This window comes from Neobacillus cucumis, assembly GCF_023715505.1.
In genome coordinates this window covers 1-115,343 of record NZ_JAMBOH010000001.1, presented here as the reverse complement: position 1 = coordinate 115,343, position 115,343 = coordinate 1, and the positions used below count along the sequence as shown (strand labels likewise).

The following is a 115,343-nucleotide window of genomic DNA, read 5'->3' as shown; positions in this document are numbered from 1 at the left end:
ATGCCTCACATGAACTCAGAACACCTGTGTCGATCTTGGAGGGACATCTTTCCTTATTGAACAGATGGGGTAAGAAGGATTCTGCCATCCTAGATGAATCTCTTGAAGCTTCACTTCAAGAAGTAACAAGATTAAAAAAATTAATCAATGACTTGCTACATATTACAAGAGCTGAGCATCCAAGATTAATAAATGAGGAAAAAACAGATATTTCAGAAACGCTTCATAAATTGGTGAAAAATTTGGAAATTGTCCATCCGGAATACAATCTTTTTTTAGAAGTGGAACAAGGATTACCAAAAATTCCGATTTCAAGACAGCATATGGAGCAAATTATGATTATCTTATTAGATAATGCCATTCAGTACTCAAGCAATAATAAGGAAGTTTGGATTTCGGCAAAGCTAGAAGGTGATGAATTGATCATTTCTGTAGTTGACAGTGGAATTGGCATACGGAGCGAAGATTTAGCAAAAGTATTTAATCGCTTTTATCGGGTGGATCAAGCTCGAAGCCGAGAAAATGGAGGAACGGGACTTGGACTGTCAATTGCCCAGCGTTTAATCAAAAAGTATAATGGTACTATCTTAATTGAGAGTCAGGTCGGAGTGGGAACAACAGTAAAAATGGCATTGCCATGCTCAATATAAATTAAAAACCGCTGAAATATTCAGCGGTTTTAATATCTTTAGTTTCTCCGGCTTAATTTTTTAGGGCCCTTAGTCCCCTGCGCTTTATTTCATCTTTTAAAAGTTTAATCCATTCCTTTTCACCAGACTTTAATGCATCCCGATACGAAACAACCAACTGCTCGTTACTCATAATTTTCAATTTTAGAATGCCCTCCTCCTGAAAATGGATTGTATATTCAGTTTTTACTATTGTAATAGTTTAGCTGAAGTTTGAGAACTATTATTTACTAATTGTAAAAAAAGGTTCACAAATTATGGCTAAGTTTTTTAAATAATGAAGAGGCAGCTGGCAAAGGGCGAAAGTAAGTAGTCATTCATTAAATTGGTTATCCTATGCAAATAATGATATGGTTGCACAGAACCGCTGCGATTGATTATACTAGAACTTGGACAAAGACTGAAAGGACGGTGGCAGCATTGATTCATTTATCATGGAAAAATCGTGAAACCAATAAAAAAGTAAAATGCGTGCATACAGATGCTAAGAAATTTCTCGTTCATAATGCATTAACAACAGGGAAAATTTATGATGTAAAAAACGAAACCGAAGAGTTTTATTACATTATTGATAATACGGGAAAAGTAGGCGGGTTTTACAAGGAATATTTTCAAGATGCATAACATGAAGACCGTGAGGTAAAGCCTCCGGTCTTTTTGAATTCAAAATAAAATAGCTGCCTGAACCGAAACTAGGCAGCTATATCTTTTTATGATTAACGGGCATCTGGGAAAACTCTGCGAATGGTGTCGGAAAAATCATCGATGAAATCGGAAGAGGTTTGCCCATTTCTAATACCTCTTGTATATCTCGCCATTCGTTTATAGAACTGTGGATTTTTTGATATATAAACATTGTCTATATTATCATCAACCATTTTTACTTCCTTGGTAATTTTACCTCTAAGAGATGCTGTCAATTGATTGCCAATAGAAGTGCCTAATTGGACAGCTACATAAGCATTATTATCGGTAACAATAATATATGCATGGTCAATCTCAGATAAATCGGCAACCTTATCTGCTGCTCGATTTGCAACAATGATTTTTGATGTGTTGTAATGATATTGAGGGTTCGTCGGGCGTCTGGTGTTTTGATTTTGTTGCCGGTCTATTTCCGGGTCACTGGTATCAACGCTCGTGATAGCTGGACCACCATGATTTGGTATATTATAATTTTCTGTTTTATTCAGGTCAAGCTTCTGATTTGAAACATCATCGTCTACACTATTCTTTGAGCAGCCTGAAAAATACAAACAAATGATGAGAGATACTAAAACAAACAATCGATTTTTCATGGTATGTATGCACTCCTTCTACGAGTTACCCTACAGATAGTCTTCCTATTTTAGAACAAATTATCCTTTTCGATTATAATAAAGGCTTCTAGAAGGAGATCCCTTTTATGTAAATAAAAAGAAGCATTGGGTTCAATGCTTCTTTTTTCCGTTCATTTACTTTTGGTGAGCCGGAGTTTCAATTGGCTTTTTGGCTTGGTAGAGCTTTCGGCTTACCAAGGTTTGAAGTGTTAAGAATAACCCGCCGACAACCCAATAAAGAGGGAGAGCTGCTGGTGCGTTAAAAGAAAACATCACAATCATTAGCGGTGACATCAAGCCCATCATTTTCATTTGTTGCTGCTGGGCGGTTGGCATATTAGATTGGGAGACCTTGAATTGGAAATAATAAACAAGGCCAGCGATAATCGTAATAATAATATCTGAATGCCCTAGATTAAACCATAAAAATTGATGAGTGGCAATTTCATGTGAACCGCGAATAGCATAATAGAAGGCTGTTAAGATCGGCATCTGGATTAGGATTGGCAAACAGCCCATATTGAGTGGATTAACACCATGCTTTGAATACAGTCCCATCATTTCGGCTTGAAGTTCCTGTTTCTTTTTCGGATCTTTTTCGGTCTTCATTTTCTTTTGAATAGAATCCATCTCAGGTTTTAAAGCATCCATTTTTTCTTTCATGGCCATCTGATTTTTGTATTGCCTAAGCATTAATGGCATTAATACAAGTCTGATAACCAGTGTAACAACGATAATCGCTAAACCATAGTTACCACCAAGAAATTCAGCAGTTGAATGGATAATAGTCGAGAAAGGATGGACAAAATAGGTTTGAAAAAAGCCTGTTTTATTAGTTGTTGTTGTTTGTGCTTGTGTTGAGCAAGCAGATAAAAGTAAGGTTGACAAAATAAAAATAGCCGCAAGTATAAGTGAAGATCGATTCTTTTTCATATTTCCTCCTAAAATGTCTCATTGTATTATGTGTTTAAATAATAAGGGAGGAAATTGGTTCTTCGGAATCATCCTGTGAACATTCTTTTCTACGAATATATTTAACAATTCTTTTCAGAATAAAACTTCCGTTTATACTATTTTGATTCCTGTAGAAAACATGCGGGTAATTAATTTTTGTGTTTGCAGATTCAGAAAGAGAACCTAAAAAGGTATATTCTACACCCCAAGCCCACAAAAATTTTATTGTGATTCCAAGAAAAATACTCACATAAAGGGCGTTTAGAGCATTTATATCTGAAAGGTCAATCAGCAATTGAAACAAAAATTATCACCTCACTTAAATACCAATGATATGAGTATATAGGAGAAAACGAAAAGAATCAATTTTATCACTGACTATATCCCATAATATGAAGACATTGCTAATAGTTTAAAAGTAAGGTTTCTAAAATCCCAGTATTGCTAAGAAAAAACACTGATCCCTACGAATCAGTGTTGTAATGATGTTTTCCAATGTGCTGTCAGCATTTGATAGGCAAATTCAACTTTCTCTTCAGCTGGCGGCTCTACATGTTTTAAAGGATATTCGTGTCCAAGGGCTTCCCATTTGTAAACTCCGAGTTTGTGGTAAGGAAGAATTTCAATCTTATGAACATTTTCAAGGGTTCCTATAAACTCTCCAAGTTTCTTCAAGTCTTCCAGATCATCTGTGACGGTTGGGACAAGAACATGGCGCACCCAAATTGGCACTTTCCGTTCGGATAAGAACCTAGCAAACTCTAGGATGTGGTCATTAGCCATACCTGTCAGTTGAATATGTTTTTTTCGATTGATATGTTTTAAATCAAGTAACACTAGATCTGTATATTGTAACAGTTCTTCTAATTGTTCGATAAAGACCTTCGCGTGAGAAAAACAGCCTCCTGAAGAATCAATAGTAGTATGAATGCCTTTCTTTTTACACTCTTTAAATAATTCCGTTAGAAAGGGTATTTGTAATAAGGGTTCCCCGCCGCTAACTGTGATGCCTCCGCCTGATGCTTCAATGAAAGGGAGATAACTGGTCAGATCATCCATGATTTCGGAAACAGACATTTGTTTTCCAGAACCGATTTCCCAAGTATCTGCATTATGGCAAAACTGGCAGCGCAATAAGCATCCTTGTGTAAAAATTACATAACGAATTCCTGGTCCATCTACTGTTCCTAATGTTTCTATCGAATGAATATTTCCAATCATGATGATAATCCCCCTTATTTTTAGCAGGAGCCCCCTAGATTAGGGAACTCCAATTTATTCTAACTACAATGATTCATGGAAGGTACGGTTAATAACATCGAGCTGTTGTTCTTTGGTTAATTTAATAAAGTTTACAGCATATCCAGATACACGAATTGTTAATTGTGGATATAACTCTGGATGCTCCATCGCATCAATTAATGTTTCTCTATTAAAGACGTTAACGTTTAGATGATGGCCCTGTTTAATGGAATAGCCATCTAAGATAGATACAAGGTTGGTAATCCGACTTTCTTCTTCTTTACCCAATGCTTTTGGAACGATGGAGAAGGTATTGGAAATTCCGTCCATTGAATATGCATATGGAATCTTAGCAACTGATGATAATGATGCTAATGTTCCTTTTGTATCTCGTCCGTGCATTGGGTTTGCACCAGGTGCAAATGGTTCACCTGCACGTCGGCCATCAGGCGTGTTACCAGTTTTCTTTCCGTATACTACGTTTGAAGTAATGGTTAAAACTGATAGTGTATGAAGTGAATCACGGTACGTTAGGTGCTTACGTAATTTTTTCATAAAGGTTTCAACAACCTCAACAGCTATGCTGTCAACACGATCATCATTGTTACCATATTTAGGGAAGTCACCAGTTGTTTTAAAGTCAACAGCTATGCCGTTTTCATCACGAATAACTTTTACTTCACCGTATTTAATGGCACTTAACGAGTCAGCAACAACACTTAGTCCAGCAATACCAGTTGCCATAGTTCTTAGTATTTTTGTATCATGTAAGGCCATTTCAATTCTTTCGTAGCTATATTTATCGTGCATATAGTGAATAACATTTAATGTATTAATGTATAGACCAGCAAGCCATTCCATCATTTGGTCGAAGCGCTGCATCACTTCTTTGTAATCTAGAACATCAGATGTAATTGGCAGATATTGTGGTCCTACCTGAATTTTTAACTTTTCATCAACCCCGCCGTTAATTGAGTAGAGAAGAGCTTTTGCAAGGTTAGCACGAGCCCCAAAGAACTGCATTTGCTTACCAATCTCCATAGCTGATACACAGCAGGCAATTCCGTAGTCATCGCCGTATTCAGGGCGCATAATGTCATCATTTTCATATTGGATTGAGCTAGTTTTAATAGACATATTAGCACAATATCTCTTGAAGTTTTCAGGCAGCTGAACTGACCATAAAACCGTTAAGTTTGGTTCAGGGGCAGGTCCTAAATTATCTAGTGAATGTAGAAAACGGAAAGAGTTTTTCGTTACTAGTGAGCGTCCATCTTGAGCTATACCGCCGATAGATTCTGTTACCCATGTTGGGTCACCACTAAATAATTCGTTATAATCAGGTGTACGGGCAAATTTTACTAAACGTAGCTTCATGATGAAGTGATCCACAATTTCTTGAGCATCTGATTCAGTTAATGTGCCATTTTCTAAATCTCTTTCAATATAAATATCTAAGAATGTTGATGTACGGCCAAGGCTCATGGCAGCGCCATTTTGTTCCTTAATAGCAGCTAAATAGCCAAGGTATAACCATTGGAATGCTTCTTGTGCATTTATTGCAGGACGGGATAAGTCAAATCCATAACTCGTGCCAAGTTCTTTTAATTCATTTAAGGCACGAATTTGCTCTGCAAGCTCTTCACGAAGACGCATATTTTCTTCTGACATGACGCTGCTGATATTTTTTTTGTCTAAGTGCTTTTGCTGAATAAGGAATTCAACACCGTATAATGCTACACGGCGATAATCACCAATAATACGACCGCGTCCGTAAGCATCTGGCAGACCAGTAATAATAGCAGCTTTACGAGCAAGCACCATTTCATCTGTGTAAGCATCAAAAACACCTTGGTTATGAGTTTTTCGGTAATCAGTAAAAATCTTTTCAATTTCTGGATTTAATTCATAGCCGTACGAAGCACACGCTTGCTTTGCCATCCGAATGCCGCCAAATGGCTGTAGTGAACGATTGAAGGGCTTATCTGTTTGAACGCCAACAACTTTTTCTAGATCTTCATCTAAGTATCCAGGACCATGGGAAGTAATCGTAGATACTGTTTCTGTATCCATATCAAGGACGCCGTCATTTTCACGCTCTTGTTTTGTTAAAAGCATTACTTGTTCCCAAAGCTTGTTTGTTGCATCAGTTGCACAAGCTAAAAAGGAATCATCGCCCTCATATGGTTTGTAGTTTCTTAATATAAAATCACGTACGTTTACTTCTTTTGTCCATGTTCCTTTATTAAAACCTTGCCATTGCTCCATTACTTTTCACCTCTTAAATTAGTAGAAGAATATAACAGAAAGTTATTTATTTCATGGCCCTAGTATAACAGGTGAAAAGCTGTAAAAAATGTACTAATTGTTAAGGAATTGTGAATCCTTTAAATTTAAGGGTTTTTAAAGGCCGTTTATGAATAATTTATGAACGATGTTAGAAATAATCAAAACTGTATTATATAAAAATGATAAAAAATTAAAACTGTTATATAGAAAGGAACTAATAATATCAACATGTTAATAGTGAAAACTTATGAAACAGCTCCATTGCCAAATGAAAAAGCAGGAAAGTCATTTCCTGCTACTAATTGATCACAATATAGGCAATCATTGGACCGTTGTGGGCTCGGTCAGGATGAACTTCACAAATTAATCGATAGGTGCCTTCTTTTTGAAATTGGAGGGGAATAAGGGTATCATGGCCCTTTTTTACCGTTCCTTTAATGGTGGTACCCTCAATGTAAAAAGGATGTTCATTCCCATTAATACCACTAATAATCAGGTTTACTTTTTCTCCCTTTTTTAAGACGATGGTGCCAGGGTCCCAGCGATAAGCTTCTATCTCTTTACCATCTTTCAAAGTAGTTTTGAATTCACCTGTTACCATGTGGATTTGACGAATTTTTCCGTCTGAATGTTGATTAAATACGGTTGTATCGCCGGCTTTTAACATGAACCAAGCAGAAATACTTGCCAATACGATGCCAACAGCTAGAAAAAATAATAGGGTTTCTTTTTTAAAAACTAAAAATTTCACCAGCAGACCTCCTCATATTTTGTCTTATTAAATGTTTATGCTATGGAGGGTGGAAAACTTGTCTCAATTTAGAAATTTTTTGTACCCATTGATAAATTTAAATTATTGCTTCCTAACTCGGGAGGTTGAACCATCAATTGTCTGTCTAAAATAAGTTTAAGTGTCCTTGGAATTTAAGATATTACTTTGTTTTTCGTTGTAGAGCGTTTATAGTAAAAACAGGAATGAAAAAATGGGTGGTAATCTGGTTGGGGATTAAAAAAGAAAAAGTGCTAAAAGTTGTGAAATTTATTTTTCCAGTGCTCTTATTAATTTTCGCAATCATTGAGATGAAGAAATTTACTGGAAATATTAATGGAGAGTTACTTAAAAGTGAGATTAATCATCTCAATATTTGGCTGTTATTAGTAATCTTTGGCGTAGCCTTTGCGGCGGTTTTGCCGATGGTTTTATATGATGTAATATTAGTGAAGATTTTGAAGATAAAAGTCTCGAAAAGAGAGTTGGTAGAGCAATCATTTATTGCCAATTCGTTTTCGAATTTAATAGGCCTTGGCGGACTTATCGGAGCCATGCTGAGAACCTATTTCTTTCATAAGCTGGAGCAGGATAAACGGAAACTACTTGGAGTTATCGCCTCGGTTTCACTTTTTTATTTAACAGGAATCTCCTTCCTTTCTTGGATCGTAACAATTGACTATCGGAATTTCCCTGTGTTAGTGGATACAAGATGGCTTTACTTCGCGGTCTTAGGTGTAGGACTGTACCTACCGATATTTTTAGGTATCCATGTATTTAAGACCAATAAAGACAATCAACGTGTACTGACACTCAAGACTAGTATTGAGTTGGTCATCGTTTCAGTAATTGAATGGTTTGCTGTGTTTGTGGCTATTTTCATTTTAACTAAAATATTAGGAATTCACATCTCGTTCCTTGATTTGTTCCCTGTTTACATAATTGCTGCCTGTGCCGGTATTATTAGTATGATTCCCGGAGGCTTAGGTTCATTTGATTTAGTATTTCTTTGGGGTATGCAGGATTTACATATTCCAGAAGAAAAAGTGCTTGTCCTTCTTTTGTTTTACCGAATCGGCTACTATTTGATCCCATTTTTAATCAGCGTAATCTTTTTTGTAAGGCTTTATTGGCAAAGATGGAATCAATTATGGAATAATCTCCCCAAAGCGATCGTTCAGGGACTAAGTCATGTTGCTTTGACCATGCTTGTTTTTTTATCAGGAGTAATTCTCCTGTTATCTGCCAGTGTACCAGGAATCATGTCGAGACTTAGAATTGCCCAGGAACTGCTGTCATTTCCAATTATCAATGTCTCACACCAGTTATCCGTTGCAGCAGGCTTTTTGTTACTGGGACTATCGCGTGGAATTGAATACAGTGTAAAAAGAACCTATGATATCACCATGCTCGCTCTGATTCTTGCTGCAATATTTTCCATTTTTAAGGGGATTGATTACGAGGAGGCTTCTTTTTTAATTATTGTCGCTCTCTTGCTTAGGATGTCAAAAGGCCAATTTTATCGTGAAAGTTATGTACTAACATGGGGAAAAACAATTTTTGATGTGGCAATCGTTGTAATTGTTACTTCTATGTATATATTAATTGGGTACTTCAACCTTCCAAATGCGAAAATCACCATCCCTAAGAAGTTTATCCCGTATGTTATTGTGGATTACCGGGATTTGTTTTCCAGTGCGATTATTGGCTTAATAATTGCTTTAAGTATTCTTTTTATAGGTTATTTGATTAGTCTGCCTAAAAAGTGGAAACTTGAAAGGTCAATTGACCATGAACAGGAAATCATCAATCATTTATCTGTATATTCAGGTAAGGTATTATCCCATTTAATTTTCCTGCATGATAAATATATTTTTTGGAATAGCAAGCGGGATGTTCTAATTTCTTACCAAAAATATGCGGACAAGTTAATTATCCTTGGAGACCCAGTTGGTGAGAAACAGGACTTTTCGAGTGCGATTGAGGAATTCCAAGAAGCTGCTGATTTATATGGTTATACACCTGTTTTCTACCAAGTTAGCGATGACATGCTCCCGTATTTACATGGCCACGGCTTTGCGTTTTTTAAATTAGGGGAAGAGGCCTTTGTTGATCTGAAAACCTTTTCGCTCAAAGGAAACAAAATGCAAGGTTTAAGAGTACTGAAAAATAAATTTAATGGTGAACAGTATTATTTTGAAATGCTTAAACCTCCTTATTCAAAAGTCATTATGGAGGAATTGAGAAAAATCTCCGATGAATGGCTTCTTGGTCGAAAAGAAAAAGGGTTTTCATTAGGATACTTTAATGAAGAATATTTGAATAGAGCCCCGATAGCCATTGTAAAAAATAAAGAAGATCATATATTAGGTTTTATGAGCATTATGTATGTATACGATAATTATAAAACTGTCTCGGTTGACTTAATCAGAGTTCAACCGTCAGCACCGGAAGGTATAATTGACTTTTTTTTCTTATCGGTAATTGATTGGGCCATCCAAGAAGGTTATCAGCGGTTTAATATGGGAATGGCTCCATTATCAAACGTAGGTTTGTCGAAATTTTCCTTTTTGAGCGAAAAAATAGCAGCCCAAATTTTTCTGCATGGCCATTTTATCTATCAATTTAAAGGTCTTAGGAAGTTCAAAGAAAAATATACTGATATTTGGGAACCTAAATATTTGGCATATAGAAGAAAATCGTCATTGCCGTTTATTATGGCCCAAATTGCTTTGTTAATTTCCAAAAAAAGACCATAAACAAAACGGCTGGCAGCTGCCAGCCGTTTTGTTTATGGTTAAAATTTACTATATTAGGAGGATTAATTCACAAAGTGTACTTTATTTCTGCTGATAATCTGGTAAAATCAAGGAGGAATCTATGACAAAAGTAAGGGTGTTTCCTATTGAAGAGGTTTTTGCCAGCCATTATTGTTTTTCTTATTCTTCTTACAGCCCAATTACATGTTGCAGCGGCAGAGTTAGTGCAGCTGCCACTGAAGAGTGAAGCTGCAGCTTTAATCGATTCTGATACTGGGGCTGTTCTTTACGTTAAAAATCCTAATCAAAAAATGTATCCAGCAAGTTTAACAAAAATAGCTACAGCTATTTATGCAATCGAAAAGGGCAATTTAGATAGTATGGTAACCGTTAGCAGTAATGCTGTGAGGCAAGACGGTACCCGAGTTTATTTGAATGAAGGGGAGCAATTACCTTTAAAACAGCTGATTCAGGGTATGCTTATTAATTCAGGAAATGATGCGGCCGTTGCAATTGCGGAGTATACGGATGGTACGGTTCAGCAGTTTGCAGAAAACCTCAATACATATTTAAAAACAAGAATCGGTGTAACCCATACTCATTTTACGAATCCGAATGGTTTATTTGATGCCAACCATTATACAACTGCAATGGACATGGCCTTAATAACTAATTACGCAATAAAGAATCCTGTGTTTGCAGAAATTTTTGGCACGAAGATACTTCCGTGGAAAGGACAATCTTGGCAGACGAATCTTGTAACCCACCATAAAATGCTAAAAGGAGAGATTGCCTTTCCGGGAATTACTGGTGGAAAGACAGGCTATACCAGTGAAACAAAACAAACCTTGGCAACGACGGCAGACAACGGAAAGATCAGACTAACGGCAGTGGTATTAAAATCAAATTTAAAGAATGATAAATATAATGATACTGGGGTATTACTTGATTATGGTTTTAAAAACTTCCAACACTCAACCATTAAGCAGGGAGAAATTTTTACAGCAGACCATAAGGATTTTTCCCCAGAGAAAGATACATTGATTACGGAACGTATTGAGGGTTGTAAAAAAAATGTTGCAAGCAATGGGCTTCTTTCAATCCAGGACGCTAAGGGCCAATTAGTTCAGACTGTACAATTAACCTATAAGGAGCCGCCAAAACCAAAAGCAGCAACTAAGAAAAAAGGTGAAAAGCATCACGAAAATCGTTCTCAATTGCTGCTCCAAATAAATGTCGTTTTAGGTATGATGGTTATACTGATTGCTTTAACAATAGCTGTTCGGAAGAAACGTTCAACAGAATATAAACATACTAGTTAAACCATGGGAGGTAAGCACCCATGGTTTATTTTTTTATACATCATCATTTGATAACGGACAAGAGTTGAAAGAGGCAGGAGAGTCTATTTGATCTTTATCATCTACAAAACTCCTTGTAGCAACAAAATCGCTTTGATCACCAAAATTTTGCCCATAGCCTTGATTTTTCTTATCTGAATTATGCCATTCAGCTAGCAGGTTTTGGCCAATATTTACTGCTGAGGCATTTTCAAAGGAATTAATCTTAATCATGAATATATTTATATTAATAAACGGAACAGGTACTGTCATTCAATCTCCTCCTTCCCAACTAATTATCATTATATGCACCTTAATATGGTTTATGAAACAAGCGTAATAGTTGGATTAATTAGTGAATAAGTTTCGTATGATGAAAGTAGGATTAATTAATAAGGGAATAGGCGGCTGAATTATTCGGACAAAGGGGGGTGTCGAGTGGTGGATATAGATAAATTAAAACAGTGGATGGATATTGCAAAAAATATGCACGGCGGTGACTTTTGGAACAATATTTTTGATCAGGAATTTGCCAAACAATTTATGAATGAACAGCCTGCAAAGTCATCCACAGCGGACAGTGAATCGGGAAGGGCAGAAAATTCAAAGACTTTCCCGATAATTGATATCCTTGCAGGTGAGCATGAAGTGGTTGTCGTGATTGAACTTCCAGGGGTAGCGAAGGAAAATTTGGAATTAGGCCTCAATGGTAATAACCTAACGATTAAAGGAAAAGTGAACCCCCTCCATCCGCACTTAACGCTGACTTATTCCGAAAGGTTTTATGGTGAATTTCAGAGACAGATCACTCTGCCAGATACAGTGAGCCCTCAACAATTGAGTGCAAAATTTTGGAATGGTTTATTGATTGTTAGTTATCAGCGTACGATAGAGAAAGGTGAAATTATTCCAATTGACTAGAAAGCTTGCGTAATTAATGGGAGGCCGATTTTTATGGTTCCCCAGATTTTCTTGGACATGTTCAATGATTTTTTCCATATAGATAAAGAAAGGGTAAACAAAAGGGAGTTTGTGATAATGTCATTAAAAGATTTATTCCTTATATTCAAGAAAAATGATTATGAAAAGGAATTAAAGAATAAATTGATCTCATTAGAAATGAATATTGAGGAGCTGAAAAATTCACTACAAACCTCCCAAGAGAAATGTTTACCAGAAGGGGAGGCTAAAACCAAGGACCCGCCGATTATTATAGAGAAAATTAATATTGAAAAAATTATCTTAGATAAATATGAGTTAAATAATAACTTTGGACAGCTCGGGATTAAAGAGTTGAAAGGGAAATTAAATATTGGAGCAACATATGGAAGTGAATTTACACCTACCTTTGATGAAGGGGCGAAAAAGCCCATGAAAAATGAGGCAGGGAGACAAAAACAACCGGAGAAAAATATGAAGGTTAATATTAAGACAAAAAAAGACTAAAGTGAAAGGTACTTTAGTCTTTTTGAAGTGAAAAAAGGTAAAATTGTCCAGCTCCAGCGCCCAGCGGCCAGACGACTTCGCTCATCTCCCTACGATAAGTCAACACGAAAAAGCTAACGCTCTTCGTGTTTCCTTTATCTCAGTCGAAAGGCTTCAATCCTGTCATGTGCTAAACGGGGCGCTTCCGCTTTCTTATTGAAGTCTGCTTTCTACTTGACGGCATACCTCATCAGCAGACATTCCATTTGCATCAATTACAGAGCCTTTTGTGCTGGTATCAGACATACCCATCACATTTGAATCTAGACCTGTAACAACACAACAATCACAGTTTTGTGCATCTGACTCCTGCTTTAATTCTACCACATCATACCCTTTTTCCCTTAATACTTGTTGAATATTTGTAAGAGATTGTTCTACTCCAACTTTTGCCATACAAAACACCTCCTCCTGTACATTATTTTGCCTTAAGATTTGGGAAATATTCCGTATAAGCTGCGATATTTGTCCAAAGGATATTAGGAGGGGAGGTGTATGAAATGTCGAGAGGCAGAAAACGTAAAGCCGATCCGTCCACCATCGGCCTTAATTCTTCACAAGTAGAAGGTCAAGGTACTACAACAACAGAGACTGGTTCAACTGAAGTACCTTCGTCTAGAAAGAAGCAAAAAAGATATTAGTGTAAGAATAGCGCAAGGCGCTTAGACTTCGCAGCACAAGACGAGCCGGCCGAAAGGAAGTTCTTTAACTTTTGGAAGGATTGATCTAAATGTGGAAGCGACTGTTCTGGGACGAATGCATAAGACGCACCCTCTAAGAAGGCGTTTTTGGCCTTCTTCAGGGGGTGGCTTAGACTTGCGTCCCAAAGGAGCCGCAACTGGATAAGCCGATAGCGCCTGGAGCTGGACAATTCTCGAGGTCAAAAACTTTTATACTTTTTTATCTCATCAAAAAGAGGATGTCTATTTTAGACACCCTCTTCATCTTATTGATACATTTCCGCCAATTGCTTTTGAACTTCTTCATTTTCTAAATATTCATCATAGCTCATTTGCTTATCTACAAGACCTTTTGGTGTGAATTCAAAAATTCGATTGGCAATTGTTTGAATAAACTGATGATCGTGTGATGAAAACAGCATTGAACCTTTGAAATTAATTAATCCATTATTTAAAGCCGTAATGGACTCCAAGTCTAAATGGTTTGTAGGTTCATCTAAAAGAAGCACGTTTGCTCCATTCAGCATCATTTTAGAGAGCATGCAGCGAACCTTTTCACCACCTGAAAGGACACTGGCCTTTTTCAACACTTCTTCGCCGGAAAATAGCATTCTTCCTAAGAAACCTCTTAAGAAGCTTTCACTATCATCTTTTGGTGAGAACTGGCGCAGCCAATCCACAAGATTCAAATCGCTATTTTCAAAGTACTCAGAGTTATCCTTTGGAAAATAAGCCTGAGAAGTGGTAATCCCCCACTTAAATGTCCCGCTGTCAGCTTCCATTTCCCCCATTAAGATTTTAAAGAGAGTCGTTTTTGCCAATTCATTCGTACCGACAAGTGCAATTTTATCTCCTTTATTCATAAAGAAGCTTATGTTATCTAGGACCTTTATTCCATCAATTGTCTTTGTTAATCCTTCAACACGTAATAAATCATTGCCGATTTCACGATCTGGTGTAAATCCTACAAACGGATAACGGCGAGAAGATGGCTTGATGTCATCAAGAGTAATCTTATCTAATAACTTCTTACGGGATGTAGCCTGTTTTGATTTAGAGGCATTGGCACTGAACCTGGCGATAAAGCTTTGAAGTTCTTTAATTTTTTCTTCTTTCTTTTTGTTCGCATCTGAAGCCATTCTGGATGCTAACTGACTGGATTCATACCAGAAATCATAGTTTCCAACATAAATTTGAATTTTACTGAAATCCAGGTCGGCAATGTGGGTACAAACCTTATTTAAGAAATGACGGTCGTGGGATACAACAATGACCGTATTTTCAAAGTTAATTAGGAAGTCCTCAAGCCATTGAATTGCTTTGATATCCAAGTGGTTTGTCGGCTCGTCCAAAAGTAAAACATCTGGTCTGCCGAACAATGCTTGTGCGAGCAATACCTTTACTTTTTCGGAACCAGTTAATTCAGCCATTTTCTTATAATGAAGATCCTCACCAATTCCAAGGCCTTTTAACAAAATTGCTGCTTCAGGCTCTGCTTCCCAGCCGTTAAGTTCGGCAAATTCACCTTCAAGTTCAGCTGCTTTCATTCCATCCTCATCGGTGAAGTTTTCTTTCATATAAATAGCGTCTTTTTCCTGCATAACCTCATAAAGTCTTGCATGACCCATGATAACGGTTTTGAGAACCTCAAAATCCTCATATTCAAAATGGTTCTGCTTTAATACAGCCATACGCTCATTTGGCCCTAATTGTACTGTACCTGTTTGCGCTTCAATTTCACCGGACAATATTTTTAGGAATGTTGATTTTCCGGCTCCATTCGCGCCAATTAGTCCGTAGCAATTTCCTGGTGTAAATTTAATATTTACATCTTCAAATAATTTACGGTCACCATATCTTAAACTTACGTTACTAACAGTAATCATAGTAATAATCCTCCAGAACAAAAATATCTACTAATTATACCATTAATCTAGAGGAAGAGCGAATTCTTTACAGCTTATTAATATGATAAGAAAAATTTTCTAAAAAAATTTTTCCAATTTCACACTTTATTCATAATTTTGTTGTAGAATTGGGTTAAGAAGTTTTAAAGAGGGTGAGAAGTATGGCAAAAAAACAGCTTACTGAACTCGTTAACAAATTAAAAAAAGCTGGTATTAAGGCGAGTCTGACCAAACCAAAGTCAACTTATCTATTAACATTGCAGCAAATTAAATAAAATCCGATCCTTTGAATGATATTACTACAGCAAAAAGCGATTAATCCTAGTGGACTAACCGCTTTTTTTATTACTCTATTTTATCAAGTATTTTGTCGTAAACATCCTGCTTATTAAACTCTTTTCCCATTGGGAACTTGGTAATGAATTTATTATCTTCATCAACCAGGTACGTAAAGGTAGAATGAATAAATTGGCCGTTTCCAGGATCTTTGTATTGGAATTGCAAGGCGTTCGTAATCTTACGAAGTTGTTTTTGGTCATCTTTTATTTGTTGTTTTTCCCCGGTTAAAAACAACCAGTTGTTATCCTTTTCTATTCCAAACCCCTTTTTATATTCTTGCAAAATCTCGGATGTATCTCGGTAAGGGTCAATGGTTATCGTGACAAATTCTACGCCCTTTCCATAGATCCCTTTTTTCAATAAATCTTCCTTTAAATCAACCATTTTTTGTGTAGTTGTGGGACATACATCAGGGCAATGAGTATAAATAAATTCAATTAGTTTTAACTTTGTTTTATCTTTCCCAAAATTAAATGTATCTCCACTTTGTGTAATGAAAGTAGTGCTAGCTGGAATGGCTGCATTTGCATCACGGATAAGAAAAAACGAGATTCCTCCAGCAATCCCCAGAAAAACAGCCAGGCTGCAAATAATATAAATCCTTTTCAAAAAGATCCCCTCCTACCATAAAGATAAATAAGTTTTCCAAAAAAAGATATGGATATTTTGTGAAAAAAAGTGGATGCACCCTAAACTCTATTGCTTTATACTTATTATAAAATGAGCGTTCATTTCTGATTTCTTCAAAATTAGAGAGTTGGTGATTAGATGAAAAAGGCATTCAAATTCTTGATTCAGCTGATTATTCTTATTGTCATCTACCAAGTTGGGAATTTAACAGTTAAGTACTTGCACCTACAAATTCCCGGGAATGTACTTGGGATTGTTGTTTTATTGGTATTGCTCTTGTCAGGTTTGATTAAGGTAGATCAAATTGAATGGGCGGCAGGTTGGCTCCTTAAACATCTTGGCTTCTTTTTTATTCCAATATCAGTCGGTCTAATGACATTAGGAGATATTTTCAAGACAAAAGGTTGGATTTTACTTGTTATTCTTTTTATCAGTGCCATCATGGGGATCATTGCAGCGGGAAAGACAACTCAAGCTGTCATTACGAAAAATCAAAAGGAAAATGTAAATTATCATGATCACGCTTTATAGCATCCTACTAACTATTGGTGTCTATTTGTTTGCTCGTTTTTTAACACAAAAATATCCTTCGCCCTTAACGAGCCCTGTTTTTTTAAGTACAGTTATCATTATCATCATTTTGCTTGTTTCCAATATATCATATCAGGAATATAAACCGGCTAAAGCGATAATGACCTACCTGCTCGGACCGGCAACTGTTTCCCTGGCAGTCCCGATTTATAAAAATCGTGAATTATTTATAAAATACATAGGGGCAGCTGTATCAGGTTTATTTATTGGCAGTATTTCCACGATTGCAGCAGCTCTTTTACTTGCTAAAGGACTTCATCTTTCAAACTTTTATCTCCTAGGTTTGACGGTAAAGTCTGTTACTGTCCCGGTTGCTACAGAAATTGGGGGAATTATTCATGGGAATGTCTCTCTTATTGCAGCATACGTCATCATTACAGGGATGATCGGGGCCATGTTTGGGGCCAAACTTTTGAACTTGTTTAAGATAGACCATCCTTTTGCCCGAGGTCTGGCCATTGGTACGATTGCACATGGTATTGGTACAGCTGAGGCGGTTAAGGAAGGGGAAATACAAGGTGCTGTTTCGGGTGCAGCAATGGGAATTGCCGCCGTCTTCACTTCGTTTATTGTTCCGTATATAATAAATTTCATCATTTAATGGGCTAATGTTTATTGATAAATTTTGTTAATTATTGTATATTTTAGAAGAATTTAATTGCTTAAATAAGGGAGTATGTTTTATGTTAGGTGTCGTTCTTAACTAATCCAATCAATTGGATATGTTCATTCCATTATTCTCGTTCATTTTTTTCGAAAAATGGAGGGTTTCTTTAGTTGTGGAATGAGGTTAAGAACAATGAGCAAGCATAAGCATACATCTTATTCCAATGTAGCTGTGTACACTCGTGTAGACAGTTTTTATTTTGGATTAATTTAAGTATGAAAAAATGGATGGTTTACCATTCGTTTCTTAGAGCCGCAATGACATTGTTCATTGCGGCTATTTTTATTCTTAGGAGGTTATAAGGTGAATCAACACACGTTTAATATGTTGGAATTCCAGCAAATTAAGGATGAAATTGCTAACTTTGCATTAACCAAAGAAGGTAAAGAGAAAATACTGAATCTTGTCCCATCAACAAAAGTTAAGCAAGTAGAGGCATGGCTTGAAGAAGTTACGGAGGCAGTCGAGATTTTGAAAATTAGTGCCAGTGTTCCTGTGCATGGCCTGGATGGAATGACTGCCATCCTTCAGAACATGAATAAAGGAGCTGCACTTAGAGTAGAGCAACTTACAAAGCTATATGATTTTTTGGATAGCTGTGGAAAAATGAGGAGATACATGAAGGATAAAGCTCTTTATGCACCAAGAGTATCTGCCTATGTCGAGGTTATTGATGAATTACCTGAACTGGCCGCTGAAATTATTCGCTGTGTCCGTAATGGCAGGGTAGATGATTACGCAAGCAAGGAATTATTAAAAATAAGAAAACAACTTGCGATACAAGAGGAACGTTTGAAGGAAAAAACAATGCAACTGATCCGTTCCAATAAATATAAATTGTATTTACAAGAAAATGTGGTAAGTCAACGAAATGGTAGATATGTGATTCCGATAAAAAAAGAATATCGCAATAAAATAAAGGGGACGGTCCTCGATACGTCTGCATCTGGGTCCACACTTTTTATAGAACCAGAAGAAATTGCTGTCTTTCAAGATCAATTAACGTGGCTAATTTCAGATGAAGAAGTAGAGGTTCAAAAGGTGTTAACCTATTTAACAGGTTTAGTGGAACAAAAGGAGCAGCAAATCCGTCTTGCCGTTGAAACAATGATTCAATACGATTTTCTTTTTGCTAAAGCAAAATATTGCCGAATGATTAAAGGCTCTAAGGTGGGTATTAATCAACTTGAGGAATTAACATTAATACAGGCGCGGCACCCTCTTTTAGGTGACAAGGCTGTTCCATTATCTTTTACAATGAGTAGGGAAGAAAAGGGAATTGTTATCACAGGACCAAATACCGGAGGGAAAACTGTAACCATTAAGACAGTGGGCTTGTTAACTTTAATGGTGCAATGTGGTCTGCAAATTCCTGCCGCTGAAGAAAGTAACATTAGAATTTTTGATCGAATATTAGTAGATATTGGTGATGGGCAAAGTATTACCGAAAATTTAAGTACCTTTAGTTCTAGAATTGTCAATATTATTGAAATCTTAAAGGATACGAATGATCGAACATTAGCCTTATTAGATGAACTTGGCTCTGGTACTGATCCGGGAGAAGGTATGGGGCTTGCTACCGCTACCTTAGAAACCCTTTATCAAAAAGGAGCAACCATCCTAGCAACGACTCATTATAGTGAAATAAAAGAGTTTGCAGAAGAACATTTAGGCTTTATAAATGGCTCAATGGAGTTTGATTTAACAACGCTTTCGCCAACATACCGGTTAGTGATCGGCAGGGGAGGAGATAGCCAGGCGTTTGCAATTGCCTTGAGACTCGGGATGCACCCGGCGATTGTTGAAAGAGCTCATTACATCACTTATAAGGAAGAAAAACAATATCTAAGTCAAGAAACAGAACAATGGAAATTAAAAGAATTAGAAAAACAGGTGATGATAAATAAGTACCAGCAGCAACAAGCTGCAGTAAAAACAGAAATACCAATTTATCATCAAGGTGATAATGTTAAAATTTCACCAGCAAATGAGTTTGGAATTGTGTATAAGGGTCCTGACCAGCATGGAAATTACCTTGTTCAAGTAAAAGGTGAAAAAGTATCTATTAACCACAAACGATTGACCATATATATCAGAGCAGATGAGCTATATCCGGAGAATTATGATTTTGATATTATTTTTCAATCAAAGGAAAATCGCAAAAAAAGCAAGCTTCTTTCCAAAGGCTATCAAGAGAATATAACAATCGATTATTCTGAATAATGGGAAACAGGATGTCTCAAGGAAAAGGTTAAACAACCTATTTTAAGAGACATCTTGTTTTTAGAATTATACAGCCTATAGTCCTTAGTTAATTAGAAAAAGGCCTATTTTTTTTGATTTGCATATTGTTGGGCAAGAAGGAGTTTTACTTCATTATAGCTTAAGCCCGATTGACTATTCAGCCGTTTTACTTCTTCAATATCCGTACCGACTTTACTATACCGTTTCTGTCCAGATGACATCCGAATTTCACTCCAATCTCTAAAGAAATTTTTTGTGGAAATGAAAAGTAACATTTTTGTCCATACTAGTAAAAAAAGGAGGCGGTTCCCATTTTTTACGGTAAAAGGGCTAAAGAAGAAGAGATTGAAACCATCCTTGTTGATACTGAGGTTTACTCTTGCTCGGATGATGCTTGTATCGGCTGGATGAGAAAGGATTTTGTCGCAGACGATCTGCTATGTCCTATGTGCGGCAACCAAATGTTACAAGAAATAAGAGAGCTTCCAAAAATTTAAATAAATATCTATTTATAAAAAGACTGTCACAGTAGTGGACAGTCTTTTATTCTTCACCGAAATCAAAAAAATGTTCTTCATATGCTCTCTGGGCAGATTCTGAGGATGTGAATAATGCATCATCATCCTCAATGACATGAAATGTTTCATTAAGAAATAATGCTAATGCATTTGGGTCTTTTGGGTGCTGAACAATCTCTGCTGGTTGAACATTTGCTACAGAAGGAACATGCGGATTACGGTAGATGACATATACTTCATCCCCGGGTTTGGCATTTTCTAAATCAATTATACTCATATTGAATAACCATCCTTTACAAATTTTCGTTTTGCTGTCTGATCTCATCCCCAGTTATAATCATATTAGCTTCTTCAAGTGCCTTGTGCTCGTTGACTGAATCTCCCGGTGTATTTTTTTTATTTGGGAAAACTGAGCCGTTTTCGATGGTCACTAGCGGTTGTTCATCTGCAGGTGTCAAATAATCTTTTTTCTTAGCCATCGTATCATCTCCTTATAGTAAAAGGTTTCACATAGAGAAATTGGTTTATGCCTTCCTAATTTTTTCCTAAGCGGAATATATTGTCTATAAAATAAAAACCCTCCATTTAGCATGGAGGGCCTTTGTGTTACTCTTCTTTTTTTGATAAGCAGTGATCACATTCCATTAAGTAGCTTTCAGCCTGTTCCTCCATATGTTGACCACACTCTGGACATTCCTTTTTTGGTAAGCTGCGGAAAAATTCAACTGGACTCATTAACATATAAAACCCCTCCTTGATTAATACAGTTTATTGTATTCACTTTTGTTGTAGTACAGTATAAATAAAAAAAATAAACTTTTGTTGGCATTTGTAAGATCGAATATTACTGTGAACTACTCTTCTCTTTTAGATAAACAGCGGTCACATTCCATTAGATAACTCTCAGCTTGTTCCTCCATATGTTGACCACACTCTGGGCATTCCTTTTTTGGTAAGCTGCGGAAAAATTCAACTGGACTCATTAACATGTATAACTCCTCCTTTATTAATACAGTTTATTAAACATCCTATTGTTATAGTACAGTATAAACAAAAAACTCCTTTTTGTGTAGGCTTTTTTTAGAAAAATTTATCCTTTCAAAAAAAATAAGACTTTTGTCCCGATTATCTATTTAAGTTTTATTTATAATGAGGGAGATAACCTGAGGATAAAATAAAGGTAGGATTCAAAAATATTACTTCCATACCTATTTAATTTACATTACAATCATAGTAGAAATACCTTGTAGACATTGGAGGGATGCAGGTTAATGGGGGCAATGCTAGGAATTTTTCATCCATTCTTTATTATTATCGCCATCGGTTTAACAATTATGGCATCATATACAGCACTAGATATGTTTATTTTGATAAGATCGTCAAATAAAAACAAAAAACTGTTGTTTCTTGGCGGAACCCTATCCATGGGAATTGGGATATGGGTAATGAACTTTATGGCATTAATTTCAGCGGACACGAATCGTTTTACCAGTTATCATATACCTCTCACGATTCTTTCTATTTTTATCGGGATCGCATTTACCGGAATGGCGTTTCTATGGTTTTTTGGAAAAACGATTAACATATCTCACTTACTAATAGGCAGCTTGTTTTTAACCCTTGCTGTCATTGCCATTCAAGTTATTGGTTTATATGCAATGAATGTAAATATAGACTATAATATCGGCCTAATGATTTTTTCGGGATTGTTAATATTTGGGTCTTTTTTACTTTCACTATGGATTCTTTTTTCTTCGGCCTATTCCCAAGGGAATAAGGTTTGGTTAAAACCGATTAGTGCAATTATCATAACAGTAGCAATAGCGGAAGGACATTTTTTATTAAAAAGAGCTGCTTTTACTACCAGTGGGGCGATAGCTAAAGATCAAGCAGACAGTACGTTTTTTATTTATTTGGTACTGTTTGTTTCAGTCTTGATTATTGGCGGCTTGATCATTTCAAGTATGTTGATAAGCAAGCAATTAGCGACAACTGATACAAACTTAAAGGATATCACTGCAGCCCTAGATGCTTCGACAATTGTTGCTATTACGGACCCTGAAGGTATTATTACTTTTGTGAATGATAAATTTGAAGAAATTTCTAAATATAAAAAGGAGGAAATTATCGGAAAAAATCATCGAATCCTTAATTCAGGTTATCATTCAAAAGAATTCTTCCGAAATTTATGGCAAACCATTCAGGCAGGCACGATATGGCGTGGTGAGATTCGCAACAAAGCGAAGGATGGTTCTTTTTATTGGGTTGACACAACCATCGTTCCTTTTTTGAATAACAAAGGGAAGCCTGTCCAATATGTTGCTATCCGGTTTGATATCTCTAATAGGAAAAAGGCTGAAGAGCATCTAAAAGAAATGATTAAAGAGAATGATGATATCAAATTTGCTTTAGATCAATCCTCGATAGTAGCCTTTACAGATGCCAAAGGGAAAATCACCAGTGTAAATGATAAGTTTTGTGAAATTTCTAAGTACAATCGTGAAGAAATTCTGGGGCAGGATCACCGAATCCTTAATTCTGGCTATCACTCCAGGGAATTTTTCCAGAACTTATGGAAAACAATCGGCTCTGGTCAAGTATGGAAGGGCGAATTAAGAAATAAAGCGAAGGATGGGACTTATTATTGGGTTGACACAACTATCGTTCCATTTTTAAATGAACAGGGCAAACCTTATCAGTATTTAGCTATTCGTAACGACATCACCGAACGAAAGAAAACCGAAGAAGTCCTTCACCGGCAGGATAAGCTTGCTGCAGTAGGACAACTGGCCGCTGGTGTTGCTCATGAAATCCGAAATCCGTTAACGTCCATGAAAGGGTATGCTGAATTTTTGCAGTTAGACGAAAAGGATCCAGAACGGATGGAATTTTTAAATATTATTCTGGATGAAATTGAGCGGGTTAATACCATTGTGGAGGATTTTATGGTACTAGCGAAGCCAAAAGCGGTTGAATTAGAGGAAAAAAATGTTGTTCCTGTGATTCGAAATGTTGTTTCACTGTTGGAATTTGAAGCTAGAAAAAAAAATGTCCGCTTGTCATTTGACTGCAATCAAGAGATTATCCAAATTGAATGTGATGAAAACCGGTTAAAGCAAGTTTTTCTTAACTTTATTAAAAACGGAATTGAGGCCATGCCAAATGGCGGAGATTTGGATGTGAAAATTGTCATTCATGATAATAATGTTCAAATCTCTATCCAGGATTCAGGTGTTGGAATCCCGAAAGAAAAATTAAAGAAACTGGGAGAACCATTTTTCACGACGAAGAAAAATGGAAACGGCCTGGGTTTAATGGTAAGTTTTAAAATCATTGAGAGTCATAATGGCAAAGTGTTTGTCGAAAGTGAACCAAATAAGGGAACAACGTTTAATATCTTATTGCCTGCTAAAATTGCCTAGAACGAGAGTTACTCTCGTTTTTTTAATGAGAAAGTATATAAGTTTTTGACTTTGAGAATTGTCCAGCTCCAGCGCCTAGCCCCTCGAGGTCACAAGACGAGCCGGCCAAAAGGTTAAAAAGCAACCTTTCGGCCGGCTCGTCTTGTGCTTGGCTACAGAAAGCTATTGCTTTCTGTACGCATTAAGGGCGACTAGTCTTTGGCCTTGCTTTCGCTAGCCAGTCGACAAGTCGCCCTATATCGGGACTGACCAGGGCGCTTGCGCTTTTCTTAATTATAAAAGTTCCTAAATTTTTAATAATTTTGAATCTACAAAGTATGAAATCGATTATGATGAATATATAGGTTTGATAATTCTAAGGGAGGGGAACTGAGTGTCAGATACAAAATTGGTACAAAACCATTTGTGGTTACTGTGGAACAGGCTGTGGTCTTGTATTAGAAGTGGCGGATAACAAAATAATGAAAATCCGCGGAGATAAGGAAGCACCGGTTAATAAAGGACAAACGTGCGTAAAAGGAGCATTTGCGTATGAATACGTGCATGCCAAGAGCCGATTAAACTCACCACTTATCCGCAAAGCTGGAAAATTATTAGAAGCGACATGGGAAGAGGCTTATCAATATATTGCGAGCAAATTATCGGAGATAAAAACTACCTGGGGACCTAATGCCATCAGTATGTTTGCATGCGCGCGCAGTACCAATGAGTCTAATTATGTAACGCAAAAATTTATGCGGACGGTTATCAACAGCAACAATATTGATGGCTGTAACCGAACGTGACACGCACCTAGTGTTGCCGGTCTGGCAACTATTTTTGGAAGCGGTTTCCCAACCGATACCCTTGAAGATTTTGATCAGGCAGAAGTGCTGCTGTTAATGGGTTCTAATACAACTGAAGCCCATCCTATTATAGCGAACCGCATGAAGAAGGCTGTAAAATCGGGACTAAAAATCATTGTCATTGATCCCCGGAGAATTGATATGGTTAAAGTTGCTCACCGGCATTTACAGATTAATGTAGGCACAGATATAGCTCTCATAAATGCTTTTATACGGGTTATTTTAAAAGAAGGTCTATACAATGCCAAGTTTATTAAGAAATTTACGATTGATTTTGATCGGTTAGAAAGTCAGGTGGAACCTTATACACCTGAGTATGCCGCTATGATTACCGGTCTTTCCGCTGATGATATAGTAACAACTGCCAGAGAGTATGCGACGTCCAGCGGTTCCATGATAGCCTATACACTAGGTATTACGGAGCACCATTGCGGTGTAAATAATGTTTTTGATATCGCGAATTTAGCTCTTTTAACTGGGAACATCGGTAAACAAGGAACAGGGATTATGCCGCTAAGAGGGCAGAATAATGTCCAAGGAGCTGGTGACATGGGCTGTCTCCCTAATCAACTCGCTGGAGGGATGAGCATAGCGAATGATGAATTTCGTGCCCGCTATGAACACGAGTGGGGGGTTAAACTGAACCCACACCCAGGTGATACGCAAACACGGACTTTTGACCGTTTAGAGATGGGTGAGTTAAAAGCTCTTTATGTAATAGGTGAGAATCCGCTTTTAGCCGATGTTCATATGAACCATACGAAAACATTATTTGAAAAACTTGATTTACTAATTGTCCAGGATATTTTCTTAACAGAAACCGCCCAAATGGCCGATGTTGTTCTTCCAGCTCGTTCTTGGGGTGAGGTGGATGGAACCTATACCAATACAGATCGTAGAATTCAGCGGGTTCGTAAGGCTGTTGAACCACATCCTAATACCAAAGAAGATTGGGAAATCCTTTGTGACCTTGCAACATTGATGGGTTATCCTATGCATTATCATAATAGTGAGGAAATCTGGAATGAGGTAAGAAAGCTTGCCAGGGAGATGTATGGTGGTATAACCTATGATCGTCTAGAAGAAAAATATAGTATTCACTATCCTTGTCCCGATGAAAATCATCCAGGAACTTTCATTATGCATAAACGGTTCCATGAACAGAGTCCTGAAATAATAAAATCACGATTTGTTCCGGTTGATTATACTGAACCATTAGAATTGCCTGATTCGGAATATCCATTTATGTTAACAACAGGCCGTCGTTATGAATCTTATAATACCCATTCGCAGACCCGGTTCTATGCAGCAGGTGTTAAAGTAAAACAAACAGAAGAAACAATTGATATCCATCCCAAAGATGCCCGCTCCCTTGGGATAATAGATGGCGAGGTGGTACAGGTTACTTCCCGCCGAGGGGAGCTTCTAGTAAAGGTTAAAATTACCGAACAAGTTGTTCCTGGACTTGTATTTATGAGCTTCCATTGGAGTGAAACACCAACTAACGTGTTAACATTGAATGAATATGACCCCATCTCTGGCACAGCTGAATACAAAGCTTGTGCTGTTGCTATAACAAAGGTGTCTTAAGAACATTCCCAAAAAAGTGCAGCGAATCCGCTGCACTTTTTTAGTATATTATTATGGGGGTATTTGGTAATTTAGAAATGCTATTGTAATATAATTGCCATTCTTGTAAACCAATTAACATCCCCGTGTTCTTTTTCTCGGAGAAAAACATGTTATGATGAGAACAGTTAGTAGCGAAGAACAGGGGAGGATATAGAAATGATCAAAAAAATAAAAGCATTCCTAGCAGTTGCTGCACTCTCAGGGACTGTAGGCGCTAATGTACATGCCGAAGAAATAACGGTTCAAGAAGGAGATACCCTTTGGGGGATATCACAAGTACATAATACATCTGTAGATAAAATCAAAACCTGGAATCACCTATCTACCGACCTGATTCATCCAGGAGATGTATTAACCATTGCAACGGAAAAACACTATACCGTACAACAGGATGATACATTAGGTCAAATTGCGTTACAATATCAAGTGCAAGTTAACCAAATTAAACAATGGAATAAATTAAATACAGACCTCATTCATCCAGGCTTAACTCTTATTATTTATGATGAAGTAACGGATAGTGTTAAAAATGCTGAGGCAACAGATCTTAAGGAGGAAAATCCTGTTACAAGTAATTTAGAAAAACCTGTTGCAAAATCAGTGGTAACAGCATCCGAACCGACGACCACCACCATTCCGAAACCAGTTCCAGCTGCTGAGCCCGTTAAGCCAGCACCAGTTACTCAGCCGGCTCAAACAGCTGCGAATTCAGTGAAAACAGAAAGCAGCAAAGAAAATAACAGCAAAGAAATTACGGTAAAGGCCACAGCCTATACAGCTTCATGTGAAGGTTGTTCAGGAACTACTGCAACAGGTGTGGATTTGAAGGCCAATCCTGATGCTAAAGTAATTGCAGTTGACCCAAAAGTTATTCCACTTGGAAGTAAAGTATATGTAGAAGGTTACGGAGTGGCTACTGCCGCAGATACAGGCGGTGCGATAAAAGGAAATAGAATTGATGTTTTTATCCCGACAGAGCACGGGGCTCTAGAATGGGGCAATAAACACATTACTGTTAAAATAATAGATTAAAAAAACTGCCTAATTGGGGCTGTTGACAATCTAATAGGAATTTTGAAAACCTGTGTAGAATTTATTCTATACAGGTTTTTTATTGGGGGAATTTCTTATGATGGGTCGTAAAGATGATTATCAAAGTAAAATGGAGTTTATTGATTTAAATACCTTTGTTCCTTCAAATCATATTCTCCGGCAAATTAGTGAAAAAATTGATTTTTCTTTTATATACAACAAAATGGAAATGTATTATTCAAACCTGGGCAGGAAATCTCTTGATCCTGTACTTTTATTTAAGATGTTACTTATTGGTTATCTTTTTAATGTTGATTCCGAACGAGAGCTGGAACAAGAAGTTAATTTAAATATAGCGTATCGATGGTTTTTAGGGCTTGATCTAACTGACCCTGTACCAGACCACTCTACATTTAGTCAGAATCGGCGTAGAAGATTTAAGAATAGCACAGTTTTTCAAGAAATTTTTGACCATATAGTAAAACTTTGTATAGAGAAAGGTTTAGTTACTGGAGAAGTTATAGTAACAGATTCTACTCATATCAAAGCTAGTGCTTCAAAAGTAAAGTTGAAAAGGTAACTGTGGAAAAGACTCCATCTCAATATTTAAATACTCTTGAATTAGAATCGAAGAAAATTGAAGTAGAATTAGAGGAAAAAAGGAAAGAAACTGGAACGAAAAAACGGGGACGAAAGCCAACTGGGCCCCACTACTTAGCTCACACCAGTATTGATACAAAAAACGGAATTATTGTAGATATTCATCCTAGCCCGGGAAACATAAATGATTGCGAGCCCTTCGTTGAAAGACTAAAGGTTATTCAAGACAAGTTTGAATTAGATATTAAAAATGTTGGAGCAGATAGAGGATACGACACAACTCCAATTCATCATGGATTAAAAACACTTGAAATCACAGGCTATAAAAGTCCAATTAAGTACGACAATGCTTTTGATACAACTTCCTACCGTGATTTTATTTAAGAGAAACAGATACATATACTTGCCCGAATCAAAAAGAGCTAACCTTTACTCATCTAATGAGTAAAGGTGAACATTATTATAAAACTTAATCTGCGAAAACCAAAGACTGTAAAGTCTGCCCTTTTAGAGAAAATTGTTTTGGAAAGACTGCAAGTAGGAGAACCTTTTCTCGTCCGATTGCACATGAGTTATTAGAGGAAAATATACAGAGGACAAAAACAAAGGAATACAAACAGGTTCAAAAATTAAGAAGAGTTTGGTGCGAAGGTTCCTTCGGAACCATGAAAATTAAACACAACCTTTATAAAACCTATAAAAGGGGCATTGAAAAAATTCATGAGCAATGTCTCTTTTCGGCGTCGGCAATAAATCTAAAACGAATGATAAAGGTGATGAATTAGCACCAAAGAGTTGAAAATAAAGTGGCTATAAACTAATAATATCGATAAAAGAGACAAAATGGGGAGGGAGCGAAGCTCCTTCCCCATTTTGTCAACAGTCCCAATTGAGGCAGTTTTTTTGTGTTTTTAATTAACTAGCTTGTTTTACTACAGAACCTGTAACAGAAGCTTTTCTTTGATAGAAGAACCAGTTTAGTATAAATGAGATGACATAGAATCCAATAAAGAAGTAGAATGCAGTTACATAAGTTCCTGTTGAATTAATAGACCATCCGAAAAGTTTTGGAATAAAGAATGATCCATATGCGGCAAAGGCTGCTGAGAACCCGATAACAGGTGCTGCTTCTTTTGGAATAAAAATGGTTGGTATCATTTGGAATGTTGAACCAGAGCCAATACCTGATGCTAGGAAAAGAATTAAGAAAGAGAAAAGGAATCCGTTAAATTGTTTTCCATTTAAGAAGTAAATAACACCAACTGCACCAATACCCATTATGACTAAGACATAGGCCGTCACTTTTGCTCCTCCAAGCTTATCGGCCATCCAGCCGCCAACAGGTCTAGCGGCTGCTGCAACTAATGCACCAAGGAAGGCGAGTGAAAGATGCTCGGGAAATTGTGATCTCAAAAGAAGCGGAAATGCCGCAGAGTAACCAATAAATGAACCAAATGTAGCTACATATAAAGCTGTCATAATCCATGTGTGTTTACGTTTAACGATTACAAATTGATCAGCCGCCGTTTGTTTAGCACCTGGTACGTTATCCATTTTAAAAATAGCAAGAATGGTCATGATGATAATTGGAATTACCCAGATAAACGCTGCATTTTGTAACCATACGGTTTGACCAGTTGCTAAAACTTGTTTTCCGCCAACAAAAGCAATGGTTCCTGATGTAATAATTAATGGAGTAACAAATTGGACCACTGATACTCCCATGTTTCCAAGACCGCCGTTAATTCCAAGAGCCGTACCTTTTTCTTTTTTCGGATAGAAGAAGCTAATATTAGCGGATGATGATGAGAAGTTACCTCCGCCAAGGCCACATAGTGCAGCGAGTAATAACATAATTGTATACGGTGTGTCCGGATTTTGAACAGCAAAACCGATTCCTATTGCTGGGATAGCAAGAACGGCAGTAGAGATAACGGTCCAGTTCTTGCCTCCAAAAAATCCCACTGCAAAAGTATAAATGAAACGAAGTGTTGCGCCCACAAGTCCAGGAATAGCGGCAAGTGTTAATAATTGCTCTTCTGAAAAATGAAATCCAACGTCGTTGAGCCTAACGGCAACAACGGACCAAATTTGCCAAACAATAAAAGCCAGCATAAGTGATGGTACAGAGATCCATAAATTTCTATTTGCGTGTTTTTTTCCTTCGGCTTTCCAGAACTTTTCATCTTCTGGATTCCAGTAATTAATTCGGGCCATGTGATTTCCCCCTAAATAGTTAGTGTGTTTATTTATTTTCAGCATTTGCTTGCTTGTGTTTTTACTATAAACTACATGCCAACTTGAAATTTGTGACGAACGTCACAAAAATAGTGAAGGAAATGTGAACACCTGCTATTAGACAAAAAGTTGTAATAATTAAGCTTGGTTAAAGGTAAGGTGAAAATAAAAAAATCCTCAACCATGAGGATTTCCTGTATAAATATGTTTCTCGTTGAATCGCTCTTTCACTTCATAAAACATACCTACATAGTTTTTGGCATCTCCGGAATCATCTTTAATGGCGGTAATTGTAAGCCATTCTTTGTATATTTCATTATTTTTGCGCTTATTCCATATAAAGCCTTCCCAATATCCATTTGTAAGTAAACTTTTCCACATTGCTTGATAAAATTCATTAGTATGTTCACCAGATTGAAGTACACTTGGCGTTTTTCCGATTACTTCCTTTAAACCATAACCAGTTATTCTTGAAAAGGCAGGATTTACATTTTGAATGATTCCGTTTACGTCTGTTATACAAATACCATCAATGGCGTGATTAACTATTTTCTGAGAAAGCTCTAATCTTTCTTGGTAATATAGCCAAATTGCGATCACAAGACTAGCTAAAGAAAATTCAGAAAGAGACATAAATCCAATCGCATAGTGCCCAGTCAAATTAAAGAAAATGGTGGGAATAAGCGGCGGGAAAAAACCCCCTAGACCACCCATGGCTGAAACTATCCCGTTGACAATTCCTGCTTGCTTTGAAAAGTATAAGGGGACCAGCTTAAAAATTGCCCCGTTTCCTAGCCCAGCAAAGAAGGCCACTAACAAGCATCCAAATGAGTAAATTGGCAATGATGGTGTAAATGATAACAAAAGTCCTGCAAAAGTTAAGCTAAAGAAAACAGCCATTAGAATTAAAAAGGGATTAAATTTATCACCAAGCCATCCCCCTACTGGACGGAACAAAGTTGCAAGCACAATAAAACCAGCTGTTCGTGTTCCAGCATCAATATTATCTAATTCAAATTGATTTACTAAGAAAGATGGTAAATAGATTGTAAAAGCAACAAAAGAACCAAATGTGACAAAATAGAATATGCTTAATACCCATAGTTTAGGATTTTTATAAACTCCATTTAATTGCTCTGATAAGGGGTGGCTTATTTTTCGTTCTTGTTTATCACCGAATAAAAAGTTTAAAATGGCAAATAGAAGCATTAAAAAAAGAAAAAGGTTTACTGTAGATCTCCATCCAATAGCATTGGCAAGAACAGGAGCTAAAAAAGCAGTTATTGCTGTTCCTATATTTCCAGCTCCATATATTCCATTAATAAATCCATGTTTGGTTTTTTCGTAATATTTTGGCAAAGAAGTAACGCCAATAGAAAAAACTGCACCGCCGAGCCCCAGCAGTAACCCACCAATGATCAACATTTGAAAGTTGCTCGAATAACTGATGATGATAATGGGAAAAAGAAGGAAGATAAAGCTTATGCTAAATAAAATTCTGGCCCCATATTTGTTTGTCCAATAGCCTATTGGGACCCTTAAAAGGGACCCAAGGATAACGGGTACTGCCGTTGCCCAGGCAATTTCAGTTGTTGTTAGACGGATATCTTCCTTAATAAATGGCATTAGAGAAGAAATTAATACCCAAACCATAAACCCTGCAATTAAACTACTTGTTTGAATACATAATTGTCCTTTACCTTTTTTCATTGTCTTCCTCCTTGTATAGCCGTTTTATCCTCTATTTTCGAACGAGTGTTTTGACCATTTATTAGCTAAATTCCTTTGATTTCCCTAAGTATTATAAACAACAATTAGAGAGAATACAGTGAGGTTCGACACTGCCAGATAAATATTTTTACATATATTAATTGTAGTTGTATATTTTTCCTGTAATATGTGTTTTACTATTACCATAATTTAAGAAGTATAAATTTTTCTACAAAAATAATAAAACGGTTAGGAAGGATATAAATGGAACAAAAAAAGTATTTTCTTGATCCTCCTAAAATCCTTGTTGTTGGATTTGCTTCTATTATTTTAATAGGGGCCATCTTATTAACGCTTCCTGCTGCAACTACAAATGGACATGGACTGTCTTTTTTAAATGCTTTGTTCACTGCTACATCAGCAACTTGCGTCACAGGTCTTGTGGTAGTGGATACGGGTACAACCTTTACAATATTTGGTCAAATTGTTATTTTGTCATTGATTCAAGTTGGAGGCCTTGGCTTTATGACATTCGCAACTTTTTTTGCCTTATTATTAGGAAAAAAAATCTCTTTAAAGGAAAGAATACTGTTGCAGGAATCTTTAAATAATCTTTCGATGGAAGGAATTGTCAGGCTTGCTAGGAGGATTATTATTTTTACGGGTGTCATTGAATTTATTGGAGCCCTTATATTAACGATTCGTTTTTCCTTCGATATGCCGCTTAGAAAAGCTATTTATTTTGGTATTTTTCATTCCATTTCGAACTTTAATAATGCAGGATTTGATTTAATGGGGGAATTCCATAGTTTAACAGGCTATGTGGAGGACCCCACTGTAACCTTAACCATTTGTTTACTAATTATTTTGGGTGGAATTGGGTTCATTGTCATGAATGAACTATTTGAATATCGAGCTATTAAACGCGTTTCACTGCATACAAAAATTGTCCTTGTAACAAGTGCTATTTTAGTCATTGTTGGAACCATCGGCATTTTTTTATTAGAGTATTCCAATCAACTAACATTAAAGCCATTATCCCTGACAGGAAAAATCCTAGGCTCATTGTTTCAATCTGTCACAGCTAGAACGGCAGGTGCCAATACATTAAGTATCGGGGATTTAACTCAATCCAGCTTATTATTAATTATTTTGCTAATGTTTATCGGCGCTTCGCCTGGATCAACGGGAGGCGGGATAAAAACGACTACCTTTACCACATTAATAGGGGCAGTTTGGTCACAAATTCGCGGGAAAGAGGATGTTATTTTTTACCGGCAGCGTATTGAATATGAGACCATATACAAAGCTTTAACAGTAACATTTAGTGGACTGTTTCTCGTAATGTTTATGACGCTTGTATTAACTATTTCTGAAAAGGGTCATGATTTTTTAGCCATTCTTTTTGAGGTGACGTCTGCCTTTGCAACGGTGGGGCTTTCAATGGGATTAACACCAGAATTATCAGATATTGGTAAGATATTGATTATGTTTACCATGTTTGCCGGAAGGGTGGGGCCTTTAACCATTGCATTTGCCGTGACTATGCGGAGAAACCCTGACCCGTTCCGCTATCCTAAAGGTAAAATTATGATTGGATAATGTTATCGTTAGACTCCTGTTAAACCAAACAGGAGTCTTTTTTGCTATGGTTATGATAAAATTTAAACATAAGAGAAACAGACTGGAGTGAATATAATGAACTTTCCACAAATAGAAACCTTTGAAGGTCGACTAGAACTAATGAAATCTCTTGCAAAAAAGTTTTTAACAAGAGCGCATCAAGTGGACATAGAGGGTTCCTTTCCTTTTAACAATATTGAAGATTTGAAAAATACAGGTTATACCACTCTGACAGTTCCCTCCAGATATGGCGGCAAGGAGATTTCCTTATATGAACTAATTCGCCTGCAGGAAATGATTGCTGAAGGTGATGGGGCTACTGCGCTATCTATTGGCTGGCATATGGGGATTATCATGAATCTCCATGAGAAACGATCTTGGAGTGAGTCATTATTTAAGTTTTTGTGTGAAAAAGTAAACAATGGGGCATTGATTAACAGCGCACAAACTGAGCCTAAAACAGGTAGTCCAACACGGGGAGGAAGACCGGAAACCAACGCAGTAAAAACAGACCAGGGCTGGGTGATTACAGGCAGAAAAACCTTTACTACCATGGCTCCTGTATTGGATTATTTTATTGTCAATGCAACAATAAAGGAAACCAATGAAATGGCTAACTTTTTGATCCCAAGAGAAACCAAGGGAGTGAAAATTGAAGAAACCTGGGATAGTATCGCTTTACGGGGAACGGGAAGTCATGATTTAATCCTTGAGAAGGTGATCATTCCTGAAGAATATCTAGTTGAAGTGCCAAATGCAAAAGGAAGAAAGGCAAACGGGTGGCTGCTTCATATTCCTGCCTGTTATCTCGGTATTGCCAAGGCAGCACAAAGGTATGCGATCCAATTTGCCAGCCAATATTCTCCAAACAGTATTAATGGTACTATAATTGATTTACCAAACGTAAGGCAAAAGATTGGTGAAATGGAACTAAAAATAATGCAGGCGGAGTCTTTTTTATACTCCATTGCAAAACAATGGGATTCCGCTGCAGAAAATGAACGGGAAACGATGCTTCCGACACTAGGGGCTGTTAAGTTAACGGTCACAAATACGGCAATTTCAATTGTAGATTTAGCGATGAGAATAGTGGGAGCAAAAAGTTTATCCCTCCAAAACCCACTTCAACGATATTATCGCGATGTCCGGGCAGGCTTGCATAATCCTCCAATGGATGATATGACCATCGAGCTTTTGGCTAAGGAAAGCATTTTTATCCATCAAAAGAATTTATAATTCTACGGCATTCGACAAGGTCTTTAGGGATTACTAATAGATGCTTATTTATTGATATCTATGGGTATCTTAAGATAAAGGAGTGAGGAAAATGCCAAGAGGTAAAGAATTAGAGCAGCTCCCAATGGCGAATATTGCACCAGGAGCTGGCAAAGACGCGGGTAAATACAATCGGGAAGTCCTTGGGAGTATAGTACAAAATGAACAGCCCCAGCCTAGTGAGATTGAAAAAGAAAATGAAGACATGGTTTAAAAGAGCAGGAATTGTCCTGCTCTTTTTTGTTGAGTAAAAATAAAGACCATCTTTTCAGCGAAAAGATGGCAATCGGATTATTCTTCCATTAATTCATGAATCTCAACAATTGATCGTTCTTCAAGCGGTCCCCGTAAATGAACAGTGGCTGTTCTTCCGTCTTCATTTAACTGATCAATCCAAACGGAAGTTCCGTTATACTTAACTTCAATATCAGCAGAAGAGGACAGAATTTGCTTTACTCGATTAACATTCATTTTTTTCACTCCTGAATTCTATGAGGGTAATTTAGGTACAAATATATTGTAACCGTTTTCTTCTATTATATATTAATGTGTGGAATAGATATCAATTTGATTGCCGTTAATCGTCCCATCTTCATGTAAATTCTCTAGGCTGCTAAGGTAATTCTCAAGTTCCACTTGCATTTCTTTTGGTGCACCAGGTTTTAAATGCCAATTTCCAGGCTCATCAACAAAATACGAGCTTTTTGTAAAATCCGGCCTCTTTCTAGGCATGAACTGAACTCACTCCCTTATTCCTTCAATAGTTAATCAAAATGATAATAAAAAGAGTCTCAAGGAAAGTTTGATTTATAACTCCCATCGTGCTTATGCTTACCAATAATTATATAATTATTCGATATCCAATACGTAAAAGATAAGTCTATATTCTTATTGCCTACCTGATTCGTTAGGGTTTATGATAGGTGAAATAAAGTGAGCAGCACTCGAGGAGAAAATGACATATTAGGCACATAAAAATCAATTTTTACGATTGTGAAACCAAAACACCATGGATGTCGTCATATATATTTGAGAATAAAACAGTCATGTCCTACATAAAACGGTCATATGATAAAGGAGAATTTATACAGAAGGACAGGTATGGGTGTTATCGAGAAATGTTGAAAAATAAATAAAAATGACGTGTGCGGTATTAATAAATCATACATAAAATGGCATATTTTATGTTTTAATTTTTAAAAAAAGTGTGGTATAGTAATTGAGGTTCGTTTACCGGAGTTTATTGGTAAGTGAGAGGAGAATTATGTTATGAATAAAATCAAATTACCTAAAACATTAAATAACAGCCATATTTCATTCTTTGTAATTGCCGTTTTATTATTCTGGATCAAAACATATGCGGCCTATCAAATTGAATTTAACTTAGGAATCGATAATAATCTGCAGAAATTTTTGCTGCTGATCAATCCTTTAAGTTCAGCGCTATTCTTTTTCGGTTTAGCCTTGCTTTTTAAGAGACGTACCAAGCTTGTCATGATTATTATCAATTTCTTTTTATCATTCTTGTTGTACGCTAATATTGCGTATTACCGATTTTTTAATGACTTTATTACGGTACCAGTATTAATGCAGACAAAAACAAATGCAGGGCAACTAGGTGATAGTGCATTATCTTTAATTTCACCATTAGATATTTTTTATTTTCTTGATACCATTATTTTAATTGTTTTGGCATTAACTGTTTTCAAAAAAGTGACCGTAACCAACAGGAAGTCTTATAAAATTGTTTTGTTATTTGCAATCACGACATTTCTTTTTAACTTGGGATTAGCTGAAAAGGACCGTCCTCAATTATTAACACGTTCGTTTGACCGCAACTACTTAGTTAAATACCTAGGTGCATACAACTTTACAATTTACGATGTAATTCAAAATATTAAATCTTCGAGTCAGCGGGCATTAGCTGACAGCAGTGATATCACGGATGTAGAGAACTATCGTAAAGCTAACTACGCTGCTCCAAATCCTGTTTACTTTGGTAAGGCAAAAGGAATGAACGTACTTTATATTTCCATGGAGTCATTCCAAAGCTTTATGATTGATTATAAGATGCCGAACGGACAAGAGGTAACACCATTTTTGAATTCATTGGCACATGATGGCAGTACTTTCTATTTTGATAATTTCTACCATCAAACAGGGCAAGGTAAAACATCTGATGCTGAATTCTTAATGGAGAATTCCTTATACCCTATGGCACAAGGGGCCGTTTTTGTAAATAAAGCGCAAAATACTTACCAGGCGATGCCTTCTATTTTAAAAGGACAGGGATATACTTCTGCTGTTTTTCATGGAAACTATAAAACATTCTGGAACAGAAATGTTATCTATAAAGCTTTTGGATACGATCAGTTTTACGATGCTGAATACTATAACATGACAGACGAAAATACCAAAAACTATGGAATGAAAGATAAACCATTCTTTAAAGAATCGATGCCTCTGCTGCAAGGCTTAAAGCAGCCATTCTATACAAAGTTCATTTCGTTATCTAATCACTTCCCATTTGAAATGGATCCAGAGGATACAGATTTTCCAGCTGGTGATTATGGTGATTCGGTTGTTAACCAGTATTTCCAATCTGCACATTATATGGACCAGGCATTTGAACAGTTCTTTAATGACTTAAAAGCTAGTGGATTGTACGATAATACAGTAATTGTTATGTACGGTGACCATTATGGTATCTCTGAAAACCATAATGAAGCGATGGCTAAAGTATTAGGTGTAGATGAAATTACACCAGCCATTAATGCAAAATTACAGCGTGTACCTTTATATATTCACGTCCCTGGTGTGAAGGGTGGAGTTCAGCATCAAATTGGCGGTGAAGTGGATGTCCGTCCAACTGTACTTCATTTATTAGGTATTGATACCAAGGATTATATGGAATTTGGTTCTGACTTACTTTCTAAAGATCATCGTAATTGGGCGTTGTTTAGAAATGGTGACTTTGTATCATCGGACGGCATTCAAATCAATGAAAAATGTTACGGATATGAGACAACTGAAGTATTAACAGATGATACCCCATGTAAGAGCATTGATGAAAAGGTAAAAACAGAATTGCAGATGTCAGATGAAATTGTCTATAAAGACTTATTAAGATTCTATAAGCCTGAAGGATATACCCCAATTAATCCTAATGACTATGAGTATTTAGGACCTAAGGGAAAAACAACAAAAACAACTGAAGATAATTAATAATTGAGAGAGGGACTTTGTCCTTCTCTTTTTTTCGTTTAGTAAATTATAAAATTTCCGTTTGTGGATAACTGTTAATAAAAGGACTGTCTACGTCCAGCTCCAGCGCCTAGCCCCTCGATGGTCTACAGCGAGGCAAAGAACGCCTTCCTTCCCTGAGCGTCTTATGCTTGTCGGGGCTGTTCAAGACGCTTACGCTTTATCTAGATTGGAAGCAAAATAAAGGATTAGCCAATTTGGACAGGTTAGCATATAATAAGTGAAATACATTTACGAACGTTAGGAGTGGATCGCATGAGAGACGTAACTTTATTGGATATATTTGAACACCGCATTGCCCAAAAATATTTAAACCGCTCTGGACTTGCCCATGCGATAGCGGTGGCATACCATGCTTTTCATTTGAGTAAAGAACATCAGCTTGATGTTGATATTGCTGCTAAGGCAGGGCTTCTCCATGATATGGGACACTATACTTGGTATAAGAACGGGAAATGGGATTATGACCTGTATAAACAAAATGATATCCATCCAATAAAAGGCGCTGAACGGGCGCATAAGCTATTGATTCGACTTGGGGAAAACCCAATAAAGGCCAAAACGATTGCGCTTGCGATTTTATTTCATACCGACTCGTTTTTGCCTTCAAATGATATTGTAAGGACACCATTACAGCAAGTGGTAAAATGGGCGGATGAAAAAGATGAAGAAGAAGGTGGAATGCATCATTATCGGACGATTGAATATGTACGTGCAAAAAAAAGTATTATTCGTTTAGACAATTGGATTGATGAAGAATATAGTCATCAATAGAAAAAGGCTGTGCTTCTATTAGCACAGCCTTTTTGCTTATCCTTGTTTAAAGCCTTCTTCTTGCATGAAAGCAATAGCCTCTTCGTATGTATCAAAGCTTTCTTCAAGGTTTAAGCCAAAGTAGATATTCCATACTTCATTTTCAAAAAGCAAAATGAGAACGTTGCCCTCTTCGTCGACCCAGCGCTCTTCCTGTAATTCTCCAATAATGGCTTCCTCATTGGCTGATTTTTCTAGGGGCAATAAGGCCGCAATGGACTCAGTTAAGATATTCCGAAGCTGCTCTGCTGAAAAATCTCGAATATTGACCATTCCCTTTTCATCTGTTTCATAATGATCGAGGTGACCAGCATAAACAAAACCATTTCCATTCGGATGCAGATGATAAACAATATTTTTTTTATCAGAAATACTTTCTGGAAGCTGGAAATTAACACGTTTTAGAGAAACATCTTTCCTCTCTAATTCCGGGTAAGATTCAATAATGGCTAATTTTTCATTAAATGTCAGCATATAAAACTCCTTCTGTTTATAACAAATATTCTCTTATCATACAGATATTTTCCCCAAACGTAAACACGAATATAGTTGAAAAAGAAAAAGGATTGAAATTTATATGAAATGGTGTAAAATTACACTAAAGGAGTAATGTTATAAAAAATCCCATAATTTACATAAAACAACAGTAAGGAATGAAATAAGGGGGAGTTTAAATGGAACCAAATAATATGAAAGAGAGAAGAAGACCTTTAGGTATGAGTTATATAAGTTGAAAGAAGAAGGGTATCTTTCAAATACAATTGTTGAGACAGTGAAAAAGGCACATCACCAATACCATCTCGATTTACTAAAAGAAGAAGATGTGCAGGTGGTGGACCATGAGTCATTACAACCAAAGTCAATACGTGCGGCCATTCCGAAACCTGCCAAAGTCAAAAAGACACTTTCGCCTGAGGAGGTTCGGGAAAGAAACATAACCTGGTCTTTAAATATAGGTGTTATTTTTCTATTAATCGGCGGTTTATTTGTAGCGACCAGTAATTGGGAATCTATGACAAGCTTTATGAAAAGCTGTTCAATTGCTATTGTTTCATTGTTATTTTATTCGATTGCCCTTATTGCGAATAGAATACTTCATATTGATAAAACCGCTTTTGCCTTCACAGTGTTAGGAAGCTTATTCTTACCGATCTTTATTCTCTCCTTAGGCTGGTTTGGGCTTTTAGGTTCGTATTTATCGATTGACGGTGGAGGACGCTATCTGCTTGGAATGCTCGGAAGTCTATTATCACTTGTGGTGTACATACTGTTTGCGAAAAATTTAGGTTCACGATTATTTGTTTGGTTCTCGTTTGTTTGTTTTTCTATAGGAACTGCTTTTTTACTGGCGGCACTTCATTTGAAGATTGATCTTTTCTATTTAGGAATGGCGCTATTTAACGTAGTCCTTCTCCTTGTTTTCAAACGGGTGAAGAAGATTAGCGGACTACAATTATTTACTAAAGAATTTATACCATTTATCCAAGTGAATTTGATTTTATCTACACTATTTATGCTATTTCTTTTTGATAATGAGGTCTTGTACAGCTTTAACATCTTGTTAACTGCTGTGATTTATTTATCGATGATATACGTCACAGGCAGGAAGGAATATCACTTTATTTTTACAGTCATGCTGGTTTATGGGGTATATCAGCTCGTTGAGAATAGTGTCCTTGTTAATGCGGGCGGGTTTGTTTACGCATTAGTAGCATTTGGGATTGTCTTTGTCCCTAAAGCATTAGATAATAAATTCTCACTAGACAAAGCATTTCAGTATACCAGTGCTGTTATCTCAGGTTTTGCTTATATATATATTAGTATTGAAGGGTTTTTGCTCCGTTCGGGACAACCGGCAATTGTACTTCTGATTGCCTATTCTATTATTGCAGCAAATTTTATTTACCTGTCCAACCATAGTTCGCGATTTATTTTTCCTTATTTTAGTTCACTTTTTCTTTCATCAGGCATCTATGAAGCTGTTTCTTTATTAACAAGTTCGATTGAAGAATTTAATTTCGCTCTTAGATTATTTTTTACAGGATTTATTCTCTTTAGTGTCTTTGGAATCGTTCGCTTCTTTAAGTATATACAGCAGATACGAAATGCAGCTGTAGAGATAGGATTTTTTATTATGGCAATTGCCATGATCCTTACGCTTTTTTTTCTTTATTGGTGGGAATTGGGTGTGATGCTCTCCCTTTTAGCTGTGGCCGCCTATTTACTTCATCAATACCAAGACAGAACTCTTTTAAAGAAAGCTGCTTTATGGGTATTGCCTAGTACGCTAGGGCTTTCCACCGCCGCTTTTGGTGAGGAGTTTAATGTAAACTCCCTTACGTACTATTCCGAATATGGGTATGCGGTTAATTTCGCAGCCGGAGCGGTGCTTATTTTAGTTTCAAGAATTGTCTGGGGAAAGCTTTCTAAGCAAGATTTTGCAAGAAGCTCACTGTTTATCGCCAAAGTCCTTTATACATTAGCCATAATCAATGCCATTGTTAGTCCTATCAATCACACTTGGGTCCAGCCTTTAGTTATGCTAGCGGGAATAGGAATGTATTCCTATTTTTATAAAAGGATTGGGACCAATTGGATACCTTATTTTATCAGTATAACGACGCTTCTTTGCTATTTTTCCATTATGAATGCGATTACAGAGAAGTTTGCATTTAATCATTTGACCAATTCATTAGTGTCATCTATCTGTGCAATCGTTCTGCTTGTGATCGCAGGTCTCTATCGAAAAGCAAATCCTGACCTCGAGGTAGCATTTGCTTGGGTCGGACACCTCATCTTTCCTCTTGCCCTTACGATTACTTGGTTTATCTATCAAGAAGATGCCGTCTTTAGCTTTATAATGGCTCTAGTCGGATATGCAGTTAGCACCAAATTGGCTGTTAGGGAGTGGAAAAGAAGGGTTTTCCTTTACGGTAGTTTTACAGCATTATTTTTTGTTATTACAACAGGGATGGAGAGAATATATCTTCAGTCCGATGTAAGATTTGCATTCCCCATCAGCAGTTTACTAATGCTTGCATTTTTCTTTTTTGCCAACGAGGAATTTAAAGAAAGAACAACTTTTTATTTAGTGCCATTTTCCATGATAGGGATCGCTTCCTTGCTAATGGTCTATCCCTATGGTTTCATCCCATACCTAATCACCTGCCTGTATGTAATTGGAATCCTGATTTATTTGCATAAAGCAAGATGGGACATTTTGGGCGTTGTACCTTTAGGTTTCGCTTTCTTGGCCACTGTAGAGTTCACGTATGTAAGTGAACTGACATCGCCTGAAAAAATGCTTGTTTTTGCTGTCATTGGTATGGTATTAATTTTATCTGGTAAAATCCTTTATAAGATGCTAGTTGAGCCAGGAACAAAGGTTTTGGAATTGAAAATAGACGGATATACAGTTACAGGTCTTATGTACTTTGTGTATATGTATTTTTTAGAGAATCAACACCTTTGGTGTCATACATTGCCAGGAATTTTGATTGTACTCACTTTCTGGTTTCAACGGAAAAGAGTGCCTGCTAAATATGCTGCTATTATGACCAGTGCGGCGGGCGGTTATGCGATCCAGCCTTATTATGCAATTATTAGTACGATCCATATTCCGTCACTTTGGCTGCGTGAGGTATACGTTCTTCCCTATATCCTGCTGACCATTTTCATCCGGAAATGTTTAAAGGGGAATTATGAAAAAGTAGTGAAGGCTCTTCAATGGATTGTATTATTGTTTGTAGCGCTGATTTTAATCCAAGATGCATTGTCAAGCCATACCATTTATGATGCAATTATATTAGGTTCACTTTCCTTGTTATCAATGGTGGCAGGAATGTATATTCAAATAAAATCGTACTTTTTGGTAGGTGCAGGCGTATTGCTATTAAATGTCTTTCTGCAAACGAGACCATATTGGGGCAACATGCCTTGGTGGGTATACTTGTTGATAGCGGGGATAATCTTAATCACAATCGCAAGCTTTAATGAATGGCATAAACAAAAGGTTCAAAAGGGAGAGTCCACTTTTATTACCTTCCTGAAAGTTAACATTATTGATAAGGTACGAAAGTGGAACTAATACAATGCTCATTCACATTGTTGTTTTTTACTATAAAATATGTTATAATACAACTAATAAAATAGTACGTTATTGGAGGAGCCTGTCACCAAGGGATAATTATGTCCATTGGTTGACAGGCTTTTTTGATTTTTACTAAAAAAGAGTCTGTGGATTTAAAGCACAGACTCTTTTTATTTTTTCGAAAGGAAAGGTGAATCAGATGGATTTCATTTTCGAGTTAGCGATTATTTTATTAGCTTCTAAAATAGCTGGGGATATTAGTGTTAAGTTAGGACAGCCGTCGGTTTTAGGAAAGCTTCTTGTAGGAATTCTCTTAGGGCCGGCTGTTTTAGGGCTTGTTTCGAATACGAGTACATTGGAAGAACTTAGCCAGATTGGTGTTATCCTGTTAATGTTTATCGCGGGTTTAGAAACGGATATTGATGGATTTAAACGCTCCTGGAAAGCTTCAACTTCCGTAGGGTTAAGTGGAATCGTTGTTCCGTTTTTTATCGGGTTTATAGCTGGAGTTATAATGCATATGTCCACTTTTGAGGCGTCTTTTTTAGGCTTATTGCTTTCAGCAACAAGTGTAAGCATTTCTGTTCAGGCACTTAAAGAATTAAACAAAATGCAGTCAAAAGAGGGGACCGCAATCTTAGGTGCAGCAGTTATCGATGATGTTGTAGTTATTATCGCACTGGCCTTTTTAATGAGCATGGCAGGTGGAGATGTCAATTTAAGTATGATTATAATGAAAAAGGTGCTCTTTTTCGGAGTAGCTATATTAGCAGCTTGGAAGCTAGTACCATGGATTTTAACGAAATTTGCATCATTAAAGGTAACAGAATCTGTTATTACTGGTGCATTGATCATCTGTTTTTTATATGCTTATATAGCAGAATTAATGGGGGTTGCAGCCATTATTGGGGCCTACATTGCCGGTTTAGCTTTAAATCTAACCAAACTTAAACATGTAGTTTTTAAAAAAGCAGAAACCATTAGTTATTCCCTTTTTGTACCGGTATTCTTTACTTCAATTGGACTACAAGTAAGCTTTGAAGGCATTTCACAACATCTTAGTACGATTGTCTGGCTTAGCATTCTCGCAATCCTTACAAAGCTAATTGGCGCTGCAGTAGGTGCAAAACTGGCCAAATTCTCGTGGAGCAGCTCACTTGGAATTGGTGCTGCTATGGTTTCAAGGGGAGAGGTAGCCTTAATTATTGCTGCCATTGGACTAGAGAGTCATTTAATAAGCCAAGAACTTTTTGCCATTTTAGTAATTGTGGTTCTTGTTACCACAATTGCTACACCACCAATGATGAAATACTTTTTTAATAGAAGTCAGAGTGAAAAAAGTATAAAAGTAACAGCTTAATTAAAACTTTTGAAAAACAACCCCCATGTTCTCTTTGGACAGCTCGAATAGTTTAGTAGAGTAATTAACTATTAACAGTTCTATGGAGGTTAGAGATGGGAATCAAATTAATCGATATCGACAAACTGCTAGAAGCCACTTCAGATCTAACATCTGAGAAAAACAATAATAAAGTGAAAAAAGTGGAGATTGACCAACTTCTTGAAAATACTCGTAATTGGTAAGTAAAATAACGACATTTAAATAATAATACACCATGAAATGCCTTCTACTAGATAGAGGGCATTTTTCTTTTTATAGTATAAATAACCCTCCAGAATGAAAGCGATTTTACCTAGTAATATTAATAACTTGAAGTTTCGAGCTTTAAAGCGAAAAAATATTTTTGGTTTTTCTATTGCTTTTATCGAAAAAAGATACTAGAATAATAATAATTTTTAATATATAAAAAATTATTAGAAAATTGCATGGAAATTGGGGGAGCATGTTCATGAAAAGAAAGGTAAAGGCAGTCTCGATCGCATTAGCAGGAATGTTGCTGTTAGCTGGATGTGGAAGCAAGGAGTCTTCAGGAAGTTCGGAAAAATCAGGATCAGAAAAAGAATTCAATGTAGGTATTACTCAATTTGCACCGCATCCGTCATTAGATGCTGCAACACAAGGATTCAAGCAGGCGCTTAAAGACAAAGGGTTAAAAGTAAAGTTTGATGAACAAAATGCTCAGGCTGATATGAATAATACACAAACCATTGCGAATAATTTTGTCGGCGATAAAGTAGATTTGATATTTGCTAATGCTACACCGAGTGCAACGGCCGCTTTAAATGCTACAAAGGATATTCCAATTGTTTTTACATCTGTGACAGATCCTGTCGGAGCGGGTCTAGTTAAATCGTTTGATAAACCAGGTAATAATATTACTGGGACCACTGATAATCATCCTGATGCAACAAAGAAAACGATTAACTTTATTACGGATGAAGTAAAAGCAAAAAATGTTGGCGTGATTTATAATTCAGGTGAGCAAAATTCAGAGGTTCAAGTTAAAGCTGTGAAAAAACTTGTTGAGGAAAAAGGTGCTAAACTTGTTGATGTTTCAGTAGCAAATACTTCAGAAGTAAAGCAGGCTGCTGAGTCTTTAGCGGGTCGTGTTGATGCAATTTATATTCCTACCGATAATACAGTTGTTACAGCTCTTGATGCTGTTATTGCCGTTGCCAATAGTAAGAAAATCCCTCTTTTTGTTGGAGAGCTGGATTCAATGAAGAAAGGTGCAGTAGCCGCTAGTGGATTTAGTTATTACGACCTTGGTTACCAATCCGGAGTAATGGCTGCAGATATTTTATCAGGTAAGAAAAAAACTTCGGAAATCCCAGTTGAGCTTCCAAAAAGCTTAAAACTAGTCATTAATAAGAAAGCGGCTGAAGCCCAAGGGTTAAAAGTGAAGGATGAATGGAGTAAACTTGGCGAATTTTATGATGGAAAGTAATCTATAGGTATTGATCTTTTTCAAGGAGGTAACCTACGCCTCAAGGTTACCTCCTTGACTCGTATATAAGATTAAACAATGGTCTCTAATATATGGACCCAACACTCAAAGAAAGGATGATCTCTATGTTTACAGCCATATTTGGATCTTTTGAAGCAGGTATCATCTATGCGATTATGGCGCTGGGCGTCTACCTTTCCTTTCGTATTTTAGATTTTCCAGATTTAACGGTGGATGGGAGTTTTGTTACAGGTGCCGCGATCTCAGCGGTATTAATAGCAAATGGAGTAAACCCTTTTTTGGCTACAATTACGGCATTAATCGCCGGATTTGCTGCTGGCTGTATGACTGGCCTTCTTCATACGTTTGGAAAAATTAATAATTTACTTTCCGGTATTTTAATGATGATCGCGTTATATTCTATTAATTTACGAATTATGGGGCGAGCAAATATACCTTTATTAAATACTGATACTGCTTTTACAAAAATTGGTGCCCTTTTTGAAAAATGGGGAATTGATTCATTTTTTAATCAAATTCTAACCAAAGTTGGACTTGGCGATAGTCTTCCAGAAACATGGGGAATTTTGATATTTATGATTATTGTAACATTCGTAATCAAATTCCTAACCGATTTATTCTTACAAACTGAAATTGGTCTTGCTATCAGAGCTACCGGCGATAATAAGAGAATGATCCGCAGCCTTTCAGCAAATACCAATATTCTAGTTGTTCTGGGTCTTGGCCTATCCAATGCCTTAGTTGCTTTCTCAGGGGCACTTATTGCTCAACAAGGCGGGTTTGCCGATGTTGGTATGGGAATTGGAATGATCGTTATTGGTTTAGCTTCTGTTATTATTGGTGAGGCACTTTTTGGAACAAAAACAATGGCAAGAACGACACTGGCTGTTATTGGCGGGTCTATTATCTATCGAATTGTTGTAACTCTAGCATTACGAGCGGAGTTTATGAGCCCTGGAGATATGAAATTAATTACTGCCATCATTGTCATTATTGCTTTAACCGCACCAAAAATCATTGATGCTTCAAAAGAGAAAAAGCGTAAGGCTCGAAGGAAAGCGGAAAGAATGAATCTAATTCAGGCTTCTGCACAAGGAAAGGGGGACAATCATGCTGCACTTAAATCAGATTCATAAGATTTTTAATGAGGGAACCCCGGATGAGAAAGTGGCGATTGATCATGTCAACCTTTCCCTTAAAGCAGGAGATTTTGTAACAGTTATTGGAAGTAACGGTGCAGGTAAATCCACGTTAATGAACATCATTTCTGGGGTTTTAATTCCAGATGTGGGTGATGTTCATATAGGAGGAAAGAATGTTACGAGCATGTCAGAGTATAACCGTTCAACGATGATTGGACGTGTGTTTCAGGATCCGATGGCAGGTACAGCTCCTAGTATGACCATTGAAGAGAATCTTGCAATGGCCTATTCACGGAATAAAACGAGAACGCTTCGAAAAGGAGTAACGAAAAAGAGACGGGACTATTTCAGGGAGGTTCTTGAATCCCTTCATCTTGGCTTAGAAGACCGTCTTAGTGCAAAGGTTGGGTTACTTTCTGGCGGGGAACGGCAAGCACTATCCTTGCTAATGGCCACATTCACTGAGCCTTCTATCCTCCTGCTCGATGAACATACAGCCGCACTTGATCCCTCTCGTGCAGAGCTAATTACCAACTTAACAAAGGATATTGTTGCTAAATATAATCTGACAACCTTAATGGTTACCCATAATATGCAGCAAGCAATTGACTTAGGGAATCGGTTAATCATGATGGATAAGGGTCAAATCATATTAGAAGTGAATGAAGAGGATAAGGACAAGCTGACAATTGAGGGATTGTTAAGTGAATTTAAACGAATTCGCGGTACGCAAATGGCAAGTGATCGAGCCATTCTGGCGTAACGTAAAATATTTTTTTACATTTTTAGACAATGTGGCATTTCTGATATTATTTCCAGTTTTTAAACAGTGAAAACATACCGAATAAGGTGTGTTTTTTCTTTTTTCTGGGAAATATGATTTCGTCAAATTATGACTCTTTATCACCTAAAAGCGTTATTGCTTTATCTCCTGCTCTTGAGTGGACGAAAACCTATCACTTAAAATGAAGAATGAATATTCCTGATTTAAGATGAGATGGGGGTCATTTGATGAAAGAAAAGAGAATAAGAGCAGACCAGTTGGCTAATGATTTTTTTCCTGTCCGTGATGTAGATTATATTGAAATCTATACAGGTAATGCTAAGCAAGCTTGTCACTTCTTTTGTACTGCCTATGGTTTTCAGCCAGTTGCCTATTCAGGTCTTGAAACAGGTAATCGTGAAACCGCTTCCTATTGTTTGAAACAACGTAATATTCGGGTCATACTGACGGGTTCCTATACTAAAGATAGTGAAGTTGCCCGATTTGTTAAAAGACATGGAGACGGCGTAAAGGATGTTGCCCTGCTGGTGGATGATGTAGACAAAGCTTATGCGGAAGCAGTAAAAAGAGGTGCGATTGCTCATACTGCCCCATATGAAATGAAGGATGCAAATGGAGTGATAAAAAGGGCCGTTCTCGGTACATATGGAGACACTATCCATACGTTAATTGAGCGGCAACATTATCAAGGAACGTTTTTACCTGGTTATGAACCATTTTTGGCAGAGCTGCCGGTTGAAGATGCAGGGTTAATTGGTATCGATCATGTGGTCGGAAATGTCGAGCGGATGGAGGAATGGGTGGAATATTATTCAAAAGTGATGGGCTTCATCGAAATGAAACATTTCTCTGACAAAGATATTACAACGGAATATTCAGCTCTTATGTCTAAGGTCATGCATAATGGCGGTCGAATAAAATTCCCGATTAATGAACCTGCCGAGGGGAAACGAAAATCACAGATTCAAGAATTCCTGGAGTTCTACAATGGTCCCGGGGTTCAGCATTTGGCCATTTTAACAGAAGATATTGTATCAACAGTCACCACTTTGAAAAAGAACGGGGTGGAGTTTCTCAAAACACCGGACACTTACTATGAGTCATTAGCAGAGCGGATTGGGAAAATAGATGAAGAGATTGATAAGCTTCGTGAACTTAATATTTTAGTAGACAGGGATGATGAGGGATACTTACTACAAATTTTCACTAAGCCAATTGTGGACCGGCCGACATTGTTTATCGAAATCATCCAGCGTAAAGGAGCCCGTGGCTTTGGCGAAGGAAACTTTAAAGCACTTTTTGAATCGATTGAACGTGAACAGGAAAGACGCGGGAACTTATAAAAAATAGATAAATAGGTAAAGGTTTAAATGGGGGTCTAAATCAATCGGTCATGGGAGAGCATCTTCTCCCTTTCAATAAAAAAAACTTAGATAGGTGAATTATGTGAAGTTTATAACCTTTGAAAAAGGCGATGGAAGGATAAGTGCAGGATGGTTGATAGATGATGAACATGTGGTAGATATGTGTGAAGCTTCAGGAAATCGGTTTCCTAATAATCTATTAGATTTTCTCAACAATAGTGAAGAATACTTGAAACAGGCAAAAGGCTGCTTCCTGCTCCCAGGTCAGGAGGGTGTTTATCCATTAAAGGAGCTTCGTTTAAAAGCACCGCTGCCTAACCCAAGAAGTTTTCGTGATTTTTATGCTTTTGAACAGCATGTAAAGACGGCACGTGCAAAACGTGGACTTTCAGTAGTTCCTGAGTGGTACAAGATGCCTGTTTTTTATTTTTCCAATCATCTTGCAATAAGCGGGACAGGAGACAAAATTTCGAGACCTGCAAATTGTTGTTGGCTGGATTATGAACTGGAAATTGCCTGTATCATTGGCAAGGAAGGCAGGGATATTCCAGCCGATCAAGCAGATGAATATGTTTTTGGGTATTGTATTCTAAATGATTGGAGCGCGAGGGACCTGCAGAGAGAAGAAATGAAGGTTGGTTTAGGGCCGGCTAAGGGGAAGGATTTCTCCACCTCGATTGGGCCATGGATTGTTACGAAAGATGAACTAGAACCGTTTAAAGAACATGGTGGTTTCGATCTCACTATGAAGGCTCGTGTAAATGGGATTTTGCTTTCTGAGGGGAACCTGAAGGATATCTACTATACCTTTGGAGAAATGATTTCAAGAGCCTCACAAGGGGTCACCCTTTATCCAGGTGAAATCATTGGTTCAGGAACAGTCGGAACCGGCTGTATCCTCGAGCTTGGTCCTGAAGTACACCGCTGGCTGGAACCGGGTGATTTGGTAGAACTTGAGATTGATGGGCTTGGCGTACTGAAGAATACAATCATCGACTAAAAAAGAGGTGAAATATGTATTACCGTCAAATGGGCCAGATTCCTCATAAGCGTCATACGATGTTTAAAAAAGCGGATGGGAGTTTATTCCGAGAACAGGTAATGGGGACGCGTGGATTCTCTGGAACACAATCGATTTTGTATCATCACCATATGCCAACAGAAATAGTTAAGTCGGAACTAGTTAGCGGTTATTTGCCGGAATATGAGGAGCAGCAGTCTTTAAAACACCGTCACTTTATGACAAGTAAAGCGAATATAGAGGGAGATGCGCTGAAAGCAAGGAATTATTTAATGGGAAATCAAGATCTCCTTATCGGAACGGCCAAGGTGACAGAACGGATGTCATGTTTCTACCGAAATGGGGATGGAGATGAACTGTTATACATCCATTACGGATCTGGAAAGCTCGAGACCATGTTCGGTACCATATCTTATCGAGAAGGAGACTATTTAATTATACCGATTGGAACCATTTATCGAGTTATACCTAACAAACAGGAAGCCACTCAATTATTATTTATTGAATCCTGCAGTCAGATTACAACACCAAGGCGTTATCGAAATGAATACGGCCAGCTCTTAGAGCATAGTCCTTTCTGTGAGCGCGATATTCGCGGACCTGAGGACTTGGTGACATTTGAGCAAAAAGGGAAATTTGAAATTTTTACGAAATCAAGAGGGGTCATCTCCTCGCATATACTTGGTCATCATCCATTTGATGTGGTGGGCTGGGATGGATACTTATATCCCTGGGCCTTTAATATTGAAGATTTTGAGCCCATTACAGGAAGGGTCCATCAGCCGCCGCCGGTTCATCAAACGTTTGAAGGTAATCATTTTGTGGTTTGTTCATTTGTTCCGAGGCTATTTGATTATCATCCAGAAGCCATACCAGCCCCTTATTATCATAGTAATGTCAATAGTGATGAACTCCTTTATTATGTAAAAGGAAACTTTATGAGCCGTAAGGGGGTACAGGAGGGATCAATTACCCTGCATCCTGGGGGGATTCCTCATGGCCCTCACCCTGGAAAAGTAGAAGCTAGTATTGGTAAAAGAGAGACATTGGAACTTGCTGTTATGATTGATACCTTTCATCCATTAAAAATAGTTAAAACAGCACAAGAAATGGAAGATCCAGCTTATATGTATTCCTGGTATAAGTAATGGGAAGACAATCTAGCGAAAAAAAGCTGGGTTGTTTTTTTCTATTAGAAAAAAGTGGTATTGTAGTATTAAGCATTTTTTATAATACATATAAAGTGAGGTGAAATTATGGATTTAGATTCCGTTTTAAGAAAATTAAATGGTCATACCCCAAAAATCTTAGGCAGTGAAAGATTCTCAAAATATGCTGTTTTGCTTCCGTTATTGCAAAAAGAGGATGGAATTCATGTATTATTTGAAGTTCGGTCATTAGAATTGAGGCGTCAGCCGGGAGAAATTTGTTTTCCAGGAGGCAGAATAGATGCACAGGATATAGATGAACAAGGTGCAGCCATCCGTGAAACAGTAGAGGAGTTAGGGATAAATAAACAAGATATTTCCGATGTATTTCCATTGGATTATATGATTTCACCCTTTGGGATGATTCTTTATCCTTATGTAGGTTTTATTAATAGTCCTGAAAAAATTCAGCCAAGCCCGGCTGAGGTTGGTGAAATATTTACGGTTCCATTGACGTTCTTGATCCATAATAAGCCGGAAATTTATCGTGTTTCCCTTAAAGCGGAGCCTGAGGAAAATTTTCCGTTTGAGTTAATACCCGGTGGTGAAAAATATAACTGGCGGGCTAGAGGGATGGATGAATATTTTTATCGCTATGGCGGTAAAACAATTTGGGGACTTACGGCAAGAATTCTAGCCCATTTCATAGAACTGATTAGCTAAATCAGCAGAATAAGTTTAATAAGGCATAAGTTATAAAACGGTGATTTTACTTGTGTAAAAGCTTACATCTCTATTTTCTTTCTTAGTTGTCTTTTACACATGGACAATTGTTCGTTATGAGCGGAAAAAAACACTTGATTATTTTTTAAATTGTAATAAAATTAAAATTATATTTTTATAGAGTAGGGGATGTATCCATGAAGGTCGTAAAGTTTGGCGGATCCTCTTTAGCTTCCGGAAGACAGCTAGAAAAAGTATTTCAAATTGTCACTGCTGACCGTGAACGTAAAGTGGTCGTTGTATCAGCTCCGGGAAAGAGGTATGCAGAAGATATAAAGGTAACAGATTTATTGATTGAATGTGCTGATTACTGTTTACAAAATAAGGATCCGAAGGAAAAGGTAGCTTCTGTCCTTGAGAGATATGCAGCCATTGCAAATGAATTAAATCTTGCAGATGGAGTGATCCAGGAAATTCATGATGACTTATTAACAAGAATTGCTGGTGACAAAAGCAAACCGGATCGGTTTATCGACTTGCTAAAAGCCAGTGGTGAGGATAATAATGCCAAATTAGTAGCTGCTTATTTTCGAGCACAGGGTGTAGAAGCTCATTATGTAGACCCTAAGGAAGCAGGTCTCCTTGTCAGTGATGAGCCGGGAAATGCCCAAGCATTACCTGAATCTTATTTACGACTAAATTCATTAAATGAACAGTCTGGTATCCAAATTTTCCCAGGATTCTTTGGCTATAGCCTTAGTGGAGAGGTGTTTACCTTCTCAAGGAGCGGTTCGGATATTACCGGTTCTATCCTTGCAAATGCGCTAAAGGCAGATTTATATGAAAACTTTACAGATGTAGATGCGGTTTACTCTGTAAATCCTTCCATTGTCCAAAAGCCAAAGGAAATAAAAGAATTAACTTATCGGGAAATGCGAGAATTATCATATGCCGGATTCACAGTATTACATGATGAGGCACTTGTTCCAGCTTTTAGAGCGGGAATCCCTGTTAATATTAAAAATACAAATAATCCATCAGCGCCTGGAACACTTATAGTGAACGAACGTGACAATACAAATGGACCTGTCATTGGCATCGCCAGCGATAAAGGGTTTTGCAGTATTTATGTCAGCAAATACTTAATGAACAGAGAAATCGGCTTTGGGCGGAAGCTGTTAGGTGTATTAGAAGATTATGGTCTTTCATATGAGCATACACCATCAGGTATTGATGACGTGTCTGTCATCTTACGGGAGAATCAGCTTGATGAGAAAATCATGGATGAAGTGATTAATCGAATCAAAAATGAGTTACATGCAGATGAAGTGAAAGTTGCTCATAGTCTGGCCCTCATTATGGTGGTTGGAGAGGGAATGCGCCGAAATGTTGGTACCATGGCTAGAGCTTCAAATGCACTTGCAAAGGCGAGGGTTAATATTGAAATGATTAATCAAGGTTCATCAGAGGTTAGTATGATGTTTGGTGTCAAAGAAGTAGATGAGAAACGGGCGGTTCAGGCTCTTTATGAGGAGTTTTTTGTTCCAGTGACTGTTTGATTTTCTTTTCATTAAAAAAGGTACGTTTAATTACGACGTACCTTTTTCAATTTCAGTTTTGTACGAATCAATGCCCATAAAGCGATAACAAGACCGCCTAAAGTATCGGCGATTAAGTCTGTCATTGTATCTTTATTTCCTCCGCCTTGCAAGGTCATCCCGAATATCTGGTCGCAGCTAAACTCGTAGACCTCCCACAAAACACCACCTAATGCTGCAAACGATGCGGTAAAAAGGAAAACAAACCAAGAGGAAATCTCACTCCCTGCATCCCTGTGAATTAACCTTTCATATAATGCAATTCCCGCGAACGCAAGGATGGCACCGCTGACGAAATGCATAAAGGTATCCCACCAGCCAAGTCCATACCAGCCTAATATAGAACCCAAATATTGTGAACCTACTAAGAAAATGATATAGGAAAAGACAATGGGTAGATTAAATTTCAGCTTTGTAAACAGGGCTAACAAAAGCGGTACTGCTCCACAAACAATTCCGCCTATTGCTACAGTGGATTTAAAAGTTTGGCCAATACTATAGTAATACACTGCCAAGACGGCCATGAATAATACATACAATATACTCACTATTATCACAAGTTTTCTTTTCATTAGAGCACCTCTATTTTATTAGACTTCTTTTCCTAAAAAGGGTATATACCGCGGTGATAAGACCTCCTCCCAAACCGCACAGAAGATCGTACATGGTATCCTTATTGCCACCCCTTTGCATCGTTTGTGTAAAAGTCAAATCTCCTACAAACTCGTAAATCTCCCAGAGGACACTCGACGACACAGCAAGTGAGAGGACAAACAGAACAAGAATCCCAACAGAAACATTCCTTCGTGCATGTTGTGGAATCCAATATTTATAAAGACTTATTCCCACAAACCCTACAAACATACCTTTAAAAAAATGCAGAGTAGAATCCCACCATTTATAATGCAAATAAAAGCTTGAGATGGAACCTAAATACAAGGAACAAAATAAGAAAAGATAGTAACAGATCATTATGGGAATATTAAAGGGATTATTTTTCATCTTTAGTAAGCCTAGCGGCAGCAAGCTGACGAAAATACCTCCAAGTGCTACTTGCCACCTTGTATGGTCATGTTTCAACAAGTAATAAATAAACAATGCAGTCATACCCAGACTAAATAATATACTTAATGCAATAACAACCTTCCTTTTCACCTGCTCACCTCAAATCAAAAATCACTCCTTACAATTATGTCCAAAAGTGAGTAATTATAAAGGTATAGGTACAGCTCGCAAAGTGAGAGTAGAAACGGTATAGTTACAATATATGAAAAAATTTTTAAAGATGAAACTTGGTGGTGGTTCAATGCAAAAGGCACAAATTCCAACATATGAACGGATTGCAATTGATTTAGCAAATAGAATCTACGATGGAAAGTTTAAAGTAGGTGAAAAGATTCATGGCAGGTCCACCCTTGCAAGTGAATATAAAGTCTCACCTGAAACGGTCCGAAGAGCAATCAAAATATTAGAAGACGTAGAGATTGTCCATTCCACTAAAGGAAGTGGCATTGTCATCTCATCGCGAGAGAATGCATATAAATATATCCACCGTTTTTCCAATTTAGCGAGTATCAAGGATCTAGAAAAGCAAATGAGCAGCCTCATTTCAGAAAGGAATAGGCTGGATGAGGAACTTTTTGATACGTTAAGAAAAATCATGGATTATTCAGGGAAGCTCAGGCATACCAATCCCTTAGCACCTATTGAAGTGGAAATTTTCCCAGGGTGCATTCATATCGGAAAAACAATTTCGGAAACTAAATTTTGGCAAAATACTGGTGGAACGGTTATAGGAATGAAGCGCAAGGGAGAGTTAATCATCTCACCCGGACCCTATGCACTAATCCTTGAAGGGGATGTTTTACTAGTAATTGGTGATGATGAGACATATGATAGGGTCGTTCATTTTTTAGAAGACTAATCGAATCAAATAATTACCAAAGCTGTATAAGAACAAAAGCGCAAGCGCCTTGAACAGCCCCGACAAGCATAAGACGCTCAGGGAAAGAAAGGCGTTCTTTGCCTTCATATCCTGAGTGGCTGTAGACCATCGAGGGGCTAGGTGCTGGAGTTGGACGTCGATAGTCCATTTATTAAGAGTTATCCACAAGCCAAAATTTTATCATTTCACTAACGATAAAAAAGAAGCCGGTCAAGATGACCGGCTTTAAGTATTAATTTAATAATCCCTCTTTTTCTAAAAACTCTTTGGCAACCTTAGCCGGAGACTGTTTAAGACTGTCAACCTTGTAGTTCAGTTCCCGCATTTTTTCATCCGTTAGTTTTCCGGATAAGCTATTGAGTACTTTTTTCAATTCAGGATGCTCTTTTAAAGTTTCCTCTTTTATAATCGGCACCGCATAATACGGTGGAAAAAACTGCTGGTCATCTTTTAATACCTTTAAGTCAAACGCTTGAAGTAAACCATCGGTGGAAAAGGCATCAATAACATCACTTTTATGATTTTTTAAGGCAGTGTAGCGCAAGCCGCCATCGATTGCTTTAACATCCTTGAATGCCATATTATAGGTTTTTGAAAGTCCAATTAACCCATCTTCACGGTTTGGAAATTCAATGGTAGGACCCATAATTAAGTTTCCGCTTACCTTAGCTAAGTCTGAGATAGTATTTAGACCATACTCTTTTGCCGTATCTTGTCGAACGGCTAACGCATATGTGTTATTAAATCCAAGCGGCTTTAATAGTTCCATTCCATATTTTTGCTTAAATTCTTTCTGCACATAATTATAGACTTTATCTGGATCACTTTCCGGAGGCTGATTTAAAATATTGACCAAACCTGTGCCCGTATACTCTACATACATGTCAATATCTCCAGAATTTAATGCACCAAAAGCGACCTGTGTACCCCCTAGATTTAATTTACGTTCTACCTGTATATCCGTCTTAGCTTCTATTACATCAGCCAGCATATTACCTAATATTAATTGCTCACTAAAGTTCTTTGAACCAATAACAATTTTATCCTCAGCTTGTGCAGTAGAATATGCTTTAAATCCTACAGCTGCAACCAATAAAATAGCGGCAAAGGCAATTAATGACCTTTTTGCTGTTTTTCCCTTTTTCGATATTGATTTTTGCTTGCTAGTATAAGAAAGAGATGATTCTAGTTTACCAACTGCGAAATCAATGAGCAGAGCGAGAATACAAGCTGGAATTGCTCCGGCCAAAATCATGTGATTATCAACAGTTTGAACCCCTGAGAATACCAGGTATCCAAGTCCACCTGCTCCAACGAAAGCCGCAATAGTCATTAAACCGACTGCTGTTACCGCTGAAATTCTGATACCCGCCATAATCATTGGGAAGGCCAGTGGCAACTGTACCTTTTTCATCGTTTGACTCTTGGTCAGACCAATACCTTTGGCGGCTTCCAGAATGTCTCCATCAATATTTGTTAAACCTGTATAAGTGTTTTTAACGATTGGAAGTAAGGAATAAAGTACAACCATTACAATGGCAGGCGTACTGCCGATTCCGATAAACGGGATGAGAAAACCAAGTAAGGCTAAACTTGGAATAGCCTGAATTACGTTTGTGGTCCCAATTATCGGTTTTGAGAGTTTAGGTTCATTTGAAATTAATATTCCTAATGGAATCCCAATAATTATGGCAATTAAAACGGACACAATACTTAAATATAAATGCTCTCCAAGTAAGCTAAGGATTTGACTATAGTTGTCTGTAAGATAATTCCAAAATCCGCTCATTAAAATGCCACCTCCAAATCAATTAATTGACTGCTTAACGCAGATAAGATACTGCTTCTTGTTATTAAACCTGTTAATTGGCTGGTACTGTTTACAACAGGCAGATATCCGATTTTATGTTCGTTCATAGTGGCTAACACTGAGATTAAATTGGCATCCTCTGAAACAGACAGGACATTTTGTTCCATAACCATTTCAATAGATAAATTACGATTGAGTAATTGGATACTTTTTAATGTCACAAGGCCTCTTAGGATATTATGTTTGTCTGTCACCATTAAACTATCAACCTTATGATCCTTCATAACCTCAATGGCCTGCAAAACAGTACGCATCGCGGTTATTTTAACAGGATTTTGGATCATGATATCCTCGGCCATTAATAATTCTGGATTATTCCAAACCCTTCTTTTTCCAATAAAGTCTTCGACAAATTGATTAGCTGGATTTTTAAGAATATTTTCCGGAGTGTCATATTGAAGAATATCTCCATCTTTTAAAATACAAATTTTATCAGCTATTTTTATCGCTTCATCCATATCATGGGTAACGAAAATAATCGTTTTGTTTAATTCCTTCTGCATTTGGAACAATTCATCTTGAAGGGAGCTTCTGGTTACAGGGTCTAGTGCACTGAAAGGCTCATCCATCAGAATAATATCAGAGTTAGTGGAAAAGGCTCTCGCAACACCAATTCTTTGCTGCTGCCCGCCACTTAATTCCTTCGGGTATCGATGTAAATATTCTTTTGGCTCGAGGCCTACCAATTCCAGTAAGTCATTTGTCTTTTTCTCAATCGAAGCAGGGTCTTCGCCCTTTAACTTCGGTATTAATTCCAAATTCTCCTTGATCGACATATGTGGAAATAGACCGGTGTTTTGAATAACGTAGCCAATGTTACGGCGGAGTTCAATAGGATTCATTGAGGTGATATCAGTTCCATTTACAAAAATCTGCCCGGAAGATGGTTGGATTAACTTATTAATCATTTTTAATAGTGTGGTTTTTCCGCAGCCACTTGGACCAATAAAGACAACTAACTGTCCCGCATCAATTTTTAATGAAAATGGATTGATAATAGTTTTAGTACGGTATTTCTTAACAATGTTTTTGAATTCAATCAATTTCATTCCCCCTTAAATTTATTAGATTGATATAGTGACAACTTGATTGTAACATATAAGTTGTTGGTTGTCGACCTCAGATGAAACTAATGAGGATATACCCAGTGAAACTAAAAATGAAACCATGTTTTTTATGAGAGAATATTTGCAATATTTTTATTGTAAAATGTAAAATAAAGATATGAAAAAAGTTACGATAAAAGAGGAGAATTAACTTGAGCTTTGTCCGGGACAAATTCAGTGCGAAGTTTTTCCTTTTCTTCGCGATTGCCTTTATTTTGATTCATGTACCGATAATAGGAAACTATGTAAAAATAATTAATACACTTATCCATGAAACGGGTCATGCAATCATTGCTCTATTTGGGGGAAAGGTGGAAACCATTTCTTTATTTATGAACTCTGAAGGAGCAACGATTAGCGATCAATCAACATGGTTGGGCAGTTTTTTTACAAGTCTTGCGGGCTATACGTTCGCATCCTTCATGGCCTTTTTGTCTTTTTTGCTATTAAGGAGAAAAAAGGTGATATTGCTGATTGACATTTTACTAGCGTTTATTTTTTTAAATTTGATATTTTGGGTGCGTAATCCCTATGGTATATTTTGGCTCTTTTCTTTTGCATGTGCCTTCCTGTTTTTACTCATTAAAGGGAGTAAGGGTGTCAGAGACCACCTTTTATTGTTAATTGCAGCAATTCTATTAGTGGATTCTCTACAAAGCACATATGAAATTTTATTCCTTAGCGTTTTACAGCCACAAGCTTCCGGGGATGCAGCTAATCTTGCCCAGTTAACAGGGTTTCTTCCTGCGGCCTTTTGGGGGCTGTTTTTCTTCCTGCAAGCACTTTGGTTTTGTTTTTATGGATTTAAACGAGGTTATTACAAGGTAGGGGTATAAACGAAGGCGGACCTAGCTCTCAATTGAGTAAGTCCACCTTATTCAAGCGTTACTTTCGTAAATCTTTTTTAGTGATTTCGCTGCGTATGCTAGTTTCTTTGGAGAATTCAGTATCCTGTTTTTTGTTGTTAGGATATTTATTCATACGTTCCCGATTATCATTGCGGTTGGTCATTAAAAATTCCTCCTTTCTATATTTATGGTGCTTATTTTGCACCTGGAGTGTTTTTTTTATCTAGGTTTTATTTCTCGAACTAAGCTAAAAGATCAGAGCATATATTATCCAAAACGATAAAAGTCCGAAATGGAGTGATGGGTCAGGATGATAGAAGTGATTAGAACACGTAGAAATATTAAAAAGTTTAAACCGGATGAAGTGAAAGAGGAAGACCTTATGACTTGGCTGCAGGCTGCGTCAATGGCACCTAATCATCGCATGACAGAACCGTGGGAAATCCTTTTTCTCGGGAAGGAAACAAGAGAAAAATTAAACCATAAAACAAACTTTGGCAATGCCCCTGTGGTTATGGCTGTTTTATCAAAGAATGGTAGGACACATATAGAATTGACAGAAAATGCATTAGCGACAGCATGCTTTATTCAAAATTTTAACTTAGCTGCTTGGGCAGACGGTGTGGGGACATTTTGGTCATCAATCGGGGCATCAGAGAGAAACAGGGAAATACTTGGAGTTCCAGATGGATATGAAGTTATCGGTGTATTAGGGGTTGGCTATCCAGAAATAATTCCAGAGCCAAAACCGCGAAAACCGATTTCTGAAAAGATTAAAAGGTTACCTTAAAGTAAAATCCAGCCAATGTTCTCGGATGGCTGGATTTTATTTTTAAGAATCAAATTAGTGTTGGAGAACCGGAGCTATTTTTAAAAAAATCTCGATACTCGGTTGTGAGATTATCCATAATAGTTTGCACAGGTAGTATATCTTTAATTTCGGCCACTCGTGCCCCCGCAAAAACAAGACCATTCTCGACATCACCATCCATGGATGTAAGAAGTGAATCAAGTGTGCAAAACCGATAGGAACAATTCTTCAAACAATCTTGACATTTAGTGATTTTTACTTTATTTTCGCCGGAAATAAGGTTGGAAAAGTTATTCTTAATGGCCCTTCCTTGTAAACCAACGGTTGTTTTAACCAATACTAAATCCTCATTATTTGCATTAACATATTTTTGCTTAAAAGCAAATGGTGCATCACATTCCTCACTTGCTACAAACCGGGTTCCCATCTGTACTCCAGCGGCACCCAAGGCTATTGCCTTTGCAATATCTTCTCCGTTCATAATTCCTCCGGCAGCAATTACTGGTATGGATACTGATTCTACTACCTCTGGCAGGATATCAAACATTGGGCGATCTGTACCAAGATGGCCTCCTGCTTCAAAGCCTTCAACGACAACAGCAGAGGCACCTAATCGTTCTGAAATCCTCGCTAACTTTGCAGAGGAAACTATTGAGATTACAGGAATTCCTGCTTGTTTACCCCAGCTGTACATATCTCTTGAAATGCCTGCACCGGAGATTATAAAATCGACCTTTTCTTCAAGGGCAGCCTTCATTTTTTCCGCAAAGTCATTCATGGCAAATAGAACATTCACGCCAATAAAACCTTTATTTGTAATTAGGTCCTTTGCTTTTCTTATATGTGTTCGCATCTCCTCGACGGAAATACCAGTTCCGGAAATAATTCCAATACCTCCTGCATTAGCAACAGCAGAAGCTAACTTGCTAAGCGAAATACCAACCCCCATTCCTCCTTGGAGAATCGGAACCTTTGGCATCATATGCCCTATTTTTAACTGTGGAAAATTCAAATGATTACCCCTTTTCATAAAAATAAGAAACTTCCCATGAATCTTACCATGGAAAGAGGAGGATGTAAGTGATAATTGTTACCTGGTCATAAATGTAAGTTATAGACACTTGTATTATTAATTTTAAAAAAATATTCGATTTTATCTGCTATTTGCGATATATTAAGCAAATAGAAAGAAAAGAGTAAATCAGGATGTACTGAAAATTGAATAAGAAGCGTTTAACAAAAACAAACTAAGCGTTATGGAAAAAGAATTGGATGGTGTCTTGTATGGTAAGACTTTTTACGGATATTGACTTAGACGGTCTCGGATGCGGGCTGATAGCCAAAATCGCCTTTGGTGACAAGGCAAATGTTTATTACTGTTCTTATCGAAATTTAAATAAACGAGTGGAATCAGTTATAACACATCCTGGTAATAATCAGGAAGAAATTTTTATAACCGATTTAGCGGTGAATGAGTCGGTCGAGAAAATGCTTGAAGATCGATATCGGCAGGGGAGACCTGTTCAGATGATTGATCATCATGTGACTGCCTTACATTTTAATCAATATAAATGGGGAAAGGTGATTCCAGAATATGATAATGGTAAAAAGACATGTGCAACCTCATTATTTTATGATTATTTAATCGAACATAAAAAAATGGAAAGAAGTCAGGCTTTAGAGGAGTTTATTGATTTAGTCCGTCAGTATGATACCTGGGAGTGGGATGAAAATAACAATGTCACAGCAAAGCGGTTAAATGACTTATTTTACATACTGAACAGAGAACAGTTTGAAGAAGAAATGCTAAAGCGCCTGACTGAAAATAAAGAATCCTTTTCGTTAACAGACACGGAAAATATGATTCTTGATCTTGAGGAACAAAAGATTAATCGATATATCCACTCAAAGAGCAGACAGACAATACAGTCTGTTGTGAATAATTATTGTATTGGAATCGTCCATGCAGAACAATATTTGTCTGAGCTTGGCAACGCGTTAAATAATATTTATCCTCATTTAGATATGATTGTCCTTTTAAATGTCTCGGGTAAGAAAATGGGCTTCCGGACCATCCATGATGAAGTGAATGTGGCAGAGTTTGCACAAAAATTTGGTGGTGGGGGACATCCCAAGGCATCTGGAGCGGATTTGTCTAAAGAAGCCTTCGAGACTTTTGTTGTAGAGGTATTTGGCTTAAACCCACTGAAGCCAGACACCGACCGGAACGAATTTAATGTAAAGGAATCTGTAATCGGTACAAGTTATCAAAACCATAATGGGGAGATTTCTTATATTGTTCCAACAGGGGATGGAAATTTTTATATTGTCCATAATGGGGAAAGGGAAGCACCTCTGTATTCCAGTTTCCCTGAAGCTGAGCGCAATCTGAAAAGAAATTATGCTTCATGGCTCCGATTTGACCAAGAATATTTGAAACAGTTGTCAGCATTTCTTCATCTATCCATAGATGATTTGAAAGAAAACTATAACGAAATCCTTAGTAATAACTTTGTCGATATTATGAATGTATAAGAGCTTAGGACTCCTAAGTTCTTTTTTTTGTGTTTAAGGTTTTCTTAAGGCTTAACTGGTAAATTATTCTTAGGTAAATAGTATAGTTATTTTAGAATTGTAATTTAGGTGCAATAGTTGGTAAAAACTAATACATACTACTGTAATATTTTTATGCTATTCTTGGTATAAGGATAATTTTCTTCATTTTAACAAAGTATAAAAGGTTTTCTATTGTGATGATGATTAACACTAAATAGCTTATTACGATACCTTTTTGAACGAAAAACAACCGAGGTGATAAAATGGCTGCAACTTCAAAAAGGAGTAAATTCTTTGACAATGCCAAATTTATTTTAATTTTTCTTGTTGTTTTCGGGCATATCATTAGTCCGCTTAAGGAGCAGAATGGAATACTTTTTACATTGTATACCGCAATATTTTTATTCCATATGCCGGCATTTATCTTAATCTCAGGATACTTTGCAAAAGGGTATAAAAAGAAGGGCTACTTCAAGAAGTCAGTAAAGAAGATATTAATACCATATTTTATCTTTCAAATTATTTACTCCATTTATTATTATCTAATTGGTAAGGAAGAGAAGTTAGCTTTTGACTTCTTACATCCGCATTGGTCATTATGGTTTTTGTTAAGTTTATTCTTTTGGAATTTGTTGTTATATGCCTTTGCTAAGCTAAAGTGGCTGGGTTTTGGAGTAGCGATCATATTAGGAATTGCGATCGGTTACGTAGAGGATGCCGGGAGTTTCTTAAGCCTTTCAAGAACCTTTGTCTTTTTCCCTTATTTCTTATTAGGCTTTTTACTAAATGCTAATCAGTTAAAACGGGTTGTACGGGCTAAGTATTCACTTCCAATTGGAATATTAGTCATTATCGCGACCATGTTGTTCTTCGGATTAGGTTTTCCTAAAGATGCAGTACCATGGCTGTTAGGAGATACCTCTTACGCGAATATGGGCGGGATGCAATGGTCGGATGGACTTGTGCGGATTATCCAGTATGCTCTTACATTATTGGTTGTGTTTGGATTTTTAGCTTTAATTCCTTCAACACAATATAAACTTACAAAGATTGGTGAAAGAACATTATACGTTTATTTATTTCATGGTTTTATTATAAAATCAATCCAAGTAATCGTGCCGGATGAAGGTTTAGCTTTTCTATCAGGAAACTACATTTTACTTTTCTTCCTGTCGTTTTTCATCTGTCAAATACTCGGCAGTTATTTTATAAAAAAATATACACGGCCGCTTGTGGAGCTTAAGGTTAAAACTGGATAAGGATTATAAAAGTCGAACGTACGGTACGTTCGACTTTTGCTTTATAGAAAACCTAAAAGGCTGCTCATAAAATTCTTCTTTTTCCGTTTAGCTTTTGTTTGTTCAAAGACGATAGGTTTTTCAGTTTGTAATGGTGAGTTCAATTCGTTCAGCTGGCCTTGAAGATGTTCCATTTGCTGGGTTAATTTTTTAACTTGATCTTGTAACTCCTCTATTTCCCGGCGATGCTGGAGCAATTGATAAGAGGCAACGGAATCTGCTTTTGCATGTAAACTAAGCTCTAACTCCTGGACCTTCTCAAATAATTTTTCCATTGCTTTATCATTTTCAACTGCCTTTACAGTCCCTTTTCGGATGCTTTTTTTCTCACCAACTGGGCTGATTTCATGAAGAAGTGTTCCTGCCTGCAGTTTTTCGTGAATTTCTTTTAATTGGTGAATATCCTCGCTGCTAAAATGATAGTGTCCTCGTTCATTTTTTTCCATAGGCAGCTCAAGCTGCTTTACCCATCTCTGGATGGTGCTCGCGGATACTCCTAATAATTTTGCTACTTCACTAGTATTCATGCCGCATCCCCCTTAATGATAGAATAACCCTAAAAACCAAGAGTGACGAACGATAAAGTAATCCTATAATAATAAAGGAACATGACAATAAATAATAAGTAATGAACTTACGTCCAAAACTTCCACCATCTCTTTTCTTTTGTAGCGGCTACATCACGAAAATTGGTTAACATTTGTTGGAAGGCTAATTCTCTTTGGGTAACTTCGTTTCGGTATTGATTTCGCTCCTCAATTAAGATTTCACGGTCTTTTGTAATCGCTTCAGCTAGATTGGAGACTTCGTTGTTAGTGACATCCACATAATGGGAAAGTTCTTCAGAAGTCTCCGATAGCTGCTTTGAAAGTGAAAAGATTTCTTCTGAGGTTTCTAATGATGCATATGTCATTTTATTTGACAGCTGCTTCAAGCTGTCTGTCGTTTCCTCTGATATTTTGTCTACAGACTCGGATAATTGTTGAATCTCTGCCTTAGTATTTTCTGAGGATTTATAAATGGAATCAGAGATTGATTTTACGGTTACATAAGTACCTTTTGTAATTTCTTTTCTTACTTCGTCTAGAACCTCTTTGCGCATCACACTTCGAATTTCATCCTTTACTTCACTTAAAAACGTTTTTTTGTAGGTTTCCATAGCCTCAAAAAAAAGGTCCGTATTTTTCATGGCGAGCTCCTCAATTGGCACCGGTGTTATGCCCTCTTCAGGACCAGGTTCTAATGGTAATTCGTGATCGGGAGCGCTGGACTTTTCTAGGGTAATGTCTAAAGAGACCCCGGGTTCCGAGGGCATGGCTTCTTCCGGGAGGATTTCTGTAAAATCCTCTTGCATAGCTGGTATCTCGACATCCTTAGGATCTTCAATTTTTTGAATTTCTTGGCGGATCGCTTCTTTACTAACCTTTTTGTCAGCCATCTGTTTTATTTCTAACAATAATTCAATCTCTAAATCCGTATATTTCCTAGCTCCCTGTTTTGTACGAGGGATATCAAGTAAATCTTCAAAGTCTTGTTCCCATTTTCGTAATGTCCCAGGAGATACATTTATTTTTTTAGAAACTTCTTTTAAGGTATAGGTCTTCATAAGATTCATTCCTCTCTCTATTTATATAGGAAAATTTTTTGGTCATATATCTAGTTATTCACCATCGGCTATATATTTTTCCTGCTGCTTGACAAAAGCTATCAAAACAAGACTGAAAATACGAAATAACAACATTTTTTTGCAAAAAGAGCGTTGAATACAAAAAGAAGAGAAGTGCCGTTATTCCACAGTGGAATAACGGCACTTCTCTATTATTGTCTATTTAACTAATCCAAGCGACTTCAAGCCATTAAATATACCGGAGTTTGAAACATCAGTTGTTCTATGCTTGGCATATTGGAAAATATCAGGATGTCCGTTGCCCATTGCAAAGCTTTCCCCAACAGCTTGGAGCATTTCTTTATCGTTCATCCCATCGCCGAAGGCAATAGCACTTTCCTTGGGGATGTTGAGATATTTTAATAGCAATTGAATCCCATACCCTTTATTGATTTTATCTCTGATTACATCATAGGAATGCTTCAGGCCTTCAACATTTACTTGGGATAAATGGATTCCGGCCTCATTTTCATATAGAGGCACATCCTCAGGTTTTAGATTAATCAGGGTAATTCCTAAAACATCACGATTAAACTCGGGGCCATATGCTTCATTTTTATGGAAGTGAAACACCTCAATAAATTTTTGGATAATTGGGTCTTCAAGGTTGGTGAAGACATTTTCTTTATTTGTATAGAGGACGGCATCATGTTTATGCTCCCTAGCAATCGTAAGGTAACGATTTATTAAGGATCGTTCTAACGGTTCCTGAAAGATATCTTCACCTTTATATACTGCATTGGCTCCGTTATAACCAATAAAAGAGCGAATGTTCAATTCCGAGGCTAAATCGTCGATTTCATGGAGCGGCCTTCCTGTAGCTAGAAAAACCTCTATTCCCTTATCCTGAACTTGGGAAACAGCTTCTTTTGTTGAGTCCTCAATTCGGTTATCTGGCGTCACAAGTGTGCCATCAATATCTAGGAATAAGACTTTATACATTGTCATCATGATGCTCCTTTTTTAAAAGTTATGAATAGTTTACCACTTTTTGAACGGAGATATCATCTCTAAATGACCGAATGACACATCCTCTAATAGGAAAAAGTAATCTAGAATCTTCCAATCTAATTGAAGTGAGGAGTTATAGATGATAAGACTATTTATTATGTTCTTAAGTATTGCCATTACGGCTTCCCCGGTCAGAGTAACTGCTGCCCAGAAAGTACCAATCCTTATTTATCATTCTATTGCTGAATATTCGGGGACAGGATCAAAGGAGCTTTATGTCACGCCAGAAAACTTTGAAAAACAAATGATATACCTGAGGGACCATGGTTTTACTTTATTAACGTTTGAAGAATGGCACGAAGCAATCAAAGTAAAAAAGCCAATTTTTATCACCTTTGATGATGGATATAAAAATAATTTAACAGTGTTTGCTATTTTTCAAAAGCTGCAAACAAGGGAGTTTAAACCGAAAGGGACCATTTTTGTCATTTCTGATTTTATTGGCAGAGCTAATCGTTTATCAAGAGAGGATATAAGACGAATTACAGACTCAGGCTTAATTTCGATTCAGTCGCATACTGCTACCCATCCTGATTTAACGACATCAAATAATCTTACTTACGAACTCAAAGAATCACAAGAAAAAATTCAGCGGATTACTGAGAAAAAAGTAATTGCACTTGCATATCCCTACGGAAACACAAATAAACAAGTGGTGACTGAAACGAAAAAGTATTATTTGTATGGATTGACCACCACCCCTGGTCCCTATACACCATTAGGGATAAAAAATGAACAATATTTGCTTCCTCGTACGTATGTTAAATATTCTACTACCATTGAGGAGTTTGCCAAAATAGTAGAGGTTGAATAAACAAAAACAAATTCTTTTTATACAAGGAAGCTGTTTTCATCGAAAAATTTTGTTGGGAATTTCTATTTTTACTAGGCACGAATATCCTCTTATAGAGGGGGGATTAGGATGTCTGGTACCATAAGCGTGTGGGAGGAGCATTTATTTTGGCTCGAAATTCTCCAAGATCATGCTATTTTTGTCCGTGATCATTTATCGGTGACTGAAAGAAATGAGATTTCTATTGCAGAAGGATTTAATCAAGCCTTCCAAGGCTTACTTGGAAATTTAAAACTATTAAATCCAACATTAAGTATCGTCTCAAATGAAATGGTGGAGTTTGCCAAACAAGCTCATGCCACTGCCTATGATTATTTCCGATTTGAAGGACATTTACAAAATCTAAGGATTAAAAACGAAGTAAACCTAAACTTGTCACCAACTTATTTGAATGGCACGTTAAATGAAAATCAAGAATATTTACGTCAATTATCTTTCTTCGCCAATGGTCAGCAGCCGGTTCCGCTGCGGCTGGATCAACTTTTAGATTTGTGGCTGGAGGACCAGCTAGGGCATATTATTCTATTGAGAAATATTGTCGATCCGATTGAATTGTCTGTTGATCGACAAACAGACCTATATGCGCAAAGGTTTCAAATGTTTATATTGCAAAATCATCACATAAAAGGTTTCCTTCGCTTTACAGAACGGGGGTTCCCGCGTCAAAAAGAACTGGCTTTAGAAGTAGGGAGAACGGTGATTGAAATGAATCAGTATATTCGTTCGATTGTTGAAAAATATATGGGGAATAGAATATTAAATAAAACAACCCTTAGATTTCTCGAACACCATTTCCCTGAGACCTGTTATTTTATTAAAAAATTGGCGGATTTTGCCCCCGAACTAAATGAAGAGAGTGTTCATTGTTTATTACGTAAACCATCATTTGGATAGAAAAAGCTGTGCAAGCTGCTGGGGCGCTTTGCACAATTTTTTTGTAAATTAGATCTGAGAAAAACTGCAATGATACCACATTGTAAACTTTGGGAAACTTGGATGTAATCAAATACCGCTATAATAGGGTAAATATAGGCGAATCTATTAGGGTGGGTGTTTTTTATGGAAGAAACCATGGCGAAATCATACTTACAAAAATCATTAGACGAGTGGAAGGATGATATTTCCGTAGTCTTAGCTGAAATTGCCAAAGAATATGATGAAGTGGCACAGGAATTAAAGGTTTATTCGTATAAGTATGGAATTACGAAACAAGTCATTCAATCAACAGTCAATGAAGAGATTATTGAAAAAATTCGTGAAATGTATCATAAACCCTTTGAAGAAAGCTATAACCAATTAAAAGAATACATAAAAGATTTAGAGGAAAAACGAAGAGTTTTTCAAATGTTTATTCAAAAAATTGAAGAGGTAACCAAAAAGGAATCAGCTAAAATAACAACTTACTAAGATCAGAAGGGCAGCCAATAACAATTTGGCTGCCCTTCTTTTTTGGAAACTAAAATAAACGGTGTAAAAGGGCCTTGCATATATTGATTAGAAGAATATAAAGTGTGAGGTGTGGAACAAATGATCACAGCCACCATTGGAAGTAAAATGTTTTGGATCCCGGAGACCCTTGAAGAATATTTTCAACCATTCCGCTCACATGTGATTGGGATGAACCAAGAATTTGATTCCCCCTTCGGTCAAAAGAAAATCATTTATGCCGACTGGACAGCCAGCGGACGATTGTATCAACCGATTGAACAAAAAATTTCTGAAGTTTTTGGTCCGTTTATGGCCAATACCCATACCGAATCAAATATTACCAGTTTAATGATGACAGGCTTATATAAACAGTCCAAAAGAATTATTAAGGAACATGTTAATGCAGATCAACATGATGTTGTAATTCTAGATGGTTTTGGGATGACTTCGGTCGTAAATAAACTACAGCGAATCTTAGGGCTCCGAGTTCCTGAAATTTGGAGAAATCGACTTCAACTTCCTGAAAGGGAAAGACCAATCATTTTCTTGACACATATGGAACACCATTCGAATCAGACAACTTGGCTTGAAACACTTGGAGAGGTCGTAATTATTAAACCTGATGACGATGGAAGAGTAGATCTAAATCATTTAGAACACCTCCTTACTGCTTATAAGGAGCGCCGTGTGAAAATTGGGGCCTTTACAGCATGTTCCAATGTAACAGGGATTGAAACGCCATATCATCAGCTTGCGAAGCTCATGCACTTACACGGGGGACTATGTTTTGTTGATTTCGCAGCCTCTGCGCCATATGTCGAGATAAATATGCATCCGAAGGATCCGCTTGAGAAGCTAGATGCGATATTTTTCTCACCGCATAAATTTTTAGGCGGCCCTGGAACTAGCGGAGTATTGGTCTTCGATTCAAGGATTTACACCAATAAGGTTCCAGACCATCCGGGCGGAGGAACGGTCTTATGGACAAATCCTTGGGGTGAACACCAGTATTATGATGAAATAGAAATGCGGGAAGATGGGGGGACCCCGGGGATCCTGCAGTCGATCCGAGCGGCTTTATGCTTGAATTTGAAAACGAAGATGGGGATCAATCAAATATTGAAAAGAGAGAAAGAGCAGCTTAGTCTGTTGTTTTCCCATTTGGAGAAAATTCCAGAGGTCAAAATATTAGCTGGAAATATTAAAGATAGAATTGGAATTGTCTCGTTTTTTATTGAAAATATTCATTATAACATGATCGTTCGACTCCTAAATGACAGATATGGTATTCAGGTAAGAGGCGGATGTTCATGTGCCGGAACATATGGCCATTATCTTTTAGAAATCGATAAAGCAACTTCCATGCAAATTACTGAAAAAATTAATCATGGAGATATGTCCACAAAACCTGGGTGGGTTCGATTCTCGGTTCATCCAATCATGACAAATGAAGAAATACTTATTTTTGTTCAGGCGATCAGGGAAATAATTGAAAACATAGAAGTGTGGAAAAGGGATTATGTCTATGATCCAGCCAGCAATGATTATTTCTATATCCATCACCTGCGTGAGGATATGTCCCCATTCTTTAGATTTAGTTAATTTACTGTATTGATCCAAATTGTCAGGCGCTTACCTTTAGGGGGAGGCCTTTTTTACCTTCTAAAAATTATCCGTGTCGGAAATATGTGTTTGATTTGGACAGAGAGCATGAAGCTTGCTCATATATTCGGAGTTGTAGTAATACAGTCAACCACAAACTTGTATAGGAATATGCTATCAATAGGAAGGTGAGATAGCATGATTCATACGGTTCAACCCGGCGAAACCCTTGGAACGATATCAGCTGACTATCGAGTGAGCCTTAGGCGCCTTTATGCCGTAAATCCTGGAATCGGACAGTTACACGTAGGACAAAAAATACAAATACCCGGCCTGCTCGAGCCAAGTTCCATACCTTACTCTATACAGGTTTCTGTTGGGAAAAGGAGACTTACATTATATAACAGTGGCAAGTTAGTGAAAATATTTCCAATCGCAGTAGGGAGGATGCTAACACAAACCCCAGTAGGAGATTTTGTCATTGTTAACCGCCAATATAATCCCGGAGGTCCATTCGGGGTTTTATGGCTATCTCTATCAAAACATGGGTATGGAATACATGGAACTAACAATCCAACTTCGATTGGAAAAGCGGTTTCACATGGATGTGTAAGAATGTATAATCGGGATGTGCTGCAGCTTGCGGAAATGGTTCCAAATGGAACCAGGGTCAGTATTCGTCCATAAAAATCCCACTCCCTAAAAAGGGAGTGGGATTCTAGTAAATTGTAATGGTTTGTTGTGAATTATTATTTAGCCTTTTATGACAGAATTTGAAAGCAATTTTAACTTTGTTTCTCAACTAGATCGCCGCCAGTCTCAAATCCCACATTCCAAATTAAGCCGTAGTCAGAATATGGACGAAATTTTTTCAATTAATTTTTATTAATTATTTCCTGTTTTTTTTCTAATACTATTCCAATAAGATGTCTAAGGACGGTTGATTACATGAGGAGAAAAAATAAAAATCGAATTCCTTTTTTGGTCTTGTCTATTATCCATACTTTCCTCATTGGTTTAGCCTTTTATAAAAGTAAAAATAAGAAAAATACCTTTATTTTTCTTGGTTCGATTATGGGATTTGCTTATTTACTGGAGTTTTTTGTTTTAAACTTATTTAAGGCTTATAAATACAAGCCCAAAGTTATAAAAAATAGATCATTGGACAATATTTTTGGGGCTTTTTTATCCCAGTCCATTTTTGTCCCTTTTACTGCAGTGTATCTGACTATTACTAAAGCTGGGTGGGGTACGAAGTTCTTTGGAGGTATTTACTTTACCTTAGTTGAAATACTGTTTTTGCGTTTTGGGGTATTTAAACATAATTGGTGGAGAACAATTTATACCTCCATTTTAATTCCGGTATATTTTCTACTAAGTGATTGGTGGTATTATGGGATTACACAGAAGAATGTCTTCGTACGTCATATATCCTTCTTCTTGATGATCATGGTAACTGAAACAAATTTATTCTTACTTTTAGCGATCCTTCGTAAAATTCGATTCGGAAGGGGGAGATACCATGCCTGGACGGAGCATTTTATTATTACACCGTTATATTCTATAACCTTTTCAATTTTCACCTATTTTACATTAAAAAAGCAAAATGATGGATGGGCAAAAATAAAGATTATCTTGTTCGATGCATGTTTATATCAGATTTTTGTTAAAACTAGGATATTAAAAACGAAGATTAAAATAATCAATTATATTTTAATAAAGGGTGTAATGATAAAGCTTTATGGGACATATAGAAAAGGGAGCTTAGGCGAAATAGAATTTAATCAATCTGATTCAAATTAAAAAGAAACGCCATGTGGCGTTTTTTTAGGATAAATTCTCTTCTTGATTATAAAGGAGGAACATGATAAAATGACTGTTGGTATTATATGTATGAGATGATAGTTTTAAAATTCTCTATTATAACATTAACATATAAGGATTGCGTTGTCAAGAATTTGAATTCTATATTTTAATGGGGAGTGGTTAGATGAGCGAAAAAGAGAGCGCCGCCTTACGTGAGGAACAGGAGAGAGTAAGTACAGTTATAAAGGTCATTGATCAAAAGATAAACAGCCTGCAAAAGAATACAGGTACAGTACGCTCCGATGTTATTGAGATTCGCAAGAACTTTTGGGAAGATGTTACGGTTAACATGGATGAACCAGATGATATTATTGAAACCGCAGCAAGTATAAAACAACAAGCTGAACTTCTCTCAGAGCGAGAACGTACTCATATTCACATGGATAAAAATCTAAAGACACTCGCCCGATTAAAATACTCACCTTATTTTGGACGGATTGATTTTCTAGAAGAAGGCGAGAAACAGATTGATCATGTCTATTTAGGCATTGCCTCATTAATGGATGAAAACAACGAGAATTTTTTAATCTATGATTGGCGGGCACCCATTTCAAGTCTTTATTATGATTACTCTCCAGGGTATGCACAATATAATATACCTGAAGGCACTATTGAAGGGGAGATGACATTAAAAAGGCAATTCATTATCCGGGAATCAGATATCAAAGCAATGTTTGATACAGGTGTAACCATTGGTGACGAAATGCTTCAGGAAGTGCTTGGGAATAATGCAAGTACCCAAATGAAAAGTATTGTTGCTACTATTCAACGGGAACAAAACGAAATCATCCGAAATGAGCGCAGTAAAATATTAATCGTCCAGGGAGCAGCTGGAAGTGGAAAAACTTCAGCTGCACTTCAGCGCGTTGCCTACTTACTTTATCGTTATCGCGGTACACTGAATGCCGAAAATATTATGCTTTTTTCGCCTAACCCTCTGTTTAACAGCTATGTTTCGACAGTACTGCCTGAACTCGGTGAGGAAAATATGCAGCAATCCACTTTCCAAGAGTATTTAACCGAGAGATTGGGCAAAGCCTATAATGTGGAGGATCCTTTTTCGCAAATGGAATACCTGCTTAGCGAAGAGGGTGAAGAGACATACCAGACTAGATTAGAGGCTATTCGATTTAAAGCCAGTATGGAATTTAAAAGTATTATAGACCATTACGTATCCAAGCTATCAAATCAGGGCTTAATCTTTAGGGACTTATCCTTTAGAGGTGATATTATCATCTCTAAAAAGGAAATCAGTGACTATTTTTATGGGTTGGCAAAAAGCTATTCCGTTCCAAACAGAATACAGCTTGTAAAGGAATGGCTGCTAAAGGAATTAAAGCGTGCGGTGAAGCGGGAACGATCTCGAAGCTGGGTAGAGGAAGAGATTCAATTCCTTGAAAAAGAGGACTACATGGAGGCATTTAAGAAGCTCCAAGAGAAGAACCATTTTTCGGATAATACCTTTGATGATTTTGAAAGAGAACAACGGCTGCTTGCAGAAATGGTTGTGAAAGAAAGATTTAAACCATTATTTGCGAGAGTGAAAAGCTTAAAGTTTATTGATCTAACACAATTATACCTGAAATTGTTTAAGGAAACTGAACAATCTGTAAACGGCCTTCCAACACATTGGGCAGAAATTAGTCAACAAACAATTGATCACATCCAGCATAGGTTGGTTCCCTATGAAGATGCTACCCCTCTTGTCTACCTGCAGGATTTACTTGAAGGCCGAAAATCAAACACAGCCATTCGCCATATTTTTATTGATGAAGCACAGGATTATACTCCCTTCCAGTTTGCCTTTATCCAACGACTATTTCCTTACAGTAAAATAACAATGCTTGGCGATTTCAACCAGGCCATTTTCTCAGGGGCAACGGGTTCTCAGACGGTTCTGACCGATTTGGATATTAGTAATGAAGAGGTTGAGACTTTTGTCTTAACCAAAACCTATCGTTCAACTAGGGAAATTGTAGAGTTTTCTAGTGCTTTGATTAAGGGTGGGGAAAAAATAGAACCCTTTAACCGAAGAGGGAAGAAACCAACCGTGAGCCATGTTGATCAGACACAGTTAAATGGAGCAATTCTTGATTCCATTAAACAATATAAATCAGAAGGATATCAAACGATTGCGGTGATTTGCCGGACGGAGGAAGAAAGTAAGGCGTTGTTTGAGGTACTAAAAGAGGCTATACCGGTTCATTTAATTGAAAAAGGGACCATTTCTTATGAAAAAGGAATAAATGTAATTCCTTCTTACTTAGCCAAAGGAATTGAATTTGACGCTGTCATTCTTTATGATAGTTCGCGATATGAAAAGGAAAGTGAGAGGAAGTTATTTTATACCGTTTGTACACGTGCAATGCATGTCCTGCATATGTTCGCTACCGGTGAATACAGCCCGCTTATGGCATGTGTACCAAAGGATTATTACGATGAGATTTAGATAAAATATAAAAGCGGCAGGGGGTTGTTTGATACTTCCTACCGCTTTTTAAGTAATTATTTTTTCCATTGTTTTTGCACTTGTTCAGCAGCAAGACGTAAAATTTCATCATCAGACATTTCACGATGGGCGATAACATTTGTTAAGTAGCTTTTTCCTTCGAAAGTTATTGTTACTTCTACTTGTACCATTTAAATCACCTTTCTTTTATGAAGTAATGTAAGGTTTGTGTCGGAAAATTCATTCCGGATCTTTCTATAGGATCATGATCGGATTTGATATAATGATTTATAGAAAAATGTCTATGGGAGAGTTCAGGATGTCGATAAATTTTGAAGAAATAAACAAAGAAACATTATATATTGCACTTGAGATTATTAATTCTAATCCTCAATATAATATGATGGAAAATAGGAGTAAAACTAGGTCGCTTAAGGATATGGAAAAGGAATTTCTGAACCCAAATACAATCAGTTTATTTATTAAGCTTGATGAGACCTATATTGGGGTTATTGATTATATGCTGGAAAATCCAAAAGATTCTCTTCCGTGGCTGGGATTGTTAATCATCCATCAAGATTATCAAGGATTTGGTTTTGGTAAACAGGCCTATGAAAATTACGAAAGAGAGATGAGGAATCGGGGTTTGGACAAAGTCCGAATTGGCGTCCTGCAAGAAAACACAATAGCGCAGCGCTTTTGGGAATATTTGGGATTTGTTTATTATTTAACATCTAAAGCCCAAAATGGAAGTGGGATATTATGTTATCAAAAACAAATCTAAAATCCTGCTATCCAAAATTAAACCTCGACTACCATAAATTCTTCAACAAAGACTTGTACCTGTTTTTTATCTAATTTGTTTTTTCTTAGCATTGCTTCTGCCATAACCAGGAGTGTATGAACAGAATGATCCCGCTTTAAATCATGTATGGACATGTCTCCATTCAATAATTGAATAGCTTTATCTCTGATGTCTTGATTCTTTGAAGATGTATATAGCAGATAGGCAATACAGGTAACCTTGTCCACGATCTTACCCCCAATCAAGATTTCATTTATTTAATAATTCGACTGAAATCTAACTAATTCCTGCTAATCCTTCGTTAGATTTCTGAAAAATAAAATAGTTTTTGCTGAGTGAAAAGGGACGAAGACGATATAGGGAGAATAGCTTTCAAATTTCTATATTAATTTTCTAATATAACGAATAATTTGTTGAATATTGCTTATGTCACATGGTATTTTGTATAATATTGAAGGGATAAAAGAATTAAGGATAGTCAGAATTCTACCTTTCGTCCCCCTTGGATGAGAGGTATTTATTATTATATAGGATAAAACATCCATTCTGGCTATTAGCGAAACCTTTTACATAGGATTTAGGAGGAAGAAGAATGAAACAAGCCTTAATTAAGGATTTGTACAGAAATACCGAAAGTTATATTGACCAAAAAGTAGAATTGTCCGGATGGATTCGGACAATCCGTGACTCCAAAACCTTTGGATTCATTGAATTAAATGACGGCAGCTTTTTTAAAGGTGTGCAAATCGTATTCGACGAGCAATTAGAAAACTTTAAGGATCTTACAAAGCTTCCAATCAGTTCTTCGATTAGAGTAAAGGGAGACTTTATTTATACACCTCAAGCAAAGCAGCCTTTCGAAATTAAAGCAACGGAAATTAGCATTGAAGGGACATCTAATGTAGATTATCCTTTGCAGAAAAAAAGGCATACCTTCGAGTATTTAAGAACTATTGCACACTTACGTCCAAGAACGAATACGTTCAATGCTGTATTCCGTGTAAGATCATTAGCATCTTATGCGATCCATAAATTTTTTCAAGATAAAGGATTTGTCTATGTTCATTCGCCAATCATCACTGGAAGTGACACGGAGGGGGCTGGAGAAATGTTCCGTGTCACAACGTTGGATATGGACAATCTTCCGAAGAATGAAGAGGGCAAAACGGATGTTACGAAGGACTTCTTTAATAAGGAAACAAATCTTACCGTTAGCGGTCAGCTTTCTGCGGAGGCATTTGCGTTGGCATTTAGAAATGTATATACATTTGGTCCAACCTTCAGAGCAGAAAATTCAAACACTGCCAGACATGCTGCTGAGTTTTGGATGATTGAACCGGAGCTTGCCTTTGCTGAGCTTCCTGATATCATGGATTTAGCAGAAGATATGGTGAAGTATGTGATTGGGTATGTAATGGAACAAGCTCCGGAAGAAATGAACTTCTTTAACAGCTTTGTAGAAAAAGGATTGTTAGATCGATTGAATCTGGCTCATACAGCAGACTTTGGAAGAGTAACTTATTCAGAGGCCATTGAGTTGTTGAAGAATTCCGGAGAAACATTCGCTTATCCGGTTGAATGGGGACTTGACCTTCAAACGGAACATGAACGCTATTTGTGCGAGAAAATCTTTAAACGCCCAGTGTTTGTAACGGATTATCCAAAAGAAATCAAAGCTTTCTATATGCGTTTAAATGAAGACAACAAGACTGTAGCTGCAACAGATTTACTTGTACCAGGAATTGGTGAGTTAATTGGCGGAAGTCAGCGTGAAGAGCGAGAAGAAATCCTAGCCGGAAAAATCAAAGAATTAGGAATGAGCGAAGAAGATTATTGGTGGTATCTGGAATTAAGAAAATACGGCGGCACGAAACACTCTGGTTATGGTCTTGGGTTTGAACGTTTAATTATGTACCTTACTGGTATGGCAAACATTAGGGATGTTATTCCATTCCCAAGAACAACAGGAAATGCTGAATTTTAACCAAAAAGAAAAGAAGATCCAATGGGTCTTCTTTTTCTGTGCATTTTTTATATTTTATAAATTTTGCAGTTCTTCTTCAAAAAAAAATGTACTAGGATGTTCTTTAACGATATAAGAGTACCTCTTCATATTTTTCACATATTGCCATTTTAAAATGGTGACAACCTCGCCTGTTTCAATAATATTTACGCTTTGACCAGTAGTGTATCGGTTATTTGAGCTTTTCATTTCCACACCCCTTAAAGATTCTTTATAAGTATACCACAAAAACGCCACTTATGTGTGTTGTCACTCTATAGGATATAGGATATGTAAGTTAGCAAAAGAAAAACCAGACCCGTTCTCCTTTCCATTATCATGTAATTATGGTATGCTTTATAAAAAGCGAGGTGTCATTTTTGACAAATTATAAAGCAAAAAGAAGTAACCTCAAGGTTTTATTATCCAAAAGTGGTATGACTTTAGATAGTTTAGAAAGGAATACCAATATTCCTAGAAGTCAACTAGACGATTACTTGTCTAAAAAAGTAATGAATTTAAATTGTGCCATGACCATTTCAAAAGAATTAAATTGTCAGATTGAAGATCTATATGTTTGGGCATCTGAAGTGAAGTAGTGCAGAATGTTCGTAATAGGTGGAAAAAAACAGACTCGATTCAAGTCTGTTTTTTTATTTTTTTATAAAAAAGCAAGCGGATTTGCGTGCTTTTATCTATATTGTTATACTTCTAAATCACACTTTTCTAAAGGTATAATCTTTGTCTTTTTCGTGAATTTGTATCCAAGCCATAGAATAAGGAATAATGGTAAACCGATATAAGATACTAAAACACCATTCCAATCGATATGGTCACCCATAAAGGCTGAATAATTTTGTCCAAGGAGTACAAATGCACAAACCGCAAAGGCAAAAATTGGACCGAATGGGAAAAGTTTTGATTTAAACGGTAATAAGTTAAAATCTTTTCCTTGTGCTACATAAGCTCTACGGAAACGATAGTGACAGATGGCAATTCCAAGCCATGCAATAAAGCCTGACATACCAGAAGCATTTAATAACCAAACATATACCGTTCCATCTCCAAAGAAAGAGGCCAAGAACGCAAGAGTTCCTACTAAGGTTGTTACGATTAAAGCATTAACCGGAACGCCATTTTTATTTAATTTACCTAAGAATTTCGGAGCTTTACCTTGACGTGCTAAATCCCAAAGCATCCGAGTCGATGCATACATACCAGAGTTACCCGCTGATAAAACTGCTGTTAAGATAACCGCATTCATAACAGAAGCAGCGAATGCAATCCCGGCTTTTTGAAAAACAAGTGTAAATGGACTAACAGATACGTCGCCATTAGCCAAGTTTTCGTTTGTGTATGGAATAAGAAGACCAATCACTAAAATGGCTAATACATAAAATAAGAGAATACGCCAGAATACAGATTTAACTGCACGTGGTATCGATTTACTTGGATCGTCCGTCTCGCCGGCTGCAACACCTAGCAGTTCAGTTCCTTGGAAAGAGAAACCTGCTGCCATAAAGATACCAAGCATTGCCATAAACCCACCGTGAAAAGGAGCATCACCGACCGTGAAGTTTTTAAAGCCGATTGCATGGTCACCCATAATACCAAAAATCATCAATGTACCTGTAATAATAAAAATAATGACTGTAACTACTTTAACTAGTGAGAACCAATACTCCGCTTCCCCAAATCCTTTTACTGAAAGATAGTTTAATAAGAACATAATCACTAAGAAAATAGCGCTCCATACAAATGAAGGGGTATGTGGAAACCAAAACTTCATGATCATGGTGACAGCAGCTAATTCTGCCGCAATTGTAATCGCCCAGTTATACCAATAGTTCCAGCCAAGGGCAAAGCCAAGGGATGGATCGACAAATTTAGTTGCATACGTACTAAAGCTTCCGGCAACTGGCATGTAAGCGCCCATCTCAGCTAAGCTTTGCATTAGAAAGTACACCATTACGCCAATCACAAGATAGGAAAGGATCGCTCCGCCTGGACCGGACGAGTGAATTGCGCCTCCGCTTGCGAGAAATAATCCAGTTCCGATGGTTCCGCCAAGAGAAATCATTGTCAAATGACGAGATTTTAAGCTTCGTTTTAATTCATTAGAATCCTCTTTGGATGTATGTTTACCTGTATTTATATCTTCTAAAGGTCTTGCTGTTTGTCCTTGCATTAATAAAACTCCTTTTCTTTTTTATAAAATGCTGTTAACGTACGCAAGTACCTGATGGTCAGCCTGCGATTTACAGTTTCGAGAAGGAGTTTTGGAATAAAAAATGCCATCGAAGCAGACTCCGACGGCATTGTTAATACCCCGCATCATACCTTCCGAAAGATAGCTCAACACGTTTGCTTGGTTGGTTCAAACGTGACAGTTCTGTTCCTATTCGAAGACAGACCCAGCATGCTTTTTTAGAGAAGAAAGCACACTTCGGCAGCTTTTCCTTTCAAACGAATTCATCGATGTCTCTACATCTCATCCGTTTTACTGATAAAAACCGCGACCTCTACCTCACCGGTTTTGATGAGGATTTTTCTATTAAATTAATATGCTACTAAAGTATCATTGATATACCGAAATTGTCAACTTGTTTAATAGAAGTCAATTAAATCTAAATAGGCAGACTATTTATGCTATTGGAAAAAAACTATTAAGTTTACTTTCATTTAGAGAATCAGTATCATTTAAAAAAAAGAAAAAATTGGGAGGCAGGAGGATTTGCCATGCAGATTATTGGAGTAATTGCCGGTTCCCTCATTGTAGTGGTGGCCTTTAACCTTTTTTTAATTCCTCACGCTGTATTAAGCAGCGGATTAAGCGGAATATCAATGATATTAGGAATGATTACCCCGCTTAATACAGGTTTGGCAAACTTCCTATTGAATTTACCACTGATTATTATTGGTTATAGGATGCTAGGAAAGAAATTCATTATGAATACTATTTTTTCTGTAGTCATTATTTCGGTGGGCCTTTACATAGTGCCAGTAATTCCAATTGCGAAGGATTCTATTCTTTCATCCATCTTTGGAGGTATTTTGGCAGGTCTTGGAGTAGGGCTGGTCTTTCGTTCATCGGGTTCAACGGGTGGATTTGACATCATTGGGATGATTGTATCGAGAAAAAAGGATTTTCCTATAGGTGTGTTACTGTCGGGAATGAATGCTGTTGTCATTGTGATTAGTGGTTTTTTATTAAATTGGGATGCAGCCCTTAATACTTTAATATCTATTTATTTAACCGGAAAAGTAGTGGATACGATCTATACAGATCATGCTAAGTTAACCTTGATGATTATTACGGATAAAGGTCAAGAACTTAGGGAACATTTATTGGCCAATCTCTATAGAGGCCTTACCGTCATGGACGGGATTGGCGCATACTCCAATGACAAGCGCAACATCATCATAACTGTCATTACTCGATATGAACTTAATGAAGTTAAAAACCTTATTGTTGAGGTGGATCCGTGTGCTTTTGTAAATATCACGGAAACGATTGAAGTAATGGGGCTGTTTCACAGAAAAAATCGGTTTTAGTACATAAAAGAGGCTTGCATGTGGAATCACATGCAAGCCTCTTTTATATATAGTAGCCATTGCTACGTATTTGTCCGATTTTTCGCCCATTGTACTAATGTAGTTATCACTTCTTCAAGATCTTTTCCAGCAGTTGTAAGTTCATATTCCACTCTTTTAGGAGAGGTCGCAATCACCTTTTTGGTAATTAACCCTTCCGATTCCAAATCTCGCAGCCGCTCTGTTAACAAACGGTCAGAAATACCAGGGATTGAGGAAATAATTTCATGATATCGCTTGGGCCCTGTCAAAAGTGCATAGATAACCGCACCCATCCAACGTTTACCAATGAATTCAATCGCATTATGAAAATTCGTGCAGACATGTTGAACTTCCTTTTTTGATTCAGACCTACAGGAATGTTTGTTGAGTTCATTCATTTTTACAACCTCTTTTTATTTTCTAACAATATCATACCATAATTTTTTTACTTGACGATAGGTACTTACTTTTAGTAAGATAAAAAACAAACTTACTAAGAGTAAGTAAAAAAGTCCTAGGAGGAAAATTTCTCATGGCAGCAGTTGCTGAAAAAAGATTAACAGAGGTAATGAAAGAACGTCGCTCAGTAAGAAAATATGAACCTAATGTTTCAATTTCTGTAGAAGAAATTAAAGATATGATTAAAGAGGCAACAACAGCACCATCATCAAGTAACTTACAGCCATGGCGCTTTATTGTAATTCAAGATCAAGAAACAAAAAAAGAGTTAAGAACGATTGCATTCAACCAAGAACAGGTTGAAACAGCTTCTGCCGTTATTGCTGTCTTAGGTGACAAGGAAATGTATAAAAGTATTGAAAAAGTGTATCAAAGTGCCTATGAAGCCGGATTCATGGATAAAGTGAGTATGGAGCGATTAATTGCGAATGGGAACAGCACCTACCCACATGCACCTGAAGAGGTTCGCATAAATATCGCTGCATTCGATGCGGGGCTAATCTCCATGCAGTTGATGCTGATAGCGAAAGAAAGAGGCTATGATACAGTGCCGATGGCTGGATTCGATAAGCAGAAATTCATCGAAAGATTTAATGTTTCCGATCGCTATTTCCCAATTTTATTACTTCCAATTGGAAAGGCTGCAGCACCAGCACACAACACAACTCGATTACCACTAGAAGATGTAATAATTGGTTATAAATAAAAATGAAACACCCCCAAGCTTTAATTGTCTTGGGGGTGTTTCATATTAGTTATTGATATATTTTTCAAAAACAAATCCGAAATCCTTCACACAATATTGTTTTTTACTATCCTCAAGCCATTGAAAGGCTGCTTGGTTAAGCATTTTGAATTGAACCACTAAATTGCTGTCTGGGCTTGTAATCCGGCCAAGGGTGGTCGAAGCAACATCAAGGCTTTGTTTAGCGAATTGGAGGCTGATTTCATTTTCATGGGAGATTTCGGAAATTTTGATTAATGCTTTATATAAGTCCTTTACTTCCTCAATATGTTTCTTGTGGACATCAATCGAGAATGGGACCGAGCCAATTTTGAATTTAATTTCAACGTCGAGATCGACAGTCCCAGCTGTTTCAAGCACTACATCAGAAATTCGGTTTGTTGCATAACTATAGCGGTGCAGCATCCGTTTTTTACTAGTAGCGCTTGTACCGTCAAGATGGATAAGTGCATTATTAGTAAAGCAATATTCATCTGATTTAGACTTAATTAAGAAATAGATTTTTTCATTGTCTTCATGCATGACATAATCGTCTGCATCCACTTTATCATAGTTTTCCGGTCTAATAACGGAACCTACATCACTTAATCCTAAAATATCAGCAGCCACTTTTCCAAACATCAAATCATCCTCACTTTATATTTTTTTGTCTAAGCTATGTACGAATTCAGGAAAATAAAGTTTCATACTTTTGCTCAATTAGTAAATGACAGAACATTTTATGCCGGACATGAAAGCATATGCATATATTTTCATAAGATATGTTAACATAAAATTCAGAAATCTGATATACTAATAAAAATTAATCCACTCTAACAATAGGGGAGACTACTTATTGATCCCTTGAATACGAAAGGAAAGAGAAAATGCGCCCCATTATATTAGGCATTTTTGCCGCTTTCTTTTTTGCGATTACCTTTATCCTCAATAGATCAATGGATCTTGCCGGAGGAAGTTGGATTTGGAGTGCATCCTTAAGATATTTCTTTATGGTTCCATTTTTAGTTCTAATTGTAATCGGGAGGAAGAACTTTAAACCATTGGTACTTGAAATGAAAAAGAAGCCTGGTATCTGGATATTATGGAGTACGGTCGGTTTTGGATTCTTCTATGCACCAATCTGCTTCTCGGCGGCATATGCACCTGGCTGGTTGATTGCCTCAACTTGGCAGATTACCATTATCTCCGGTTCTATGCTAGCACCACTTTTTTACGAAACTGTCATGACGGAGAAAGGGGCTATTCGGTTAAGAGGAAGAATACCCTTTAAGGGGTTAGGGATGTCACTGATTATATTACTAGGAGTTATCCTTATGCAATTGGAACAAGCGAGTCATTTATCGATGGTGGCAATTGCCTTAGGGGTATTACCAATTATCATTGCATCCTTTGCCTATCCGTTGGGTAACCGGAAAATGATGGAGGTGTGCGGAGGCCGCCTTGATGTCTTTCAACGGGTTTTAGGGATGACTCTAGCCAGTCTGCCTTTTTGGATTGTATTATCCATCTATGGTTTGCTTACGGCTGGTTCTCCAAGCCTAGGGCAAATCACTCAATCGGGGCTTGTGGCTATTTCCTCCGGAGTTATTGCCACAGTTCTCTTCTTTCAAGCCACTGATTTAGTAAGAGGTGACATGCAAAAGCTCGCTGCTGTCGAGGCAACCCAATCGATGGAGGTTTTATTTGCCGTAATGGGAGAATTATTGCTCTTAAAATCAGCTATGCCTTCAGCCTTATCCTGGAGCGGAATGGCATTAGTCATGATTGGCATGGTTTTGCAAAGCCGTTTTTCTAACAAAATAGTAAAACGGAAAATTCATAATGTAAGTGTTTAATAGGCAAAAATCCTTATCATAACTCGGTGATAAGGATTTTTATATTCTTTTATTTAATACGAAGATGCTTCTATCATAGCGAGTGAAAATTTTGAATGCTTTTTTTGACTTATTTAATTATCATCTGCATATAGTTGTAACATCAAGTCTACTTTATGGGGTGATTGCGATTAGAAATACAGGTAAGGATGACTTTGTCCAAGGTTTTGTTCCACACCATAACCACGGTTCAGTTGACTATACAGGTGTAAGCTCAGGGCATGTGCATCAATGTTTGGACGTTACATCACCGCCGATTCCAACTCAAGATGGAGGGCATATTCATTATACGGAAGGATATGTGCTATTTGAGGATGGACACACACACCATTATCGTGCATACTCGGGTCCAGCTATACCAGTAGGGAATGGGATGCATGTCCATTATTATGATTTCAATACTACTGAAGACAATGGCCATAGTCACCATGTAAAAGGTGTCGACCAACCAGCACCAGGATCTAAGTAATTAGTATAAAAAACCAATCTTTTTTAGAGATTGGTTTTTTCCATGTTAAAAATAGCTCATTTCAAAGGGAATTGGAAGAGTTTGGCAAGGGAAACTATTCCTTAAATGGAAACATGTTCTAATACTAATGGATGTAATGCATTGGTGCGGTCTACGAATATAAACCCATCGTACCGCTTCCCCATGTTAGAAGGAACATAATTTCCAAAATGTTCGTATTCGGGATGATACACAACACCAATCGCTCGATGGCCAACTGTTGAGGAAAACTCTTTTCTGTTTATATCGTTAAAAATAAGATACTGATTCATGGCTCCTGCCTGATGCATGAAGTATTCCCAGCTGTCGGGTTGCGCAGGCGGAACATCCATTACTTCCAAGTTTACTCCCCATTCTGTTGAGGCAATCACGGTGCCCGTATAAGTTCCGAACCCAACGATAAATACCTCGTCTTCCCCATTTTGTTCGCGAACGAGTTGCCCCACATTGACCATTCCTTCATCCTTCATATCAGTGGCCCGTGCATCTCCAACGTGTGTATTATGTTCCCAAATGATAACCTTTGCATCTTTGCCATAAAACTTACTAATGGAATTTAAAGCATCCACCATGTGCCGATCGCGAATGTTCCACGATTTATCATCACTCTTCACCATGGTGCGGTAGTATTCCTCAGCATGTGCTGTAACAAGAGCATTGACTTCCATATTGAGACTGCTCTCTTGATCATCTTCAAACTTCCATTTATTTTTTTGTATCGTGGAAAGGAGGTGGAGAGCCTCTTTCATACAGTCCTCAGATAAATAGCCGGCAGAGACAGCATAGGATTTGTTATTTCGATTATGGGGCTCAAAACAAGCGAACGCCTTCTTAGCGGCCTCTAGTTCTGGAGAATTAATTTTTGTTAAAAAACCAACTATCTCATCAAGACTCTCCCAAAGGCTGTATACGTCCAAACCATAAAATCCAACCTTTTCTGATCGATTCGTTTTTTGATTAAATTCCTTTAACCACTTAATTAAGCCGATTATTTCTTGATTGGCCCACATCCATGTAGGCCAACGGTTAAAGTTCTCAAGTACTTCCCGCACATCCTTATTAGATGGGGAAAATCCTTTAATATAACGATTAATTGATTGGCAGGCTGGCCAATCACCTTCCACTGCGATAAAGGAAAAGCCCTTTTCTTGAATTAGCCGCTTCGTTAATTCTGCCCGAATCGTATAAAACTCTGATGTACCATGTGAAGATTCTCCAAGCAGGACGTATTTTGCATCACCAATCGCTTCCATTAACGGATCAAGATCGTCAATGGAATGAAAGGGATTCGCATATTTCCTAAGGGATTCTATCATCTGCCCTTTTCATCCTTTCTATTATTGTTCTATTTTAAATAAGGTTCCCTTATAACTTTGATACTAATCCAGGAGGGAATTTCCAAGAGTTCACATAACCGTCACAAACTTTCCGTTTATTCTAAAGATTCTGTGATAAACTAAAGGTGTAAAAAAGAAAAATAAAAAGTTAACATCTTAGGAGGCTCAACCATACGTGTTCGTTCCGTTATGTGAACGAGTATTAGTAAGGTTGTTCTGATCAATCATTTGGTAGGTGGAGCAATAAAAGGTCTTATAGGAATGATAAATCCAAAACAAACACCTTTCATAAAGGATATCTTCATGGTTGGGTCTCCTAAGCTGTTAATTAAATGAAGGAGTTACCTCTTAATTGAGGTAACTTCTTTTTATTGATTTGAATTTTGAATTAAGGTTTGAGTATAGTTGATAAAAAATTAGGGAAAATAATCCTCGAAAAGGAGTGATGAGATTGAATAAGAAAAAACAACCAACCGTTGCACCAGGGATGGATGACCAAGAAGAACTAAACACGAGTGCAACTGAGAAAGAAGTGGAAGAAGGGGAGTACACTAGTGTTACAACCCTCTCCTACGATGAAGTTGACCCAAGTTGACCCATTTACTGCCTTACTATGAGGCAGTTTTCTTTATAAAGAAAGAAAAGTAAGCATTTAATTATAAATAGCGGCTTAAATTCATTATACTATTAGCAAGATGCCATACTGAAAGGGGAAAGATAATGTCGGGGACACAAGAGATCAGTTTAATTGACCAGAAAGAAGCCATCATGGCTAAGATTCAACACAAAGGGTTGACGAAGAAGAAGATTTTCCAGAGGGCTCTATTAATCACGCTGGGAGCCATTCTAATGTCTGTTGGGTTGGAAATATTCCTAGTCCCCAATAATGTAATAGATGGCGGTATTACCGGCATTTCCATCATGTTGTCCTATATTACAGGATGGAAACTAGGGATATTCCTATTTCTTTTTAATATTCCTTTTATCTTTTTAGGCTACAAACAAATTGGAAAGACCTTCGCATTATCCACTCTTTATGGAATTGTTATTCTTTCGGTTACAACTACACTCCTTCATCCAGTTCCAGCTTTTACACAAGATATACTACTTGCCACCGTTTTCGGAGGAATCCTGCTCGGCGTTGGAGTAGGTCTGGTTATTCGCTATGGAGGTTCTTTAGATGGAACTGAAATTTTGGCCATTCTTTTCAATAATAAACTTCCCTTCTCTGTTGGAGAAATTATCATGTTTTTTAATTTGTTCATATTAGGAAGTGCGGGCTTTGTTTTTTCGTGGGATCGGGCTATGTATTCTTTAATTGCCTATTTTGTCGCATATAAAACAATTGATATCACCATTACTGGGCTTGATGAGTCTAAGTCGGTTTGGATTATTAGTGACAATGCCAGCCAAATTGGTGATGCTATTATGAATCGTTTAGGTCGTGGAGTCACCTACTTGAATGGGGAGGGAGCCTATTCTGGTGATGAGAAAAAGGTCATTTTTTGTGTGATAAACCGTCTTGAGGAAGCAAAATTAAAGGAAATTGTAACAGAGAATGACGGCAATGCGTTTTTAGCGGTGGCCGATATTGCGGAAGTACGAGGTGGAAGATTTAAGAAAAGAGATATCCATTAGCAAGGAACCGTAGAATGGTGTCGGTATAATGGGGTTTTTTTGTAACTTTTATAATTAAATTGTCGTTAATTCGGGAAATAAAGATGGATTTAAAGGTGTTTTGTCGTACTATGCGCTTACCTAGGAAATAGTTTTAGCAAAAAATGAAATATCTCCGAAAAAGATGACAGGGAGGGCTGCCATCTTTTTTGTTTTTAGAGCAAAAGCTCATATACCTCATTAAGTTGGTAGGCTCGTTTTTCATCCTGAGCCTCTTTTGCGTGGTTAATTTCTTTGGGTAATATGTTATTTAAAAAATGGATTTCCTTTTGGGTTAAATCCCTGACAAAAGGGCCTTCGGATTTGTAAGCGCCTTCAATCAGTTTCTTATATATAAATCGTCCTTCGGAGTGATCATCCGTATAATTGGATAAAATTTCTTTTAAGTACGCTAAAGTGTTATCCATGTAGTCATCCCATCCTTTCACCTTGTTAGTTATTTTTCATCGAAAGGACAATAATATACATAATTAATGGTGTGGATTATCGTATAAGGCTCTGTTGAATTGGGCTGTTGATTACCGCTCCAATCAACAGATTATAAAAAACAACAATATCATTTAACGGTAAGCCTAATATAAAAAGCCTACTTTTGTGTTAAAAAAGTAGGCGTTCTTACTATTTTGATACAGTTAATACCCGATAGCTGAGGACATCCTGGTATTTAATAACAATATTCCCATGTTCATTCAGTACGTGAAAAAGTTCAGGTTCAAAGTCCGTAGAGAAATTGAACTCAGGTGTTTGATTCCCATGGCTTAGTGGCAAATTATGGGCTTTAATTTTAATATTGTGGAACCCGGCCGCTTGTAATAGCATCCTCCAGTCTTCCTCTAGCAATAACGAGTCAACTGAGTAGAAATTCATAATCTCAGCAGCTTCCAGCTGATTAACAGGGCGGTTAATGGTCATTTCGTTTGCAATTAAACGTCCGCCTTTTTTTAATACTCGATAAAATTCTTTAAGTGCTTTTGGTTTATTAACAAAAGCTAAAACGGATTCTGATAAAATAAAGTCAAATGTATGATCCGCAAATGGAATTTCCTCGATTGAACCCTTTATTAAAGAAATGGGGAGCTGCAGCTTTTCAAAGCGGCCTTTCGCTTTTTCCACCATAATCGGGTTGATCTCCAAGCCAATTACTTTTGCTCTGTATTGTTGATACAAGTAAGCTGCCGTTTGACCAGTGCCGCAGCCTGCATCTAAAATAACCGATTGTTCATTTATCTTTTCCTTTGAAAGAATATCTTGCGTAAGAAGGATTCCACCTGGATGGGCCCCACCAACACCGAATTTAGCTAAAAAGTCAAAATAAGTTAAGCTTCCCATAGACACCACCGATTTTCTTTTTAGCCATTGTATGTTAAGAAATGGGAGGTGGTTCATTAATACTAAAATAGATAAAAACCTGATAATTAAATGCGAAAAAATTACAAATTTCACATGTTTTGTATCACATATTTTTTTAGGGTTGGCACAGATTAAGCAAATAGAGGGGAGAGGTGTTAACTTCAATACAAAGCAAAAGGGGTGCTGAAAATGAAAAAACTGACAAGACAGCCGTTTTTCAAATTGTTTACTCCTAAACCAAAAAGCAGAATGCCATTATGGGCATCACTTGTTGGATTATCTTTAAGTGCCGCTTTGTTTGGGATAACAAGAGGGAAGCGTAGGGATTTTGCACTTCCTTTTCAAAATGCAGTGAAAAACTTTTCAGAAAAGACCAAACTACCTAGCCTCAATGTAATGGACAACACAGCTCTAACTGAGTTTTCCGAGGAGCTAATGGAAAGTGCATTAAATAATAATAAGCAGTAAAAAGCATAAAAAAGTCCGCTGTTGATTCAGCGGACTTTTTTAATATAGAGCGTTTGGAACTTTTCTTGGTTGGTATTCAATCAATTCTGAAGAGTAGAGATTAATTACTAATAAATGACCCATTGTTTTTGCTCTGATTAAGACTGGCTCTTTATAGATATTTTTAAAGACAAAATCAGGGCCATACCAACTAACCGTTGCGTCACGGCCAGGAGGGATGTACGGAACCTTTCTCGTATGTGAAAATCTTTGGAGAATTTTTAGTCCCGCACTATCTACAGCGTTAAAAAGGGTGGATGAGACTTGACATATGCCACCGCCAATATCCTCTGAAAATTCCCCTCTTATAATTACAGGAGCCTTTAAATAGCCTTTCGAAGCAGTCCTTTTTCCGACCACTTTGTTAAAAGAAAAGGTTTCTCCCGGAAAGATAACATAATTATTAATTGCCTTTGTTGCTAAATCAATATTATTGGACCGTGTTTTGTTTCCAGGATTAAAGGACGTTACATAACGGCCAATTCGCATACTGCGTATATCCGAAAGTAATTCACTATCCACTTTAGGATAAACAGATAACATTGGGATTTCCAATTTGCCCGATTGATGTGAAAATAAATAAGCATACAGCTGTTCTGTAAAAGCATGGCGATGAATTTGCAAACCAACTTTTTCAGGCACAATCTCACCATTTGAATTAATCATGGCATTTTCAGGCTTAATCGAGAAATGCTTGTCCAAATTATCTAAGAATTGATTGTACTTTTTAGAATCTATAATCGGCAAATCTGTATAAGGATAGGAGAAGTCCTCCTGTTTAATAGTTGTCACATGGATTCCGTTTTTTGTTATGACTAAATGATCGGGAGAGTTAATCGGTTGTGATGTTAAGATAATGCCTAAAATACATGATAGTATCATTGAATGCCCGCCTCCTCATTATAATATAAGTAGAAAATTCCTTTTTCATGTAGGGATTTGGAGAGGAAGAAGTTAAAATCGAATAAATTATATTTATTTCCAATCTCCTGCTTTACAAATTCCAAACGATAATTTATTATCATTATTAATAATGGTAATAAATGAAAGGACATTTAATAATGGTAAAGGAATCGACCGCAGACGTAATATTGCATCCAGTTCGGATGAGAATTATTCAGTCATTAATAAACCAACAAATGACCGCTCAACAAATGAAAGTATTACTACCTGATATTCCACAGGCATCATTGTATCGGCACATTAAAAAACTAGTGGAGGCAGGTGTAATCCATATTATTGATGAGATACCAAATCGAGGGACAATTGAAAAGGTATACTCTCTGCAAGATCATGCCAAGGCATCGATCCCCCCAGAGGAATTAAACAGTTTCACCAAGGATGTGCATATGGATTTATTTTTTAAATTCATGGTCAATATCATGGGTGAATATGAACGATATTTAAACCAGGAAAAAATTGATTTAGTCAGCGATGGTGTATCATTTAGGCAGACTAGTGTATTTTTAGACGACAACGAGTTTGTTCAATTTACTAAGGAAATATCCCAGGTTTATGCGAGGGTCACGCAAAATAAGCCGAAAAAGGGAAGAAGAAGGAGAACATTAGCTACGATCATTATTCCTGAACAAAAACACGAAGAACAATAGGGGGATATACGATGAGAATGGTGGAGAGAGAAGTAACAGTACAAAGCCAACCCGTATTAAAGGGGACGCTGTGTATACCGGAGGCTAGGATAGATAAAAGCCCCGCAGTCGTAATTATTTAAGGTTCAGGAAAATTAGATCGTAATGGAAAAATAAATGAAAAAATGGATTTAAAGTTATATCGTCAGTTAGCTGAATTTTTAACATCGATAGGGATTCATCAATCTAAGATATGACAAACGAGGTGTTGCCGCTAGTGAGGGGGATTATTTAACAACGGGTTATGTGACTTAGTAGACGATGCCCAAGCGGCCGTTCGATTTTTAAAAAACCTTCCCGAAGTAGATCCTGGTAAGGTGATCGTGTTAGGCCATAGTGAAGGAAGCACGATTGGGACAGCGTTGGCCGTAAGAGAAGAGCTCGGCGGTTTAATCCTACTATCGGGGGAGGTTGAGAGAATAAGTGAAGCGCTTAAGCGGCAGAGGGAAATTGCCAGAGAGGATGTTTTGAAAGCTAAAGGATTCTAGGGCTTTTTACTTCGCTTATTAGGTGTGCATAATAAGATAGAGAAACAAGCACAAAAATATATAGAAAAGGTACAAAACTCAACAGATGATTGTCTTAAGGTTAGTTTTACAAAAATAAATGCCAAGTGGATGCGTCAACATTTTATTTATAATGTCAGAGAGGATTTAGCAAAGGTTACTTGCCCAGTCTTAGCTTTACAGGAACACGTGATATTCAAGCTAATCCAGATGTTATAAAGGATCTGCCGAAGTATGTTAAAGGTGATGCTGAATACTATGTTATTGAAAATATGGGGCATTTCTGCAAACTAATTACAAGTACCTCCACCATGTTTACGGTCAAAAAAGATATTATTGCAGAGGGGAATTTGCCGATTCACCCGAAGCTAGTTGAACTGCTAAATAATTGGCTGCAGGCTCACTTTGTTAATACACCGATAGAGGTGTCCATTCTTGGTTAATTATAAAATTGGGGCATCAGGTTGGTCCAATTTTTTATTAATGAAAAAAATCAGAATTTGTAGTATAGTAGCAAGTGATAACAAAGGAATAGATAATTGCTAGCAAAAGATAGCAAGAAAAACAGGAGAGTCAAGTAATGAATGAGAACGAAAGAATTCAACTAAATGTCAGAATCACGAAACAAACCTCTGCTAAGCTGGATGAAATTGTTGAATATTATCAACAGGGATTAAAGCTAGGCAGAATTTACAAAGGTGATGTTTTAACAGACATCATTGAAAAATCGTATGAGGTAATGAATAAACAAAAAAGATCTTTCAAACGGTACTAATAGAAAAGGAAGGCCAAAAAACAGAAGTTTTCCAGCCCTTCTTTTTTTTTGCTAAAATCACTAAAAATTTATTAGAATATTTAGAAAGGAAATTGAATAATTAAGTTTTGAAGGTATAATTGTACATATAACATACTAACTGGTTAGTATTGATCTGTAGTTAGATGAGCTGTCACTGTTTGAATTAAAGGAGGTCCTAAATACCATTAAAAATGAACAGCCAACCATGTTCCCCGATGTTCCTACGATGTATGTGGCATCACAAGTCACCCGCCACCGGAACTATTGTTGATAAAAAGAAAGATTTAATTTTCGCAAGTGGCTAGAATATCTATCCCCGTGTCGCCGCACTTTATGGGAAGAGGCCGTGAAAAAATAGATGTTTGAATCCCCTAAGAAGACAGGTTACTTTAAAATAGAGAATGGTCTTTATGGTATAATTTGTATAACATATAAGAGATTGTGAGGACATAATGGTGAAGGAAAGAATAACGGAACAAAGCATCCGCTTATTTGAAAAGAAAGGTTTTAGTGAAACATCTATACAAGATATTGTTGATTCCCTAGGGGTAACAAAGGGAACATTTTATTATTACTTTTCAAGTAAAGAAGAGTTATTAATGGATATTCATCGCGGCTATATTGATGAATTACTGGTCCAGCTAGAGTCGATTTTTAACGATTCATCAAAGAATTATAAAGAAAAATTATTTGAAGTTGTATTTTTGCTCCTTTCGGATATTAAATCCCGAGGTTCTGCAGCGAAAATCTTTTATCGGGAGTTATCCAATTTAAATGAAGAACATTCCGCCTTAATTATTTCAAAGCGTGATCAATTCCGTTTAAATATTGAGGCGCTAATAAAAGCAGGGATTGAGAACGGGGAATTTCGTCCGGAAATCAATGCTTCTATTATTACATTTGGAATTCTTGGGATAACAAATTGGAGTTATCAATGGTTTAATCCAAACGGCAGCTGCTCAGATCGTGAGGTTGCTGAAATTTTTGTCGAAATGATTTTAAAGGGCATTCAAGTGAATCAATAATATAAAAAGGGGAGTGTTAATTTTTAAAACGTCCCCCTTCTTTTTTTTACCTATATACTAACTGGTTAGTATGTGGGTTAGCCTGTATGGTAAATTTAATCCATGTTTAAATAATTTATGTCTAGAAGAGTCGGAATTTTTTATTATGACAGGAGGAATTTTATGCCACGTCAAATGAATAAGGATACAATTCCAGTTCGACAAGGTGAAGAATTGGATTTGTCGGTTTTGGAGAATTTTTTGAGAAAAAATATTGATTTATTACCAGGAGGACAGTTGGAAATTTTGCAGTTCTCTGCGGGCCATTCTAATTTGACCTATCAGATTAAGATGGGGAATTGGGAGGCGGTGCTAAGACGTCCTCCGCTTGGACCAGTGGCACCGAGAGCCCATGATATGGGGAGGGAATACAAAATTCTCACTTCGCTAAACCCGATTTTTTCCGTTGCTCCAAGGCCGCTTCTTTATTCGGATGATCCAACTATTGTTGGGAGTCCATTTTTTATCATGGAGAGAAAAAATGGCTTGGTTATTGATACTTCTTTTCCGAATGGGGTTGAAGTGACAAGGGATCTCTGCCGGCGTCTTTCAGTGATCATGGTCGAAAAATTGGTCGAATTGCATGAAATCGACTACAAAGAAACAGGACTTGCCGAGATAAGTAAACCGGAGGGCTTTATGGAAAGGCAGGTCCATGGCTGGATAGGCAGATATGATCGGGCGAAAACCGATGAAATCCCAGTGGTAGAATCTCTAAAAAAATGGCTCGTGAATCATATTCCTAAACAGTCAGAAGCGGTGATTATCCATTACGATTATAAATTTAATAATGCCATGTTTAATGAGGATTTAACAGAAATGGCCGGACTGTTTGACTGGGAAATGACAACTGTCGGCGACCCGTTGGCAGACCTTGGTGCGGCAATGGGTTATTGGAATCAGGGAGACGATTCCGAATTATTGATTAATGGTTTAGGGAAAGCGCCTGTTACTGCTGTCCATAAGGGCTTTTTGACGAGAAAGGAATTCATTGAACTCTACGCTAAAAAAAGCGGCAGGGATATTACCAATTTCAATTTTTATTTAACCTTTGCCTACTTTAAGCTTGCCGTCATAGGCCAGCAAATCTATTATCGTTACAAAAAAGGGCAAACCAGTGACACTCGTTTTGCGAATTTTAACCACTTTGTAAAAAATTTAATCTTGCATGCTGCACTTGTGTCGGAAGAAAAGCTTTAATGGGGGAGCCGAATTGAAATGACAAAAATTCACCTTCTGATGAAAAAAGAAGAGATTATAGAAGAAAAAATGGCAGTTGGAAATAAGATAGCAGTCGTCTTAGATGTGCTTCTGGCGACCACAACCATTGTTTCGGCATTAAAGGATGGTGCAAAGGAAGTCATTCCTGTTTTGCATAGCCGTGAAGCAATGGGAGTTGCAAATGAGTTTTCACAGGGGGAATATATTCTGGCGGGTGAACTGGATGCAAGACCAATAGATGGTTTTGTTTATCCCAGTCCTACCTTAATTAGTGAGAACATTAAGGGGAAGACATTAATTTTGTCTACTACTAATGGAACGGTCGCTTTAAGGAAATCGGCTTCTGCAAATAGGGTTTATATTGGTTCGCTGCTCAACAATCCCGCAGTAGCCAAATCACTACAGGATTATACTGATGATTCAACCATCCTGATTATTTGTTCAGGTAATTCCGGGGAAACGAGTTTAGAAGATTTCTATGGCGCCGGGCACCTAATTGAATGTCTGCTAAACATAGGTAAATACGAATTAACCGATGCTGCAAAAACAGCCCTATATTTTTACCGAGGACAGGATGATTCCTACGAAGTATTGCTAGATTCATATGTTGGCAGGCTTTTAGACAAACATGATCAGCACCCTGACTTGAAGCTTGCTGCAACTAAAGGGATCACCTCAATCGTCCCAATCTTAAGAGAGGGGAAGGTAACAGTCGAACCTACGTTGTCCCTCCAAAACCAACGATGTCCCGCCAAATAGATTCATGCTCTAGTATAAAGCATTCCAGTTATTTTTTTATAAAGAGGTGGAAGATAGATGAGATTTGTGAAAACCATTGCTGTTGTAACGGGGGCAGGAAGTGGAATTGGCCGGGCGGCCGCTCTCCGGATCGCGAATGAAGGGGCAAAGGTGATTCTTGTTGGCAGGACAAGACAGAAACTTGAACAAACAGCGAATGCCATAAATGGGAGAACCAGAATCCCCATGGCTGAAGTATTTACGGCAGATTGCACCAACGGGGAAGCCGTTTCGGAATTAGCCGAGTATGTTCTACAGCATTACGGTGACCTTCATGTTCTCATTAATAATGCCGGTGGATCACGGAATGCCCGTATTCTGGAGATGACGGAAACAGAATGGGACAATGTACAAGATGTTAATTTGAAAAGTGTATTTTTAGTTTCGAAGGCACTTGGTAACATCATGGTGAAGGGAGCACAACGTCAGGATGGGAACCGCGCGATTGTAAATGTAGCTTCGTTATCTGGACATCAGGCAGGGGAGGAAATCCCTCATTATAGTGCGGCCAAAGCAGCAGTGATTAATTTTACAAGGTCACTCGCGCTAGAGTTAGCACCTTACGGAATTCGGGTGAATTCAGTTTCTCCAGGTTTCATAGAGACGCCCTTAACAGAACAGGGCTTGAAAAATGAACGGTTTGTAAGGGCAATTCAAAAGAATACGGCCTTGCAGCGTGTCGGTAATCCGGATGAGATTGCAAATGTAATCGCATTCGCAGCCTCTCCTGAAGCATCGTATATGACGGGATCTGATTTGCTCGTTGATGGCGGTTGGCTGATTAAGTAAGTAAGCTTTTAAACAATCCATTTTGGGAGGAAGATGTAAATGACGCAAGAACATTTATTAGTTGAAAAACTTGGTCCAGTCTTATCCTTAACCTTAAATCGTCCAGAAAGCCTAAATGCCTTCAGTCCGGAGATGATCTTGGGATTAAAAGAAGCCCTCCAGCAAGCTCAAAATAACGAGGATATCCAAGTAATTGTCTTGTCTGGAGCGGGGCGTGCGTTTAGTGCTGGCGGGGACGTTAAAACCATGGGGCAGGCAAAAGGGGTTCAAGTATATGAGCATATTGGCAAGCTCAATGAACTGATTTTATTAATGAAAGAGACCGAAAAGCCGATTATTGCTGCTGTTCATGGCTTTGCGGCAGGTGCAGGAGTAAATTTATCATTAGCCTGCGATCTCATAATAGCTGCAGAAGGAAGTAAGTTTGCGCTTAGTTTCTCCCAAGTGGGCCTCATTTCTGATGGCGGCGGGTCCTACCTACTTCCAAGGCTAATTGGCCCTCACTTAGCGAAACAATTCTTATTTACAGCTGAGCCAATCCCTGCCGAACGCTTATATCAGTTAGGGGCAATCAACTTTTTAGTTCCGTTGGAAAAGCTCCAAGAAGAAACAACCAAATATGCGTTAAAATTAGCCCACGGACCTGGAAAAGCTTATGGAAAACAAAAGAAATTAATTGATCAAGCATTTACCTCCACATTAGAGGAAATCCTGGAGCAGGAACGTCTCATTCAGACATTAATGGTCCAAACCGCGGACCACCAAGAAGGTATCACCGCGTTCAAGGAAAAAAGAAAACCAGCCTTTAAAGGAAAGTAGGAGTGGAATTTATGAGAGCGATACAGCTAAAAGAATATGGGGGACCAGAAGTTTTAAACCTTGTCGAAATTGAAAGGCCGGTTCCTAAAGGTCATGAGGTATTAATCGAAATCAAAGCAATCGGAGTCAACTATGCCGATACAGCCCGGCGGGAAGGACAGTATGTCGTGAAGACACCGCTGCCATTTATTCCTGGTGCTGAAATTGCCGGAGTCGTAACAGAAGTTGGCGATCAAGTCACAAAAATAAAGCCTGGAACAAGAATCGTGACATTAATTGAATCCGGGGGCTATGCGGATTTTACCCTAGCTGATGAACGGTCCGTTATACCAATACCTGAACAATTAGATTTCCAGACCGCTGCAGCACTGCCGCTTCAAGGTCTAAGCGCGTATCATATTTTAAAAACTATGGGTCGGTTGGAAAAAGGGGAAAGTGTCCTCGTTCATGCGGCAGCAGGGGGTGTAGGAACGATAGCAGTACAGCTTGCAAAATTGTTTGGGGCGGGAAAAATCATTGCCACCGCAAGCTCGGAAGAAAAGCTAGCCTTGGCCCGTGAAATGGGAGCAGACGTACTCATTAACTATACACAGTCCGATTGGGATAAGCAGGTTCTTGAGGCAACTGGCGGCAGAGGCGTAAATATTGCCCTTGAAATGGTCGGAGGTGAGGTTTTTAATAAAACCCTTAAATGTCTCTCCACATTTGGCCGCCTCGTTATATTTGGTGCAGCAAGCGGCGAACAAAGCCGGTGTTACCCAGCCTCACTCATGGCGAGGAATCAATCAGTCATCGGATTTTTCCTGCCACAAATCATGAGAAAACCAGAGCTGCTTCAGCCAAGTTTAGTAGAATTATTTACATATCTTGGTCAGGGGAAATTAAAGCTGACGATTGGCGGTGTGTTTCCTTTAGAAGAGGCGGCCAAGGTCCATACCTTATTACAATCTCGAAAAACACAAGGCAAACTGATTTTAGAACCTTAAAGAAATCATCTAGTGTAACTTGTTGAGCCAATAATCTAATAGATCTGAAAGGGTGACCGATGTAATGAAAGCAGTTGAAACTGTTACAGGTCGAATACCCGTTGATAGACTTGGAAAAACACTTATTTACGAACACTTTATTTTTGGCTACCCAGGATTTCAAGGCAATGTTACACTTGGTACATTTAATAAAGAGGAAGCATTAGAGCGGCATTGCCATAGCGAGGCGGTTTCAAAGCATGGTGTCCAAACCGTCGTCTACCCTTCCCCTAATGAATGCAGCAGAGACTCTCTATTTTTACGACAAATCTCGGATGCTACCAGTCTGCAAATTATTTGTGCGACTGGCTTCTACTATGAGGGTGAGGGGGCCACTCCTTACTTCAAATTAAGACAGGGAGGGGCTGGGAACAGCGGAAGAGGATATCGATCAAATGTTTATAACTGAAATTAACGAAGGCATTGCCGGAACGGGAATTAAGCCGGGGATCATCAAATTAGCATCGAGCAAGGATGAAACTACCGAATATGAAAAAATGTTTTTCCGTGCGGCTGCACGGGTTCAACAGGAAACCGGAATAGTCATTCTGACCCATACTCAAGAAGGAACAATGGGTCCTGAACAGGCAAGAATGCGGATTGAACATGGTGCAGATCCTAATAAAATTATTATTGGCCATATGTGTGGAAATACCAACCCAGAATATCATAAGGAAGTAATGGATGAAGGGGTACGAATCGGCTTCGACCGCTTTGGAATCCAAGTTCTTGCAGGGGCTCCGCTAGACCAAGATAGGGTTGCAACTTTAATCTCCTTATTGGAAGCGGGTTATGAAGATCAAATCTTATTAGCCCATGACAGCGTCAATATTTGGCCGGGCCGGCCTCCAGTGATGAATGAGCAAGTAAAGAAAATTATGGAGAACGGGCATCCTAGACATATTTTTGAAAATATCCTTCCAGATCTTAGAGAAAAGGGAATAACTGAACAACAAATCTCAAAAATACTCGGAGAAAATGCGGTTTCGCTTTTTGCTGGTTCTGCAGTAAAAATATAATAAAAGAACAAAGGAGGCTTGAATATTTCAAGTCTCTTTTTCTTGTTTATAAAATTTTCAATTGTGGACTGTTAATAAAAGGACTGTCGACGTACAGCTCCAGCGCCTAGCCCCCCGATGGTCTACAGCCACTCAGGGAATGAAGGCAAAGAACGCCTTCTTTCCTTGAGCGTCTTATGCTTGTCGGGACTGTTCAAGGCGCTTGCGTTTTTGTTCTGGAAAAAGCTTAAATATTAATAAACTATGAACAAACTCTTAATTAAAATGTAATTATGGTGCAGAGGGTTTGATATGAAAAAAATTTCGTATAAACTAAGAAGAAAGAGTTTTTTTGCTAGGGGATGAGTGATTGTGAAAATATTAGTGATTGAAGATAATAAAGGTGTCTGCTCGATGATTGAAATGTTTTTTGCTAAGGAAGGCATTGAAGGAGAGTTTGTAAACGACGGGTTAGAGGGGTACATTCGCTTTAAAAACGGAACTTGGGATGCCCTTATTATTGACTGGATGCTTCCAGGCATGGATGGCGTAACGATCTGCCGGAAAATTCGTGATGAAAAGTTTACTGTTCCAATTATTATGTTAACTGCGAAAGATAGTGAATCTGACCAGGTACTCGGTCTAGAGATGGGGGCTGATGATTATGTCACGAAGCCATTTAGTCCGCTAACCTTGATGGCTAGAATTAAAGCTGTAACACGCAGAGTACAGAACCAAGAGCATAAAGACCAAGACAACGTAATTAAAACGGACCGTTTTAAGGTTAATAAAATTACGAGAGAAGTATTTGTAGATGAAACACAGGTGACAAACTTAACACCAAAAGAGTTTGACTTACTTTCTTATATGGTGGAACATCCTCGCCAGGTATTCTCTCGTGAACAATTACTAGAGCGTGTATGGGGATATCAGTTTTACGGTGACGAGCGGACGGTTGATGTTCACATCAAACGTCTGAGGAAAAAGGTGGAAACAACGTCACAGCCTTTCTTCCATACCGTTTGGGGAGTAGGATATAAATTTGATGATGCAGTTAAAACAGATGAAGTTTAAGTACTTTTATCAGCAGTTTTTTAGTCATATTAGTATTATCATTGTTGCGTTTTTATTGTTAAGTATACTATTTGCTCATTATGTCGAAAACCTAATCTATGAAAATAAATCAGATGAACTGATTTCTTATGGAAAAGCAATTCTATCCGATTTAAAGGAGGCATCACCTCTAGACTCAGACGATGTGCTAAATCAATACAGTAATGTATTGGCAGCGAGAAAAATGAGTTTTAGTATGTTCGACCAGCATGGTCAACTCTATTTAGTTAATAAACATGGTCCTGCCATTAAAAATTTAAGTGAGAAGGAATGGGATAAAGTAACGAAGGGGAAGACTTTAATTGTCCAAAGCGATTTTAAACGTTTTGGGCAAGAAGGGGTCACCTTTGTTGTATTACCATATACAGAAAACGGAAGATTTTTTGGCGGTGTACTATTAACCTCGCCCATAAGCGGTTCGAGTAAAATGATTCAGCAATTGAATAAGTATTTACTGTATACCATTTTAATCGCCTTTGCAGTCTCCTTTTTACAAAGCTGGTTTTTATCAAGGATTCATGTTCACCGGATCAAGCGACTCCGTGAAGCAACATCACAAGTTTCTGTTGGAAATTATAATGTAAAAGTGAATTCTTCTAATTTTGATGAAATCGGTGAGTTGGCTAATGATTTTAATCATATGGTAAATAAGATAAATCAATCGATGTTAGAAATTGAAAGCCTTGAAAACAGAAGGCGTCAGTTCATGGCGGATGTTTCTCATGAAATGCGTACACCGTTAACGACGATAAGCGGCGTGATTGAAGGCCTGAAAAATGATATGATTCCTGAAGGAGATAAGGAACGCGGAATTAATTTAGTCAGTCAAGAGGCAAAAAGACTGATTCGTCTTGTCAATGAAAACCTAGATTTTGAAAAAATACGCTCTAATCAAATTACACTATTTAAAGAAGAGATACAATTATTAGAAGTACTTGAAATTATCCAAGATCAGTTGAGTATGCTGGCGGAGGATAAAAATAACCAAATTATTGTTGAGGCTGAACAGGAAATTATGGTACTGGCTGATTATGACCGGCTTATTCAGATTTTAATCAATATCACGAAGAATAGTATTCAGTTCACCTCCGACGGGACTATATGGCTGCGCGGCAGAAAAGAAGCTAATGCCACGATTATTGAAGTGGAAGATACGGGAATTGGGATTGATTCCAATGAAATCGAAAACATCTGGCGTCGTTTTTATAAAGCAGATATCTCTAGAACGAGTACCCCATATGGTGAATTTGGATTAGGTCTGTCGATTGTGAAACAATTAGTTCTGCTCCATAACGGTGAAATTGACGTTACAAGTGAAGAAGGACAAGGAACAAAATTTACGATTCGATTGAAAAACGAATAATGATTGGAAAAAGCTGCGGGATAACCCGCAGCTTTTTCATTTTTTCTACATTTTTTCTTAAACTCGTTAAAGTTTGTTAATAATTTGTTAAGATTTGTGAGTTAAAGTATACACAAGATAAGAAATAGATTAAAGGAGATCGATTAAGATGGACTTCAAAAATGAAAATGAATTCGGCGAAAACTATCAACCAAACTCATCTGAGATGAAGAATAATACAAATTCTGAAGAATTTTCTCTTGAAAAAATGAAGGACGAAAGCCATTCAAAAAATAGTGTGAATGCTGTAGATGCAACTTTCTCAGTAGAGTCAAACAAGGACGGAGAATTTGAAGACATCAAGGATACAAAGATTCCTGAAGAAATGGCTGCTCCTCCTATGATTGAACAAACACGTTCCAATAATCAGCAGGGCACGAAAAAGCGTAAGGCAACGGGATTTGTATCGACCATCGCAGCAGGTGTAATTGGATCCGTCTTAACCTTAGCTGTCTTACCTCATACCGATTATATGAACAACTTTAATCAAAATAGTCAAAATCAAGAGTTAAGCAGTCCTACTAGTAGTAATGCTGTTAAAACCGTAACCGCGCAGCCAACGGCGGTTTCTACTAATAATTCCGTTGCCGACACGGTTGAAAAGCTATCCAAAGCCATTGTTGGGATTGTAAATTATCAGCAACAGCAGCCAACGACGGATTTATGGGGTAATTCTAATTCTAACTCTTTTTCTGATTCTAATTCTGACTCTTCACAAAGTGTGGAAAGCGGCTCGGGTTCTGGTGTTATTTTTCAAAAAAATAAAACAATAGCCTATATTGTTACGAATAATCATGTCGTTGAAGGGGCCTCTAAGTTAGAGATTTCATTATATAATGGTCAAAAGACAACTGCAGAAGTGGTTGGAACCGATGCGTTAACAGATTTAGCTGTTTTAAAAATTGATGCAAAGTATGTTACCACTACAGCTAATTTCGGAGACTCATCAACATTGAGACCTGGTGACCAAGTATATGCGATTGGTAATCCGCTCGGGGTTGATTTATCTAGAACGGTAACACAAGGAATTGTTAGTGCCACTAACCGAACCATTTCCGTCTCAACATCTGCTGGAAATTGGGATACAAATGTTATTCAAACAGATGCAGCAATTAATCCTGGTAACAGCGGTGGTGCCTTAATTAATACGCAAGGTCAAGTAATTGGTATTAACAGTTTGAAAATATCTGAAACCGGGGTAGAAGGGTTAGGTTTCGCGATCCCTAGTAATGATTTTATCCCTATTGTGAACCAATTAATTAAAAATGGGAAAATTGACCGCCCATATCTAGGTGTCGGCCTAGCTGACTTAGACCAAGTACCACAAATGTACTATCAAAACCTTCCTCAAAATGTGACTAAAGGTGTTTTAGTGATGAATATTGATTCCAATTCTGCAGCTGGAAAGGCAGGCTTCGAGCCAAAGGATATCATTGTGTCAATGAATGGAACTCAAATTACTAATTCATCAGAACTAAGAAAATATTTATACTCGAAAGTGCAAATCGGTGACACCATCAAATTTGGGGTGTACCGCGATGGAAAACTGATTACATTAAATGCAAAAATAACAGTAAACTCGGAAGGATGAAGGTAAATTAATGGCTTGGATAAAAAAGAATAAACAATTGAGCGCTTTAATACTTGCGTTCATAATCGCAGCAGGAGTGTTTCTAACTTTTACCTTAATCCAGGATGATGCTGTGGCAAGCATTAATGGTGAAAAAATTACGAAGGATGAATTGTACACAAAATTGGTCAAACAGTATGGTTCGGACACGGTTGACCAAATGATCAATGATAAAATTGTAGAGGCAGAGGCAGGAAAGAAAAAGATTTCGGTTTCTAATAGTACAATTAACAGTGAAATTGACAAATTAAAAGAACAGTACGGTGGAGAGGATGCCTTTAATCAGGCACTCGTTGACAACAATACCACTCTTACTGCACTTAAAAATGATGTAAAGAATTACCTGTTAATTAAGAAACTACTTGAACCTGAAATCAAAATCACTGAAGACGAAATGAAAACCTATTTTGAGCAAAACAAAGATTCTTATGCTACCGCAGAGCAAGTTAAAGCCAGTCACATACTTGTGGCAGATGAGAAAACGGCAAAGGAAATCAAACAAAAACTCGATAATGGTGAAGATTTCGCAACATTAGCCAAAAAGTATTCGACCGATGAAAGCACAAAAGATAACGGCGGGGAGCTTGGTTATTTTGCGAAAGGAACAATGGTAACCGAATTTGATAACGTTGCGTTCACCTTACCAGTTAACAAAATTAGTGATCCGGTTAAAACAGAATATGGGTACCATATCATAAAAGTGGAGGATAAAAAAGCAGCACAAGCAGCAAACTATGAGGCAAGCAAGGCTAAAATAAAGGAAACCCTATTCGACCAAAAAGTTGATTCTGAATATCAGACTTGGATAGACAGTAAGAAAAAGAATTATGACATTGAAAATACTTTGAGTAGTGACGCATAACCCAACAACCAAGAGGTGAACAAAATGAATCGGGTCGGGAAACATGCAGCCAGTAGTCGAGGTGATGACCTGGATCTAATGAATATGGTGTTTGAGTTGCCGGAAAAAGATAAAATGGTCATGTGGTCTGAAGGCTATCTTGATCTGGTTATCGACAAATTACCGGAGTATGCCCGTGATATTTTGGAGAATCGCAAAGAAAAGTGGGAAGATACAAAGGCTTATTATGAGAAGCAGTTGAAGGAAATAGTGAAACAGGACGAATTTAAAATAAAAGTAAAGGGCGAACGAAAGGAGTTCGCTCTTTTCGTCATGGAGCATTTTCCGGAGTTACAATCATTATTGTTCTTAATATATGATGATAATTTAAAGGAGGATGATTTACGGAAGTTTGTTTATCGCAGAAAGTTTAGTTCTAGAAAAAGATACCTTCAATGACTTAAGAACGGCTCTCCTTTTTTTGAGATTGACTTTCCGAAGTGCGAAATTTTCCTTATAATGAGGAGTGTTCTTATTTCTAAAGGTGGGTTTTCTATGACGGTAAAGTTTTCTTTTACACAGGTCCTGTTTCTTCTGCATATCACTATAATCGGGGTTATCTTGTCAGTCGTCTATCACCAGCCACTGGTAATAGGCTTTCTTCCTGGATATCTTATTTTATTTTATTTTATTTTTACTCTCATTAAAAGCCACTTTCTCTATTAGAGAATCAATAAAAATTAGTATGATAGGTGTCCATAAAACAAGAATTGTCATCATCATTTTATTTTTAGTCAGTTTCTTGCTGCCATCCTGGTACTTATCAGGAACGATTGGACAAATGGTCAAGATTGCATTGAATTTTATCCATCCACACCATTTTTTTATTCTATCCTTCTTTATTACGATGATTTTCTCCATGCTGCTAGGTACGACGATCGGGACACTAAGTGCAATTGGGGTTCCGCTATTAGGGACAGCCGCGGTACTTCATCTCCCTCTTCCCATTGTAGCGGGAGCATTAGTTTCAGGGGCTTTTGTCGGAGACCGAACATCGCCTTTCTCTAGCGCACATCAATTACTGGCCCACACGGTCGAAGTACCAGTAAAAAGGCAAGGGAAAGCAATGTTTATGACAACCGCTACGGCCATTCTTTTTTGTCTATGTTTTTATGGAGTAGTGGACTCACACATTACCAGCAAGGCGTCTATAACAAGTGATCATTTGATTTGGAGTGAGCTGTCACCGGCGATGTTTATTCCACCGATCACACTAATCGTGTTGGTTCTTTTTAGAATGAGTATCATATATGCGTTCTTATCTAGTATTCTATCAGCAATTGTCATCTCGTTGGTCAATGGGACTTCATGGACAACAGTAGCAGGAGCTCTTTGGCATGGCATTGATGGCCTAGGCGGCGGTTTCATTCATATGTACCAGTTGCTGCTGTTTTTAGCCCTAGCAGGGGCATATAATGATCTTTTGGAAAAACTAAATGTTATTCAGCCCTATTTGGATAAATGGCTGGAGTCATCGCACAGTTTGCTTGTAGATACCTTGAAAACACTTATGGCAACACTAATCATTACGGTAATTGCTGCCAATCAGACCCTTCCGATTATTTTAACGGGGAGATCGTTTCTCCCACATTGGTCCCATTATTATGGAAAAGAAGAGTTAGTTAGAGTGATGGGTGATTCAACTATGCTATTTCCAGGGGTTGTCCCATGGAGCGTGCTTGCGATTATGTGCAGTACAATTGTAGGCATTCCGATGTTTGAGTATTTGCCATATGCATTATTTTTATGGGTATTACCGATTGATTATTACGATATTAGTTTCGCTCGGCAAGGGAATGCGTAATTCCAAAAAACACCGTACGGCAACCGCTTAAAAACGGGGGCTAAAATGGCTCTGTTTATTTTTCATTCGAATCCCAGAAGTTCTAGTTGAATGAAGTCCATTTTTTTATCATATAAGTGGTAATAAAGTAATTGGACAAGGAATGATGAGATGCTGAAAAAATTAGCGGTGATCGGATTCGGAAGCACGATGATTAGCGTGGGAATTAATATGTTTATTCTGCCGTTTCATTTAATAAATGGCGGAATATTTGGCATCAGCCTATTATTAAATTACGTATGGGGATTGAAAGTAGGTCTTATGTTTATTCTGCTGAATATTCCTATTTATCTATTTGCTCTCAAAAAGGATCCGATTTATTTCTACAATGGAATACTTGGCGCGGTTTTTTCCGGCTGCCTGATTGAGTTGCTACTCCCATTAAACGGATTAGTGAATTTACCAATTATCAGTAGTGTGATTACAGGAGCAACCATTATTGGAGTGGGTGTAGGGGTGATGCTTCGTAATCATATCAGTCCAGGCGGAATGGACCTGCTCGCTCTTTTAATCGCAAAATGGACAAAGATGAATGTTGGAGTTATTATGGTTACTCTTGATGCAGTGATTATTTTAACAGGCCTTTTTCTCTTACAGGATGCCAGACTTTTGTATTCATTGTTAATCATCTCTATTATTGGTATGCTGGCAACGATTATTACATCGTTCCGACGGGTTAGCATGTAAACAGAAAATAAAATGAAAATGGGTAAAAAATAAAAAGGATAGAGGAGGAGAAAGGTGAATCCGGTGGATGATCATTTAGCAGAGAATTTAAAGATTTTATTTGTCGGTTTTAATCCAAGTATTCGTTCTAGTGAACTTGGACACCATTACGCCAATCCTAACAATCGATTTTGGAAGATTTTATATGAAGCTGGACTAACAGAGCGGAAATATAATGCAGCAGAAGATGCCCATTTATTAGAGTTTGGCTATGGATTTAGCAATATAGTCGAGAGACCAACGAAGGCAGCAGATGAAATTACAAAGGAAGAGTACAGAGAGGGAAGAAAGACACTGAAACGAAAGATTGAGCGGTATCGGCCCAAGGTGGTTTGTTTTGTTGGTAAGGGAGTCTATCAAGAATATAGCGGTCGAAAGTCGGCTCCCTGGGGGAAACAAATAGAGTCAGTTGTCCCGGGGGTCATCGATTTTGTCGCACCTTCATCTAGTGGTTTGGTTAGAATGAAGATAAACGATATTGTGGATATCTACCGTCAGCTCCTAGAGATAGAATGAAATCGACGGGGAAGATTCTCCGTCGATGTTGTATTTCATTCGAATTTTTTATGATAATTTGCTAAAGCCATGAGCGGAAAGATATATCGGTAACTGTGATAATGAATATAAAAAGCACCTGCCATTCCTTGCCCTTTAGGATAGTCTGTAGTCCAGTCCATTTTCTCTAGATTATCAAGTAAATAAGTTATTCCTCTTTTAATAGCAGTTGTCGGTTTATCTGAAACGGAAATCAAAGCATCAAGAGCCCAGGCGGTATGCGTTAACGTGCTTGCAGGTAACGGGACATAAGTTTTTTTACTGTCACTAAGACAGGACTCTCCCCAGCCGCCGTCTTTATTTTGTTTATCGAGAATCCATTGAACCGCTTTTTCTAACGAGGTTTGCCGGACTGAAAAGCCAACTGCCATAAGGCCTGTAATTGCGGCCCAAGTTCCATATAGATAACAAATCCCCCACCTTCCGTACCAGGAGCCATCCCTCTCCTGATTCCTTAATAGCCAATGAATTCCTTTTTTTATTGCTGTATGATCCCCTGACAAATTAGTATATCGACCTAAAAATTCCAGCGTTCTCCCGGTTAAATCGGCACATGACGGGTCTGCGATGATAAATTCTCCTTTTTCGATAGGCAAAAATTGCAGCAATTTTGAGTTTGTATTTTTCTCAAACGCCGGCCAGCCGCCATCATCATTTTGCATCGACAACAGCCACGTAATGCCGCGATCCCATAATTGTGTCTCAGGAGGTTTCATACGTGAAATAGAACGAAGTGAGGCGGTTGTGTCATCTACATCCGGGTTAATGGTATTAATATCGGAGAAGCCCCAACCGCCAGGCATTGTCTTTGGATTATGAATCACCCAATCGCCAAATTTTCGATGCTGCTTATCCATCAAATAGTGATTGGCCTGCTTTACCATGGGATCGTTATGTGTAACGCCTGCAGCCTGTAAACAAAAACTAATTAAGGAGGTGTTCCACACATTTGCTGTTGTATATTGCATATGTGGAAAGCCGTCAATTTCACACTTCATCGATAGGATACCTTCCAGTGCCTTAGTAATCACGGGATCCGTTTTTTTATACCCAAGGGATAATAGGGCAAATATCATTAAAAAAGTAGAGCTATAGTAGCTGTAAAAAGTACCATCCGGCTCAAGATGGTCAAGCATATACTTTTTTGCCCGCTCAATCGCTAGCTGATGAAGCTGTTTTGGTAAACCTAGTAAGCTCTCAGCCCCGTCTTTAATAAAAGAAAATAAGGAACGATAGTCCTCTGAGCAGTCCCATTGACTTTTTGCCTCTCGGTTTAGATGTAAATCAGAAAGGTCAGGGCACTTGTCTATTTTGATTGTGAACTGTTTATCGGCCAAAATCATGATGGGAGTTAAATTAGCTCTGCCAAAAACGGAAAACGAATAAAAGTTAATCGGAAAATGCAGTGGCAGGAGAATCAGTTCGATTGGAAGCGGAGAATAGGAAGGCCAGGTGTATTGTCCGGTTATGGCAAGCATGACCTTTGTAAACATGCTTACTTGTTCGATACCGCCGTTAGCAAGTATGAATCGTTTGGCTGCAAGTATGCGTTTATCATTTTTAGGGTAGTTTCCCGAATACAACAAAGCATAATAGGCTTCTACAGTTGCCGTCAGATTACCCTCTCCCTCATCATAAAAAAGCTTCCATGCCCCATTTTTCTCCTGTTTGCTGAGAATTCTGTTTGAGAGCCCCTGAATTAATTCTTCATCATGTAATTCCAATGACCGTAATAAAATGATCATATAGGCGTCTGTAGATATGCCTGTTTCAAATGGATAGTCCCAAGAGCCGTTGGGAGATTGGTCTTTGCGAAGCATCTCAATAATCCAATCCATGCCTTTTTTTGTATCAGTCATCGTCCTTCACATTCCTCTCCCAAAATTCTCATCTATCTATACATATTCTCATTCATACTGGAGAATTCGTAAGGGAGGTAATGTGTCATTTTTTTTATCAGAAATCGTGAGAGACCACCGCTTGAAAGCATTTCGGAAAAATTAAAGAAAAAGAGAAAATCGTCGTTGTCACTGCCTCCGATTACCAAGAGTGAGGGGATTCTTCTAGATAAAATAAAGCAGAAAACCAGGGAATATAATTTAAATAATGTCACGAGAACGAGAGCCTATCTTGATTTTTATCTTCGCTACCCGGATATCCACTGGGCTTTTCTCGGCCATATGGTTTCCCGGAATGGCGGATGGAACATGACTGATTTAAAAGGGGAATTCCTGGCCCGATTGATGACAAAGAAGGATCGTCAGTTATTCTTTCAATTTCTAGAGCGGGGCAATTGGCTGATTTTTCAAGATGTTTATCCTCAGTTTTTACTTTATGAAGAAAGCCTAAAATCAAGAAAGCCCTTGTTTCATTTATTTGCTTATTTAAATATCTCCACTTTCATGGAAACGATTTGGAATCAGTTTTGGAGAACCAATGACACGTATATTCTTACGATGGCCTTGGTTATTAATGAACAAAGCTACCTAGAAAAAAGAGTGGTTCAAAATCCGCAGTATCAAAAAGATGTATTAAACAAATTTGAATTTTTACTACAAGATTGGCTTTCATTTAATCATATTCTTTTTCCTTACGGAAGAAAGAACTTGGCCGGTCAAACACTTCATCAGTTTGAATCATTGCATGAGAGGATTTTACTTGGTAAGAGATTATATAAGATTCTTTTTAAAAATAAAGAGATTCACCAAAAGGCAGTCGAATGGGCGAAAAGCTATCAACATACGGGTTCAAGGAAGGATTATTGGCCGCATATTTTTAATAGCGTGAACGAAGGGACACCTGGTTTTCCTTACCAGCTTCACTTAAAATCCTGTCAGTTGAGGCCAGGGGCAAAAAGGATTTTTAGCCCGATGCTAGAGATGGCTTGGAAAAATGTAAGTCAAAATGAAGCTGAAAAAGGGGATTGGTTTACAGATTGGCGTGTGGTGGATTATTTAGTAGAAGATGAAGAAATAATTAATGGGGAGATAAAAGATGAATATTGCAAAACACTCGAACGACTCGAACTTGCAGCACTTGCCAAAAAGGCCATTACCTTTTAAATATGAACTTGGCAGTATGGTGCTTTCTTCTTTGTTAGGGACTTATTCAGATTTATATTTTGTCGGAAAGAATTTTTATCATTTTCCTCTAAGGCCATTCCAGAAGATTTTTACGATTAATCTTGCGTTTACGTTAGTGGCGCTTCCATTAATGACACTACTGCTATTAAGGTGTATTTCGCAGCTGACCAATTGGGGGAAAGCAGGGGTTATCCTTTTGGTGAGCTTACTCATGCCTGTTTTTGAAAGGTTGGCTGAATTATTTGGCTTGTTTACTCATTCCGATAAATGGAACCATCTCTACACTTTTTTTGGTTATGGCATTTTTTTATCTATTGTTGTCGTATTTCATGAGTGGATGGGAAACAGAATTCGTGAATAACAAAAGCCGAGACCGCAGTCTCGGCTTTCGTGATGCCGTCAATGCGGCACCAGCCCCCTCCGTCCGTACAGTGGTTAAGTGTCCCGCAACAAGCGAATGTTCGGAGGGGGGTACTTTTATTATACCACAACTGCAGTGAAAATATTAGTGGCTAAACTTTCCTTTCTCGATAGAAAAGTGTATGATAAGAATGATTTTTACATAAAGGAGTGTTTTTCATGGCTAAAAAAGGATACATATTGATGGAAAATGGCGACAAAATTGAGTTTGATCTATTCCCAAACGAAGCACCTGGAACGGTAGCAAACTTCGAAAAGTTAGCAAATGAAGGCTTTTATAATGGTGTTATTTTTCACCGTGTAATCCCAGGTTTCGTATCACAAGGTGGCGACCCGACGGGAACAGGGATGGGTGGTCCTGGTTACACGATCAACTGTGAAACAGAAGGAAATCCACATAAACATGTTCCAGGATCGTTATCAATGGCGCATGCAGGAAGAAACACTGGCGGAAGCCAATTCTTTATCGTTCATGAATCACAACCGCATTTAAATGGTGTTCATACTGTATTTGGACAGGTTACTTCTGACTTAGCAGCGGTTAGAAACATGAGAAATGGCGATAAAATGGTTGAAGTTAAAGTGTATGATGAAGAATAGGTAATACAAAGGGAGCGGTTTCGCTCTCTTTTTTTTATGCAACAGAAAACGTCATTATAAAGTAGTAAAGGGAAAAACAAACGGGCACATTAACGTTGAAGCGATCAATTGGAGGGGCGATATGAAAAAGTTAGTGCTCGTGCTTATACCATTCTTGTTATTCCCTTTTCATACAAATGCTGCAGAAAATAAAAAGCAAACAAAAGAACTAAAGGCTGCCATTATCATCGACGATTTTGGCGGGGGGACCGGTGGTGTCCGTGACTTTTTAGAAGGAGATATTCCAATTACAGCAGCCGTTATGCCATTTACGGAAAGTTCTAAGGCCCATGCGGAATGGGCACATAAAAACGGTTTTGAGGTTATGGTACATTTACCAATGGAACCAAAGAGAGGAAAAAGATCATGGTTGGGTCCTAAACCAATTACAGTGGACCTCTCAAAAGAAGAAGTAAGGAAACGTGTAGAGGAAGCTATAAAAAGTGTCCCATATGCGGTAGGTCTTAATAATCATATGGGTTCGCGTGCGGTTGAAAACGAAGAAATCGTTCGGATCATTGTGGAAGTTGCTAAAGAAAAGAACTTATTTATTATCGACAGCGGGACAAGTCCAGGAACAAAATTTCCGGAGATTGCAAAGGAACTAGGGGTTCCACTTTTAAAACGAGACGTATTTCTTGATGATATCTCCTCCTCTTCCTATGTTCGAAAACAAATGGTCAGACTGGCAAAGGTAACAGAAATAAAAGGTAAAGGAATTGCCATCGGACATGTTGGTGTAACAGGGAAGGTTTGTTCAATTGGTGTATTTCAAGCAATGGATGAATTTAAAAAGCGAAATATTAAAATAGTACCCGTATCGGAACTATTTGCAGGTGAACTGACAAAAAAACATTTTGTACCATGAAAAAGGCAGCGACAGGCTGTCTTTTTTGATAGCTGGAAAACAATGTTCGTTCAGATTTCTTTTCCAATGAGGGCTAAACTGGTAAAATGGCATCTGACTTATTAAATTCACAATTCATTGTTTGATATATAGAAATCAATTAGGGAGAGGGAATGGGCAATATGAAGTTAGTATCTTGGAATGTAAATGGGCTAAGGGCGTGCGTAAAAAAGGGGTTTATAGATTATTTTCAGGAAGTAAATGCGGATATATTCTGCGTTCAGGAAACGAAACTACAAGAAGGACAAATTAGTCTTGACTTAGATGGATATCACCAATATTGGAATTACGCTGAAAAGAAAGGTTATTCAGGTACTGCTGTTTTTACAAAGCAAGAACCACTGTCTGTTAGATATGGAGTCGGAGAAGACGCTGGAGAAGATGAGGGAAGAATTCTGACTCTAGAATTTGCCGACTTTTTCTTGGTTAATGTCTATACGCCAAATTCACAGAGAGATCTAGCAAGAATTGGTTATCGCTTAGAATGGGAAGACCGCATACTTCAGCACTTGATGGATTTAGATAAAAGGAAACCAGTCATTTTCTGTGGAGATTTAAATGTGGCCCATCACGAGATCGATCTTCGCAATCCTAAATCAAATATTGGAAACTCGGGATTTACGGATGAAGAACGAGGAAAAATGACATCCCTGCTCGACGCTGGGTTCATAGACAGCTTCCGTCATTTTTACCCACAACAGGAAGGCGCCTATACATGGTGGTCGTACATGAACAAGGTACGGGAACGAAATATTGGCTGGCGAATTGACTATTTTATCGTTTCAGAATCATTGAAGGACAGGCTTAAAGAAGCTGAAATCCATTGCGATGTAATGGGCAGTGACCATTGCCCGGTCGTCCTTGAACTTAATTAAATCCCTGTTCGATAAGAATTTCTTATTACAGTATATTGAAAAACTGTAATTTTCTTCGTTGAGATACTGCCTTATAGTTAGTATAAATAAGGAATTTCTCGGAGGGATAACGATGGATCTCAAAAAGGATGTACAGCAGCAATTTGGAAAAAGTGCCGAATCTTATGTGAGCAGTCGGATTCATAAAGATGGAAAGGACTTGCAAAAATTAATAGAAATGGCCGAAGTAACAGGGAAAGAAGAACTTCTTGATGTTGCCACGGGTGGAGGCCATACGGCTAACGCGTTTGCTCCGCTAGTTAAGAGGGTAACCGCTGTTGATTTAACTCAGGAGATGTTAACCGCTGCTGAAAAATTTGTAAAAGGAAATGGGAATCAAAACGTGGAGTTCATAAAAGGGGATGCTGAAAACTTACCTTTCTCGAACGATTCTTTTGATGTTGTTACGTGCAGGATTGCCCCGCACCACTTTCCTAATATTAATGAGTTTATTAAAGAAGTTTTTCGTGTCCTAAAACAAGGCGGACAATTTTTGTTAGACGATAATGTCGTTCCAGAAGACGATCAATATGATCAATTTTATAATAAAGTAGAAAAATGGCGGGATTACAGTCATTTTAGAGCATGGAAGAAGAGTGAGTGGATTCGTATGCTTGAGTTTGCTGGTTTCGAAATTGATGAATGGCATCGTTTTGAAAAAACCTTTTATTTTGATTCCTGGTGTAATCGAATGAATTTACCTATGGAAGAAAAGAAAAATTTGACCCATTATTTCATAAGTGCTTCCGAAAGAATCAAGGATAAATTTAGAATTACGATTGAAGAGAGTCAAGTAGTATCTTTTCTGGGAGAGGCGATCGTTCTAAAGGCAATTAAAAAATAAGAAAAGACCCCTTTGCAAAAAGAGATATTCTCTTGGTGCGAAGGGTTTTTTTTAGATAAATCATATACCGTTTAGGGCTGTTCCTATTTCGTCAAATTCTGGTACCCTTTCCTCCAGGTTTAAATCTTCTATTTGTTCTTGTTCAATGGGTTGATTGTCTTCATCTTTTTTATAGAAATTAATATTCACTAATACAACATCTCCTTTTTAAATATTTACTACCATATTTTAACCAGTGTTGGGTTATTTAAAACCAATTCATTACCCAGGTTGTATTATTCTAGTTTTTAATTAGATAAGGAGTTTTATTTTTTTTAAAAATACCTAAAAAGATAGTTGACTATCTTGAATGTAGATAGTATTATTATCAATGTCGCTTCGACGAAATGATTTGAGAGCCAAGTAATTAACAACATTCATTAGAGGTTGACAAGTTTTAAACGCTATGTTAAAATAGTAAATGTCGCTAATTGATAGATTAGTAGACGGTGATTGTTCTTTGAAAACTAAACAAACAAAAACGTCAACAAACAATAATATTAGTTTCTATTTGAAACTAAGCCAACGTAACAAAATGAGCTAATCAACTTTCATGGAGAGTTTGATCCTGGCTCAGGACGAACGCTGGCGGCGTGCCTAATACATGCAAGTCGAGCGAATCTTTCGGAACTTGTTCCGGAAGGTTAGCGGCGGACGGGTGAGTAACACGTGGGCAACCTGCCTGTAAGACTGGGATAACACCGGGAAACCGGTGCTAATACCGGATAATCCTTTTCCTCTCATGAGGAAAAGCTGAAAGTCGGTTTCGGCTGACACTTACAGATGGGCCCGCGGCGCATTAGCTAGTTGGTGAGGTAACGGCTCACCAAGGCGACGATGCGTAGCCGACCTGAGAGGGTGATCGGCCACACTGGGACTGAGACACGGCCCAGACTC

General features: G+C 37.6%; 121 protein-coding genes, 1 rRNA gene, 1 pseudogene and 1 riboswitch (1 of these 124 running past the window's edge). Of the genes and pseudogenes, 82 read left to right on the top strand and 41 right to left on the bottom strand.

The window, feature by feature from the left end; genetic code table 11:
* Positions 1-650, top strand: partial view of a HAMP domain-containing sensor histidine kinase gene (locus tag M3226_RS00590; RefSeq protein ID WP_251561644.1) — the end only. 751 nt of this gene lie to the left of the window's left edge; 650 of the gene's 1,401 nt are visible here — the last part of the coding sequence; its start codon lies beyond the left edge, outside the window; its stop codon occupies positions 648-650.
* Between the two features lie 52 nt (positions 651-702).
* Here M3226_RS00590 and sda read toward each other — a convergent pair whose 3' ends face one another.
* Positions 703-822 carry a sporulation histidine kinase inhibitor Sda gene (gene sda, locus M3226_RS00585; RefSeq protein ID WP_374110530.1) on the bottom strand — a complete coding sequence of 40 codons (120 nt, stop codon included), beginning with the start codon at positions 820-822 and terminating at the stop codon, positions 703-705.
* Positions 823-1,109: 287 nt separating this feature from the next.
* Between sda and M3226_RS00580 the strand changes: the two genes are divergently transcribed.
* Positions 1,110-1,313 carry a DUF6501 family protein gene (locus M3226_RS00580; protein WP_251562319.1) on the top strand — a complete coding sequence of 68 codons (204 nt, stop codon included), beginning with the start codon at positions 1,110-1,112 and terminating at the stop codon, positions 1,311-1,313.
* A 92-nt stretch (positions 1,314-1,405) separates the two neighbouring features.
* On the opposite strand, the gene M3226_RS00575 is transcribed toward M3226_RS00580, so the two are convergent.
* The 5 genes from M3226_RS00575 to M3226_RS00555 form a co-directional block, all read right to left on the bottom strand.
* Positions 1,406-1,987: a YhcN/YlaJ family sporulation lipoprotein gene (locus M3226_RS00575; RefSeq protein WP_251561642.1), complete on the bottom strand. Its 582-nt coding sequence runs from the start codon at positions 1,985-1,987 to the stop codon at positions 1,406-1,408.
* A 156-nt stretch (positions 1,988-2,143) separates the two neighbouring features.
* The gene (gene yidC / locus M3226_RS00570) at positions 2,144-2,941 is read right to left on the bottom strand and encodes a membrane protein insertase YidC (RefSeq protein ID WP_251561639.1); all 798 of its coding nucleotides are present in this window, start codon (positions 2,939-2,941) and stop codon (positions 2,144-2,146) included.
* A gap of 492 nt (positions 2,942-3,433) precedes the next feature.
* Positions 3,434-4,183: a pyruvate formate-lyase-activating protein gene (pflA, locus tag M3226_RS00565; RefSeq protein ID WP_251561638.1), complete on the bottom strand. Its 750-nt coding sequence runs from the start codon at positions 4,181-4,183 to the stop codon at positions 3,434-3,436.
* Positions 4,184-4,246: 63 nt separating this feature from the next.
* Positions 4,247-6,472: a formate C-acetyltransferase gene (gene pflB / locus M3226_RS00560; RefSeq protein WP_251561636.1), complete on the bottom strand. Its 2,226-nt coding sequence runs from the start codon at positions 6,470-6,472 to the stop codon at positions 4,247-4,249.
* Positions 6,473-6,791: 319 nt separating this feature from the next.
* Positions 6,792-7,244, bottom strand: coding sequence for a cupredoxin domain-containing protein (locus M3226_RS00555; RefSeq protein ID WP_251561634.1), 453 nt, complete (start codon positions 7,242-7,244; stop codon positions 6,792-6,794).
* A gap of 248 nt (positions 7,245-7,492) precedes the next feature.
* Here M3226_RS00555 and mprF point away from each other — a divergent pair, with 248 nt between their 5' ends.
* Together mprF and M3226_RS00545 are read left to right on the top strand one after the other, a co-directional pair.
* Positions 7,493-10,021, top strand: coding sequence for a bifunctional lysylphosphatidylglycerol flippase/synthetase MprF (gene mprF, locus M3226_RS00550; RefSeq protein WP_251561632.1), 2,529 nt, complete (start codon positions 7,493-7,495; stop codon positions 10,019-10,021).
* Positions 10,022-10,167: 146 nt separating this feature from the next.
* Positions 10,168-11,343: a D-alanyl-D-alanine carboxypeptidase family protein gene (locus tag M3226_RS00545; protein ID WP_251561630.1), complete on the top strand. Its 1,176-nt coding sequence runs from the start codon at positions 10,168-10,170 to the stop codon at positions 11,341-11,343.
* Positions 11,344-11,376: 33 nt separating this feature from the next.
* Here the strand turns inward: M3226_RS00545 and M3226_RS00540 are convergent, their stop codons facing one another.
* Complete coding sequence (locus M3226_RS00540) at positions 11,377-11,634, bottom strand: hypothetical protein (RefSeq protein WP_251561628.1); 258 nt, start codon at positions 11,632-11,634, stop codon at positions 11,377-11,379.
* Between the two features lie 165 nt (positions 11,635-11,799).
* On the opposite strand from M3226_RS00540, the gene M3226_RS00535 reads away from it, so the two are divergent.
* Both M3226_RS00535 and M3226_RS00530 read left to right on the top strand, forming a co-directional pair.
* Positions 11,800-12,282, top strand: coding sequence for an Hsp20/alpha crystallin family protein (locus M3226_RS00535; protein WP_251561626.1), 483 nt, complete (start codon positions 11,800-11,802; stop codon positions 12,280-12,282).
* Between the two features lie 117 nt (positions 12,283-12,399).
* Positions 12,400-12,807, top strand: a complete 408-nt coding sequence (locus tag M3226_RS00530) for a hypothetical protein (protein WP_251561624.1) — start codon at positions 12,400-12,402, stop codon at positions 12,805-12,807.
* Positions 12,808-12,999: 192 nt separating this feature from the next.
* On the opposite strand, the gene M3226_RS00525 is transcribed toward M3226_RS00530, so the two are convergent.
* Positions 13,000-13,242 (bottom strand): YkuS family protein, encoded by a 243-nt coding sequence (locus M3226_RS00525; RefSeq protein WP_098529318.1) that lies wholly within the window; start codon positions 13,240-13,242, stop codon positions 13,000-13,002.
* A 104-nt stretch (positions 13,243-13,346) separates the two neighbouring features.
* On the opposite strand from M3226_RS00525, the gene M3226_RS00520 reads away from it, so the two are divergent.
* Complete coding sequence (locus tag M3226_RS00520) at positions 13,347-13,487, top strand: YuzL family protein (RefSeq protein WP_251561622.1); 141 nt, start codon at positions 13,347-13,349, stop codon at positions 13,485-13,487.
* Between the two features lie 305 nt (positions 13,488-13,792).
* Here the strand turns inward: M3226_RS00520 and M3226_RS00515 are convergent, their stop codons facing one another.
* Together M3226_RS00515 and M3226_RS00510 are read right to left on the bottom strand one after the other, a co-directional pair.
* Positions 13,793-15,412, bottom strand: coding sequence for an ABC-F family ATP-binding cassette domain-containing protein (locus M3226_RS00515; RefSeq protein WP_251561621.1), 1,620 nt, complete (start codon positions 15,410-15,412; stop codon positions 13,793-13,795).
* A 366-nt stretch (positions 15,413-15,778) separates the two neighbouring features.
* Positions 15,779-16,381: an SCO family protein gene (locus M3226_RS00510; protein ID WP_251561618.1), complete on the bottom strand. Its 603-nt coding sequence runs from the start codon at positions 16,379-16,381 to the stop codon at positions 15,779-15,781.
* A 159-nt stretch (positions 16,382-16,540) separates the two neighbouring features.
* Here M3226_RS00510 and M3226_RS00505 point away from each other — a divergent pair, with 159 nt between their 5' ends.
* From M3226_RS00505 to M3226_RS00495, 3 genes are all read left to right on the top strand, one after another.
* A complete protein-coding gene (locus M3226_RS00505) occupies positions 16,541-16,933 on the top strand; it encodes a CidA/LrgA family protein (RefSeq protein WP_251561616.1) in 393 nt (130 codons plus the stop codon).
* Positions 16,917-17,594: an LrgB family protein gene (locus M3226_RS00500; RefSeq protein WP_251561614.1), complete on the top strand. Its 678-nt coding sequence runs from the start codon at positions 16,917-16,919 to the stop codon at positions 17,592-17,594. The genes M3226_RS00505 and M3226_RS00500 overlap by 17 nt, the downstream gene beginning before the upstream one ends.
* A gap of 369 nt (positions 17,595-17,963) precedes the next feature.
* Positions 17,964-19,883, top strand: a complete 1,920-nt coding sequence (locus tag M3226_RS00495; RefSeq protein ID WP_251561612.1) for an endonuclease MutS2 — start codon at positions 17,964-17,966, stop codon at positions 19,881-19,883.
* Between the two features lie 104 nt (positions 19,884-19,987).
* Here M3226_RS00495 and M3226_RS00490 read toward each other — a convergent pair whose 3' ends face one another.
* Positions 19,988-20,125: a hypothetical protein gene (locus M3226_RS00490; protein ID WP_251561610.1), complete on the bottom strand. Its 138-nt coding sequence runs from the start codon at positions 20,123-20,125 to the stop codon at positions 19,988-19,990.
* Positions 20,126-20,215: 90 nt separating this feature from the next.
* On the opposite strand from M3226_RS00490, the gene M3226_RS00485 reads away from it, so the two are divergent.
* Positions 20,216-20,401, top strand: a complete 186-nt coding sequence (locus M3226_RS00485; protein WP_098529302.1) for a cold-inducible protein YdjO-related protein — start codon at positions 20,216-20,218, stop codon at positions 20,399-20,401.
* A gap of 46 nt (positions 20,402-20,447) precedes the next feature.
* On the opposite strand, the gene M3226_RS00480 is transcribed toward M3226_RS00485, so the two are convergent.
* The 4 genes from M3226_RS00480 to yhfH (M3226_RS00465) all read right to left on the bottom strand — a co-directional run bounded on the left by M3226_RS00480 (position 20,448) and on the right by yhfH (M3226_RS00465) (position 21,411).
* On the bottom strand, positions 20,448-20,699 hold the full coding sequence (locus M3226_RS00480; protein ID WP_251561608.1) for a transcriptional regulator SplA domain-containing protein: 252 nt from the start codon (positions 20,697-20,699) through the stop codon (positions 20,448-20,450).
* A gap of 16 nt (positions 20,700-20,715) precedes the next feature.
* Positions 20,716-20,901: a hypothetical protein gene (locus tag M3226_RS00475; RefSeq protein ID WP_098529298.1), complete on the bottom strand. Its 186-nt coding sequence runs from the start codon at positions 20,899-20,901 to the stop codon at positions 20,716-20,718.
* 127 nt (positions 20,902-21,028) lie between these two features.
* Positions 21,029-21,163: a protein YhfH gene (gene yhfH, locus M3226_RS00470; protein ID WP_251561606.1), complete on the bottom strand. Its 135-nt coding sequence runs from the start codon at positions 21,161-21,163 to the stop codon at positions 21,029-21,031.
* Between the two features lie 113 nt (positions 21,164-21,276).
* Positions 21,277-21,411, bottom strand: a complete 135-nt coding sequence (yhfH, locus tag M3226_RS00465) for a protein YhfH (RefSeq protein ID WP_098529294.1) — start codon at positions 21,409-21,411, stop codon at positions 21,277-21,279.
* A 282-nt stretch (positions 21,412-21,693) separates the two neighbouring features.
* On the opposite strand from yhfH (M3226_RS00465), the gene M3226_RS00460 reads away from it, so the two are divergent.
* The 6 genes and pseudogenes from M3226_RS00460 to M3226_RS32650 all read left to right on the top strand — a co-directional run.
* Complete coding sequence (locus tag M3226_RS00460) at positions 21,694-23,844, top strand: PAS domain S-box protein (RefSeq protein ID WP_251561604.1); 2,151 nt, start codon at positions 21,694-21,696, stop codon at positions 23,842-23,844.
* Positions 23,845-24,224: 380 nt separating this feature from the next.
* Positions 24,225-26,279 (top strand): formate dehydrogenase subunit alpha, encoded by a 2,055-nt coding sequence (gene fdhF / locus M3226_RS00455; protein ID WP_308211924.1) that lies wholly within the window; start codon positions 24,225-24,227, stop codon positions 26,277-26,279.
* A 198-nt stretch (positions 26,280-26,477) separates the two neighbouring features.
* Positions 26,478-27,353, top strand: a complete 876-nt coding sequence (locus M3226_RS00450; RefSeq protein ID WP_251561600.1) for a LysM peptidoglycan-binding domain-containing protein — start codon at positions 26,478-26,480, stop codon at positions 27,351-27,353.
* A gap of 97 nt (positions 27,354-27,450) precedes the next feature.
* Positions 27,451-27,933, top strand: a complete 483-nt coding sequence (locus M3226_RS00445; RefSeq protein ID WP_251561598.1) for a transposase — start codon at positions 27,451-27,453, stop codon at positions 27,931-27,933.
* Positions 27,934-27,935: 2 nt separating this feature from the next.
* On the top strand, positions 27,936-28,337 hold the full coding sequence (locus tag M3226_RS00440; protein WP_251561596.1) for a transposase: 402 nt from the start codon (positions 27,936-27,938) through the stop codon (positions 28,335-28,337).
* 107 nt (positions 28,338-28,444) lie between these two features.
* Positions 28,445-28,738: pseudogene (locus M3226_RS32650) on the top strand (transposase); the annotation flags it as partial.
* Positions 28,739-28,868: 130 nt separating this feature from the next.
* Here the strand turns inward: M3226_RS32650 and M3226_RS00435 are convergent.
* Positions 28,869-30,170, bottom strand: a complete 1,302-nt coding sequence (locus tag M3226_RS00435) for an MFS transporter (RefSeq protein ID WP_251561593.1) — start codon at positions 30,168-30,170, stop codon at positions 28,869-28,871.
* 198 nt (positions 30,171-30,368) lie between these two features.
* Positions 30,369-31,901 (bottom strand): nitrate/nitrite transporter, encoded by a 1,533-nt coding sequence (locus tag M3226_RS00430; RefSeq protein ID WP_251561591.1) that lies wholly within the window; start codon positions 31,899-31,901, stop codon positions 30,369-30,371.
* A gap of 264 nt (positions 31,902-32,165) precedes the next feature.
* Here M3226_RS00430 and M3226_RS00425 point away from each other — a divergent pair, with 264 nt between their 5' ends.
* The 3 genes from M3226_RS00425 to M3226_RS00415 all read left to right on the top strand — a co-directional run bounded on the left by M3226_RS00425 (position 32,166) and on the right by M3226_RS00415 (position 35,013).
* Positions 32,166-33,503, top strand: a complete 1,338-nt coding sequence (locus M3226_RS00425) for a TrkH family potassium uptake protein (protein ID WP_251561589.1) — start codon at positions 32,166-32,168, stop codon at positions 33,501-33,503.
* Between the two features lie 96 nt (positions 33,504-33,599).
* The gene (locus M3226_RS00420; protein WP_251561588.1) at positions 33,600-34,760 is read left to right on the top strand and encodes an acyl-CoA dehydrogenase family protein; all 1,161 of its coding nucleotides are present in this window, start codon (positions 33,600-33,602) and stop codon (positions 34,758-34,760) included.
* 91 nt (positions 34,761-34,851) lie between these two features.
* Positions 34,852-35,013 carry a hypothetical protein gene (locus M3226_RS00415; protein ID WP_176541147.1) on the top strand — a complete coding sequence of 54 codons (162 nt, stop codon included), beginning with the start codon at positions 34,852-34,854 and terminating at the stop codon, positions 35,011-35,013.
* A gap of 77 nt (positions 35,014-35,090) precedes the next feature.
* Here the strand turns inward: M3226_RS00415 and M3226_RS00410 are convergent, their stop codons facing one another.
* The gene (locus M3226_RS00410; protein ID WP_251561586.1) at positions 35,091-35,270 is read right to left on the bottom strand and encodes an H-type small acid-soluble spore protein; all 180 of its coding nucleotides are present in this window, start codon (positions 35,268-35,270) and stop codon (positions 35,091-35,093) included.
* A gap of 72 nt (positions 35,271-35,342) precedes the next feature.
* On the bottom strand, positions 35,343-35,531 hold the full coding sequence (locus M3226_RS00405) for a hypothetical protein (protein ID WP_251561584.1): 189 nt from the start codon (positions 35,529-35,531) through the stop codon (positions 35,343-35,345).
* 537 nt (positions 35,532-36,068) lie between these two features.
* Here M3226_RS00405 and M3226_RS00400 point away from each other — a divergent pair.
* Positions 36,069-38,024 (top strand): LTA synthase family protein, encoded by a 1,956-nt coding sequence (locus M3226_RS00400; protein WP_251561582.1) that lies wholly within the window; start codon positions 36,069-36,071, stop codon positions 38,022-38,024.
* Positions 38,025-38,318: 294 nt separating this feature from the next.
* Positions 38,319-38,837: an HD domain-containing protein gene (locus M3226_RS00395; RefSeq protein WP_251561580.1), complete on the top strand. Its 519-nt coding sequence runs from the start codon at positions 38,319-38,321 to the stop codon at positions 38,835-38,837.
* Positions 38,838-38,873: 36 nt separating this feature from the next.
* Here the strand turns inward: M3226_RS00395 and M3226_RS00390 are convergent, their stop codons facing one another.
* The gene (locus tag M3226_RS00390) at positions 38,874-39,350 is read right to left on the bottom strand and encodes a hypothetical protein (protein WP_251561576.1); all 477 of its coding nucleotides are present in this window, start codon (positions 39,348-39,350) and stop codon (positions 38,874-38,876) included.
* 256 nt (positions 39,351-39,606) lie between these two features.
* Here M3226_RS00390 and M3226_RS00385 point away from each other — a divergent pair, with 256 nt between their 5' ends.
* From M3226_RS00385 to M3226_RS00340, 11 genes are all read left to right on the top strand, one after another.
* A complete protein-coding gene (locus M3226_RS00385; RefSeq protein WP_251561574.1) occupies positions 39,607-42,963 on the top strand; it encodes a DUF4956 domain-containing protein in 3,357 nt (1,118 codons plus the stop codon).
* Between the two features lie 202 nt (positions 42,964-43,165).
* Complete coding sequence (locus M3226_RS00380) at positions 43,166-44,326, top strand: cation:proton antiporter (RefSeq protein WP_251561572.1); 1,161 nt, start codon at positions 43,166-43,168, stop codon at positions 44,324-44,326.
* A gap of 95 nt (positions 44,327-44,421) precedes the next feature.
* Positions 44,422-44,550, top strand: coding sequence for a hypothetical protein (locus tag M3226_RS32120; RefSeq protein ID WP_255286609.1), 129 nt, complete (start codon positions 44,422-44,424; stop codon positions 44,548-44,550).
* 266 nt (positions 44,551-44,816) lie between these two features.
* Complete coding sequence (locus M3226_RS00375; RefSeq protein ID WP_251561570.1) at positions 44,817-45,815, top strand: ABC transporter substrate-binding protein; 999 nt, start codon at positions 44,817-44,819, stop codon at positions 45,813-45,815.
* A 125-nt stretch (positions 45,816-45,940) separates the two neighbouring features.
* Positions 45,941-46,972 (top strand): ABC transporter permease, encoded by a 1,032-nt coding sequence (locus M3226_RS00370; RefSeq protein WP_251561568.1) that lies wholly within the window; start codon positions 45,941-45,943, stop codon positions 46,970-46,972.
* A complete protein-coding gene (locus tag M3226_RS00365; RefSeq protein ID WP_251561566.1) occupies positions 46,947-47,741 on the top strand; it encodes an ABC transporter ATP-binding protein in 795 nt (264 codons plus the stop codon). Before M3226_RS00370 ends, M3226_RS00365 begins: the two co-directional genes overlap by 26 nt.
* 248 nt (positions 47,742-47,989) lie before the next feature.
* On the top strand, positions 47,990-49,105 hold the full coding sequence (gene hppD / locus M3226_RS00360) for a 4-hydroxyphenylpyruvate dioxygenase (RefSeq protein WP_251561564.1): 1,116 nt from the start codon (positions 47,990-47,992) through the stop codon (positions 49,103-49,105).
* A gap of 103 nt (positions 49,106-49,208) precedes the next feature.
* On the top strand, positions 49,209-50,126 hold the full coding sequence (locus M3226_RS00355) for a fumarylacetoacetate hydrolase family protein (RefSeq protein WP_374110523.1): 918 nt from the start codon (positions 49,209-49,211) through the stop codon (positions 50,124-50,126).
* 14 nt (positions 50,127-50,140) lie between these two features.
* Positions 50,141-51,295, top strand: coding sequence for a homogentisate 1,2-dioxygenase (locus M3226_RS00350; protein WP_251561563.1), 1,155 nt, complete (start codon positions 50,141-50,143; stop codon positions 51,293-51,295).
* Positions 51,296-51,403: 108 nt separating this feature from the next.
* Positions 51,404-52,018: an NUDIX hydrolase gene (locus M3226_RS00345; protein ID WP_251561561.1), complete on the top strand. Its 615-nt coding sequence runs from the start codon at positions 51,404-51,406 to the stop codon at positions 52,016-52,018.
* Between the two features lie 197 nt (positions 52,019-52,215).
* Entirely contained in the window at positions 52,216-53,577 is a 1,362-nt protein-coding gene (locus M3226_RS00340) for an aspartate kinase (RefSeq protein ID WP_251561559.1), read from the top strand.
* A gap of 26 nt (positions 53,578-53,603) precedes the next feature.
* Here the strand turns inward: M3226_RS00340 and M3226_RS00335 are convergent, their stop codons facing one another.
* A complete protein-coding gene (locus M3226_RS00335) occupies positions 53,604-54,188 on the bottom strand; it encodes a hypothetical protein (RefSeq protein ID WP_251561557.1) in 585 nt (194 codons plus the stop codon).
* A gap of 10 nt (positions 54,189-54,198) precedes the next feature.
* On the bottom strand, positions 54,199-54,771 hold the full coding sequence (locus tag M3226_RS00330) for a membrane-spanning protein (RefSeq protein ID WP_251561555.1): 573 nt from the start codon (positions 54,769-54,771) through the stop codon (positions 54,199-54,201).
* 151 nt (positions 54,772-54,922) lie between these two features.
* Between M3226_RS00330 and M3226_RS00325 the strand changes: the two genes are divergently transcribed.
* Positions 54,923-55,540, top strand: a complete 618-nt coding sequence (locus M3226_RS00325; RefSeq protein WP_251561553.1) for a TrkA C-terminal domain-containing protein — start codon at positions 54,923-54,925, stop codon at positions 55,538-55,540.
* 253 nt (positions 55,541-55,793) lie between these two features.
* Here the strand turns inward: M3226_RS00325 and M3226_RS00320 are convergent, their stop codons facing one another.
* Both M3226_RS00320 and M3226_RS00315 read right to left on the bottom strand, forming a co-directional pair.
* Positions 55,794-57,350: an ABC transporter permease/substrate-binding protein gene (locus M3226_RS00320; RefSeq protein WP_251561551.1), complete on the bottom strand. Its 1,557-nt coding sequence runs from the start codon at positions 57,348-57,350 to the stop codon at positions 55,794-55,796.
* The gene (locus tag M3226_RS00315) at positions 57,350-58,480 is read right to left on the bottom strand and encodes an ABC transporter ATP-binding protein (RefSeq protein ID WP_251561549.1); all 1,131 of its coding nucleotides are present in this window, start codon (positions 58,478-58,480) and stop codon (positions 57,350-57,352) included. The genes M3226_RS00320 and M3226_RS00315 overlap by 1 nt, the downstream gene beginning before the upstream one ends.
* Before the next feature lie 209 nt (positions 58,481-58,689).
* On the opposite strand from M3226_RS00315, the gene M3226_RS00310 reads away from it, so the two are divergent.
* The gene (locus M3226_RS00310; RefSeq protein ID WP_251561546.1) at positions 58,690-59,373 is read left to right on the top strand and encodes a M50 family metallopeptidase; all 684 of its coding nucleotides are present in this window, start codon (positions 58,690-58,692) and stop codon (positions 59,371-59,373) included.
* A 49-nt stretch (positions 59,374-59,422) separates the two neighbouring features.
* On the opposite strand, the gene M3226_RS32115 is transcribed toward M3226_RS00310, so the two are convergent.
* Entirely contained in the window at positions 59,423-59,548 is a 126-nt protein-coding gene (locus M3226_RS32115) for a hypothetical protein (RefSeq protein WP_255286607.1), read from the bottom strand.
* A 147-nt stretch (positions 59,549-59,695) separates the two neighbouring features.
* On the opposite strand from M3226_RS32115, the gene M3226_RS00305 reads away from it, so the two are divergent.
* Positions 59,696-60,175, top strand: a complete 480-nt coding sequence (locus tag M3226_RS00305) for a nitroreductase family protein (protein WP_251561544.1) — start codon at positions 59,696-59,698, stop codon at positions 60,173-60,175.
* A 49-nt stretch (positions 60,176-60,224) separates the two neighbouring features.
* Here the strand turns inward: M3226_RS00305 and M3226_RS00300 are convergent, their stop codons facing one another.
* Positions 60,225-61,226 (bottom strand): NAD(P)H-dependent flavin oxidoreductase, encoded by a 1,002-nt coding sequence (locus tag M3226_RS00300; protein ID WP_251561542.1) that lies wholly within the window; start codon positions 61,224-61,226, stop codon positions 60,225-60,227.
* A gap of 254 nt (positions 61,227-61,480) precedes the next feature.
* Here M3226_RS00300 and M3226_RS00295 point away from each other — a divergent pair, with 254 nt between their 5' ends.
* On the top strand, positions 61,481-62,731 hold the full coding sequence (locus M3226_RS00295; protein WP_251561540.1) for a DHH family phosphoesterase: 1,251 nt from the start codon (positions 61,481-61,483) through the stop codon (positions 62,729-62,731).
* 284 nt (positions 62,732-63,015) lie between these two features.
* On the top strand, positions 63,016-64,011 hold the full coding sequence (locus M3226_RS00290; RefSeq protein WP_251561538.1) for an acyltransferase family protein: 996 nt from the start codon (positions 63,016-63,018) through the stop codon (positions 64,009-64,011).
* Positions 64,012-64,052: 41 nt separating this feature from the next.
* Here the strand turns inward: M3226_RS00290 and M3226_RS00285 are convergent, their stop codons facing one another.
* The 3 genes from M3226_RS00285 to M3226_RS00275 all read right to left on the bottom strand — a co-directional run bounded on the left by M3226_RS00285 (position 64,053) and on the right by M3226_RS00275 (position 66,667).
* Positions 64,053-64,577 (bottom strand): MerR family transcriptional regulator, encoded by a 525-nt coding sequence (locus M3226_RS00285; RefSeq protein WP_251561536.1) that lies wholly within the window; start codon positions 64,575-64,577, stop codon positions 64,053-64,055.
* A 107-nt stretch (positions 64,578-64,684) separates the two neighbouring features.
* On the bottom strand, positions 64,685-65,656 hold the full coding sequence (locus tag M3226_RS00280; RefSeq protein ID WP_251561534.1) for a MerR family transcriptional regulator: 972 nt from the start codon (positions 65,654-65,656) through the stop codon (positions 64,685-64,687).
* Positions 65,657-65,875: 219 nt separating this feature from the next.
* Positions 65,876-66,667, bottom strand: coding sequence for an HAD family hydrolase (locus tag M3226_RS00275; protein WP_308211914.1), 792 nt, complete (start codon positions 66,665-66,667; stop codon positions 65,876-65,878).
* A 139-nt stretch (positions 66,668-66,806) separates the two neighbouring features.
* Here M3226_RS00275 and M3226_RS00270 point away from each other — a divergent pair, with 139 nt between their 5' ends.
* From M3226_RS00270 to helD, 7 genes are all read left to right on the top strand, one after another.
* On the top strand, positions 66,807-67,541 hold the full coding sequence (locus M3226_RS00270) for a polysaccharide deacetylase family protein (RefSeq protein ID WP_251561533.1): 735 nt from the start codon (positions 66,807-66,809) through the stop codon (positions 67,539-67,541).
* A 108-nt stretch (positions 67,542-67,649) separates the two neighbouring features.
* Complete coding sequence (locus tag M3226_RS00265; RefSeq protein WP_251561531.1) at positions 67,650-68,474, top strand: DUF2935 domain-containing protein; 825 nt, start codon at positions 67,650-67,652, stop codon at positions 68,472-68,474.
* 165 nt (positions 68,475-68,639) lie between these two features.
* Positions 68,640-68,987 (top strand): hypothetical protein, encoded by a 348-nt coding sequence (locus tag M3226_RS00260; RefSeq protein ID WP_251561529.1) that lies wholly within the window; start codon positions 68,640-68,642, stop codon positions 68,985-68,987.
* Between the two features lie 120 nt (positions 68,988-69,107).
* Entirely contained in the window at positions 69,108-70,610 is a 1,503-nt protein-coding gene (locus M3226_RS00255) for an aminotransferase class V-fold PLP-dependent enzyme (RefSeq protein ID WP_251561527.1), read from the top strand.
* 198 nt (positions 70,611-70,808) lie between these two features.
* Positions 70,809-71,297: a L,D-transpeptidase family protein gene (locus tag M3226_RS00250; RefSeq protein WP_251561525.1), complete on the top strand. Its 489-nt coding sequence runs from the start codon at positions 70,809-70,811 to the stop codon at positions 71,295-71,297.
* A 261-nt stretch (positions 71,298-71,558) separates the two neighbouring features.
* Positions 71,559-72,413, top strand: a complete 855-nt coding sequence (locus M3226_RS00245) for a hypothetical protein (protein ID WP_251561523.1) — start codon at positions 71,559-71,561, stop codon at positions 72,411-72,413.
* Between the two features lie 187 nt (positions 72,414-72,600).
* Positions 72,601-74,925: an RNA polymerase recycling motor HelD gene (gene helD, locus M3226_RS00240; RefSeq protein ID WP_251561520.1), complete on the top strand. Its 2,325-nt coding sequence runs from the start codon at positions 72,601-72,603 to the stop codon at positions 74,923-74,925.
* 56 nt (positions 74,926-74,981) lie between these two features.
* On the opposite strand, the gene M3226_RS00235 is transcribed toward helD, so the two are convergent.
* A complete protein-coding gene (locus tag M3226_RS00235; RefSeq protein WP_251561518.1) occupies positions 74,982-75,116 on the bottom strand; it encodes a BA3454 family stress response protein in 135 nt (44 codons plus the stop codon).
* A gap of 128 nt (positions 75,117-75,244) precedes the next feature.
* On the opposite strand from M3226_RS00235, the gene M3226_RS00230 reads away from it, so the two are divergent.
* Entirely contained in the window at positions 75,245-75,709 is a 465-nt protein-coding gene (locus tag M3226_RS00230; RefSeq protein WP_251561516.1) for a GNAT family N-acetyltransferase, read from the top strand.
* A 17-nt stretch (positions 75,710-75,726) separates the two neighbouring features.
* Here the strand turns inward: M3226_RS00230 and M3226_RS00225 are convergent, their stop codons facing one another.
* On the bottom strand, positions 75,727-75,957 hold the full coding sequence (locus M3226_RS00225; protein ID WP_251561514.1) for a hypothetical protein: 231 nt from the start codon (positions 75,955-75,957) through the stop codon (positions 75,727-75,729).
* A 365-nt stretch (positions 75,958-76,322) separates the two neighbouring features.
* Here M3226_RS00225 and asnS point away from each other — a divergent pair, with 365 nt between their 5' ends.
* Entirely contained in the window at positions 76,323-77,714 is a 1,392-nt protein-coding gene (asnS, locus tag M3226_RS00220; RefSeq protein ID WP_251561512.1) for an asparagine--tRNA ligase, read from the top strand.
* A 54-nt stretch (positions 77,715-77,768) separates the two neighbouring features.
* Here asnS and M3226_RS00215 read toward each other — a convergent pair whose 3' ends face one another.
* The gene (locus M3226_RS00215; protein WP_251561511.1) at positions 77,769-77,942 is read right to left on the bottom strand and encodes a hypothetical protein; all 174 of its coding nucleotides are present in this window, start codon (positions 77,940-77,942) and stop codon (positions 77,769-77,771) included.
* A gap of 170 nt (positions 77,943-78,112) precedes the next feature.
* Here M3226_RS00215 and M3226_RS00210 point away from each other — a divergent pair, with 170 nt between their 5' ends.
* Positions 78,113-78,331 carry a helix-turn-helix domain-containing protein gene (locus tag M3226_RS00210; RefSeq protein ID WP_251561509.1) on the top strand — a complete coding sequence of 73 codons (219 nt, stop codon included), beginning with the start codon at positions 78,113-78,115 and terminating at the stop codon, positions 78,329-78,331.
* Between the two features lie 104 nt (positions 78,332-78,435).
* Here M3226_RS00210 and M3226_RS00205 read toward each other — a convergent pair whose 3' ends face one another.
* Positions 78,436-79,920 carry an amino acid permease gene (locus tag M3226_RS00205; protein ID WP_251561507.1) on the bottom strand — a complete coding sequence of 495 codons (1,485 nt, stop codon included), beginning with the start codon at positions 79,918-79,920 and terminating at the stop codon, positions 78,436-78,438.
* 155 nt (positions 79,921-80,075) lie between these two features.
* Positions 80,076-80,265, bottom strand: a riboswitch (Lysine riboswitch).
* 206 nt (positions 80,266-80,471) lie between these two features.
* Here M3226_RS00205 and M3226_RS00200 point away from each other — a divergent pair.
* Positions 80,472-81,287, top strand: a complete 816-nt coding sequence (locus M3226_RS00200) for a YitT family protein (protein WP_251561505.1) — start codon at positions 80,472-80,474, stop codon at positions 81,285-81,287.
* A gap of 62 nt (positions 81,288-81,349) precedes the next feature.
* Here M3226_RS00200 and M3226_RS00195 read toward each other — a convergent pair whose 3' ends face one another.
* Entirely contained in the window at positions 81,350-81,706 is a 357-nt protein-coding gene (locus M3226_RS00195; protein ID WP_251561504.1) for a winged helix-turn-helix transcriptional regulator, read from the bottom strand.
* Positions 81,707-81,840: 134 nt separating this feature from the next.
* Between M3226_RS00195 and M3226_RS00190 the strand changes: the two genes are divergently transcribed.
* A complete protein-coding gene (locus M3226_RS00190) occupies positions 81,841-82,473 on the top strand; it encodes a nitroreductase family protein (RefSeq protein ID WP_251561502.1) in 633 nt (210 codons plus the stop codon).
* 45 nt (positions 82,474-82,518) lie between these two features.
* On the opposite strand, the gene M3226_RS00185 is transcribed toward M3226_RS00190, so the two are convergent.
* Positions 82,519-83,133 (bottom strand): PH domain-containing protein, encoded by a 615-nt coding sequence (locus M3226_RS00185; RefSeq protein ID WP_251561500.1) that lies wholly within the window; start codon positions 83,131-83,133, stop codon positions 82,519-82,521.
* 245 nt (positions 83,134-83,378) lie between these two features.
* On the opposite strand from M3226_RS00185, the gene M3226_RS00180 reads away from it, so the two are divergent.
* Both M3226_RS00180 and M3226_RS00175 read left to right on the top strand, forming a co-directional pair.
* Positions 83,379-84,347: a DMT family transporter gene (locus M3226_RS00180; RefSeq protein WP_251561498.1), complete on the top strand. Its 969-nt coding sequence runs from the start codon at positions 83,379-83,381 to the stop codon at positions 84,345-84,347.
* 169 nt (positions 84,348-84,516) lie between these two features.
* Positions 84,517-84,855: a YmaF family protein gene (locus M3226_RS00175; RefSeq protein ID WP_098529448.1), complete on the top strand. Its 339-nt coding sequence runs from the start codon at positions 84,517-84,519 to the stop codon at positions 84,853-84,855.
* Positions 84,856-84,956: 101 nt separating this feature from the next.
* On the opposite strand, the gene M3226_RS00170 is transcribed toward M3226_RS00175, so the two are convergent.
* Complete coding sequence (locus tag M3226_RS00170) at positions 84,957-86,210, bottom strand: erythromycin esterase family protein (protein ID WP_251561496.1); 1,254 nt, start codon at positions 86,208-86,210, stop codon at positions 84,957-84,959.
* 472 nt (positions 86,211-86,682) lie between these two features.
* Here M3226_RS00170 and M3226_RS00165 point away from each other — a divergent pair, with 472 nt between their 5' ends.
* Both M3226_RS00165 and M3226_RS00160 read left to right on the top strand, forming a co-directional pair.
* Positions 86,683-86,826, top strand: a complete 144-nt coding sequence (locus tag M3226_RS00165) for a hypothetical protein (protein ID WP_251562373.1) — start codon at positions 86,683-86,685, stop codon at positions 86,824-86,826.
* Between the two features lie 173 nt (positions 86,827-86,999).
* The gene (locus tag M3226_RS00160) at positions 87,000-87,869 is read left to right on the top strand and encodes a YitT family protein (RefSeq protein WP_374110529.1); all 870 of its coding nucleotides are present in this window, start codon (positions 87,000-87,002) and stop codon (positions 87,867-87,869) included.
* A 194-nt stretch (positions 87,870-88,063) separates the two neighbouring features.
* Here the strand turns inward: M3226_RS00160 and M3226_RS00155 are convergent, their stop codons facing one another.
* Both M3226_RS00155 and M3226_RS00150 read right to left on the bottom strand, forming a co-directional pair.
* A complete protein-coding gene (locus tag M3226_RS00155) occupies positions 88,064-88,315 on the bottom strand; it encodes a sigma-G-dependent sporulation-specific acid-soluble spore protein CsgA (RefSeq protein ID WP_251561492.1) in 252 nt (83 codons plus the stop codon).
* A 211-nt stretch (positions 88,316-88,526) separates the two neighbouring features.
* Positions 88,527-89,237: a class I SAM-dependent methyltransferase gene (locus M3226_RS00150; protein ID WP_251561490.1), complete on the bottom strand. Its 711-nt coding sequence runs from the start codon at positions 89,235-89,237 to the stop codon at positions 88,527-88,529.
* Positions 89,238-89,447: 210 nt separating this feature from the next.
* Between M3226_RS00150 and M3226_RS00145 the strand changes: the two genes are divergently transcribed.
* Complete coding sequence (locus M3226_RS00145) at positions 89,448-89,726, top strand: hypothetical protein (RefSeq protein ID WP_251561487.1); 279 nt, start codon at positions 89,448-89,450, stop codon at positions 89,724-89,726.
* 39 nt (positions 89,727-89,765) lie between these two features.
* Here M3226_RS00145 and M3226_RS00140 read toward each other — a convergent pair whose 3' ends face one another.
* Positions 89,766-90,647: a VanW family protein gene (locus tag M3226_RS00140; protein ID WP_251561485.1), complete on the bottom strand. Its 882-nt coding sequence runs from the start codon at positions 90,645-90,647 to the stop codon at positions 89,766-89,768.
* 179 nt (positions 90,648-90,826) lie between these two features.
* Here M3226_RS00140 and M3226_RS00135 point away from each other — a divergent pair, with 179 nt between their 5' ends.
* From M3226_RS00135 to mug, 20 genes are all read left to right on the top strand, one after another.
* Entirely contained in the window at positions 90,827-91,375 is a 549-nt protein-coding gene (locus tag M3226_RS00135; RefSeq protein WP_251561483.1) for a helix-turn-helix domain-containing protein, read from the top strand.
* Between the two features lie 362 nt (positions 91,376-91,737).
* Positions 91,738-91,902, top strand: a complete 165-nt coding sequence (locus tag M3226_RS00130) for a hypothetical protein (RefSeq protein ID WP_251561481.1) — start codon at positions 91,738-91,740, stop codon at positions 91,900-91,902.
* 179 nt (positions 91,903-92,081) lie between these two features.
* Positions 92,082-92,363: a hypothetical protein gene (locus M3226_RS00125; RefSeq protein WP_251561478.1), complete on the top strand. Its 282-nt coding sequence runs from the start codon at positions 92,082-92,084 to the stop codon at positions 92,361-92,363.
* A 137-nt stretch (positions 92,364-92,500) separates the two neighbouring features.
* The gene (locus tag M3226_RS00120) at positions 92,501-92,695 is read left to right on the top strand and encodes a hypothetical protein (RefSeq protein WP_251561477.1); all 195 of its coding nucleotides are present in this window, start codon (positions 92,501-92,503) and stop codon (positions 92,693-92,695) included.
* A 476-nt stretch (positions 92,696-93,171) separates the two neighbouring features.
* Positions 93,172-93,741: a TetR/AcrR family transcriptional regulator gene (locus M3226_RS00115; protein WP_251562313.1), complete on the top strand. Its 570-nt coding sequence runs from the start codon at positions 93,172-93,174 to the stop codon at positions 93,739-93,741.
* 162 nt (positions 93,742-93,903) lie between these two features.
* A complete protein-coding gene (locus tag M3226_RS00110) occupies positions 93,904-94,980 on the top strand; it encodes a phosphotransferase family protein (protein ID WP_251561475.1) in 1,077 nt (358 codons plus the stop codon).
* Between the two features lie 18 nt (positions 94,981-94,998).
* Positions 94,999-95,760, top strand: a complete 762-nt coding sequence (locus tag M3226_RS00105) for a 2-phosphosulfolactate phosphatase (RefSeq protein WP_251561472.1) — start codon at positions 94,999-95,001, stop codon at positions 95,758-95,760.
* Between the two features lie 57 nt (positions 95,761-95,817).
* On the top strand, positions 95,818-96,588 hold the full coding sequence (locus M3226_RS00100; RefSeq protein WP_251561470.1) for an SDR family NAD(P)-dependent oxidoreductase: 771 nt from the start codon (positions 95,818-95,820) through the stop codon (positions 96,586-96,588).
* Between the two features lie 39 nt (positions 96,589-96,627).
* Positions 96,628-97,407, top strand: a complete 780-nt coding sequence (locus tag M3226_RS00095) for an enoyl-CoA hydratase/isomerase family protein (protein ID WP_251561469.1) — start codon at positions 96,628-96,630, stop codon at positions 97,405-97,407.
* Between the two features lie 11 nt (positions 97,408-97,418).
* Complete coding sequence (locus M3226_RS00090; protein WP_251561467.1) at positions 97,419-98,393, top strand: quinone oxidoreductase family protein; 975 nt, start codon at positions 97,419-97,421, stop codon at positions 98,391-98,393.
* Positions 98,394-98,457: 64 nt separating this feature from the next.
* Positions 98,458-98,841, top strand: coding sequence for a hypothetical protein (locus M3226_RS32465; RefSeq protein ID WP_308211913.1), 384 nt, complete (start codon positions 98,458-98,460; stop codon positions 98,839-98,841).
* Positions 98,828-99,451, top strand: a complete 624-nt coding sequence (locus M3226_RS32460; RefSeq protein WP_308211912.1) for a hypothetical protein — start codon at positions 98,828-98,830, stop codon at positions 99,449-99,451. Before M3226_RS32465 ends, M3226_RS32460 begins: the two co-directional genes overlap by 14 nt.
* A gap of 351 nt (positions 99,452-99,802) precedes the next feature.
* A complete protein-coding gene (locus M3226_RS00080) occupies positions 99,803-100,504 on the top strand; it encodes a winged helix-turn-helix domain-containing protein (protein ID WP_251561465.1) in 702 nt (233 codons plus the stop codon).
* Positions 100,476-101,906, top strand: coding sequence for a sensor histidine kinase (locus M3226_RS00075; RefSeq protein ID WP_251561463.1), 1,431 nt, complete (start codon positions 100,476-100,478; stop codon positions 101,904-101,906). Before M3226_RS00080 ends, M3226_RS00075 begins: the two co-directional genes overlap by 29 nt.
* A gap of 148 nt (positions 101,907-102,054) precedes the next feature.
* A complete protein-coding gene (locus tag M3226_RS00070) occupies positions 102,055-103,536 on the top strand; it encodes a S1C family serine protease (RefSeq protein ID WP_251561461.1) in 1,482 nt (493 codons plus the stop codon).
* A gap of 10 nt (positions 103,537-103,546) precedes the next feature.
* A complete protein-coding gene (locus M3226_RS00065; protein WP_251561459.1) occupies positions 103,547-104,437 on the top strand; it encodes a peptidylprolyl isomerase in 891 nt (296 codons plus the stop codon).
* A 24-nt stretch (positions 104,438-104,461) separates the two neighbouring features.
* The gene (locus tag M3226_RS00060) at positions 104,462-104,875 is read left to right on the top strand and encodes a hypothetical protein (protein WP_251561458.1); all 414 of its coding nucleotides are present in this window, start codon (positions 104,462-104,464) and stop codon (positions 104,873-104,875) included.
* A 286-nt stretch (positions 104,876-105,161) separates the two neighbouring features.
* A complete protein-coding gene (locus tag M3226_RS00055) occupies positions 105,162-106,280 on the top strand; it encodes a Na+/H+ antiporter NhaC family protein (RefSeq protein WP_251561456.1) in 1,119 nt (372 codons plus the stop codon).
* Positions 106,281-106,430: 150 nt separating this feature from the next.
* Positions 106,431-107,006: a YitT family protein gene (locus M3226_RS00050; RefSeq protein WP_251561454.1), complete on the top strand. Its 576-nt coding sequence runs from the start codon at positions 106,431-106,433 to the stop codon at positions 107,004-107,006.
* A 54-nt stretch (positions 107,007-107,060) separates the two neighbouring features.
* Positions 107,061-107,561 (top strand): G/U mismatch-specific DNA glycosylase, encoded by a 501-nt coding sequence (gene mug / locus M3226_RS00045; RefSeq protein ID WP_251561452.1) that lies wholly within the window; start codon positions 107,061-107,063, stop codon positions 107,559-107,561.
* Positions 107,562-107,596: 35 nt separating this feature from the next.
* On the opposite strand, the gene M3226_RS00040 is transcribed toward mug, so the two are convergent.
* Entirely contained in the window at positions 107,597-109,459 is a 1,863-nt protein-coding gene (locus M3226_RS00040; protein WP_251561449.1) for a terpene cyclase/mutase family protein, read from the bottom strand.
* Positions 109,460-109,555: 96 nt separating this feature from the next.
* Between M3226_RS00040 and M3226_RS00035 the strand changes: the two genes are divergently transcribed.
* From M3226_RS00035 to M3226_RS00010, 6 genes are all read left to right on the top strand, one after another.
* On the top strand, positions 109,556-110,662 hold the full coding sequence (locus M3226_RS00035) for a DUF2515 domain-containing protein (RefSeq protein WP_251562311.1): 1,107 nt from the start codon (positions 109,556-109,558) through the stop codon (positions 110,660-110,662).
* Positions 110,595-111,044, top strand: coding sequence for a CBO0543 family protein (locus tag M3226_RS00030; RefSeq protein WP_251561447.1), 450 nt, complete (start codon positions 110,595-110,597; stop codon positions 111,042-111,044). The genes M3226_RS00035 and M3226_RS00030 overlap by 68 nt, the downstream gene beginning before the upstream one ends.
* Before the next feature lie 218 nt (positions 111,045-111,262).
* Positions 111,263-111,703 carry a peptidylprolyl isomerase gene (locus M3226_RS00025; protein WP_251561445.1) on the top strand — a complete coding sequence of 147 codons (441 nt, stop codon included), beginning with the start codon at positions 111,263-111,265 and terminating at the stop codon, positions 111,701-111,703.
* A gap of 121 nt (positions 111,704-111,824) precedes the next feature.
* On the top strand, positions 111,825-112,610 hold the full coding sequence (locus M3226_RS00020) for a divergent polysaccharide deacetylase family protein (RefSeq protein WP_251561443.1): 786 nt from the start codon (positions 111,825-111,827) through the stop codon (positions 112,608-112,610).
* Positions 112,611-112,771: 161 nt separating this feature from the next.
* A complete protein-coding gene (locus M3226_RS00015) occupies positions 112,772-113,524 on the top strand; it encodes an exodeoxyribonuclease III (RefSeq protein ID WP_251561441.1) in 753 nt (250 codons plus the stop codon).
* A gap of 112 nt (positions 113,525-113,636) precedes the next feature.
* Positions 113,637-114,407 (top strand): class I SAM-dependent methyltransferase, encoded by a 771-nt coding sequence (locus tag M3226_RS00010; RefSeq protein WP_251561439.1) that lies wholly within the window; start codon positions 113,637-113,639, stop codon positions 114,405-114,407.
* A 60-nt stretch (positions 114,408-114,467) separates the two neighbouring features.
* On the opposite strand, the gene M3226_RS32110 is transcribed toward M3226_RS00010, so the two are convergent.
* Positions 114,468-114,596: a hypothetical protein gene (locus M3226_RS32110; protein WP_285857667.1), complete on the bottom strand. Its 129-nt coding sequence runs from the start codon at positions 114,594-114,596 to the stop codon at positions 114,468-114,470.
* A 400-nt stretch (positions 114,597-114,996) separates the two neighbouring features.
* Between M3226_RS32110 and M3226_RS00005 the strand changes: the two genes are divergently transcribed.
* Positions 114,997-115,343, top strand: a 16S ribosomal RNA gene (locus M3226_RS00005); the annotation flags it as partial.

Coding starts and splice junctions, on each gene's coding strand:
- M3226_RS00235 (WP_251561518.1), bottom strand. CDS start 75,116: ATGGTACAAGTAGAAGTAACAATAACTTTCGAAGGAAAAAGCTACTTA.
- M3226_RS00395 (WP_251561580.1), top strand. CDS start 38,319: ATGAGAGACGTAACTTTATTGGATATATTTGAACACCGCATTGCCCAA.
- M3226_RS00350 (WP_251561563.1), top strand. CDS start 50,141: ATGTATTACCGTCAAATGGGCCAGATTCCTCATAAGCGTCATACGATG.
- M3226_RS00325 (WP_251561553.1), top strand. CDS start 54,923: ATGCAAAAGGCACAAATTCCAACATATGAACGGATTGCAATTGATTTA.
- M3226_RS00480 (WP_251561608.1), bottom strand. CDS start 20,699: ATGAGTATAATTGATTTAGAAAATGCCAAACCCGGGGATGAAGTATAT.
- M3226_RS00290 (WP_251561538.1), top strand. CDS start 63,016: ATGGCTGCAACTTCAAAAAGGAGTAAATTCTTTGACAATGCCAAATTT.
- M3226_RS00135 (WP_251561483.1), top strand. CDS start 90,827: ATGGTAAAGGAATCGACCGCAGACGTAATATTGCATCCAGTTCGGATG.
- M3226_RS00280 (WP_251561534.1), bottom strand. CDS start 65,656: ATGAAGACCTATACCTTAAAAGAAGTTTCTAAAAAAATAAATGTATCT.
- M3226_RS00525 (WP_098529318.1), bottom strand. CDS start 13,242: ATGGCAAAAGTTGGAGTAGAACAATCTCTTACAAATATTCAACAAGTA.
- M3226_RS00370 (WP_251561568.1), top strand. CDS start 45,941: ATGTTTACAGCCATATTTGGATCTTTTGAAGCAGGTATCATCTATGCG.
- M3226_RS00170 (WP_251561496.1), bottom strand. CDS start 86,210: ATGATAGAATCCCTTAGGAAATATGCGAATCCCTTTCATTCCATTGAC.
- M3226_RS32460 (WP_308211912.1), top strand. CDS start 98,828: ATGTTTATAACTGAAATTAACGAAGGCATTGCCGGAACGGGAATTAAG.
- M3226_RS00265 (WP_251561531.1), top strand. CDS start 67,650: ATGTCTGGTACCATAAGCGTGTGGGAGGAGCATTTATTTTGGCTCGAA.
- M3226_RS00185 (WP_251561500.1), bottom strand. CDS start 83,133: ATGTTTGGAAAAGTGGCTGCTGATATTTTAGGATTAAGTGATGTAGGT.
- M3226_RS00375 (WP_251561570.1), top strand. CDS start 44,817: ATGAAAAGAAAGGTAAAGGCAGTCTCGATCGCATTAGCAGGAATGTTG.
- M3226_RS00305 (WP_251561544.1), top strand. CDS start 59,696: ATGATAGAAGTGATTAGAACACGTAGAAATATTAAAAAGTTTAAACCG.
- M3226_RS00055 (WP_251561456.1), top strand. CDS start 105,162: ATGATAGGTGTCCATAAAACAAGAATTGTCATCATCATTTTATTTTTA.
- M3226_RS00450 (WP_251561600.1), top strand. CDS start 26,478: ATGATCAAAAAAATAAAAGCATTCCTAGCAGTTGCTGCACTCTCAGGG.
- M3226_RS00015 (WP_251561441.1), top strand. CDS start 112,772: ATGAAGTTAGTATCTTGGAATGTAAATGGGCTAAGGGCGTGCGTAAAA.
- yidC (WP_251561639.1), bottom strand. CDS start 2,941: ATGAAAAAGAATCGATCTTCACTTATACTTGCGGCTATTTTTATTTTG.
- M3226_RS00315 (WP_251561549.1), bottom strand. CDS start 58,480: ATGAAATTGATTGAATTCAAAAACATTGTTAAGAAATACCGTACTAAA.
- M3226_RS00415 (WP_176541147.1), top strand. CDS start 34,852: ATGCCAAGAGGTAAAGAATTAGAGCAGCTCCCAATGGCGAATATTGCA.
- M3226_RS00180 (WP_251561498.1), top strand. CDS start 83,379: ATGCGCCCCATTATATTAGGCATTTTTGCCGCTTTCTTTTTTGCGATT.
- M3226_RS00515 (WP_251561621.1), bottom strand. CDS start 15,412: ATGATTACTGTTAGTAACGTAAGTTTAAGATATGGTGACCGTAAATTA.
- M3226_RS00475 (WP_098529298.1), bottom strand. CDS start 20,901: ATGGCTAAGAAAAAAGATTATTTGACACCTGCAGATGAACAACCGCTA.
- M3226_RS00010 (WP_251561439.1), top strand. CDS start 113,637: ATGGATCTCAAAAAGGATGTACAGCAGCAATTTGGAAAAAGTGCCGAA.
- M3226_RS00245 (WP_251561523.1), top strand. CDS start 71,559: ATGAGGAGAAAAAATAAAAATCGAATTCCTTTTTTGGTCTTGTCTATT.
- yhfH (WP_098529294.1), bottom strand. CDS start 21,411: ATGTTAATGAGTCCAGTTGAATTTTTCCGCAGCTTACCAAAAAAGGAA.
- yhfH (WP_251561606.1), bottom strand. CDS start 21,163: ATGTTAATGAGTCCAGTTGAATTTTTCCGCAGCTTACCAAAAAAGGAA.
- M3226_RS00120 (WP_251561477.1), top strand. CDS start 92,501: ATGAATGAGAACGAAAGAATTCAACTAAATGTCAGAATCACGAAACAA.
- M3226_RS00145 (WP_251561487.1), top strand. CDS start 89,448: ATGAAAAAACTGACAAGACAGCCGTTTTTCAAATTGTTTACTCCTAAA.
- M3226_RS00040 (WP_251561449.1), bottom strand. CDS start 109,459: ATGACTGATACAAAAAAAGGCATGGATTGGATTATTGAGATGCTTCGC.
- M3226_RS00400 (WP_251561582.1), top strand. CDS start 36,069: ATGAATAAAATCAAATTACCTAAAACATTAAATAACAGCCATATTTCA.
- M3226_RS00380 (WP_251561572.1), top strand. CDS start 43,166: ATGGATTTCATTTTCGAGTTAGCGATTATTTTATTAGCTTCTAAAATA.
- M3226_RS00070 (WP_251561461.1), top strand. CDS start 102,055: ATGGACTTCAAAAATGAAAATGAATTCGGCGAAAACTATCAACCAAAC.
- M3226_RS00105 (WP_251561472.1), top strand. CDS start 94,999: ATGACAAAAATTCACCTTCTGATGAAAAAAGAAGAGATTATAGAAGAA.
- M3226_RS00295 (WP_251561540.1), top strand. CDS start 61,481: ATGGTAAGACTTTTTACGGATATTGACTTAGACGGTCTCGGATGCGGG.
- pflA (WP_251561638.1), bottom strand. CDS start 4,183: ATGATTGGAAATATTCATTCGATAGAAACATTAGGAACAGTAGATGGA.
- M3226_RS00345 (WP_251561561.1), top strand. CDS start 51,404: ATGGATTTAGATTCCGTTTTAAGAAAATTAAATGGTCATACCCCAAAA.
- M3226_RS00095 (WP_251561469.1), top strand. CDS start 96,628: ATGACGCAAGAACATTTATTAGTTGAAAAACTTGGTCCAGTCTTATCC.
- M3226_RS00285 (WP_251561536.1), bottom strand. CDS start 64,577: ATGAATACTAGTGAAGTAGCAAAATTATTAGGAGTATCCGCGAGCACC.
- M3226_RS00075 (WP_251561463.1), top strand. CDS start 100,476: ATGATGCAGTTAAAACAGATGAAGTTTAAGTACTTTTATCAGCAGTTT.
- M3226_RS00270 (WP_251561533.1), top strand. CDS start 66,807: ATGATAAGACTATTTATTATGTTCTTAAGTATTGCCATTACGGCTTCC.
- M3226_RS00275 (WP_308211914.1), bottom strand. CDS start 66,667: ATGATGACAATGTATAAAGTCTTATTCCTAGATATTGATGGCACACTT.
- M3226_RS00425 (WP_251561589.1), top strand. CDS start 32,166: ATGGAACAAAAAAAGTATTTTCTTGATCCTCCTAAAATCCTTGTTGTT.
- M3226_RS00195 (WP_251561504.1), bottom strand. CDS start 81,706: ATGAATGAACTCAACAAACATTCCTGTAGGTCTGAATCAAAAAAGGAA.
- M3226_RS00250 (WP_251561525.1), top strand. CDS start 70,809: ATGATTCATACGGTTCAACCCGGCGAAACCCTTGGAACGATATCAGCT.
- M3226_RS00340 (WP_251561559.1), top strand. CDS start 52,216: ATGAAGGTCGTAAAGTTTGGCGGATCCTCTTTAGCTTCCGGAAGACAG.
- M3226_RS00320 (WP_251561551.1), bottom strand. CDS start 57,350: ATGAGCGGATTTTGGAATTATCTTACAGACAACTATAGTCAAATCCTT.
- M3226_RS00110 (WP_251561475.1), top strand. CDS start 93,904: ATGCCACGTCAAATGAATAAGGATACAATTCCAGTTCGACAAGGTGAA.
- M3226_RS00255 (WP_251561527.1), top strand. CDS start 69,108: ATGATCACAGCCACCATTGGAAGTAAAATGTTTTGGATCCCGGAGACC.
- M3226_RS32115 (WP_255286607.1), bottom strand. CDS start 59,548: ATGACCAACCGCAATGATAATCGGGAACGTATGAATAAATATCCTAAC.
- M3226_RS00520 (WP_251561622.1), top strand. CDS start 13,347: ATGTCGAGAGGCAGAAAACGTAAAGCCGATCCGTCCACCATCGGCCTT.
- helD (WP_251561520.1), top strand. CDS start 72,601: ATGAGCGAAAAAGAGAGCGCCGCCTTACGTGAGGAACAGGAGAGAGTA.
- M3226_RS00200 (WP_251561505.1), top strand. CDS start 80,472: ATGCAGATTATTGGAGTAATTGCCGGTTCCCTCATTGTAGTGGTGGCC.
- M3226_RS00155 (WP_251561492.1), bottom strand. CDS start 88,315: ATGGATAACACTTTAGCGTACTTAAAAGAAATTTTATCCAATTATACG.
- M3226_RS00190 (WP_251561502.1), top strand. CDS start 81,841: ATGGCAGCAGTTGCTGAAAAAAGATTAACAGAGGTAATGAAAGAACGT.
- M3226_RS32120 (WP_255286609.1), top strand. CDS start 44,422: ATGGGAATCAAATTAATCGATATCGACAAACTGCTAGAAGCCACTTCA.
- M3226_RS00065 (WP_251561459.1), top strand. CDS start 103,547: ATGGCTTGGATAAAAAAGAATAAACAATTGAGCGCTTTAATACTTGCG.
- M3226_RS00230 (WP_251561516.1), top strand. CDS start 75,245: ATGTCGATAAATTTTGAAGAAATAAACAAAGAAACATTATATATTGCA.
- M3226_RS00335 (WP_251561557.1), bottom strand. CDS start 54,188: ATGAAAAGAAAACTTGTGATAATAGTGAGTATATTGTATGTATTATTC.
- M3226_RS00430 (WP_251561591.1), bottom strand. CDS start 31,901: ATGAAAAAAGGTAAAGGACAATTATGTATTCAAACAAGTAGTTTAATT.
- M3226_RS00435 (WP_251561593.1), bottom strand. CDS start 30,170: ATGGCCCGAATTAATTACTGGAATCCAGAAGATGAAAAGTTCTGGAAA.
- M3226_RS00020 (WP_251561443.1), top strand. CDS start 111,825: ATGAAAAAGTTAGTGCTCGTGCTTATACCATTCTTGTTATTCCCTTTT.
- M3226_RS00410 (WP_251561586.1), bottom strand. CDS start 35,270: ATGAATGTTAATCGAGTAAAGCAAATTCTGTCCTCTTCTGCTGATATT.
- M3226_RS00150 (WP_251561490.1), bottom strand. CDS start 89,237: ATGGGAAGCTTAACTTATTTTGACTTTTTAGCTAAATTCGGTGTTGGT.
- M3226_RS00215 (WP_251561511.1), bottom strand. CDS start 77,942: ATGAAAAGCTCAAATAACCGATACACTACTGGTCAAAGCGTAAATATT.
- M3226_RS00575 (WP_251561642.1), bottom strand. CDS start 1,987: ATGAAAAATCGATTGTTTGTTTTAGTATCTCTCATCATTTGTTTGTAT.
- M3226_RS00405 (WP_251561584.1), bottom strand. CDS start 35,531: ATGCCTAGAAAGAGGCCGGATTTTACAAAAAGCTCGTATTTTGTTGAT.
- asnS (WP_251561512.1), top strand. CDS start 76,323: ATGAAACAAGCCTTAATTAAGGATTTGTACAGAAATACCGAAAGTTAT.
- M3226_RS00530 (WP_251561624.1), top strand. CDS start 12,400: ATGTCATTAAAAGATTTATTCCTTATATTCAAGAAAAATGATTATGAA.
- M3226_RS00420 (WP_251561588.1), top strand. CDS start 33,600: ATGAACTTTCCACAAATAGAAACCTTTGAAGGTCGACTAGAACTAATG.
- M3226_RS00505 (WP_251561616.1), top strand. CDS start 16,541: ATGAAAAAGGCATTCAAATTCTTGATTCAGCTGATTATTCTTATTGTC.
- M3226_RS00490 (WP_251561610.1), bottom strand. CDS start 20,125: ATGTCATCTGGACAGAAACGGTATAGTAAAGTCGGTACGGATATTGAA.
- M3226_RS00050 (WP_251561454.1), top strand. CDS start 106,431: ATGCTGAAAAAATTAGCGGTGATCGGATTCGGAAGCACGATGATTAGC.
- M3226_RS00540 (WP_251561628.1), bottom strand. CDS start 11,634: ATGACAGTACCTGTTCCGTTTATTAATATAAATATATTCATGATTAAG.
- M3226_RS00060 (WP_251561458.1), top strand. CDS start 104,462: ATGAATCGGGTCGGGAAACATGCAGCCAGTAGTCGAGGTGATGACCTG.
- pflB (WP_251561636.1), bottom strand. CDS start 6,472: ATGGAGCAATGGCAAGGTTTTAATAAAGGAACATGGACAAAAGAAGTA.
- M3226_RS00365 (WP_251561566.1), top strand. CDS start 46,947: ATGCTGCACTTAAATCAGATTCATAAGATTTTTAATGAGGGAACCCCG.
- M3226_RS00100 (WP_251561470.1), top strand. CDS start 95,818: ATGAGATTTGTGAAAACCATTGCTGTTGTAACGGGGGCAGGAAGTGGA.
- M3226_RS00205 (WP_251561507.1), bottom strand. CDS start 79,920: ATGCAAGGACAAACAGCAAGACCTTTAGAAGATATAAATACAGGTAAA.
- M3226_RS00160 (WP_374110529.1), top strand. CDS start 87,000: ATGGCTAAGATTCAACACAAAGGGTTGACGAAGAAGAAGATTTTCCAG.
- M3226_RS00090 (WP_251561467.1), top strand. CDS start 97,419: ATGAGAGCGATACAGCTAAAAGAATATGGGGGACCAGAAGTTTTAAAC.
- M3226_RS00390 (WP_251561576.1), bottom strand. CDS start 39,350: ATGCTGACATTTAATGAAAAATTAGCCATTATTGAATCTTACCCGGAA.
- sda (WP_374110530.1), bottom strand. CDS start 822: ATGAGTAACGAGCAGTTGGTTGTTTCGTATCGGGATGCATTAAAGTCT.
- M3226_RS32465 (WP_308211913.1), top strand. CDS start 98,458: ATGAAAGCAGTTGAAACTGTTACAGGTCGAATACCCGTTGATAGACTT.
- M3226_RS00445 (WP_251561598.1), top strand. CDS start 27,451: ATGATGGGTCGTAAAGATGATTATCAAAGTAAAATGGAGTTTATTGAT.
- M3226_RS00025 (WP_251561445.1), top strand. CDS start 111,263: ATGGCTAAAAAAGGATACATATTGATGGAAAATGGCGACAAAATTGAG.
- M3226_RS00460 (WP_251561604.1), top strand. CDS start 21,694: ATGGGGGCAATGCTAGGAATTTTTCATCCATTCTTTATTATTATCGCC.
- M3226_RS00030 (WP_251561447.1), top strand. CDS start 110,595: ATGAATATTGCAAAACACTCGAACGACTCGAACTTGCAGCACTTGCCA.
- M3226_RS00140 (WP_251561485.1), bottom strand. CDS start 90,647: ATGATACTATCATGTATTTTAGGCATTATCTTAACATCACAACCGATT.
- M3226_RS00500 (WP_251561614.1), top strand. CDS start 16,917: ATGATCACGCTTTATAGCATCCTACTAACTATTGGTGTCTATTTGTTT.
- M3226_RS00260 (WP_251561529.1), top strand. CDS start 68,640: ATGGAAGAAACCATGGCGAAATCATACTTACAAAAATCATTAGACGAG.
- M3226_RS00300 (WP_251561542.1), bottom strand. CDS start 61,226: ATGAAAAGGGGTAATCATTTGAATTTTCCACAGTTAAAAATAGGGCAT.
- hppD (WP_251561564.1), top strand. CDS start 47,990: ATGAAAGAAAAGAGAATAAGAGCAGACCAGTTGGCTAATGATTTTTTT.